The following is a 113131-nucleotide window of genomic DNA, read 5'->3' as shown; positions in this document are numbered from 1 at the left end:
TCGGGTGCCGTGCGGCCCGGCATGATCGGTGCGGCGCGGGGAAGGGGGCGGCGGTGCGACGGCGACGGCGGATCGGGGCGTACGGGCTCTGTCGGGACGGTGAGCGGGTGCTCCTCGTCAGGGGGTCCGCGACCGGGCCCTTTCCCGGCGTCTGGCAGCTGCCGGGCGGCGGTGTCGCACACGGGGAGCACCCGAGGGCGGCGGTGCACCGCGAGTTCGTCGAGGAGACCGGGCTGGCCGTCGCGGTGACCGGGCTGCGGGCGGTGCTCGCCGACGTGGTCAGGCTGAGCGCGGACGGTGGGCCGGTGGCCGAGCACACCGACCGGGTCGTCTACGAGGTCGAGCCGATCGCCGGGACGCTCCGGGCCGAGCCGCGCGGCGGCACCGACCGGGTGGCCTGGGTCGGCCCCGAGGAACTCGCCGGACTGGCCCTGATGCCGTTCACCGCCGAACTGCTCGGCCGCCCGGCGGACCCGCTGCCGGAGAGCGCCGGCCCGGCACCCCGGGACGCCGGTTCTCCGCCACAGCAGGAGGCCGGTTCTCCGGCAGCGCAGGAGGCTGGTTCCCCGGCGCGGCAGGAGGCCGGTTCTCCGGCAGCGCGTGGCGCCGGTTCTCCGGCAGCGCGGGATGCCGATTCCCCGGCAGGGGAGCGGGACGGGGCCGTGCCGGAGGGGGTCGGGCGGGTCGGGCCGGTCGACCGGTACCAGCGGTTCGCGGCGTACGGGCTGGCCACCGATCCGGCCGGGCGGATCCTGCTGACCCGGATCGCGACCGGGTTTCCCGGTGCCGGCCGGTGGCATCTGCCCGGTGGCGGCACCGACCACGGCGAGCAGCCGGTCAGTGCGTTGCTCCGGGAACTGGTCGAGGAGACCGGTCAGCTCGGCCGGGTGACCGGTCTGCTGCACCTGTCGCACCGGCACAACACCCGCGAGTTCGGGCCCGAGGGCCGGCCGCTGGACTGGCACGCGGTCCGGGTGGTCTACCGGGTCGAGGTCGACGCGCCCACCGAGGCGAAGGTGGTGGAGGCCACCGGCGGGTCGACCGAGACCGCCGGCTGGTTCTCCCGGGCCGAGGTGGCGCGGCTGCCGCGTACCGAGGTGGTGGACGCCGCGCTGTCGCTGCTCTGAGCGCTCCGCCCCGGGTGTGGCGCGGGATGCGGGAATCTCTCCCGAAACGATGGTGGTGACTGGTTCGGCTAGAGTTGGCAGCAGCGCCGACAATGTGCCCGGCCGGGATTGCGTCCCGGATGGGAGGTCTGAGTGCCTCGGGTGGGTTTGGGAGGAATGCCCCTCAGACGGCTATCGCCAATCCCTGCCGTCTGTGCGATGGTGTAGGCCGCAATCGGGTTGCCGGCCAAGGAGTCCCGGTGCCCGATGGCGCTAGGGGGGTGCCGCCACGGTGGCGGACAAGTTGACCCGGTGATGGAGGAAACGTGCCGAGAGCCCCATGGCGTCGGCGTCGTACGTCGGACAGCCCGCGCCCGGCAGGGCGCCGCTGGGCGGGGCAGCTGCGTCGCAGCGGCGCGTTCGCCCGGCAGGTGTTGCTGGTCCGGGTGGGACGCCGGGATCACCACCTTGACGACGCCGGCTCCAGTGCCCTCGTGTTGCCAGACCGCCGCTACCTCACGGACCGCGCCCCGCTCGACCCGTACGGCGTCGACCGGCTGACCGCCGCCGAGATCGAGGCCGTCGTTCCGGTGAGTCCGGCCGTCGGCCCGGCCGACCCGGTCGACGCCGCCGGCCCGCCGATGGCGATCCCGCTGCTGCCCGGCGAGCGGACCATGGCCCGCCGGGTCAAGTTCGCCGTGGTCAACGCCTGCACCGTGGCCAGCCTGACCCTCGGACTGCTCGCCATCTTCCAGGCGATGCAGGGCGACGTGCGCGTCGCGGCGTACTGCCTGATCGCCTGCGTGGCCTTCGACGGCCTCGACGGGGCGCTGGCCCGCAAGATGGGCGTGGCCAGCCCGTTCGGTGCCCAGATGGACTCGCTTGCCGACATGTGCTCGTTCGGCCTGGCCGCCCCCGTGGTGGTCTACGCCTCCCTGGTGGGCTCGGTCTCCACCGCCGCCGCCGGGGTGGCCTGCGCACTCGTCGCGGCCTGCGCGGCGATCCGGCTGGCCCGGTTCAACGTCTCGCCCAAGGACGGGCGGTTCTTCTGCGGCGTGCCGACCACGATGGCCGCGGCGGTGCTCGCCCTGGCGGTGCTGATCGGGCTGCCGGTCTCCGGCGAGGTGCAGGTGGCCGGTGTGGGGCTGCTCGCCTTCGCGATGGTCTCCAGCTTCCCGTACGCCAAGCTGGCCCGTCTGATCAAGCTGCCGCCGTGGCTGTGGCTGGCCCCGGTGGTCGGTGCCCTGGTCGACATCCGGCTCACCTTCGCGCTCCTGGTGGTCGGCTACCTGGTCAGCGGGCCGCTGCTCTGGTGGCGCCAGCGCCGCACGGCCTGACCAGACCTGACCCGGCCTGACCGGCCTGACCAGATTCGGCCTGACCTGACCCGGGCACGGTCTGACCTGAGCTGACCCGGCACCGACTGACCTGACCAGACCCGGGCAGCGCCGCGGCGACCGACGACTTCAGGTGTACCCGCCCACCGTCGGCGACGATCCCGTCGCCGACGGTGGGGGGCGATGTTTCCGGTCAGCGCCAGCGGGCGATCACGGAGCTTCCGCCGACGACACGCTCGCCCGGCCCGACCACCGGCTCGGCGGCATCGGCGGGCAGGTAGACGTCGGTCCGCGAACCGAACCGGATCAGGCCGAACCGTTCGCCCCGGGCCAGCAGCGCGCCGACCGGCGCCCGCTGCACGATCCGCCGGGCGATCAGGCCGGTCCGTTGGGCCACCACCACCGTGCCGTGGTCGGTGTCGAGCACCGTGTACGCGGCCACGTTGTGCTCCGCGTCCGGTTTCATCGCCGCCGCGAACCCTCCGTCGGCGACGAAGTAGTCCACCACCTTGCCGGCCACCGGCGAGCGGTTGACGTGCACGTCGAGTACGGAGAGGAAGACCGCGACCCGCAGGAACTCGCCGTCGCCGAACCGTTCGTCCCGGAGCCGCTGCACGGAGAGCACCTGGCCGTCGGCGGCGGCGACGACGGCGGACTCGTCGTCCGGGATGTCCCGCTCGGGGTCCCGGAAGAACGCCGCGACCGGGCCGGCGGCCAGCGCGGGCACCAACCAGAGCCGGGACTTCGGCCGGGTGGCCCGGGTGAGTGCGGCCAGCCCGAGCGCGATACCGGCCGCCGCGACCCCGTTGGAGTCGATGTGCATCCGCTGGGTCAGCCGGACACTCGACGTGCGGTGCGCGGGAGCCAGCCGGGCTGCCACCGAGATGTCGGCCGGGGTGAAGCGGAGCCGGTGTACCCGCACCGGAGGCTGGTTGACCAGTACGAGGTCGGTGCCGACGCCGAACAGTGCGCTCTGCCGTTCGAGTTCACCGACCGCCCCGGCGGCCCGACCGGGCAGTGCCGGGACCAGCACGCTGAGCACCCCGCCGTCGGTCAGGTACTTGGCGAGGCCGTCCAGCGCCGACCGGGTCTCCTCGGCGTTGCCGGTCAGCGGTTCCGCGGCGATCACCACTTCCGCCGTGTCCGCTTCGGCCAGCGAGTCGACCACCCGTACCCGCTGGGCGGTCCACTGCCCCAGGGCCGTGACGTGCTCCCGGAGTTCGTCGGCGGCGAGCGCGCCCGCCGGCACCACGGTGAGTACGTCGCCGGGGAGCAGCGCGTCGACCGCAGCGGCCAGTACGGACGAATCGGTGGTGCCGCCGACCAGCAGGATGGTCTTCGGACCGTGGTACCGGGACATCTCGGTGGTCAGGACGCGGGCGGCGCGCTCGCCGACGCGGACCGGGCGGCCTGGGCCGGTGGCGCGTACGGCGGGGGACTGGGTCATCTCGGGCGGGCTCCTCGCGAGGTCAGGACGGGCGGCTGCCGACGACGGCGCGGGCTACGCGGTGGGCGGAGCCGCACCGTGGGGTACGCGATGCGCGGTTTCACGCACCACCGGTACGCGACCGGGCCGGCGGAGGTGCGAACCTCCGCCGGCCAGTTTAGGCACGGCCTGACCGAGTCGCACCGAACCGCCGGGCCGCTGGTCCCGTCCGGGCCGCTCGTCGCGTCACCGGGGCCGTTCGTCGTCCCGCCGCGCTCCGGCAGCGTCTCCGGGACGTGGCCGATCCGGGTCCAGCTCTGCGACCGGTCGGTCGGTCGGGTCCGCGCCGGGTCGGTCGGTCGGGCCCGCGACCGGTCGGTCGAACTCGAGGGTGTCGGGGGTGTCGAACCGGTCACCGGGGTGCTGCTCGAACAGCGTTCCGAGAGGGGTGTCGGCGGACCCGGGATCGGCATGGTGGGCGTCGGCCGACGCCACCGGAGATCCTGAGCCGGCTGCCGCCGGGGATTCGGGGCCGGTTGTGGCCGGGGATTCCGCGCCGGTCGTGGCCGGTTGCCGGCCGGACCGGTTGGCCCGGATCGCGCCTACCAGGCCCAGCGTGCCGACCAGGATCAGCCCACCGGCGATCAGCCAGCCGACGGCCGGCAGGGTGAGGTGCGTCAGCTGGGCGAAGAGCCACCAGCCGGCGACGCCGAGGAAGATCAGGGCGAACGTCAGCGACACCCCGTCGGTGCGGTGCGCCTTCATCGGGTCACCTCCGCGGTGGCCGCGTCGACCGAGAGGTTGAGCAGCAGTTTTCCGCCGCCGGGACCGTCCTCGCCGAGGTCGGTCACCTCTCGCTGGTTGCCGTCGAAGTTGCTGTACCTGCGGTCCAGCACCAGGGCGTCACCCGCGTTCACGTCGAGGCGTACGGTCACGTCGACGTCGGGTGGCAGGATCACCTTCACCTCGCCGAGGTCCACGTCCACGCTCACCTGGGTGTCCTTGGCGGTGAAGTCGATCCGGGTCAGGTCGAGGGTGGCGCTGCCGAGTCGGGTCTCGTAGCGGTCGGCCAGCGCGGTGTAGCTGGCCGGTGCCCAGAGCACGTCCTCCTCGCTGCGCAGCCGGGTGTAGGACTCGGCGACCGTGGAGACGCCCAGTGCGCAGGCCGCGACCAGGCCGAGGGCGATCAACCAGCGGGCCCGGCCGTACCAGGCGCCGACCAGCAGCCCGAGCGCGATGGTCACCAGCACGGCGGCGAAGTAGGTGGACGGCATGACCCGTACCGCGTTCGTCAGGTCCAGGATCGCGACCACACCGATCGCCACGAAGATCATCGAGAAGGTGGCGGCGCCGAGCGCGGACCGCTCCCGGGGGCGCTTCGGCGGCTTCACCTTCGGTGGTGGTGGCGGGGGCGCCGGCCGTGCCGCGTAGGGGCCGTGCGGTGCGAACGGCGCCCGGTAGCCCCCCGGCACCGGCGCCACCGGCAGCGTTGGCGGGAGCGGCCCGGTCGGCGCGGCCACCGGTGGCCCGCTCACCGGCCCGGCGGGCGCCGGTGGAGCCGGTACGGCCGCGGCCGGGTACCCGGGGTAGCCGGGTGCGACGCCCGGTTGCGCTGCCGGCGGGTACCAGCCGGGCTGTCCGGGCACGGCCGGCGGGGGCATCTGCTGGCCGGGTGCCGGCTGCCCGGTCGTCGGGTAGCCGGGGGGCGGATAGCCGCCCGGCGGCGGTGGCCCGGCGTGCGGCTGCCAGTACGCCCCGGTCCGGTTCCGGTCCCGGTTGAGCAGCAGCGCGCCGCCGATCAGGACGGCCGCGCCGAGCAGGACGGCCCGGTAGGTGTCGGTCACGATGAAACCGAACATCACCGCGACGACGATGCCGAGCACCAGCACGGTGACCGGGGACATGCTCGACCGCCCCCGGCCCAGCATCGACTCCACCGGGGAGGCGGTGTCGCCCTCGGACGGGATGATCAGCCAGGCGGCCAGGTACACCAGGATGCCGATTCCGCCGAAGAAGCCGAGTACGGCGAGGAGTACCCGCCAGAGGATCGGATCGCTGTTGGTGGCCCGGCCGATCGCGGCGCAGACGCCGGCCAGGTAGCGTCCCTCGCTCGGCCGGACCAGGCCGTACCGGTAGGTGAAGCCGAACTCCGGGGAGGGCCCGCCGGCCGCCCCGGGCGGCGGTGGCGGCCCTCCGGCCCCGGGCGGTGGCACGGCGCCGCCGCCGGGTGGTGGCGGCCCGCCGTGGCCGGATGGCGGGGTCGGGCCGGCCCCGGGCGGCGGTGGGCCGGGCGGCGGTGGGCCGGGTGGCGGGGTCGGGCCGGTTGCCGGTGTCGGCGCGTCCTGCGGCTCGGCCGGCTCCGGTCCGCCGACCACGCCGGGCGGCGGTGCGCCAGCTGTCGCCCAGCCGCGGTCGGGGCTGTCCGCGCGGTCGGGGCTGTCCGCGCGGTCGGGGTCGCCCGCCGGACCGGGCGTTCCACGGGCGGCGGCAGCTTCGTCGGTCATGCTCCGATCCTCCGTCGTCGCGGGACCGGCCGGCCTCAGGCGACAACCCTGAGGCCACCCTGAGATATCGCGCGCGGGAAGTCCGGGGAGTCCCCATGGCTGCTGGGGCCGGCAGCGTGTGACGATCGGAGCGTCGGTGGGAGGGGACGCCCCCGCGGCAGGCCGCCGCACGTCACCCCGCCGCCCGAGACGACGAGGAGTGCGAAGATCCGCGCCACGACCGAGCCACCCCGCCTCTACCGCGCCCGCGACCACCGGATGGTCGCCGGCGTGGCCGCCGGGATCGCCCTGCACCTGGGCGTCCGGGCGGTGTGGGTACGCGTGACCTTCCTCCTGCTGCTCGGGTTCAGCGGCCTCGGCCTGCTGCTCTACGCGGCGTTCTGGGCGGTGGTCCCGCCGCTGCCCGGCAGCGGCACCCCGCCGCGGCGCAACGTCTTCCAACTGCTGCCCTTCGTGGCTTTCGGGCTCGCGGTGATCCTGATCGAGGTTCTCGCCTTCAAGTCCGACGGGGTGGCCGGCACGGCCGGCTGGCTGGTGTCGATCATCGCGGTCGGCGCAGGGGTGATCTGGCACCAGTCCGCCCCGGAGCGCCGCTGGCAGTGGGACAGGTCGCCGGTGCCATGGCTCGGGGCGGTGGTGGCCGAGAGCGACCGGCGGGCCTTCGTGCTCCGGTTCATCGGCGGCGGGGTGCTGGTGGCGGTCGGACTGATCGGCGTGGTGGCGGTCTACCGCCCGCAGGGCAACTTCGACGCCGTGGTCAACGGGGTGATCTTCGCCCTGGTCGCGCTCGCCGGGGTCGGCGTGGTGGCCGCTCCGGTGCTCTGGCGGACCTACAACCAGCTCCGGGACGAGCGGGAGGGGCGGATCCGGGAGCAGGAGCGGGCCGAGTTGGCCGCGATGATCCACGACCAGGTGTTGCACACCCTGGCCCTGATCCAGCGCAACGCCGCCGACGTCAAGACCGTGCAGCGGCTCGCCCGGGGGCAGGAGCGCTCGCTGCGGAGCTGGCTCTACAAGCCGACCGGTTCGCCGACGGAACGCTTCGCGGCCGCGCTGGAGCAGGCCGCCGCCGAGGTGGAGGACACCTTCGCGATCACCGTCGAGGCGGTGGTGGTCGGCGACCGGGAGACCGACGAGCGGGTCGGCGCGCTTGTCGCCGCCGCCCGGGAGGCGCTGGTGAACGCGGCCCGGCACGCCAAGGTGCAGACCGTCTCGCTCTACGCCGAGGTGGAGCCGGAGCAGGTGAGCGTCTTCGTCCGCGACCGCGGCGCGGGCTTCGACCCGACTACCGTTGAGGACCACCGGCACGGCGTGCGCGGCTCGATCATCGGGCGGATGAAGCGGCACGGCGGGCGGGCCGAGATCCGCAGTACGCCGGGGGACGGCACCGAGGTGAGACTCTTCCTCCCGATACCCCGGGAGAACGCGGCACCAGGGAAGGACAGGTAACGATCATGGTCGAGCCGACGGAGCCGACGCGGGACGGTACGTCCGAGCCCCGGCTGCTGCGGGTGTTCCTCGTCGACGATCACGCGATGTTCCGGGCCGGCGTACGCGCCGAGCTGGGGGCGCACGTCGAGGTGGTCGGCGAGGCCAGCACGGTGGCCGAGGCGGTCAGCCGGATCGCCGCCACCGAGCCGGACGTGGTGCTGCTGGACGTGCACATGCCCGACGGCGGTGGTCGGGCGGTCCTTGAGGCGGTCCGGCGTAGCCGCCCCGAGGTGCGGTTCCTGGCACTCAGCGTCTCCGACGCGGCCGAGGACGTGATCGGGCTGATCCGGGCCGGCGCCCGGGGCTACGTGACCAAGACCATCTCGCCGGACGAGCTGACCGCCGCGATCCGCCGGGTCGCCGACGGTGACGCGGTGTTCAGCCCCCGGCTGGCCGGGTTCGTGCTGGACTCCTTCGCCTCCCGGCCGGACGCGCCGGTCGCCGATCCGGAGCTGGACCAGCTGACCAACCGGGAGCGGGAGGTGCTCCGGCTGCTGGCCCGGGGCTACGCGTACAAGGAGATCGCCAAGGAGCTGTTCATCTCCATCAAGACGGTGGAGACGCACGTCTCGAACGTGCTGCGCAAGCTCCAGATGTCCAACCGCTACGAGCTGTCCCGCTGGGCCGCCGACCGCCGGCTGGTCTGAGGTCGGGCGTGGTCGCGTCCGGGTCGGGTCGGGTCGGCGGTACGGGTATCGGCGGATCCGCCCGTGGGCCATCGGCCGAGCGGTGGGTGTCCGGGCGGTGATCATCGGTTACCATTCATCGATGGTTGTGACTGTCTTGCTGGCTGTCGGACCCCCGGTGCGCAGTTCCGCATCGTCCAAACGGACGAGTACGGTAGGTATGCGCTTGACATCGGAGAGCGCCGGCGGTGACGCGGGAAAGGTCACAACAGCCTGTGTGCGCTGTCGCCGGAGCGACTCGCCCAGGTGACGTTCTACCTGCTCAACGCCGTGTTCGGAGGGGTGTCCGAGGGGTCCGGCACGTGCCTGAAACATTGCCGGCAACTAACGGGTTGATAACGGCACCTTTCCGCGCTAGGCAGCTCAGTGTCACAGTGTCAGTCACCTCACAGTCCCTCGTGAGCGCCCTGAGGAGGCTTCACTCATGCGCGGGCAATTCCCGTTAAAGATGGCGGTCGGAGCGACCGCCATAATGTTGTTGGCGGCAGGCTGCGGCGGCGGCGGTGACGACGAGACCTCGGCGGCGGACGCCCTGGTCTCGATCGGCATCGGCGAACCTGAGCACATGATCCCTTCCAACTGCACCGAGTCCAACTGTGCCGACGTGATGGCCGCACTGTTCAGCCCGCTGGTGGACTTCGATGCCGACAACAAGCCGTACACGGTCGCGGCGGAGTCGATCGAGTCGACCGACAACAAGGTCTGGACGGTCAAGCTCAAGGACGGCTACACCTTCCACAACGGTGAGAAGGTCGGCGCCGACAACTACATCAACGCCTGGAACCACGCGGCGTACGGCCCGAACGGCAACAGTGGCGCGTACTTCCTGCAGCGGATCGAGGGCTACAAGGACCTCCAGTCCGAGGACCCGGACGGCGAGGGCCCGAAGAAGGCTCCGGACCCGACGGCCAAGACCATGACCGGTCTGAAGAAGGTCGACGACCTGACCTTCACCGTGACGCTCAGCGAGCCGTTCTCCGGCTGGCGGTCGGTCATGGGCTACACCACCTTCTACCCGCTGCCGGCGGCGGCGTGGGCGTCGGAGGGTGTGCTCAAGGAGGACTACGAGCAGGCTCCGATCGGCAACGGCCCGTTCAAGATGAAGGGCACCTGGCAGCACGACTCGAAGATCGAGGTCGAGCGCTACGACGCCTTCGCGGGTGAGAAGCCGAAGGTGGGCGGCGTCACCTACAAGATCTACCAGGAGCAGACCGCCCAGTACGCCGACCTGATGAGCGGCCAGCTGGACGTGGTGACCCAGATTCCGATCGAGAACCTGGCCAACGCCCCGACCGACCTGGGCGACCGCTTCAAGACCAGCCCGAACTCGGTCTTCCAGTTCATCGGCTTCCCGACCTTCCTTCCGCAGTACTCGAAGGTCGAGGTGCGCAAGGCGATCTCCATGGCGATCAACCGCAAGGAGATCACCGACAACATCTTCCGCGGCTCGCAGACCCCGGCGACCTCCTTCGTCTCCCCGGCGGTGGCCGGCTACCGGGAGAACAGCTGCGGCGAGGCCTGCACCTACGACCCGGCCAAGGCGAAGGCGGCGTACGAGGCCGCGGGCGGCCCGAAGCAGATCAAGATCACCTACAACGTCGACGGTGGTCACAAGGCGTGGGTCGACGCGACCTGTAACCAGCTCAAGGCCAACCTGGGCGTCGACTGCGTCGGCGTCGGCGAGCCGAAGTTCGCCGACCTGCTGCAGAAGACGGAGAAGAAGGAAGACGTCGGCATGATCCGGCTCGGCTGGATCATGGACTACCCGCTGATGGAGAACTACCTGGGCCCGCTGTACGGCACCGGCGGTTCGTCGAACGACTACGGCTACAGCAACCCGGAGTTCGACAACCTGGTCAAGCAGGGCTCGGCCGCGCCGACCCAGGAGGAGGCCATCAAGCTCTGGCAGCAGGCCGAGGACATCCTCGCCCGCGACATGCCGGTGATTCCGCTGCGGCTCGGCCAGAACGTCTTCGGCCACTCGGAGCGGGTCAAGAACGTCGAGGTCGACAAGTTCCAAAAGGTCGAGATCCTCAAGATCGAGGCTACGAGCTGACCTGACTGCTCCTGTGACGGATGGTCCGGCCCGGCCCGGGTCGGACCATCCGTACGAGCCTCACCGGCCCCGGTGACCGGGACCGGTGAGGCTGCGGTCGCTACCGTGCGCATCACGGTCCGCTGCCCACCAGGCAGTCACCGATGCTCGTATCGCTAAGGACTGATATGTTCCGCTACTTCGTGCGGCGCGTGCTGCAGGGGGTCCTGACGTTCTTCGGGGCCACCTTCATCGTGTACGCGCTGATGTTCGCCAACCAGGACGACCCGCTCCAGGCCCTGGCGGGTGAGCGTCCGCTGCCGGACAACGTCCGGCAGGCGCTCACCGAAAGGTACCATCTGGACGATCCCTTCATCCTCCAATATGGCCACTACATGCGTGGCCTGCTGACCGGCGATTTCGGCATCTCGCTGACGAACCGCAAGATCAGCGAGATGATGGCCCAGGCCTGGCCGGTGACGATCCGGCTCGCGGTCTTCGCGATCATCATCTCGGCGCTGGTCGCCGTGGTCGCCGGCATCGTCTCCGGGATCCGGCGCGGCGGTGCCTTCGACAACACCACGCTTGTCATCACGCTGATCCTGCTCTCGCTGCCGATCGTGGTGCTGGCTCCGCTGGCCCAACTCCTCTTCGGCGTGCAGCTCAAGTGGTTCCCGGCCACGGCCGGGGCGGATCCCGGCTTCTATCAACTGATCCTGCCGGCGGTGGTGCTGGCCTGCCTGGTGATCGCCACCGAGCTACGGGTGACCCGGGCCTCGGTGGCGGAGAACCTCCGGTCGGACTACGTGCGTACCGCCCGGGCCAAGGGGCTCGCGAACCGGCGGGTGATCGGCGTGCACGTACTCCGCAACTCGCTGATCCCGGTCGTCACGCTTATCGGCGTCGACCTCGGCAACCTGATGGCCGGGGCGATCGTCACCGAGGGCGTGTTCAACATCCCGGGCGTGGGGTTCAACCTGTTCCGTGGCATCCGCACCGAGGACGGCCCGCTGGTGGTCGGCTTCGTCAGCATCCTGGTGATCGTCTTCCTGGTGGTCAACCTGGTGGTCGACCTGCTGTACGCGGTACTCGACCCGAGGATCCGCTATGAGTGAGCGAAACCAGCGACCCGGTGCCCGCATCCGGTGCACCGGTCGGCGGACCGAACGGACCGGTCGGTGGACCGGGCGAACCAGTAAACGAAACGAGCGGACCAGTCGGCTCAGCGTGGACGTGCCTGATGGCGGCGCGGAGCGTAGCGAGGTGGCGGGCATGAGTGAGCGAGGCGCCCGATGAGCAACATCGAATCCACCGCCAAGGCGGAGGTACCCGGCGACGCCGGAGTGCCGGCGCCGGAGAGCGGCCAGGAGAAGCCGCGCAGTCTGACCGGCGACGCCTGGGACGACCTGCGGCGTAACTGGATCTTCTGGGCCGCCGCGGTCCTGGTGGTCCTGGTCGTGGTGATGGCGGCCTTCCCGGGCCTGTTCACCTCGGCCGACCCGGGCTCGTGCGCGCTGTCGAGACAGCACCAGGGTCCGAGCGGCTCGGCGATCTTCGGCTACAACTTCCAGGGCTGCGACGTCTACGCCCGGACCGTCCACGGCGCCCGCAACTCGGTGCTGATCGGGCTCTTCGCGACAATCATCGCCGGGTTGATCGGCCTGGTCGTCGGGATGGCGGCCGGCTACTTCGGTGGCTGGATCGACGCCCTGCTGGCCCGTGGCATCGACATCGTGCTGGGCATCCCCACCCTGCTCGCGGCGATCGTGCTGGCCCGGCGGCTCTCCGCCGACCCGCAGAACTCCGGCTTCTGGGCGGTGGTCTTCACCCTGGGGGTGCTGACCTGGACCACCGGGGCCCGGATCATGCGTTCGTCGGTGATCTCGGCCAAGAACCAGGACTACGTGGCGGCGGCCCGGATGCTGGGCGCGAGTCCTGCCCGGCTGATGTTCCGGCACATCCTGCCGAACGCCGCCGCACCCTTCGTGGTGGTGCTGACCATCCTGCTGGGCGTCAACATCGCCACCGAGGCGACCCTGACGTTCCTCGGTGTCGGCCTGCGGGGTAACGCCATCTCCTGGGGTATCGACATCTCCACGGCGGCGCCGTACGTCCGGGAGACGGCCACCCCGCTGGTCTGGCCGTCGGTCTTCCTGGCCCTGACCGTGCTGGCGTTCATCATGCTCGGCGACGCGATCCGCGACGCCTTCGACCCGAGGCTGCGGTGAGCTGACCCATGACCGATATCAAGGCAGAGATCGACGTCCTGCCCGGGTTGGACTCGTCCGCCCGGCTGCTGGAGGTCGAGGGTCTGCATGTCGAGTTCCGTACCCAGGTCGGGATCGCCCGCGCGATCAACGGCGTGGACCTGCACCTGGATCCCGGCGAGACGCTGGCGATCCTCGGTGAGTCGGGCTGCGGCAAGTCCGTCACCGCCCAGGCGATCATGGGCATCCTCGACTCGCCGCCCGGCTTCGTCACCGGGGGTGCGATCCGCTACCGCGGCGTCGACCTGCTCAAGCTCCCCGAGGAACAGCGCCGCAGGGTACGCGCCAACCACATCGCGATGATCTTCCAGGACGCGCTCTCCGCGCTGAACCCGGTCTTCTCGGTCGGGTTCCAGCTCGGCGAGCTGTTCCGGGTGCATCGCGGGATGTCCCGGGGCGACGCGAAGAAGCGCTCGATCGAGCTGCTCGACCTGGTCAAGATCCCGGCCGCCAGGCAGCGGATCAACGACTATCCGCACCAGTTCTCCGGCGGCATGCGGCAGCGCGTCATGATCGCGATGGCGCTGGCGCTCGACCCGAAGGTGCTGATCGCGGACGAGCCGACCACCGCGCTGGACGTGACGGTGCAGGCCCAGATCATGAACCTCCTCGCCGAGCTGCGGCGGGAACGGAACATGGGCCTGATCCTGATCACGCACGACATGGGCGTGGTCGCCGACGTGGCCGACCGGATCTCGGTGATGTACGCCGGCAAGGTCGTCGAGGAAGCGCCGGTGCTGGACATCTACGCCCGGCCGGCACACCCCTACACCAAGGCGCTGCTGGAGTCGATCCCCCGGCTCGACCTCAAGGGGCAGCAGCTCAACGTGATCAAGGGCCTGCCGCCGAACCTGACCCGGATCCCCGCCGGCTGCCCGTTCCACCCCCGGTGCGCGTACGCCCGCGACGTGTGCCGGGCTGACCCGCCCCCGCCGCAGTACGACGTGGCTCCGGGCCGGACCGCGCGGTGCCATTTCTGGACGGAGGTGGTCGGCGATGAGCCAGCCGTCAGGTAACGAGGTCGTGCTGGAGACCCGGGAACTGGTCAAGCACTTCCCGATCACCCGGGGCATCGTCTTCCAGAAGAAGATCGGTGCGGTACGCGCGGTCGACGGAATCGACCTGCAACTGCGCCGGGGCGAGACCCTCGGCGTGGTGGGCGAGTCCGGCTGTGGCAAGTCGACGCTGGCCAAGCTGCTGGTCGGGCTGGAGAAGCCGACGAGTGGCACGATCAACGTCCGGGGCCAGGACATGACCCGGCTGACCGGCACCGAGCTGCGCAAGGCCCGGCGCAACATCCAGATGGTGTTGCAGGACCCGTACACCTCGCTGAACCCGCGGATGACTGTCGGCGACATCATCGGCGAGCCGTTCGAGATCCACCCGGAGGTGGCTCCGGCCGGCGAGCGGAAGCGGCGGGTCCGGGAACTGCTCGACCTGGTCGGGCTGAACCCGGAGCACATCAACCGCTATCCGCACCAGTTCTCCGGCGGTCAGCGGCAGCGGATCGGCATCGCCCGGGCGTTGGCGCTCCAGCCGGAGATCATCGTTTGCGACGAGCCGGTCTCGGCGCTGGACGTGTCGATCCAGGCGCAGGTGATCAACCTGCTGGAACGGTTGCAGAACGAGCTGGGGCTGTCGTACATCTTCATCGCGCACGACCTGTCGGTGGTCCGGCACATCGCCGACCGGGTCGCGGTGATGTACCTCGGCAAGGTCGTCGAGATCGGCGTCGAGGACGAGATCTACGAGCGGCCGACGCACCCGTACACCCAGGCGCTGCTCTCGGCGGTGCCGGTGCCGGACCCGACCCTGCGCGGCCAGCGGGACCAGATCGTCCTCGAGGGCGACGTGCCGTCGCCGGCCAACCCGCCGTCCGGCTGCCGGTTCCGCACCCGGTGCTGGAAGGCGCAGGACATCTGCGCCGCCGAGGAGCCGGCGCTGGTGCAGCGGGACCGGTCGGCGCACCCGAGCGCCTGCCACTTCGCCGAGGTACGGGATGTGGTGCACGCGGTCGAGTAGCCCGCACAGACGCCGGTGGTGTGCCTGACCCGGCCAACCACCGGTGCTAGAAAGAACGCCTCCTCAGTGCCCGGGGCGCGGGCCGCCATCCACGCGGCCGGCGTCCCGGGCTCGCGTCTGTCCCCGGTCGCGGGCCACGGCTGGTCGCGATCTTCGGCACCGAGACCCGGAGGGGACGCTGGTCGGCCCTACAGCGGACCGCGACCCGCCCGGAGCAGCAGCAGGGCGAGCTGGGTGCCGTCCGCGCCGAGCGCCTCCCGGAACCGGTCCAGGATCTCGCGCTCCCGGGCGAGGACGAGCCGGGTGCCGCCGGAGGCCATCCGGGTCCGGCCGACCTGCTGGGAGAGCGCGGCGCGCTCCCGCCAGAGGGCGATCAGTTCCCGGTCGATCTGGTCGATCCGGTCCCGCAGCCCGAGGATGTGCTCCGAGGCGTCCGGCGCGCTCGTCCCGGTCCCGGGCTCGGTGCCGTTCGACTCGACGGGAAGCTCTGCCACCTTCGCTGCCACCTCTGCCGCCATGGGGTCCTCCTTGCCAGACAGGGCCCCGGTGCCTGGATCCCGACGCGAAAAGCCCCGGGCTCCAGGAGCCCGGGGCTTTCGTAGGTCATGTTCAGGCGCGACCCACGGCTGCCGGACTCCCGGAGCCGTAGTAAAAGTAGGACCGCACCCGATGGATCACGGCTTGAGTATGCCCAGCCAGCGATGTCTTGGCAAGCAGATCGACGAAGCCCGGAAATCCGCCGGCCGAGGTGTAAGGAAGGGCCCCTTCTTATCGTTTCCTGCATACGAACGGGCCCTTCCTTACACCTGCCCCTCAAGGACCGGGCGGCGCCGGGCGTACGTTGTCTGCCCGGCGGCATAGACTCGCGAGGCGATGCATGCTCTCTTCGAACCCCCGCCGCCCTCCGTCCCGCCGGCCCAGGGCCCACCGCGGCACCGGCCGCCCGGCCTCGATCCGCAGGCCCTGCTGGCCGGGCTGAACGGGCCGCAACGGGACGCGGTGACCCATTCCGGGTCGCCGCTGCTGATCGTGGCGGGTGCCGGTTCGGGCAAGACCCGGGTGCTGACCCACCGGATCGCCTACCTGCTCGCCGCCCGGGACGTGCATCCGGGACAGATCATCGCGATCACCTTCACCAACAAGGCCGCCGGGGAGATGAAGGAGCGGGTCGCCGCGCTGGTCGGGCCGAGAGCCCGGCTGATGTGGGTGTCCACCTTCCACTCCGCCTGCGTACGCATCCTGCGGGCCGAGCACGAGCACGCCGGCCTGAAGTCGACGTTCTCGATCTACGACGCCGACGACTCGCGCCGGCTGATGCAGCTTGTCACCCGGGAGCTGGACCTCGACCCGAAGCGCTATCCGGCACGCGGTCTGACCACCCAGGTGTCGAACCTGAAGAACGAGCTTGTCGACCCGGAGACCTTCGCCGACCGGGCGAAGGGGCCGAACGAGCGGGCGCTGGCCGAGGCGTACACGCTCTACCAGCGGCGGCTGACCGAGGCGCACGCGCTCGACTTCGACGACCTGATCATGACCACGGTGCACCTGCTCCAGTCGCACCCGCACGTCGCGGAGAGCTACCGCCGCCGGTTCCGGCACGTACTCGTCGACGAGTACCAGGACACCAACCACGCGCAGTACACCCTGGTCAAGGAGCTGGTCGGCGGCACCGAAGGGGTCGAGCCGGCCGAGCTCTGCGTGGTCGGCGACGCCGACCAGTCGATCTACGCGTTCCGGGGCGCCACCATCCGGAACATCCTGGAGTTCGAGCGTGACTTCACCGACGCCCGGACGATCCTGCTGGAACAGAACTACCGCTCCACCCAGACCATCCTGAACGCGGCCAACGCGGTGATCGAGCGGAACAGCTCGCGCAAGCCGAAGCGGCTGTGGAGCGAGGAGGGGGCGGGGGAGCAGATCGTCGGCTACGTCGCCGACACCGAGCACGCCGAGGCGGACTGGGTGGGTCGGGAGATCGACCGGCTCTGCGACGCCCGTTCGGCCCGGCCGGGCGACGTGGCGGTCTTCTACCGCACGAACGCACAGTCCCGGGTCTTCGAAGAGGTCTTCATCCGGGTCGGGCTGCCCTACAAGGTCGTCGGCGGGGTCCGGTTCTACGAGCGCAAGGAGGTCCGGGACGCCCTGGCCTACCTGCGCGCGGTGGTCAACGACGACGACACGGTGAGCATCCGGCGCATCCTGAACACACCCCGCCGGGGCATCGGCGACCGGGCCGAGGCCTGCGTCGAGGCGCTGGCCACCCGGGACCGGATCTCGTTCGGTGCCGCGCTGCGCCGGGCCGCCGAGGCACCCGGCATCTCCACCCGCTCGGCGAACGCGATCGCCGAGTTCGTCGCGCTGCTCGACGGGCTGCGCGAGCTGGCCGGGACCGCGCTGCCCGAGGAGGTCCTGGAGGCGGTGCTCACCCGCTCTGGCTACCTCGGGGAGTTGGAGGAGAGCATCGACCCGCAGGACGCCGGCCGGGTGGAGAACCTCCAGGAGCTGGTGAGCGTCGCCCGGGAGTACACCGAGCGGGCGGAGGCGCTGGCCGACGAGGGCGGGCCGAGTGCCACCCTGGCCGGGTTCCTGGAGCAGGTCGCACTGGTCGCCGACGCCGACCAGGTGCCGTCGGACGACCCCGAGCACCAGGGCGTGGTCACCCTGATGACCCTGCACACCGCCAAGGGGCTGGAGTTCCCGGTGGTCTTCCTGACCGGCCTGGAGGACGGCGTCTTCCCGCACCTGCGGACCCTCGGCGACAACCGGGAGCTGGAGGAGGAGCGCCGGCTGGCGTACGTCGGGATAACCCGGGCCCGCCAGCGGCTCTACCTGTCCCGGGCGGTCACCCGGTCGGCCTGGGGGCAGCCCTCCTACAACCCGCCCTCCCGGTTCGTCGACGAGCTGCCTGCCGACCTCGTCCGCTGGGAGCGCACCGGGGCGGCCTACACCTCCTGGTCGGGGACGGGTGGCGGCGTGGGTGGCCGGTCCGGCACCGAGGACCGGTCCGGCGCCTACCGGGGCGGCGGCTTCTCCGGGGGTACGCCGAAGGCCGCCCAGCTCGCCTCCCGGCTCGGCATCGACGGCAGTCGGCTCAGCACCGCAAGCGAGCTGAAACAGCCGCCGAAGGTCGCCGTCGGAGACCGGGTCAACCACCAGCGCTACGGCCTCGGCCGGGTGCTCGCGGTCGAGGGGCACGGTCCGGGTGCCCGGGCCCAGATCGACTTCGGCGACCAGACGCTCTGGCTGGTGCTCCGGCACGCCCCGATCGACAAGCTCTGAGCACCGCCGGGCGGCCGTCGGCCCCGGCCACCACGAACACGTCCAGTTCACCCGTCAGGCGGCACAGGAGCGGCGCCGACGGCCGCTACCTGCGGTACGGATCGTCCGACAGGAGATTTCTGCACGATGACAGCCGACGATCTCGCCGTACACGCGCGGAGACTGCTCGACACCAACGCCTTCCTGACCCTCGGCACCGTCGATCAGGGCGGCCGGCCCTGGACCTGTCCGGTCTACTTCGCCGCAGCCGGCCTGCGCGAGTTCTACTGGGTCTCCGAGACCGACACCGTGCACTCGCGCAATCTCAGTGACCGCCCGGACGTGAGCATCGTCGTGTTCGACTCGAGCGTCCGGCCATACCACGGCCGTGCCCTGTACGCGTCCGGGACGGCGGGTGAGTTGCGGAGTGACGACCTGGAGCGCGGACTGCGGGTGTATCCCGGACCCAGCGAGCGGGGCGGCACCGTGCTGACCCGGGACGACGTGACGGGGTCCTCGCCGTACCGCCTCTACCGGGCGACCGCGAGCGACCTGTGGGTCCTGTGCCCTCGCGAGCCGAGGCAGCCGTGCCCGCTGCACGGTCTCGCCAAGGACCACCGGACCCGTGTCGAGCAGGGACCGAGCGGACAACTGGAAGCCTGAGGGATCGCAGCGGACGGGGAGCGGCGAATCCAGCCCGGCTCCACCACGTCCCAGTCAGCCCGGCGTTTGCCGCCAGCCCGGCGCTACGCGGTGTTCTCAGCAGCCGAGATCCACGCCACGGTCCCGCATCCACGGTGCCGGGTCGACCTGGTTCCACAGCCCGTTGTGCACCTCGAAGTGCAGGTGCGGTCCGGTGGAGTCGCCGGTGGAACCCTCGTACCCGATCACCTGGCCGGCCTTGACCCGGTCCCCGACGCTGACCGTGGTCCGGTTCTGGTGGGCGTAGTGGGTGAGCCAGCCGTTGCCGTGGTCGACGACGACTGAGATGCCGTAGCCGGCGTAGGCCCAGCCGGCCTCGACCACCGTGCCGGCGCCGGCGGCCCGGATCGGAGTGTCGGCCGGCATCGCCAGGTCGATGCCGGCGTGCAGCACTCCCCAGCGCATCCCGTAGCAGGAGGTGATGGCGGCCCCCGGCATCGGGTTGACCCAGGCGGGCGCCTTCTTGCTCGCCGTCGGGCTGGCCGCCCTGGCCTTGGCGGACCGGCCGCTCCGGCTCGGCGTGGTGGTCGGTGTCGGCGTTGCGGTAACGCTCGGTGTCGGCATCGCGGTCGGGGTCGCGCCCGGTGTGCCGACGGTGTCCCGGGCGGCCCGGTCGGCCCGCTGGGCGGCGGCGGCCCGGGCCGACTCCTCGGCGGCCACCGAGACCTGGTCGGTCGGCCGGTCGTCGCCGACGGCCACCGCCGTCGCCGCCCCGGCCACGCCCAGGCCGAGCAGCACGGCCAGTCCGGGAACCAGGTACCGCCGTTGCCGGCTGGCCCGGTGCCGGGCCACCCCGGGTCGCCCGGTACGTCGGCTCGTGCCGGACCCGTCGGACGCGCCGGACCCGTCGGAGGTACCCGCAACGTCACGGCTCTCGGCGGCTCGACCGTCGGCGGCTTGATCCTCGACGGCCCGCCCCTCGACAGCTCGGCCCTCGGTCGCTTCGGGCTGGTTCGGATCGGTCTCCGGCACGACGGGTCCCTTCGAAAGGTGGGGGTGGACCCGAAAATGGTGGTCAACCCGTGCCGCCGGGCGGCTTCCCGGGTCGGGCGACGACGGTCGATGACCGCGATCACCTGCCGGATTTAGCCCCAACACGCCGTTGATGGCCTGTATCGTGGGCGAGGCGACAGTGCGATCACTCACACCTGCCGGTGTGGCGCACGCAACTTCGTCGCGGGTCAGGGCAACGAAAACCGCCCAACCGGTAGCGGTTGGGCGGTGAAGCGGCGTTACGCCGGGTCAGGAGGCAGCTACGCCAGCGTACGGATCGTCGACTTGTAGCTGGATGTCCACTCCACGGTCCCGCAGGTAGGGGATCGGGTCGGTCGGCTTGCCGTTGACATGCAGTTCGAGATGCAGTTGCGAGCCGTAGGCGTGGCCGGTGAGCCCGACCAGGCCGAGCTGGTCGCCGGCCTTGACCTCCTGGCCCTCGCTTACCACGATCTTGGACGAGTGCCCGTAGATGGACTCGGTGCCGTCGGCGTGCCGCACGATCACGCAGTAGCCGTAACCGCCGAACCAGCCGGCCTTGGTCACCGTGCCGGCGTGCACCGCGCTGTACGGCGTCCCCTCGGGGGCGGCCAGGTCGATGCCGGCGTGCAGCTTGTTCCACTTCATGCCGTACGGCGAGGTGAAGCTGTAGTTCTCCAGTGGTAGCCGCCAGACCTCGGGGGCGGCGGCCAGGGTGGAGGCGAGCCCGTCGTCGCCACGGTCGCTCCGGGACGCCCGCTCGGCGTCGGCGGCCCGCGCGCTCAGGTCCTCGCTGGTCGCGGCGGCCTTCTCCAGGTCCGCCAGGGCGGACGGGCTGACCGCCTTCGCGTCGGGCAGGGCTCCCGCGCCGAGCGCGACGACGCCGGCTCCGACGAACGCGGTGGTGACGACGGCGGCGTAGCGGCTGCGTGGGGGTGTGGGGACGCGGCGTCGCCCTCGATAGCGATCGGGCTCAGACGACAGGCGCTGGCGCACGCACACCCTCCGTTGTCGGATCCGTGTTGCGACCGTGACCGGGGTTCGACGATCCAGGTGAACTCCGGTTGACCGCGTCGCCACCCGGTCATGGACCTGATGACAACCGTGGGCCACGGTAACCAACCCCTAGGCGTGCCACAAGTCGCAGCGCCAGAATGCCGGTTCGGTGTGCGGTTGTGCGTCCATGAATGCCATATCTCGTAACCTTTTGCGACCACCCTCGTTGTTAACGCTCAGTCACCGCAGGAGCAGCGCGGTGTCATCCATCCGCCCCGTGCCGGAGAGTTCGCCGCAGAGTCCGTAGGGGTATCGCCGGAGGGGTCACCCGGCCGGTTCCCGGGGGAAGTACCCGGCTGGCCGGCAACCGGGTTACCGTTCGTTCAGGTAGGTCCGGTCGTGCCCAGGAGAGGTGTTGCGCTGATGAGTTCTCGGATCCGGGTGGTCGTCGCCAAGCCCGGCCTGGACGGGCACGACCGGGGAGCGAAGGTGGTCGCCCGCGCCCTGCGGGACGCCGGCATGGAGGTCATCTACACCGGCCTGCACCAGACGCCCGAACAGATCGTCGAGACGGCGATCCAGGAGGACGCCGACGCCGTCGGCCTGTCGGTGCTCTCCGGGGCGCACATGACACTGTTCCGCAGGGTGCTGGAACTGCTCGCCGAGCGGGACGTGGCGGACCTGGTCGTCTTCGGCGGCGGGATCATCCCCGACGCGGACATCCCCGAGCTGGAGCGGCTCGGCGTGGCGAAGATCTTCACCCCGGGTGCCACCACCGGCTCGATCGTGGAGTGGGTCCGGGCCAACGTCGGGCAACCCGTCGGCAACTGAGGGACCCGGCACCGCCGTACCCGGAAATGGGGGAGAGGCCGGACGCACCCCTCACACGTCCGGCCTCTCTATGCGCGATGCCCCGCCGCCACCCCTCGACCGACAGGGCATCGGCCGTATCCGTCATCGCGCTTCCCAGCGCTCCGACATCAGACTCAACGACGTCCCTTACGCCGGGTTACGCCACCCGGGAAATCTTTTCCGCCTGGCCGGCGGCCCCCAGCCGGCCAGGCCCGCCGGCCGCGCCGTCGTGCGACCCGGCACGGCCGCCGGCCTGCTGTGCGATACCGCACACCGCGCACCCACGTGGATGCCCGCCGTGGTCACCTCGCTAGGCTGCGCCCGACGGCCTGTTTCTGGGTATACGACAGGTCCAAACCATTCACACGCTGGCGGCGGCGCGACGGCGCGCCGCAAAGACGCAGACGGGACGCGCAATCGTGGACCTGTACGAATACCAGGGGCGTGAGCTGTTCGAGCGGCACGGGTTGCCCGTGCTGGCCGGCGGCGTGGCGACGACCCCGCAGGAGGCCCGCGCGATCGCCGAGCGCCTCGGCGGCCGGGTGGTCGTCAAGGCGCAGGTGAAGGTCGGCGGCCGGGGCAAGGCGGGCGGCGTCAAGCTCGCCGAGGGACCGGACGAGGCGGTGGCCCGGGCCACCGACATCCTCGGCATGGACATCAAGGGCCACACGGTCAACAAGGTCATGCTGACCGTGACCGCGGACATCGCCGAGGAGTACTACTTCTCCTACCTGCTCGACCGCGCGAACCGCACCTTCCTCTGCATCGCCAGCGTCGCCGGCGGGATGGACATCGAGCAGGTGGCCGCCGAGACGCCGGATCGGGTGGCGAAGGTGGCGATCGACGCGAACGCCGGGGTCGACGAGGCCAAGGCACGCGAGATCGTCGAGGCGGCCGGCTTCCCCGCCGAGCTGACCGAGCAGATCGTGCCGATCGCCGTACGCCTCTGGCAGGCGTTCGTGGCCGAGGACGCCACCCTGGTCGAGGTGAACCCGCTGGCCCGGACCACCGACGGCACGGTGCTCTGCCTCGACGCGAAGGTCTCGCTGGACGAGAACGCCGGCTTCCGGCACCCCGACCACGAGGCGCTCGTCGACCAGGCCGCGGTCGACCCGCTGGAGCAGCGGGCCAAGGAGAAGGACCTCAACTACGTCAAGCTGGACGGCGAGGTCGGGATCATCGGCAACGGCGCCGGCCTGGTCATGTCCACCCTCGACGTGGTGGCCTACGCGGGCGAGTCGCACGGCGGGGTCAAGCCGGCGAACTTCCTCGACATCGGCGGCGGCGCCAGCGCCGCGGTGATGGCCAACGGGCTGGAGATCGTGCTCTCCGACCCGTCGGTACGCAGCGTCTTCGTCAACGTCTTCGGCGGCATCACCGCCTGCGACGAGGTGGCCAACGGCATCATCCAGGCCCTGGCCCTGCTCGCCGAGCGCGGCGAGACGGTCGACAAGCCCCTCGTGGTACGCCTCGACGGCAACAACGCGGAGGCCGGACGCGCGATCCTCGACGGCGCCGCGAACCCGCTGGTGCAGCGGGTGGACACTATGGACGGCGCGGCCCAGCGGGCCGCCGAGCTCGCGGCTGCGGGGGTCTGAGATGGCAATCTGGCTGACCAAGGAGTCCAAGGTCGTCGTACAGGGGATGACCGGCTCCGAGGGGATGAAGCACACCAGGCGGATGCTGGCCGCCGGCACCAACGTGGTCGGCGGGGTCAACCCGCGCAAGGCCGGCCAGAAGGTCGGCTTCGACACCGTCGAGCTGCCGGTCTTCGCCAACGTCGCCGAGGCGATGGCGGCCACCGGTGCCGACGTCACGGTCATCTTCGTGCCGCCGCAGTTCACCCGGGGTGCCGTGGTGGAGGCGATCGACGCCGGCATCCCGCTCGCCGTGGTGATCACCGAGGGCGTACCGGTGCACGACACCGCGGCGTTCTGGGCGTACAACCTGGCGCAGGGGGAGCGGACCCGGATCATCGGGCCGAACTGCCCCGGCATCGCCTCGCCGGGCGCCTCGAACGCCGGCATCATCCCGGCCGACATCACCGGGGCGGGCCGGATCGGTCTGGTCAGCAAGTCCGGCACCCTGACCTACCAGATGATGTACGAGCTGCGTGACATCGGCTTCTCCACCTGCGTCGGCATCGGCGGTGACCCGATCATCGGCACCACCCACATCGACGCGCTCGCCGCGTTCCAGGCCGACCCGGAGACCGACGCGATCGTGATGATCGGCGAGATCGGCGGCGACGCCGAGGAGCGGGCGGCCGAGTTCATCAAGGACAACGTCACCAAGCCGGTGGTCGGGTACATCGCCGGCTTCACCGCGCCGCCCGGCAAGACCATGGGGCACGCCGGGGCGATCATCTCCGGCTCGGCCGGCACCGCCGACGCGAAGAAGGCCGCCCTGGAGGCGGTCGGGGTCAAGGTCGGCAAGACGCCGAGCGAGACCGCGCGGCTGATGCGGGAGCTGATGTCCGGCAACTGAGCCGGCGGGAGCGTGGTTCCGGGGTGGTCGGCGGTTGCCGGCCACCCCGGTCCCGTTCCGGCCGCCGCCGAACGGATACGGGTGTCGCGGTGGCGCCGGTCATCCGTACCGTGGTGTCGTGAACCGGCCGACCCGCAGCCGTGCCAGAGTAGGCGCTGATGCCACCACCCACCGATCCTGACCGGCCGCGTAGTCCGGACCCGCCGGTCGAGCCGGCCGTGCCGGTCGGCGGCGCGGAGCAGGTCGCCGAGACCGGGCCGGCCGACGGCCGGCAACCGCGCCGGAGCGGGCCGTCCGGGCCGCCGCCCGTGCGGTCCGGACAGCGCCGGGTGCCCCGACCCAGGCCGGGCGGGGCAGCGGGGGCCGGCCGGGCGCCGCTGGCGGTCGCGGCGGCGGTGGCCGCCGGCTGGGCGGCCCTGCTCGGCTACCTGCCGGTCGCCGTGGTGCTCGGGATGGCCCGGTTCGCCGAGGGCGGCGGCGAGGTGCTCGGCGCGGCCCGGCTGGGCCTGGCCGGCTGGCTGCTCGGGCACGGCGTGCCGCTACAGACCGAGGCCGGCCCGTTCGGCCTCGCACCGCTCACCCTGGCCATGCTGGCTGCCTGGCGGCTGAACCGGGCCGGCGTGCACGTCAGCCGGGCGGTCCGGGTCCGGGAGCGGCCGAGCGTCGGCCGGGCGCTCGCCGTCGCGGTCGCGGTCGGCATCGGGTACGGCGTGCTCGGCGGACTGGCCGCGCTGCTGCTCGGCGGTGCCGGGCCGACCGCCGATCCGGTACGGGCCGCGGTGACGCTGGCCGGCTTCGGCACCCTCGCCGCGCTTGTCGGCGCGGCCCGGGCCAGCGGGGTGTTGGTGATGGTGGCCCGGCGTACCCCGCTGGTGCTCCGGGACGGGCTGCGCACCGGGGTGGTCGCCGCACTGCTGCTGCTCGGGGCCGGTGCCGGGGCGGCCGGGCTGGCGGTGGCGACAGGTGGCGGCGAGGCCGGTGACATGATCGGGGCCTACCGCACCGGTGTGTCCGGCCAGGCGGGCATCACCCTGGTCAGCCTCGGGTACGCGCCGAACGCCGCCGTCTGGGCGGCCAGCTATCTCCTCGGGCCGGGGTTCGCGGTCGGCACCGACACGGTGGTGCGGAGTTCCGAGGTCTCCATCGGAGCACTGCCGGCCGTACCGCTGCTGGCCGGGCTGCCCCAGGGACCGCTCGGCGGGGTCGGCGGCGTCGTGCTGGCCGTACCGGTGCTGGCCGGCATGGCCGCGGGCTGGCTGCTGGCCCGTCGCCGGTTGCGCTCCGCCGCCGAGCGGAACGTGCCGCCGCCCGGCTGGGGCGTGCTGCTGGGCGCGGCCGCGGTCGGTGGCCCGGTCGCCGGGCTGGTGACGGGTGCGGCGGCCCTCCTCTCCGCCGGCCCGCTCGGCGGTGGCCGGCTGGCCGAGGTGGGCCCGGCCTACTGGCAGGTGGCTGCCGGGGCGACCGTCGTCGTGCTGGTCGGCACCCTGGTCGGCGCCGCCGCGACCCGGGCCGTCGCCCGACGCTGACGGCCCGCAAAGCGCGCGGTCGCGCCGGAACACGCTTCGGGGCGCCCCGGTGAATCCGAGGCGCCCCGATACGGCTGTCATGCTCCGGCGGGCCGTGGCCCGACCGGGTCCGGTCAGGGGGTGTAGCTGAAGCCGTTCACGTTGAGCACGACCGCGAGGATCACGTTCACCACCCCGAGGAGCAGGCCAACGGCACCGCAGATCAGCCCGGTCAGGGCCTGCCCGCCGTTGCTGGCCTCACCGCGGCTGGCCTTGCCCCGGCCGATGAAGCCGAGCACGATCCCGGCGATCCCGGCGATGATGCCGAGTGCGGCACAGCACGCCGCCGGGATCGAGATGATGCCGACGATCATGGCGATCAGCCCGATGGTGTTGTTCTGCCCACCGGCCGCCGGATAGCCACCGGGCTGGTAGCCGGGCGCCGCGCCGTAGGGCTGGCCCGGCATCGGCTGCTGGCCGTACGGGTCCTGGTACGGCTGCTGGGCGTCCTGGTACTGCGGTTGCCCGTACGGCTGGCCGGAGGTGGGTTGCCCGTACGGCTGTCCCGAGGTCGGCTGCCCGTACGGCTGTCCCGAGGTCGGCTGCCCGTACGGCTGTCCCGAGGTCGGCTGCCCGTACGGCTGTCCCGAGGTCGGCTGCGGCGGCTGCGCGTACGGATCCTGGGGTTGTGGCGCGTTCGGATCCGACGGCTGCTGCCCGTACGGGTCCTGGCCTGGGTAGCCGGGCTGCATGGCAAGACTCCTTCGACGACAGATCTCAGACTAGCCGTTCGACCCCGAGTTGGCGCTGAGGACAAAGCTGATGACGCAGCAGATCAGCGAGACCACCCAGAGGCAGATACCGATGATCAGGGCCAGCTTCGACCACTTGCGGGACTCGGCGGCGGCGGCCTGTGCCTCGGCGAAGTTGCCCTGCTGGAGCAGCGGGTTGACCTTCGAGGCGTTGATGATGGCCGGGATGGCCAGCGGCCAGAAGAGGAAGATCGCGACGATGGACATCGTCATGTTGTTGTTGATCTGTTGCGGCGGGTGTGAGGGGTAACCAGGTTGCATGTGTGTTGGGCTCCTTGGCCGGCACTCAGCGCATGTATGAAATTACCGAGGGTCTATCTTCTGGGGCACGTCACTGCCCCGAGCGTCCGGCAGCGTACCTAATCAGCGCCACTTTGGTGGCCCGCCCGCCGCCCGACATGCCGATCGTGACCGACACCGCTCCCGCCGGGTGCCGTAGCCGGGCCGCGCCGCCGCCGGGCCGACCTGACCTGCCCGGTAGGGTGCTGGGGTGACTGAGCCCGTGTCGCCAGCCCGCGTCGTCGTCCTCGTCTCCGGCTCCGGGAGCAATCTCCAGGCCCTGCTGGACGCCGCCGCGGACCCGGCGTACGGCGCCCGGGTGGTCGCCGTCGGCGCCGACCGGGACGGCATCGCCGGCCTCGACCGGGCCGCCACGGCCGGGGTGCCCACCTTCGTCGCCCCGGTCAAGGCGTACCCGACCCGCGAGGACTGGGACCGGGCGCTCACCGCGCACGTCGCCGGGCACGAGCCCGACCTGGTCGTCTCGGCCGGCTTCCTCAAGCTGGTCGGCCCGCACTTCCTGGCGGCCTTCGGCGACCGCTACGTCAACACGCACAACTCGCTGCTGCCCGCATTTCCCGGCATGCACGGCCCGCGCGACGCCCTCGACTACGGAGTCAAACTCGCCGGGGCCACGCTCTTCTTCGTCGACGCAGGGGTCGACACCGGGCCGATCGTCGCCCAGGTGGCGGTGCCGGTACTCGACGACGACGACGAGGAGACCCTGACCGAGCGGATCAAGGTGGCCGAGCGGCGGCAGCTCGTCACGCAGGTCGGCCGGTTGCTCCGGGAGGGTTGGACGATAACTGGAAGGAAGGTCACGATCGGAGTGAGCGACACGAGTTCGGGCCCGGACGGCCGGCGGCCGATCCGGCGCGCGCTGGTAAGCGTCTACGACAAGACCGGGCTGGTCGAGCTGGCCCGGGCGCTGCACGACGCCGGAGTCGAGATCGTCTCCACCGGGAGCACGGCGACGACCGTGCAGGGGGCCGGCATCCCGGTCACCCCGGTCGAGTCGCTGACCGGCTTCCCCGAGGTGCTCGACGGCCGGGTCAAGACGCTGCATCCGAAAGTGCACGCCGGGCTCCTCGCCGACCTGCGGCTGGAGCGGCACGCGGCGCAGCTCGGCGAGCTGGGCATCGCCCCGTTCGACCTGCTGGTGTCGAACCTCTACCCGTTCGCCGAGACGGTCGCGTCCGGTGCGGACTTCGACGGGTGCGTCGAGCAGATCGACATCGGCGGGCCGGCGATGGTGCGGGCGGCCGCCAAGAACCACGCCTCGGTGGCGGTGGTCACGTCGGTGTCGGCGTACCCGTCGGTGCTGGCCGCGCTGGCCGACGGCGGGTTCAGCGCCGGGCAGCGCCGGCAGCTCGCGGCCCGCGCCTTCGCCGACATCGCCGAGTACGACGTGGCGGTGGCGAACTGGTTCGCGGCGCGTACCGGGTCGGCGGATCAGGGGTCGGCGGAGCAGGAGTGGCCGGCCTTCGCCGGTCAGGTGCTCACCGCCCCCACTCCGTTGCGGTACGGCGAGAACCCGCACCAGGCGGCGGTGCTCTACGTCGACCCGGCATCCCCGGCCGGGCTGGCCCAGGCGGAGCAGTTGCACGGCAAGGAGATGTCCTACAACAACTACGTCGACGCGGACGCGGCCTGGCGGGCGGTGAACGACTTTCCCGGCCAGCCGGCGGTGGCGATCATCAAGCACGCCAACCCGTGCGGCATCGCCGTCGGCGCCGACGTGGCGCAGGCGCACCGCCGGGCACACGCCTGCGACCCGGTTTCCGCGTTCGGCGGGGTGATCGCGGTCAACCGGCCGGTCTCGGTCGAGATGGCACAGCAGGTCGCCGAGGTCTTCACCGAGGTACTCGTGGCACCCGACTTCGAGCCGGGTGCGGTGGACGTGCTCTCCGGCAAGAAGAACATCCGGCTGCTGCGGGCGCCCGCCTGGGCTCCGTACCCGGCGGAGTGGCGTCCGGTCAGCGGCGGCGTGCTGATGCAGCTGGCCGACCGGGTGGACGCGCCCGGCGACGACCCGGCCGGCTGGCGGCTGGCCACCGGTGAGCCTGCGGACGGGTCGACGCTGGCCGACCTCGCCTTCGCCTGGCGGGCCGTCCGGGCGGTGAAGAGCAACGCGATCCTGCTCGCCGCGGACGGTGCGACGGTCGGGGTCGGGATGGGCCAGGTCAACCGGGTCGACTCGGCACACCTGGCGGTCTCCCGGGCCGGCGCCGACCGGGCCCGGGGTGCGGTGGCCGCCTCGGACGCCTTCTTCCCTTTTCCGGACGGGCTCCAGGTGTTGATCGACGCCGGGGTGCGGGCGGTCGTCCAGCCGGGCGGCTCGCTCCGCGACGAGGAGGTCGTGGCGGCGGCCTCGGCGGCCGGCATCACCATGTACCTCACCGGTACCCGGCACTTCTTCCACTGACGACGGCAGGCACTTCGCCCACCGCCGGTCCGGCCCGACCGGGTGGCCGGTCAGCCGTCAGCCGACCCGGAGCAGCGCGCTGCCGGTCGCGCCGCCGGAGCGGCTGGCCCGGACGGTCCAGCAGCCGGCGGTGGGGAAGTTCCAGCCGGTACCCCACTCGTCGCCCGGCCTGGTCCAACTGCTGCCCTGGTGCGAGGTCGGACCCCAGATCGGCTCGACGGTGGTCCCGTCCGGGCCGGTCGCCCGCACCTCGAAGGTGCCGGAGCCGGTCATCCGCCAGACGATCTTCTCGTCCCGGCCGGCGTGCAGGCCCGGACCGCCGCGCGGGAAGAGCAGCCCCCAGAAGGAGTTCCCGGCGTCCGCGACCCCCTGCACCTCGAGCGGATTCTCCGCCGTGCCCGGGCTGGCCGGGCAGATGTCGGTCGGCCCGGCCCCGCCGCCGGTTACGGTCACCGGGCCCGGTTCGGTCGATGGCGACGGCGATGGCGACGGCGACGGCGACGAGCGCCCGCCGGTCGGGCCGACCGCATGCGGAGGCTCAGCACCACACCCGGCCAGCGAACCCACCAGGACCAACAGAACCAACGTCACGGTTACGACTCTTCGTGCCATGTAGACCAGAGCCAAGGAACCGCCGCAGGGTTCCCGGGCGATCCCCGCACCCGGGTCTGGCGCGCGGCTCCCTCCGGAACAATGTCCCGAACGGAGACTGTCGAGCTGCCCCGTCTGTGCGCCCGCTCGCTGCGCCGCCCCGGTTGGTGACGTGACGTCGGGTTTGTCGTGCCCCGTCTGTGCGCCCAGCTCGACAGTCTCCGGATCGGGTGGTACGGCTCGGCCGCCGATGCGCCGATGCGCCGATGCGCCGATGCGCCGATGCGCCGATGCGCCGATGCGCCGATGCGCCGATGCGCCGATGCGCCGATGCGCCGTCGGTGGCGCTCGGGCGACCGGACCGGGCGGTCAGGAGACGACGTGCTCCCGCAGTTCGGCGAAGTGGCAGGCCGACGGGTGTGGCTCGACGGCCCGGAGCACGAGCTGTGGCTCCTGGGTGGCGCAGATGTCCTGCGCCTTCCAGCACCGGGTGCGGAACCGGCAGCCGGACGGCGGGTTGGCCGGCGACGGCACGTCACCGTCGAGTCGGATCACCTCGCGGTGCGCCCGGGCCTTCGGGTCCGGCACCGGGACCGCCGAGAGCAGCGCCTGGGTGTACGGGTGCGTCGGCCGCTCGTAGATCTCCTCCTCGGTACCGATCTCCACGATCTTGCCGAGGTACATCACCGCGACCCGGTCGGCGATGTGCCGGACCACCGACAGGTCGTGCGCGATGAAGATGTAGGAGAGCCCGAGTTCGTCCTGGAGGCTCTCCAGCAGGTTGATCACCTGCGCCTGGATCGAGACGTCCAGTGCCGAGACCGGCTCGTCGCAGACGATGATCTCCGGCTTGAGGGCCAGCGCCCGGGCGATGCCGATGCGCTGCCGCTGGCCGCCGGAGAACTGGTGCGGATAGCGGTTGACGTGCTCCGGGTTCAACCCGACCAGGTCCAGCAACTCCTGCACCCGCTGCCGACGGCTGCCGCGCGGTGCCGCGTCCGGATGGATGTCGAACGGTTCGCCGATGATGTCGCCGACGGTCATCCGCGGGTTCAGCGAGGTGTACGGGTCCTGCATGACCATCTGCACGTTCCGGCGCATCCGGCGCAGCTCGGCGCCGGAGAGCTTGAACATGTCCCGGCCCTCCAGCACGGCCCGGCCACCTGTCGGCGTCTCCAGCCGCATCAGCAGCTTGGCCAGGGTCGACTTGCCGCAGCCGGACTCGCCGACGATGCCGAGCGTCTCGCCCCGGCCGAGTTCGAAGCTGACCCCGTCGACCGCCTTCACGGCGCCGATCTGCCGCTTGAAGACGATGCCCTGGGTGATCGGGAAATGCTTGACGACATTCTCGACCCGCAGCACGGTCTCGCCGCGCGGCTTGACCGGCTGGGCCGGCGGGTTGTTGTCAGACGCGGTCATCGAGGACCTCCTGGGCGAAGTGGCAGGCGCTGGTCCGGCCGTTGCCGAGCGACCGGACCGCCGGCACGACGTCGACGCACTCCTGCCGGGCGTACGGGCAGCGCGGGTGGAACGGGCAGCCGCTGGGGATGCGCATCAGGTTGGGCGGCAGGCCCCTGATCGTGGTCAGCCGCTGGCCCTTGAGGTCGAGCCGGGGAATCGACTCCAGCAGCCCCTTGGTGTACGGGTGTGCCGGTGCCTCGTACAGCGAGTGCACGTCGGCGTGTTCGACGATCCGGCCGGCGTACATCACGGCGATCCGGTCGGCCACGTCGGCGACGACCCCGAGGTCGTGGGTGATCAGGATCATCGCCATGTTCAGGTCCCGGCGCAGTTCGCCGAGCAGGTCCATGATCTGGGCCTGTACGGTCACGTCCAGCGCGGTGGTCGGCTCGTCGGCGATCAGTACGGCCGGGTCCTGCGCCAGGGACATGGCGATCATGACCCGTTGCCGCATGCCGCCGGAGAACTGGTGCGGGTAGTCGCCGATCCGCTGCCGGGCGCCGGGGATCTTCACCAGTTCCATCAGCTCGATCGCCCGGCGTTTGGCCTGGGCCCGGGACATCCCCTCGCGCAGCCGGAGCGTCTCGCCGATCTGCCAGCCGACCGGGAAGACCGGGTTCAGTGCCGAGAGCGCGTCCTGGAAGATCATCGAGATCTGCTTGCCGCGTACCTTCCGGCGCTCCTCCTCGGAGAGCTTCAGCAGGTCGGTGCCCCGGTAGCGGATCTGCCCGGCGGGGATGACCGCCGGTGGCATGTCCAGGATTCCCATGATCGCCTGGGCGGTCACCGACTTGCCGGAGCCCGACTCGCCCAGTACCGCCAGGGTCTCCCCGGCGTCCAGGTGGTACGAGACTCCGTTGATCACCTTCGCCACGCCGTCCCGGGTGTGGAACTCGACGAAGAGGTCCCGTACCTCCAGCAGGTGCCCGCCGTCGGTGCCGGCCGGCGCCGTCGCGACGGCGCCGCGCCGGTTGGATTGGTCGCTCATGTGATCACCGCAGCTTCGGGTCGAAGGCGTCGCGGATCGCGTCGCCGAGCATGATGAAGGCCAGTACGGTCAGCGCCAGGAAGGTGGACGGCACCACCAGCGGTACCGCCGACTCCCGCATGTGCGTCCGGCCGGCGTCGATGTCGATGCCCCAGGAGATGGTCGGCGCCTTGAGGCCGATGCCGAGGAACGACAGTGTCGCCTCGGCGGCGATGAACGAGCCGAGCGCGATGGTCAGCACCACGATCACCGGGGCCAGCGAGTTGGGCAGGATGTGCCGCCACATGGTCCGGCCGTCGCCGGCGCCGAGCATCCGGGCCGCGGCCACGTAGTCCTGCTGCTTGGCGCTGATCACCGAGGAGCGGATCACCCGGGCGGCGGTGGTCCAGCCGAGCACGGCGAGTACGAAGATCACCGCGATGATCCGGACGTTCGGGTCGTCGCTGCCGATCCGCTTGAGCAGCACGATCGCGGCGAGCAGCAGCGGGATGCCGAGCACCACGTCGACCACCCGGGACAGCGTCGCGTCGACCCACCGGCCGAAGTAGCCGGCGAGCATCCCGACGCTGATCGCGATCAGCCCGGTGACCAGGGCGGACAGGGCGCCGACCAGCAGCGAGGCGCGGGCGCCGAAGACGGCGCGGGCGTAGATGTCGCAGCCCTGGAAGTCGTACCCGAGCGGGGCGCCGCCGCCGGGGCCGGCGTGCTGGCGGGCGAGCGTGCAGTCGTGCGGGTCGTTCGCGGTGAACAGGCCGGGGAGGGCCGCCATCGCGGTGACCGTCAGGACCAGTACCAGGGAGATCCAGAAGATCGGGTTGCGGCGCAGGTCGCGCCAGGCGTCGCCGGCCAGACTGCGCGGCCGGGTCTGAAGTTCACTCATGCCTGTTGGTCCCTCACTCGTACCGGATGCGGGGGTCGAGGACGGCGTACAGGACGTCGACCACGAGGTTCGACACCAGATAGACCACGACCAGCACGCTGACCAGGCCGACCACCAGCGGTCCGTCCTCGGTCTTGATGCCGCGGAAGAGGTTGAACCCGACGCCCGGGATGTTGAAGACGCCCTCGGTGATGATCGCGCCGCTCATCAGGTTGCCGAGTTCGACGCCGAGGAAGGTGATCACCGGGATCAGCGAGTTCCGGAGTACGTGCACGGTGACGATCCGCCGCACCGGCAGCCCCTTGGCCCGGGCGGTGCGTACGTAGTCGGAGCGCAGGTTCTCGGCCACCGAGGTACGGGTCAGCCGCAGCGCGGTGGCCAGCGACAGCGAGCCGAGCACGATGCCGGGCAGCAGCAGGGCGTGCAGGCTGGGATCGGCGCCGGCGGTCGGCGGGAAGATCGGCAGCTTGACGCCGAGGAAGTACTGGGCCAGCGGCGCCAGCACGATCGTCGGGATGCCCAGCACCAGCAGGGTCAGCGCCAGGGTGGCGTTGTCGAAGATGCCGCCCCGGCGGAGTCCGGCGATCACCCCGGCGGTGACGCCGACCAGGATCGCCACCAGCAGCCCGATGACGGCGAGCTTGACGGTCACCGGCCACGCCTGGGCCAGCATGTCGCCGATGTCCCGCCCGGTGAGCGAGTCGCCGAGGTCGCCCCGGAGCAGGTTGCCGACGTAGTCGAAGTAGCGGTAGAAGAACCCGCCGACGCCGGTCTGGTCCAGGTGGAACTTCTCGGTCAGGTACGCCCGCTGCGCCGCGCTGACCGGGCGTTCGCCCGCGAGTGCCTGGATCGGGTCACCCTGTCCGGCGAACATCAGCGCGTAGACGATCAGAGTGGTCCCGAAGAACGCCAGGACCATCTGCAGCAGGCGCCGCACGATGTAGCGGAACATGCTTGCTTACTCTCCGTTGGGTGGGCTGGGGCGCGGTATGGCAGGGCCGGGCCGGTACGTCCGGGAAACGGTCCGGGCCACCCGTGGTCTGCACCGGGTGGCCCGGACCGGCCGTGCGGTCAGCTCAGCTGCTGACGACCTCGATCTTGGTCATGTCGACGACCTGGAAGAGGTCCACCTCGACGTTCTTGACCCGGGTCGAGTGCGCGTAGACGTTCTGGCCGAACCGGAGCGGGATCACCGGCATGTCCTGGGCCAGGATCTGCTCCGCCTGCTGGTACTTCTTGATCGCCTCGTCCGGGGTCGCGGCGGTCGTACCCTCCTGCACCAGCCGGTCGAACTCCGGGTTGCTGTACCCGTAGTAGTTCGACGAGCCGTTGGTGGTGTAGAGCGGGCCGAGGTAGTTCTCCATCGACGGGTAGTCCATCAGCCAGCCCATCCGGATCAGGCCGACCGGCTGCTTGCCCTCGACCTTGGTGAGCAGGTCCGAGAACTTCGGCTCGGCGGCGCCGACGCACTCCACGCCCAGGTTGGCCTTGAGCTGGTTGCAGGTGGCGTCCACCCAGTCCTTGTGCCCGCCGTCACCGTTGTAGGTGATCTTCAGCTCGCTCGGGCCACCGGCGGCCTGGTACGCCGCCTTGGCCTTGGCCGGGTCGAACTCGCAGGCCTCGCCGCAGGTGTCGTCCTGGTAACCGGCGACCACCGGCGAGACGAACGAGCGCGCCGAGATCTGCGACTCCTTGAAGATCGACTTGGCGATCTCGTCCCGGTCGATCGCCATGGAGATCGCCTTGCGCACCTCCGGCTTGCTGAACTCCTCTTCGAAGGTGGGGAAGGCCACGAACTGGAAGGACGAGTTCTGGCTCTGCTGGAACCGGTCGCCCAGGTCGGTCGCGGCGGTGCTCAGGCTCTCGGTCGGAACGGTCACGTCCACGTCGAGGTTGTCCGAGAGCACGTCGGCGTAGGCCGCGGTGAGCTGCTGGTAGATCCGGAACTCGGCACCGGCGATCTTCGGCTTCTCGCCCGGGTACGCGTCGTAGCGCTCGACCTCGACCTTGGCGTCGTGCTGCCAGGTGCCCTTCATCTTGAACGGGCCGTTGCCGATCGGGGCGTCCTCGTAGCCCTCCTTGATGACGCCCGGCGCCGAGAAGGCCGCCTCCGGCAGCGGGTAGAACGCGGTGTAGCCGAGCACCGTCTTGAACTCGGTGTACGGCTTCGCCAGCGTCACGGTGAAGGTCGTGTCGTCGACCTTCTTCAGCCCGGTCAGCGTCTTGGCCTTCGGCTCCGCCGCCTTCTCCGGGCCGTCCCCGTCCGGGTCCTCGGACTGGAGGTCGTCGTAACCGGCGATCTTCTCGAAGAAGTAGCTGTTGCCCTGGCCGTTCGGGCCGTAGGCGCCGTAGTTCCAGGCGTTGATGTAGCTGTCCGCGGTCACCTTCTCGCCGTTGTGGAAGGTGTAGCCGTCCTTCAGCTTGATCGTCCAGGTCAGGTTGTCGGTCGAGTTCACGGACTCCGCGGCGACCTCGTACGGCTTGTTCTGCTCGTCGTAGTCGACCAGCGGGGCGAACAGGGCGGACAGCACCTGGTTACCGCTGGAGTCGTTGGTGTTCGTGGAAATCAGGTGCTGCGGTTCCGCGATCTGGATCGAAACCGTCGCATTCGGGTCGCTCTCCCCCGAGTCTCCGCCGCTGCCACAGGCCGCGAGGCCGAGGGTCGCGGCAAGGGGGAGGGCGGTCCAGGCAGCGAGCCTACGAACCTGCATTGAGCCTCCTCGTCTCCTTACGCTGAGCAGTCGTCCCCACACTGAGGTAACGCTGTGCAACGCTCGGCAAAGGTAGGTCGTGGCGGGACGCCTGGCCAAACTGGATGGTTACGAGTCAGTAACACAGGGGGGCGGTAGGACTTGCGGATAACTGGTTTGAGCTGCTATCGCGGCCTCGGCTCGACAGAACGGCAGATTCGGGCAATCAGGATTTGACCCCACAAAACACCTAGAGAATCCGCCGTGCACCAGGTCACTTGCTGCCCGTTATTGGTCCGCATTCGCCCCGATCATGCCTTCCATAATGTGGACAACTCCACAAGATCTCACTGAGCGTGACTAACAACACGACTACTGATAGTTAGTGCTTGGTGTCGGTTGCCCGGCCGAGCGGGGGTTGGCCGAGTGGCCGATCCCGGTACCGACCGGCCGGGTGCCGGCTCGGCCCGGCGTACGGCGTGAGACGATCTGGGGCGTGACGGCCACCCTTCTCGACGGCAAAGCGACCGCGGCGACGATCAAGGAAGAACTGCGCGACCGGGTGAAGGCGCTGGCCGACCGGGGCGTCGTGCCGGGACTGGGCACCGTGCTCGTCGGCGAGGACCCGGGCTCCCGGGCGTACGTCGACGGCAAGCACCGGGACTGCGCCGAGGTGGGCATCGCCTCGATCCGCCGCGAGCTGCCGGCCGACGCCGGCCAGGAGCAGGTGGACGCCACGGTCGCCGAGCTGAACGCCGACCCGGCCTGCCACGGCTACCTCGTGCAGCTCCCGCTCCCGGCGCACCTGGACACCCAGCGGGTACTGGAGATGATCGACCCGGACAAGGACGCCGACGGGCTGCACCCGGTCAACCTCGGCCGGCTGGTACTCGGCTACCCCGGCCCGCTGCCCTGCACCCCGCGCGGCATCGTCGAACTGCTCCGCCGGCACGAGGTGCCGCTGCGCGGCGCCGAGGTGGCGGTGGTCGGCCGGGGCAACACGGTCGGCCGGCCGCTCGGGCTGCTGCTGACCCGGCGCAGCGAGAACGCCACGGTGACGCTCTGCCACACCGGCACCCTCGACCTGGCCGCGCACACCCGCAGTGCCGACATCGTGATCGTGGCGGCCGGCGTGCCGGGCCTGCTCACCGCGGACATGGTCCGGCCCGGTGCCGTGGTGGTCGACGTCGGGATCACCCGGGTGATCGGCGCGGACGGCAAGGGCCGCTACACCGGCGACGTCGGGCCCGACGTCGCCGAGGTGGCCGGCAAGCTGGTGCCGATGCCGGGCGGCGTCGGCCCGATGACCCGGGCGATGCTGCTGACGAACGTGGTGGAGCGGGCCGAGGCCGAGCTGGAACCGCCCGCGCGGGGCTGAAGCCGCCGACGTGGGCCGAAGCCGCCGATGTGAGCCCGGTACCGGCAATTCCGCCCCTGGCCAGAACCGAACACTCTTGACTGATACCGTCCGGAAATAACCAGACGGGTATCAGGGAGTGGGACGACCATGGGCAAAAAGGTCACCGTAGTCGGTGCCGGCTTCTACGGCTCGACGACCGCGCAGCGCCTGGCGGAGTACGACGTCTTCGAGACGGTCGTGATCACCGACATCATCGAGGGGAAGCCCGAGGGGATCGCGCTGGACCTCAACCAGTCGCGTCCGGTGGAGGGCTTCGAGACCAGGGTCGTCGGGGTCACCACCGGCAAGGGCGGCGAGGGCTACGAGGCGATCGAGGGTTCCGACGTCGTCGTGATCACCGCTGGCCTGCCGCGCAAGCCGGGCATGAGCCGGATGGACCTGCTGGAGACCAACGCCCGGATCGTCCGCCAGGTCGCCGAGAACGTCGCCAAGTACGCCCCGAACGCCGTCGTCATCGTCGTCTCCAACCCGCTGGACGAGATGACCGCGCTGGCCCAGATCGCCACCCAGTTCCCGCGCAACCGGGTGCTCGGCCAGGCCGGCATGCTCGACACCGCCCGGTTCAGCAACTTCGTCGCCGAGGCGCTCGGCGTGAAGGTCGGCTCGGTGCGCACCCTCACCCTCGGCTCGCACGGCGACACCATGGTGCCGGTGCCGTCCCGCAGCACCGTCGACGGCAAGCCGCTGCGCGACGTGATGCCGGCCGAGCAGATCGAGGAGCTGGTGGTCCGCACCCGCAACGGCGGGGCCGAGGTGGTCGCGCTGCTCAAGACCGGTTCGGCGTACTACGCCCCGTCGGCCGCCGCCGCCCGGATGGCCCGCGCCGTGGCCACCGACTCCGGCGAGGTGATGCCGGTCTGTGCCTGGGTCGACGGGGAGTTCGGCATCTCCGGGGTCTACCTGGGCGTCGAGGCGGAGATCGGCCGCGAGGGCGTACGCCGGGTCGTGGAGACCCCGCTGGACGCCGACGAGATCGAGAGCCTCAAGGCAGCCGCCGAGGCCGTCCGGGCCAAGCAGTCCGACGTCGCCAACATGTGAGCTGTGAGGAAGGGCCCCCGCTTGTCGCTTTTTGTTGTAGCGGGGGCCCGCCTCACAGGGGTACGAAGGGGTCGCTCAGGTGCGGGGTGCCGAGCGTGCCGGTCGGCCGGGCGGCCAGCTCGGCGAGGAGCCGTTCCCGGGAGGCGCGGGCGGTGGCCGGGTCGACCTCGTGCGCGTACGGCAGCTCGGGGGCGACAAGTTGCACGGCGTGCACCAGCAGGTCGCCGGTGAGCAGCAGGGCGTCGTCGGCGTGCTCGACGAGTACCGACTGGTGGCCGGGGGTGTGGCCGGGGGTGGCGATGATCCGCACCCCGGAGGTGAGCCGGCGGTCGCCGTCGAGTGCGTCGAGCCGCCCGGCGGCGGTGAGCGGGTCGAGCAGGTAGCCGGCCACCCCGGCCGGGTCGGACCGGCGGAACGCCGCCACCTCGGCCTGTTGCAGCAGGTAACGGGCGTTGCGGAAGTACGGCGTACCGCCTTCGCCGGTGACCGCCCAGCCGATGTGGTCGGTGTGCAGGTGGGTGAGTACCACCGTGTCGACCTGTTCCGGGGCGATGCCGGCGGCGGCGAGTTCGGCCGGCAGCCGACCCGGGACCGGTGCCCAGGTCCGGGCCGGCGCGTCGGCCGGCCCGACCCCGGCGTCGACCAGGATCACCCGGCCGGCGTCCGGGCCGTCGTCGAAGCGGAGCGCGAAACAGCGGAACGGCAGCCGCCACCGCCCGTCGGCGGTCACCGCGCCCGGGTCGCGTTCGTCGGCCAGCCGCCAGTGTGCGGCGGTGGCGGTCGGGAACGCCTCGGTGCGGGGCTGGAAGAACAACCCCTCGGCGTCCGGCAGCGCGACGACGGTGACCGGGCCCACGCGGCGGCTGAGCATGGCAGGCAGTGTACGGGCCGCCGACGCTCTCCAGTACGCTCGTACTGCTAGCGCAGATGTCCCGGAGAGGAGCGTCGCCCGATGGCGAAGATCAAGGTTACGAATCCGGTGGTAGAACTCGACGGCGACGAGATGACCCGGATCATCTGGAAGCAGATCCGCGACCAGCTGATCCTGCCTTACCTCGACGTCGACCTGCACTACTACGACCTGTCGATCCAGTACCGCGACGAGACCGACGACCAGGTGACCGTCGACGCGGCGAACGCGATCAAGCAGCACGGCGTCGGCGTGAAGTGCGCCACCATCACCCCGGACGAGGCCCGGGTCGAGGAGTTCGGCCTGAAGAAGATGTGGCGCTCGCCGAACGGCACCATCCGGAACATCCTCGGCGGGGTGGTCTTCCGCGAGCCGATCATCATGTCCAACGTGCCCCGGCTGGTACCGGGCTGGACCAAGCCGATCATCATCGGCCGGCACGCGCACGGCGACCAGTACAAGGCGACCGACTTCGTGGTGCCGGGGCCGGGCACGGTCACCATCACCTACACCCCGACCGACGGCGGCGCCCCGGTCGAGATGGAGGTGGCGAACTTCCCGGGTGGCGGCGTCACCATGGGGATGTACAACTACGACGACTCCATCCGGGACTTCGCCCGCGCCTCGTTCCGGTACGGCCTGGACCGCGGCTACCCGGTGTACCTGTCGACGAAGAACACCATCCTCAAGGCGTACGACGGCCGGTTCAAGGACCTCTTCGCCGAGGTCTTCGAGGCCGAGTTCAAGGCGGACTTCGACGCCGCCGGGATCAGCTACGAGCACCGGCTGATCGACGACATGGTGGCCGCCGCGCTGAAGTGGGAGGGCGGCTTCGTCTGGGCCTGCAAGAACTACGACGGTGACGTGCAGTCCGACACGGTGGCGCAGGGCTTCGGCTCGCTGGGCCTGATGACCTCGGTGCTGATGACCCCGGACGGCCGTACCGTCGAGGCCGAGGCCGCGCACGGCACCGTCACCCGGCACTACCGGCAGTGGCAGAAGGGCGAGAAGACCTCGACCAACCCGATCGCGTCGATCTTCGCCTGGACCCGGGGCCTCGCGCACCGGGGCAAGCTGGACGGTACCCCCGAGGTGACCCGGTTCGCCGAGACCCTGGAGCGGGTCTGCGTGCAGACCGTCGAGGGTGGCCAGATGACTAAGGACCTGGCCCTGCTCATCTCCCGGGACGCCCCGTGGCTGACCACCGACGAGTTCATGGCCGCCCTGGACAACAACCTGGCGAAGACGCTCGCCGGCTGACCGTCTCCCTCGCATCCCGCGAGTCGCGGGAGGTCGTTCTGTAGATCTTGACGACTTGTTGTCGTTCCCTCGACAACAAGTCGTCAAGATCTACTCGGGATGGTCGGTCGGACGTCTAAGATCGACTGATTTGTGGCGTTACCGGTCGGGGCGCAGCCTCGTTGGACAGGGTGGACGTGATGCCAGTCGCGTCCAGGAAGACCGGCCCGGTCGAGGCCGCCGCGAGAGGCCCGTACCGGATGGAGCGGTCTTCCCGGCTGTTGCGCACAGCCGGCCGTCCCTTCCCTGCGGGGGGCCCTGTCCCGGGCCCCCCGCGCCCTCACTCACTCCTCGATCGGCCCCAGCGTCACCCGGCCGTCCTCGGCGACCTGCCAGTCCGGGTTGTGCGCCACCTCCCAGACCAGGTCGTTCGGGTCCGAGAAATGGCCGTGGTAGCCGCCGAAGGCAGCCCGCTGACCGGCCTTGACGATCGTCCCCCCGGCGGCAGCCGCCTGGGCCAGCACCCGGTCCACCTCCGCCGGGCTCTCCACGTTGTGCGACAGGGTGAACCCGGTCGGCGCGGGTAGCACCGGCGTACCGGCCCCGAGGTCGGCGGCGAACGCCTCCGCCTCGAAGAGCCCGAGCACCACCCCCGGGGCCACCTGGAAGAAGAGGATCTCGTCCGGTACGTCCAGGGTCGGCGTCCAGCCCAGCCCGTCCAGGTAGAACTCCCGGGCCCGGTCCAGATCCCGGGTGGCGACGGTCAGGAAGTGCACGCGCTGCTCCATGACCAGTCATTGTCCGGCCCGGCACCCTCCAGCGTGCCCGCTTCGTCGGTGAACTGCGGTACAACGCGATCTGGAAGCCGGGCAGCGGTCCGAGCCCGGTCCTGATCGGCTGGACCGAGCAGCAGTTCTTCACCCAGGTCGGGACGTACTGGAACCAGGGGCTGCGGCCGTGGCGGATCAACCGCTACCCGCACGCCGGGAGCTTCCGGTACGACGCCATCTTCAAGCCCGGCACCGACGGCCGGCGGTACGTCGTCGACTGGACCCGGGAGAGCCTGCTCGCCGAGGACGCCAAGATGCGTGCCCAGGGATATCGGCTCGTCCAGGTGACCGGGGTGCCGCAGAACAGCCCGATCACCAACGACATCCGCTACGTCGGCATCTGGATGCCGGGCACCGACGCCCGGCCCGTCCTGCTCGGCGGGACCTGGGACGAGGTCTCGCAGGCGAACGGCAACCACTGGGCCAGCGGCTACCGGATGAAGTACCTGAGCAGCTACCTGACGAACACCGGGGCGCTGCGCTACGACGCGATCTGGGAGCCGGGCGGCGACGGACGACCGGTCATCTTCGGCTGGGACGCGGCCGGCTTCGCCGCGAAGAACTCGGAGTTCTGGGCCGCCGGCTACCGGCCGACGGTGTTGCAGAGCTATCTCAGTCCGAGCTGATCGTCCGGCTCTGGTGGGGCGGCGGCGTGCGGTAGACCGCACGCCGCCGCCCTGATCCGCCGTGCGATCCCCAGCCCTCGCCGACCAGCACCCAGCCGGCGAGGGCGGTCTGGGACAGCCCGAACTCAGCCGGCGGCCCGGAGGAGTGCGGCGGCCCGCTCCGGCGCGATGTCGTTGACGAAGACTCCCATCGCCGACTCCGAGCCGGCCAGGTACTTCAGCTTGTCGGCCGCCCGCCGGATGCTGAACACCTGGAGGTGCAGGTGGGCCAGGGCCGGATCGGCGTGCACCGGCGCCTGGTGCCAGGCCGAGATGTACGGCAGCGGCCGGTCGAAGAGCCGGTCGAGCCGGCGCAGCAGGTCCAGGTAGAGCGGGCCGAAGGCGTCCCGCTCGGCGTCGTCCAGCGCCGGGATGTCCGGTACCGGTCGGTGCGGCGCGACGTGCACCTCGAACGGCCAGCGCGCGGCGGCCGGCACGTACGCCGTCCAGTGCTCGTTTGCCAGCACCACCCGGTCCCCGGCGGCCCGTTCGGCGGCGAGTACGTCGGCGTAGAGGTTGCGCCCGCCGGTGCGTTCCGCGTGCCGGCGGGCCGCCGCCAGCATCGCCCGGCTGCGCGGCGGCAGGAACGGGTACGCGTAGATCTGCCCGTGCGGATGGTGCAGGGTCACCCCGATCTCCACGCCCCGGTTCTCGAAGCAGAAGACCTGCTCCACCCCGGGCAGTCCGGACAGCGCGGCGGAACGGTCGGCAAGCGCCTCCAGTACGGTACGCACCCGGCTCGGCGGCAGGGTGCCGAACGACGCGGAGTGGTCGGCGGTGAAGCAGATCACCTCGCACCGTCCCGTCCCCGGCCGCACCGCCGTGAACGGGGTGATCTCGCCGGGCGGGTCACCGGGCCGGTCGCTGAAGGACGGGAACCGGTTCTCGAAGACCACCACGTCGTAGTCGTACGCCGGGACCTCGCCGGAACGTTCCGGTGTGGACGGACACAGTGGGCACTTGTCGCTCGGCGGCAGGAAGATCCGGTCCTGCCGGTGCGCGGCGACCGCCACCCACTCGTCGACCAGCGGGTCGTAGCGCAGCTGCGAGGCCGGCGGCGGCAGCGGCAGCTCCCGCCGGTCCGGCCCCTCCCGGACCGCGTCCGGGCGCTCGTCGAAGTAGATCAGCTCGCGCCCGTCGGCCAGCTTCACCGCCGTCCGCCTCACCGGCCCACCTCGCCGCGCAGCGTGCGTCGCAGTACCTTGCCGGGCAGGCTCACCGTGCCACCTCACAGAGCAGTAGTTCCGGTACGTGCGCCCGGAGGACCTCCCGGGCGGGTTCGGGCAGGCCGGTGTCGCAGACCACGGTGTGCGCCTCGGCCAACCCGGCGAACGAGGAGATCCCCACCGTCGCCCACTTCGTCGAGTCGGCAAGCACCACCAGCCGGTCCGCCGCGGCCAGCAGGGCCCGGTTGGTCTCCGCCTCCAGCAGGTTCGGGGTGCTGAACCCGGCCCGCTCGCTCATCCCGTGCACCCCGAGGAAGACCAGGTCCAGGTGGAGCGAGCGGATGGTGGCCACCGCGACCGGCCCGACCAGGGCGTCGGACGGGGTGCGTACCCCGCCGGTCAGCACCACCGTCTGGTCGGGGCGCCCGGACCGGTGCAGGATCTCGGCGACCGGGATCGAGTTGGTGAGCACGGTGAGCGCCGGTACCCCGGCCAGCCGGCGGGCCAGCTCGGCGGTCGTCGTACCCGCGGAGAGCGCGACAGCCATCCCGGCGGTGACCAGTCGGGCGGCCTCGGCCGCGATGGCGGCCTTCTCGGCCTGCTGCCGCACCGACTTGGCCGCGAAGCCCGGCTCGTCGGTGGAGCCGGGCCGGGCGGTGGTCGCCCCGCCGTGCACCTTGGCCAGCAGGCCGCGTTCGGCAAGCGCCTCCAGGTCGCGCCGGATGGTCATGTCGGAGACGCCGAACTCGCCGGCCAGCTCGGTCACCCGGACCCCGCCGGTGGCCCGGACCCGGCCCAGGATCGCCTCCTGACGCTGCTGGGCCAGCATCAGGGTGTACCTGTCGCCGCTGCCGCTGCCGCTGCCGCTGCCGGTGCCTGGGCCGGCTCGGCCGGCGGCTGTGCCAGCACGGCGACGCCGCGCGGTCCGACCCGGGTCGGGCCGGCCCACCCGGTGCCGGTCAGCAGGTCGGTCCCGGCCGCGTCGACCTCCGCCGGCCGGTCGGAGCGGTTGAGCAGGAAGAGGTACGACCGCCCGTCCGGGTGCCGGCGCCGGATCTGCTCCACCCCGGGTACGGCCGGACCGGTCGGCCCGGCACCTGCCTCGCCCGCGACCCGGGACAGCAGGGCGCCCAGTGCGGTCTGCTCCAGCCGGGTGCCGAGATACCAGGCGCTGCCGCCGCCGGCGACCGCCCGTCGGGTGATCGCCGGACCGCCGGCGACCGGCCCGGTGTCGAAGCTGGCCAGCACCTCGGCCTCCGGTGCGGTCAGCAGCTCGGTCCAGACCGCCGCCGAGGTGCCGTCGTCCAGGCGTACCGTGCCGGCGGTCGGCAGTGGGAAGAACTCCTCGACCCGGATGCCGAGCAGCTCGGCGAAGGCGCCCGGCAGCGGGGCCGGCCGGACCCGGTCGCAGGCGTCCACGAGCCCGCTGTACGGGCCGACCACCAGGGTGCCGCCGGAGCTGACGTACCCGGTGAGGTTGTCGAGCGCGGCGTCGTCGACCAGGTAGAGGGCGGGGGCCAGCACCAGCCGGTAGCGGCTCAGGTCGGCAGCCGGCGGGGCCAGGTCGGCGGTGATTCCGGCCCGCCAGAGCGCGCTGTGCCAGCGGCGGATCTCGTCGAAGGCCACCATGTCGGTGCTCGGCTGGTTGGCCGCCTCCTGGGCCCAGACCGACGGGTAGTCCAGCAGCACCGCGACCTCGGCCTCGGTCCGGGAGCCCTCGATCTCGGCCAGCGCCCGCAGGTGCCGGCCCAGCTCGACCACCTCGCGCCAGATCTTCGAGTCGGTGCCGGCGTGCGGCAGCATCGCCGAGTGCCACTTCTCCGAGCCGGCCCGGCTGGCCCGCCACTGGAAGAAGAGCGCACCCTCCGAGCCCCGGGCCACGTGCGCCAGCGCGTCCCGGACGAGCTGCCCGGCCGGCTTGGCCAGGTTGCGCGGCTGCCAGTTGACCGCGCTGGTGGAGTGCTCCATCAGCAGCCACGGGCCGCCGGCCAGCGACCGGCTCAGGTCGGCGGCGAAGGCGATCTGGGCCGGCGGTTCGAGCGGGTGCTCGCCGAGCAGGTAGTGGTCGTTGGAGAGCAGCCGGTCCGGGCCGGTCAGCTCCGGGCCCCAGGTCCAGTGGTCCAGGTCGACGCAGCTCGCGGTCATCAGGTTCGTGGTGACCGGTACGCCGGGGGAGAGCCGGTGCAGCGCGTCCCGTTCGGCGGTGAAGCAGGCCAGGTGCTCGTCCGAGCTGAACCGCCTGAAGTCCAGCACCTGCCCCGGGTTCGACGAGGTCGGGGTGGCCCGGGGCGGCAGCACCTGCGCCCAGTCGGTGTACGTCTGCGACCAGAACGCCGTACCCCAGGCCGCGTTCAGGGCGTCGAGGTCGCCGTACCGGTGCCGCAGCCAGCCGCGGAACGCCTCGGCCGAGACGTCGCAGTAGCAGTGCGGGTTGTGGCAGGCGTACTCGTTGTGCACGTGCCAGACGGCCAGCGCCGGATGGTCGGCGTAGCGCCGGCCGAGCTGCTCGGCCAGCGCCAGGGCGGCCTGCCGGTACACCGGTGAGCTGGCGCAGATCGCCTGCCGGCTGCCGTAGCTGAGCCGCCGCCCGTCGGCGTCCACCGGCAGCGTCTCCGGGTGGGCGGCGGAGAACCAGGGCGGCGGCGAGGCGGTGGCGGTGGCCAGGCAGACCCGGATGTCACCGGAGTGCAGCAGGTCCATGATCCGGTCCAGCCGGTCGAAGTCGTAGCGCCCGGGTGCGGGTTCGAGCCAGGCCCAGGCGAAGACGCCGACGGTGACCAGGTTGACCCCGGCCTCGCGCATCAGCGCCACGTCCTGCGGCCAGACCTCCTCGGGCCACTGCTCCGGGTTGTAGTCCCCGCCGTAGCTCAGGCCCTCGACGTTCGGCACCAGACCGGTCACACCGCCTCCAAACGCGCCCGCACGCAATCCAACAGATACGAACACTAGCGCCCGCGCGGCGTCCAGGGTAGGAGCGTGTGAGGTGTCAGGAGGGGGCCCTTCCTACACGGAATGCGATAAGGCGGGGGCCCTTCCTTACAGTTGTTGCAGGCGGGACTCGACCCAGCCGGTCTCGGTCAGGTGGGCCAGTAGTAGCTGAACGCACTCGTCCACCGTCATGTCGGTGGTGTCCAGCACCAGGTCGGCGTCGGCCGGCTCCTCGTACGGGTCGTCGATCCCGGTCATCCCGGTGAGCTGGCCGGCGCGGGCCCGGGCGTACAGCCCCTTGCGGTCCCGCCGCTCGCAGACCGCCAGCGGGGTGGCGACGTGCACCAGCACGAATCCCGCCCCGGCGGACCGGGCCATCTCCCGGGCGGTCGCCCGGGCGCGGTGGTACGGCGCGATCGGGCAGCAGATCGCCAACCCCCGGTGCCGGGCCACCTCGGTGGCGACCCAGCCGATCCGGCGTACGTTCAGGTCCCGGTCGGCCCGGCTGAAGCCCAGCCCGGCGGAGAGTTCCCGGCGCACCACGTCGCCGTCGAGCAGCGTGATGGTGCGGTCTCCGCCCTCCCGCAGCGCGTCGGCCAGCCCCCGGGCGATCGTCGACTTGCCCGAGCCGGAGAGCCCGGTGAGGAAGACCACCAGCCCCCGGTGCCGGCGCGACGGCCGGGCCCGGGTCAACTCCTTCGCCACCGCCGGCGGGGTGTGCCACTCCGGCAGCGGGAAGCCCCGGTCGAGCAGGTCCTCGATCTCCGCCTGGTCCAGCGCCAGCCGCCGGTTGCGCGGCGGGATGTCGTCCCGCCACCGCCACTGGCCGTCCCGGTTGTCGTAGGCCAGTTCCCGGGGGACGAGCATCCGCAGCCCGCCGCCGGTGACCATCTCGGTGGTGGAGAGCACGTGGGTCACCCCGTACGCCCGGGCCACCCGGGCCCGCAGCAGCGCGTCCCAGATGTCGTCGCCGCGCCGGGCGATCGGCACCGCGACGATCGTCGCCGGGGGCATCCGGTCCCGGGCTCCGAAGACGCTCCGGACCAGCACCTCGGGCGCCAGCCCGTCCGCACTGCTGTCGGCGACCGGGACCAGGATGAGCAGGTGTGCGGCGAGGGTACGGACCGCGTGCGCGATCTGCGCGAGCTGTGGCCGGTGCAGTGGCCGGTCGGCGATCACCCCGAGCACCCGCCCCGGCGGCAGCAGCTCCCGGACCTCGGCCGGGGTACGGCGCAGTCGCTGGAACGGGCCGTGGCCGCCGTCGCCGATCCGGCGTACCGGGCCGCCGACGCCGTACCAGCCCTGGGTGGTGGGCCAGAGGTCGGCGACCTCCAGCAGCGCGATCGGCGCCCCCTCCGGGTCGGTCAGGACCAGGCCACGCTCGACCGGGTTGTCCAGGTCGAGGCCGCCGACCAGATCCGCCGGCACCTGGAGGGTCACCGGCACCGGCCAGGGGCCGCCGTCGGCGAGCCGGCCGCGCCGGGCCACCGAGGCCAGGTCGGCCCGGCCCATGAAGCCGGCGAGCGGGGCGTACGCGCCGGAGAGCAGCAACTCCAGGTCGGCCAGCTCGTAGGGGCGCGGCGTGTACGCCGGAGCATCCCGCAGCAGCTCGTCGGGCAGCACCCACCCGTTGCTCATCGCACCCCCAACTACGCCGGCCGGCACACAGTTTCGCAGCCGGCCGCCGATCGGTCGAGACCGCCACTCCCGTTTGGACGCGGCGCGCCGGTCCCGTCGAGTTGCCGGCGGTGGCCACCAGGAGGTTACCGAACCGGGCCGAGTTCGGCCGCGCCGAAGGAGACCGCGAAACGCCGACACCAGATCGAGACGCTGCGCAGCCGTTCGAGGTCGGTACCGGCCGGTACCGCGTACGCCTGGTCGCCCCGGTTGCCCTTCAGCCGGCCGAGTTCGACGAAGCGGCCGTCGTCGAAGACGTGCCAACCTGCCCGGCCCGCCCGGACCGGCTGGTCGGAGAGCCAGACCCGCAGGTCGGGCCCGTTCGAGGTGTCCAGGTCCACCAGTTCCAGCCGGTGGCCGCCATCGGGTTGGCGGACGATCCGGGCCGTTCCGCTGGTTTCGTGTTCGTGCGTGACGAAGGTGCCTCTGCTGACCAGCACCGGCCGGGCGGCAGCGCCGGCAGCCGGGGAGGAGGGCGCGGTCGACGGGGCGACGGTCGACGGACCGGTGCTCGGCGGGCCGGTCGTCGGCGCCTCCGGCGCGGGCTCGGTGAGCCGCTCGGCGACGTTCTGGTCGACCACGAGCTTCCAGGGCTGGAACCAGTAGCCGCCGAAGATCGCGGCGGCGACGAGTACGGCGGCGACCACCCAGGTCAGCGGAGCGCGGAGCAGGCGACGGAACATGCCGCCAGTCAACCGGAGCACCGCCGGCGCGGGTGGCCGTACCGGCTTACGAAAGTCTTACTCCTCCCCTAGGGGGACGGTCGTGGGGTGCCCGGACGATTCCGGGTACTTCCAGGGTGGTTTCCGGACCTCCGGAACGTGCCGCCGGTCCTACCCTGGCAGCGTGACAGTGATCGCGACCCAGTCGCTGACCAAGACGTACGGCAATCGGGTGACCGCGCTGTCCGACCTGACGGTCACCGTCGAGCCGGGCATCGTCGGTCTGGTCGGAGCCAACGGGGCCGGCAAGTCGACCTTTATCAAGATCATGCTCGGCCTGCTGGAACCGACCGGCGGACAGGCCCGGGTGCTGGGCCTCGATCCGACGGTCGACGGGCACCAGGTGCGGGCCCGGGTCGGCTACATGCCGGAGCACGACTGCCTGCCGCCCGACCTGTCGGCCGCGGAGTTCGTCACGCACATGGGACGGATGAGCGGGCTGCCCAAGACGACCGCCCGGGAGCGGGCCTCCGAGACGCTGCGGCACGTCGGCCTCTACGAGGAGCGGTACCGCCAGGTCGGTGGCTACTCCACCGGCATGAAACAGCGGGTCAAGCTGGCCCAGGCGCTTGTGCACGACCCGGACCTGCTGCTGCTCGACGAGCCGACCAACGGGCTGGACCCGGCCGGCCGGGACGCCATGCTCGCCCTGATCGAGCGGATCGGCACCGAGTTCGGCATCTCGGTGCTGGTCTGCTCGCACCTGCTCGGCGAGGTCGAGCGGATCTGCGACGCGCTCGTCGCGATCGAGGGCGGCAAGCTGCTCCGGTCGGCGCAGCTGGCCGACATGACCGCGGTGACCGAGGTGCTCTCGGTCGAGGTGAGCGAGGGCACCGACGAGCTGGCGGCCCGGCTCGCCGCCGCCGGCCTGCCGGTCCGGCGGGACGGCCGGCAACTGCTGGTACCCCTGCTCGACACCGAAGCCGGCCCGGCCGGCGCGTCAGCCGGCGCACCGGCCGCGGACTCGGCCCTCGACCGGACCTACGACCTGATCCTGACCGCGGTCGCCGAGCTGGACCTGCCGCTGCACCGGCTCGACCAGCGGCGGCACCGGGTCGTCGAACTCTTCGCCACCGATCCGGCCCGGGTGCCCGCACCGGTCACCGCCGGCACGTCCCTGGAGGGCGCCCGATGACCACCCTCGACGCTGCCCGGCCGGACCGCCCGGCCGGGGTCATCCACGACATCGGCTACCAGCGCTACGACGGCCCCCGGCTGGGCCGGCGCTACCTGGTCGGCTCGCTCTACCTGCACAGCCTGCGCACCGCCTTCGGGCTCGGGCGCACCTTCAAGGCGAAGATCTTCCCGTGGCTGATCGTCGGGGTGGTCGGGGTGGTCGCCGCGGTGCTGACCGCCGTACGCGCCCAGACCGGCAGCCTCGCGCTGAGCTACGCCGAGTTCCCCGAGACACTCAGCGTGCTGATCATCTTCTTCTGCGCCATCGTGGCTCCGGAACTCGCGTCGAGGGACCTGCACAGCGGGGTGCTGCCGCTCTACTTCGCCCGGCCGTTGCACCGGGGCGACTACGCGCTCGTCAAACTCGCCGCACTGGTCTCGGCGACGTTCCTGACCGTCGGCGCGCCGCTGACCGTGATGTTCGCCGGCTCCGCGTTCATGGTCGACGGCTTCGGCGCGGTCTGGGACGAGTTCACCGACTTCCTGCCGGCGCTCGGCTACGTCGCCGTGCACGCGGTCGTCTACTCGGCGCTGGCGCTGCTGGTCGCCTCGCTGGTCCGCCGCCGGGCCGTCGCGGCCGGGGCGATCGTCGGGGCGTTCCTGCTCACCACCCCGGTCGTCGGGGTGCTCTCGGTGCTGCCGTACCAGGCGGCCAACCAGCTCGCCGGACTGGCCAGCCCGGTCACCATGGTCGGCGGGATCGGCGACTGGATGTTCGAGCCGAGCGGCGACCTCGACGTCGGCCCGTACGGCCCGCTCTACGCCCTGGTCGCCGTCGGGTTCGTCGTCCTCGGGGTCCTGCTGCTGCTCGCCCGTTACCGGAAGGTCGCCGCGAAATGAGTGAACTGCAACTGGCCGGCGTCTCCCGCTGGTACGGCAACGTGGTGGCGGTCAACGACGTGTCGATGAGCCTCGGCGCGGGGGTCACCGGGCTGCTCGGGCCGAACGGTGCCGGCAAGACCACCGTGCTGCACATGATGGCCGGCTTCCTGGCCCCCTCGAAGGGCACGGTGACGCTCGACGGCGAGCCCACCTGGGGCAACCCGGAGGTCTACCGGCGGCTCGGCCTGGTCACCGAGCGGGAGTCGGTCTACGACTTCCTCAGCGCGTACGAGTTCGCGCTGGCCAGCGCCAAGCTGCACCGGCTGCCGCAGCCGGCGGAGGCGGCCCGGCGGGCGATCGAGCTGGTCGAGCTGACCGAAGCGCAGGACCGCCGGATCGGCACGTACTCCAAGGGCATGCGGCAGCGGGCCCGGGTCGCCGCCGCGCTGGTGCACGACCCGCAGGTGCTGCTGCTGGACGAGCCGTTCAACGGGATGGACCCGAGGCAGCGGCTGCACATGATGGAGCTGCTGCACTCGCTCGGCGAGCAGGGCCGGACGATCCTGTTCAGCTCGCACATCCTGGAGGAGGTCGAGCAGGTCTCCGGTACGGTGCAGGTGATCGTCTCCGGCCGGCTGGCCGCCTCCGGCGACTTCCGGACGATCCGCCGGCTGATGACCAACCGGCCGCACGTCTTCGCGGTGCAGTCCAGCGACGACCGCCGGCTGGCGGTGCAGCTGATCGGCCAGCCTTCGGTGAACGGGGTGGACGTGACCCGGGACGGCCTGACCGTCCGGGCCGGCGACTACGGCAGCTTCACCCGGGCCCTGCCGAGGATCGCGCTGGCCTCCGGCATCCGGGTACGCCGGCTGCTGCCCTCGGACGAGTCCCTGGAGAGCGTGTTCTCCTACCTGGTGGAGGCGTGACCTCAATGTCGACTGTTTCCTGGATCACCGCGCGGGGGCTCTTCGGCCGGCGCCGGTTCCTGCTGCTCTTCCCGCTGCCGGTGCTGCTGGTCGGGCTCGCCGTGCTGGCCCGCTCGGCCGGCGTCGACGCCGCCCAGTGGGGCCAGCCGGTGGTGTACGGGCTCGGGCTCGGCGTGCTGCTGCCGGTCACCGCGCTGATCGTCGGTACGGGTGTGCTCGGTTCCGAGATCGACGACGGCACGCTGCTGCACATCCTGACCAAGCCGCTGCCCCGGTGGCAGATCGTGTTGCCGAAACTGGCCGTGGCGACCGGGGTCACCGCGCTCACCGTCGCCGTGCCGCTCTACGTCGCCGGGGTACTCGCCGAGTCGGTCCGCTTCGGGCTCGGGCTGGCCGCCGCGAGCGCGGTGGGCGCGCTGGCGTACTCGGCGTTCTTCCTGGCGTTGAGCCTGCTGACCCGGCGCCCGGTGCTGCTCGGTCTGGTCTACGTGCTGATCTGGGAGGGCCTGCTGACGAACATCGTCAGCGGCACCCGGACGTTGTCGGTGCAGCAGTACGTGGTGACGCTCACCGACCGGATGGCCCCGAGTGTGCTGTTGGACGGGTCGGTGTCGCTGCCGGTGGCGATCGTGATGACCGTGCTCTTCACCCTCGGCTTCACGGCGCTGGCGATCCGTCGGCTGCGCACCTTCAGCGTGGCCGGCGAGACGAGCTGACCGACGCGGCGGCCGTGGGCCCGTCCGGCCCACGGCCGCCCGCGGCCGCCCGCGGGTCAGGCGAGGCCGAAGTACCTGGCGATTCCCCGGGCGTGCCCGACGGCGAGCGCCTGCCGGAAGTCCGCGCGGGCCAGCAGGGCGGCGTCGGCGGCCCGGTCGATGAAGAGGTTCTCGGTGAGTACCGCCGACATCGCGGTCTCCCGGAGGACCTGGAAGTTCGCCGTCTTCTGGCCCCGGTCGGTGACCGAGCCGACGGTGCGGGCGCTGCTCAGCACGGCCGCGTGCACGTCGTCCTGGAGCCGCAGGGTGGCGGTGCTGGTGACCGGGTAGACGTAGCTTTCGAAGCCGGTGCCGCCACCGGCGTTGATGTGGATGCTCACGAAGATGTTGGCGCCCCAGGAGTTGGCGTCGCTGCTGCGGTAGCTCAGGCTGCGGGTGATGTCCGTGGTGCGGGACATCCGGATCGAGACGTCCCAGTTGCTCTGCAGGACGGTGCGGGTGCGCAGCGCGATGTCGAGGGTCAGGGCTTTCTCCTGGAGGCCGTTGCCCACCGCGCCGGGGTCGGTGCCGCCGTGTCCGGGGTCGAGGTAGATCTTGGGTGGTGCGGCCTGCGCGGGACTGGCGAGCAGGGGTGCGGTCGCGATCCCGGCGACCGCGGCCAGCAGGGTTCGTCTACGCAGTAGGGGTGCGTCGGACATGGATTCCTCCCCGGGGGTAAGTGGGTGGACGACGCCGAGCCGGGGCCGATAATTTTCACTGGCCGCCGCGATGGCGTAAATTTTCGACATCAAGACGCGTCGATGTCAAGACCCCGGGGGGCGAAGATGGTGGCATCCTCAGGGGCGCCACTCCAGCCAGTTCCGTCCCTCGACGAAACCCGCCCGCAGATAGAACGGCGTCGCCCGGTCGTTGGCGTGCACCGTGACGTGTTCGAGTTCCCGGAGCCTGGCCTCGGCGAGTACGGCTTCCAGCAGCACCCGGCCGACTCCCCGGTCGCGCAGTTCCGGGATGACGTAGACCGACTGCACGTCGCCGGTGCGCCGGGACAGCGTGTCGGGGCTCGGCACCCGCTCGGCGAGCATCAGCCAGGCCATTCCGGCGATCCGGCCGTCCAGCTCGGCCAGGAACGGCAGGTGGGTGGCGAGGTGGTCGACCGTCCAGCTGGTGAAGACCTCCAGGTAGACGTCGCGGTCGGCAGCCGGACCGTCCCGCCCCTCGGCCCAGCACCGCCAGCGCAACCGGGCCAGCGCCGGCGCGTCCACCGGCCCCGCCCGGCGTACGGTCACCGCCATCGTTCCTCCCGTGGGCAGCTCGTGGCGTACGACGACTCCGGGCTCCGCGTGCCGCAGGGTGCAGCCGGGCGGGGTCAGCCGGTGTTGCGCATCCCGGCGGCGATGCCGTTGACGGTGGTCAGCAGGGCGCGCTCCAGCGCCGTACCCTCGCCGGGAGCGCGCCGGCCGCCGGGCGCGGTGGCCACGGCCCGCCCGGCCGCACCCGAGTCGCGGTACTGTCGCAGCAGCGCCACCTGGAGGTGGTGCAGCGGCTCCAGGTAGGTGTCCCGGACGGCGAGGGTGCGTTGCAGCACCGGGGAGTTCTCCAGCAGGGCCGGCGAGGCGGTGATCGCCAGCACCTCCTGCTTGGTCAGCTCGTACTCCGCCTCGATCAGGTGGAAGATCGGGTGCAGCGGCTCCGGCACCAGGGTCTCGACGTACCGGCGGGCGATCGTCAGGTCGGTCTTGCTCAGCATCATCTCGACGTTCGACAGGAATGTGCCGAAGAAGTGCCAGGCCCGGTGCATCTCGGCCAGTACGTCGCCCATCCCGGCCTCCCGGGCGGCGGCCAGCCCCGTCCCGACGCCGAACCAGCCGGGGACGATCTGCCGGGTCTGGGTCCAGCCGAAGACCCACGGGATGGCGCGCAGCCCGGACAGCCCGGCGCCGGTGTTCGGCCGCTTCGCCGGCCGGGAGCCGATGTTCAGCGCGCCGAGCAGCTCGGTCGGGGTGGAGGCCCAGAAGTAGGCCGGCAGGTCCGGGTTCTCCACCAGCGAGCGGTAACGCCGGTAGGCGGCGCCGGAGACCACGTCCATGGTGGCGTCCCAGCGGTCCAGCGCCTCGGCCGGCTGCCGGGGGGTGGTGTGCAACAGGGTGCTCTGCAACACCGCCGCCAGGGTCAGCTCCAGGTTCTCCCGGGCCAGCGAGGGCAGGGTGTACTTGTCGGAGATGACCTCACCCTGCTCGGTCACCTTGATCTCGCCGTCCAGCGTGCCGTACGGCTGGGCGAGGATCGCCTCGTGGGTGGGGCCGCCGCCCCGGCCGACCGTGCCACCCCGGCCGTGGAAGAGCCGCAGCCGTACGTTGTGCCGGGCGGCCACGTCCCGCAGCGCCCGCTGGGCCCGGTGGATGGACCACTGCGAGGTGGTGATCCCGGCCTCCTTGTTGGAGTCGGAGTAGCCGAGCATCACCTCCTGGACGTCGCCCCGGGCCGCCACGATCGCCCGGTACGCCGGCAGCGACAGCATCTCGTCGAGCAGTTCGCCCCCGGCGTCCAGTTCGGCCGGGGTCTCCAGCAGCGGCACGAAGCCGACCCGGGCCCGGCCGGTGTGCACGTCCACCAGCCCGGCCTCCCGGGCCAGCACCACCGCGGCGAGTACGTCGTCGACACCGAGCGTCATCGAGATGATGTACGACTCGATCACCTCGACGCCGAACCGTCCCTGCACCTCGCGGATGGTCCCGAAGACGTCGAAGGTCTTCCGGGCCGGCTCGGTGAGCGGCGTGTCCATGGTGGAGAGCGGCCGCCGCCCGGAGAGCTCCTCGGCGAGCAGCTTGGTCCGTTCGGTGCGGCTCAGCGCCGCATAGTCCGGCACCTCGCCGAGTTGGGCGTAGAACTGGGAAAGCACCACGTGGTGCGCCTCGGCGTGCTCCCGGATGTCCATCGTCGCCAGGTGCGGCCCGAAGGCGGCGACGGTGCGGATCGCCGACGCGAGCCGGCCGACCGCGGTGAGCTGGCCGGAGTTGCGGGCCAGCGAGGCGCGCATCAGCTCCAGGTCGGCGAGCAGGTCGGCGGAGCCCCGGTAGTCCCGCCCCGGCACGTGCGCGGTGCCCTGGTTGAGCCGGCGCCGGGTGTTGGCCAGCTTGGCGCGGACGCACCGGGCCTTGAGCCGGTACGGCTCCTCGGCATTGACCCGGCGGAACCTGGGGGCCACCTCGGGGAGCGCGTCGAGGTCCTTGGCGAGGCTGGCGGAGAGGTCGAGGCTGACCCCGCGCAGCCGGCGGGAGACCGAGATCTCGTTGATCAGCGCCTCCATCGCCGCCTCGGTCGCCTGGATGCCGTGCTCGTACTGGATCAGCAGCACGTCCCGGGTGACCTGCGGGGTGACGAAGGGGTTGCCGTCCCGGTCGCCGCCGATCCAGGTGCCGAAGCTGAGCGGCCGGGCGGTCGGTGCGGTCTCCACGCCGAGCCCGCGCAGCGTGTCGGCGAGGTCGTCGAGGACCTGCGGGGCCGCCTCGGCGTAGAGGTCGCGCAGGTAGTAGATGGCGTTGCGGGCCTCGTCGGTCGGGTCCGGCCGGTCCAGCCGCAGCTCGTCGGTCTGCCAGAGCAGGTCGAGCAGTTCGGCGAGGCGCCGGCTGGCCGGGCCCTCGTCGCTGGCGCCGTAGAGGATCGCGGCGGCGGCCTCGGCGTCGAGTTCGTCGGCGACGGCGCGCAGCTTGGACAGGATCGACCGGCGGGCCGCCTCGGTCGGATGTGCGGTGAAGACCGGCCGGACGGAGAGCCGGCGGGCGACCGAGGCGATCTCCTCGGGTGCCACCCCGCGCTCCCGGATCAGCCGGGCGGCCTGGTCCAGCCAGCCACCGTGCGCGGCCCGCTGCCGGCGCAGCTCGCGGGAGCGGTGCACCTGCTCGGTGATGTTGGCCAGGTGGAAGTAGGTGGAGAAGGCGCGGGCCAGCTTGGTGCCGGTGGTGACGTCCATCGCGCCGAGCCGCTGGGCGGCCGCCTCCGCGTCGTGCCGGACCAGCGCCCGGACCTCCTCGACCAGGTCGAGCAGGGGCGGACCCTCCTGGCGGGCGAGGGTCTGGCCGAGGAGCTTGCCGAGCCGGCGGATGTCGGCCCGCAGTGCGGCGTCGGGCCCGTCGTGGTCATGCTGGTCGGTCACCGTGCGCTCCTTGATCGAGTACGGAGGACAGCGTTGTCCGACACAGGGGATGTTATCGGCGGCCGCTCCCGGAACGCTAACGAGACTCGTGCCGGAGCAGCTGGGTACCGGTACGGATCGGGTCGATTCGGCGGCCGGAAAGATACTTTATGCCTACTTTCAGGCGCCTGCGGTGGATGATCGTTAGTTTGCTCACCCCGTGCTCGGGGGCTGGCTATCCGGTCGCCTGACCTGGCCGACCACCCCGGTACGCAGACTGTCGAGCTGCCCCGGCCGTGCGCCCACCGGCTGTCCGGTCCGGCGAGATCAGGGTCGGGCTCGACCACCGCCATCCCCGCACCCCGCGTGGGGCACTTCCCGCTGCCCGTCCGCAAGTTTGTGATCTTGGTGCTCGCTGGCCTGCGCACCGCCGCGCTCCGCGACTCGTGGTCCCGGCGCGGTGGCCCGCGGGCCGGGTGCTGCGGCGGGCACGTGTGCGTCGAAGCGGAACTACCAAGATCGAAGATGGTCCGTGCGGCGGTGGTGACCGGGCGCCCGGGTCCCGGACGCCGCCGCCCCGGCGCTTCGCCGCCTTCTATGAGTACGACTGGTTTCGGGGCAGCGCGAAGATCGTCCCGACGGTAACCTCTCGGGCGTTGGCGCGCCCATCCGATGTGGACGTCGGCTGCGTCATCCGTCGATTCTCATCGACCCTGCGTGCTCCGACCTGATCGGTCTCGCGCCGCCACCCGCTCCGCCGCGACCCAGCGGCGGCCCACCCCTGCGTGAGCAGCGGGGAAACCAGAGTAAGGAGATCCCTTTGAAGCGGACTACCAAACGACTGATCGGCGCCGGTGCGCTGCTGGTGGGGCTACTCGCCTCCGCGCTGCCGGCCGGCCCGGTCTCCGCCAGCGCGACACCGGACGCACCGTCCACCTCGGACGTGGTGCCGCTCGTCGTCGGCGGTCGGAACGCCAGCGAACCGTACCCGGGGATGGCCTCCATCCAATGGACGCGCAACGGCGACCCGTACTGGAACAGCTGCGGCGCGACCCTGATCCACCCGCGGTTCCTGCTGACGAACGCCCACTGCGGTTGGGACCTCACCGGCGCCGCGCCCGTGCCGCTCGACCCCGCGAACCTGCGCGTACGGATCGGATCCCACGATCGCACGTCGGGCGGGTTCGTCAGCCCGGTCGCCGAATTCCTCATCCACTCCGAGTGGGACTGGGGAGCGGGCGATGACCGGGTGGCCGACATCGCGCTGGTGCGGCTGCCCAACCCGGTGCCGGTCCAGCCCTACCGGCTGGCGACGTCCGAGACCGGGACCGCGACAAACATCGGTCGGATCCTCGGCTGGGGATCGATCACTCCTGATCGCAACAATCCGGTCTACCCCGAGATCCTCCAGGAACTGGACGTCCGGGTGCTTCCCAACCAGGATTGCGAGATGGGCGGCCTCCCCATCAGCGAGGGGGAGATCTGCTTCGACAGCCCAGGGGGTGCGGGCGTCTGCTACGGCGACAGCGGCGGCCCCGGCCTCCGGCGTGCCCACGGTGAGTGGCGGGTGCTCGGTGGCGCAAGCCGGGAAACCAGCGCGGCCTGTGGGGTGTCCCCCACGATCTACACCTCGGCCGTCTACTACCGGGACTGGATCGACGAGGTGATCAGGACCGGCGTGGTGCCACCGCGTGCCAACTCCGCTACGGCCGGTACCCCTTCGTCAGCCGACCTGCACCGCTGGCTCGCGGGGGTCTAACGGCGTACGGCAAAATCCGCCCCCGGCCGGGTATCCGGCCGGGGGCGGTCGGCGTTCCAGCCCCTCCGGATCAGCCCCGGTCTCCGGTCGGCGACCGGCCGGTGGGTCGTCGCCGCCGAGTTCGTCGGCGCCAGGCGATAGGCTTGGCGGCGGTGTTGGGCAGGACCCCGGCGTCACCGGCATCGGCCGGGCCGGAGGACCTCCTCACCCCGACCCCCCCGCCCGACCTGGGCGCGGGGCATTTTCCGCGTGCTCAGCCAGAGGTTGTGATCGTGCTAACCGGTCTACTCACCGCCGCGCTCCGTGATCCCGCGCTGGGCCGGGTCCGGGCGCTGGCCCGTACCGGTGGGTCAGAGGTCGACGGGCTCGACCTGACCGCGCCACCCGCGCTGCGACCATTCCTGGTCGCCGCCGTGGCAGCCGGCGAGGAGGCGGGCGGGGCGGGCCGGCCGGTGCTGGCCGTGACCGCCACCACCCGGGAGGCCGACGACCTGGCCACCGCGCTGGGCAGCCTACTCCCGCCCGAGCAGGTAGTCGTCTACCCGGCCTGGGAGACCCTGCCGCACGAGCGGCTCTCGCCCCGCTCCGACACCGTCGGCCGGCGGCTCGCCGTACTGCGCCGGCTGGCCCACCCCGACCTGTCCGAGCACGCCGGCCCGGTCCGGGTGGTGGTCGCCCCGGTCCGCTCGGTGTTGCAGCCGCAGCTCAAGGGTCTCGGCGACCTGGAGCCGGTCCGGCTCGCGCCCGGCGCCGAGGCAGGGCTGGAGGAGACCGCCAGGCGTCTCACCGACCTGGCGTACGCCCGGGTGGACCTGGTCACCAAGCGCGGCGAGTACGCCGTCCGGGGCGGCATCCTGGACGTCTTCCCGCCGACCGACGAGCACCCCTCCCGGGTCGAGTTCTGGGGCGACGACGTCGAGGAGATCCGCACCTTCGCCGTCGCCGACCAGCGGACCATCGAGGCGGTGCCGGCGCTCTGGGCACCGCCCTGCCGGGAGCTGCTGCTCACCGAGCCGGTCCGGCGGCGGGCCGCCGAGCTGGCCGCCGAGCACCCGGAGCTGGCCGAGATCCTGGACAAGCTCGCCGAGGGGATCCCGGTCGAGGGGATGGAGTCGCTGGCCCCGGCCCTGGTCGGCGCCGACTCGCTCGAACTGCTGCTGCACTGCATGCCGGCCGGCAGCCACGTACTGCTCTGCGACCCGGAGCGGATCCGGACCCGGGCGCACGACCTGGTGCGTACCTCGGCGGAGTTCCTGGAGGCCAGCTGGGCGGCGGCCGCCGTCGGCGGCCAGGCCCCGGTGGACCTCGGCGCCGCCGCCTTCCGGACCCTGGCCGAGGTACGCGGCACCGCCGCCGCCCTCGGCCAGCCCTGGTGGTCGGCCTCACCGTTCGGCCTGGCCGAGGCCGCTCCCGGACCGGCCGCCACACCCGAGCCGTGGGCGGTGGAGCCGGAACCCGCGGTGACGGTGGTGCCGGACACCGGCGAGGCGCTGGCCCTGGCCGCCCAGCCGGTGCCGCTCTACCACGGCGAGACCGCCCGGGTGGTCGACGACCTCAAGCGCTGGGTCGGCGAGGGCTGGGCGGTGGCGCTGGTCTTCGAGGGGCACGGGCCGGCCCAGCGTGCCGTCGAGGTGCTCCGGGACGCCGGCCTCGGCGCGGCGCTGACCGAGCACGTGCCGGCGCCGCCCGGTGCCGGCGAGCTGCTTGTCACCTGCGGCTCGCTCAACCACGGCTTCCTGGACGGCGCGTCCCGGATCGCGGTGGTGACCGGCAACGACATCACCGGCGGGCGGGGCGCGTCGACCCGGGACATGCGCAGGATGCCGAGCCGGCGGCGCAACACCATCGACCCGCTGGAGCTGCGGGCCGGCGACCACGTGGTGCACGAGCAGCACGGCATCGGCCGGTACGTCGAGCTGGTGCAGCGCACCGTCAACGGCGCCGACCGGGAATACCTTGTCATCGAGTACGCGGCAAGCAAGCGCGGCCAGCCCGGCGACCGGCTCTTCGTCCCCACCGACCAGCTCGACCAGCTCTCCCGTTACGTGGGAGGCGAGCAGCCCACCCTGCACAAGATGGGTGGCGCCGAGTGGCAGAAGGCCAAGGCGCGGGCCCGCAAGGCGGTCCGGGAGATCGCCGCCCAGCTCGTCCAGCTCTACGCCGCCCGCAAGGCGTCCAGGGGGCACGCGTTCGCCCCGGACACCCCGTGGCAGCGGGAGCTGGAGGACGCCTTCCCGTACACCGAGACGCCGGACCAGCTCGCGGCGATCGAGGAGGTCAAGCGGGACATGGAGCAGTCGGTCCCGATGGACCGGCTGATCTGCGGCGACGTCGGCTACGGCAAGACCGAGATCGCGGTGCGGGCCGCGTTCAAGGCGGTGCAGGACGGCAAGCAGGTGGCCGTGCTGGTCCCGACCACCCTGCTGGCGCAACAGCACTACAACACCTTCGCCGAGCGGATGGGACAGTTCCCGGTCTCGATCAGGCAGCTCTCCCGGTTCCAGACCCCGAAGGAGGCCGAGGCGACCCTCGCCGCCGCCGCCGAGGGCAGCGCCGACATCGTGATCGGTACGCACCGGCTGCTCCAGGCGGCGACCCGGTTCAAGTCGCTCGGCATGGTGGTGGTGGACGAGGAGCAGCGCTTCGGGGTGGAGCACAAGGAGCACCTGAAGACGCTCCGGACCGCCGTGGACGTGTTGACCATGTCGGCGACCCCGATCCCGCGGACCCTGGAGATGGCGATCACCGGCATCCGGGAGATGTCGACGATCGCCACCCCGCCGGAGGAGCGGCACCCGGTGCTCACCTTCGTCGGGGCCTACGACGACAAGCAGGTCGCCGCCGCGATCCACCGCGAGCTGCTCCGCGACGGCCAGGTCTTCTACCTGCACAACCGGGTCGAGTCGATCGACCGGGCGGCCCGGCGGATCCGGGAGCTGGTGCCGGAGGCCCGGGTCGCGGTCGCGCACGGCCAGATGGGCGAGGACGCCCTGGAGAAGGTCATGGTCGGCTTCTGGGAGAAGGAGTACGACGTCCTGGTCTGCACCACGATCGTCGAGTCCGGCATCGACATCCCGAACGCCAACACGCTGATCGTGGAGCGGGCCGACCTGCTCGGGCTGGCCCAGCTGCACCAGATCCGGGGCCGGGTCGGCCGGGGTCGGGAGCGGGCGTACGCGTACTTCCTCTATCCGCCGGAGAAGCCGCTCACCGAGCACGCGCACGAGCGGCTGGCCACCATCGCCCAGCACACCGAGCTGGGCGCCGGGATGTACGTGGCGATGAAGGACCTGGAGATCCGGGGCGCCGGCAACCTGCTCGGCGGCGAGCAGTCCGGGCACATCGAGGGGGTCGGTTTCGACCTCTACGTCCGGATGGTCGGTGAGGCGGTGCAGGCGTTCAAGGGCGAGCGGCCGGAGGAGGAGGCCGACATCAAGGTCGACCTGCCGGTCGACGCGCACCTGCCGCACGACTACATCGGGGTGGAGCGGCTGCGCCTGGAGATGTACCGCAAACTCGCCGAGGCCCGGGACGCGTCCCGGCTGGCCGAGGTGGTCGCCGAGATGACCGACCGGTACGGCGAGCCGCCGGAGCAGGTCGGCAACCTGGTGGCGGTGGCCCGGTTCCGGCTGCTGGCCCGGGCGTACGGGCTGAGCGACGTCTCGGTGCAGGGCCGGCACGTCCGGTTCTCCCCGCTGCCGCTGCCGGACTCGAAGCAGCTGCGGCTCAAGCGCTACCACCCGGACGCGGTCTACAAGTCGGCGACCGACCAGGTGAGCGTGCCGCGCCCGACGACCCGCCGGATCGGCGGCGAGCCGCTGCGGGACCAGGCACTGCTGGACTGGTGCGCCCAACTCCTCAAGGACGTGCTCGGCGAGCTGGGTGACCCCGTGCCGTCGGGGCGCGGCGGTGCGTGAGAGAGTGTCGAGCATGCAGCGTGCCCGTCGTCTGGCGTCGATCGCGGTCATCGCCGTGCTCGGCAGCACCGTCCTGTCCGCCTGCCGGTCCGACTCCAGCGTCGCCGTCTACCTCGGGGATAAGAAGATCACCGAGGACGAGGTTTCCTCGGTGCTGGACGACGTCCGGAGCAAGGCGTCGCCGGCCGCCGAGCCGGCCGCCATCGAGCAGGCCGGCGCCGAGCCGGCCGCCACGCCCGCGCCGGACGCGCCCGAGCCGAAGACGCCGAGCCGGGCCGAGGTGGTCGGCACGCTCGTGATGCGGGAGGTCTGCCTCAAGCTCGCCGCCGACAAGGGCTTCGAGCCGTCCGAGCAGGCCCCGGTCGAGCGGGTCGCCGAGGCGACCGGCCTGCCGGCGAACTCCCGCTACGTGCGGCTCTTCTCCGAGCTGGACGCCTGCCGGGCCGGCATCCCGGTGACCCAGCCGGTCGCGCCGACCCAGCAGGAGCTGATGGACGTGGTGGCCCGGGGCCGGGCGGCCGGGGTGATCCCGAAGGACGCCAAGGACGGCGAGGCCGGGCAGCAGCTCGACGGTGAGGTGCTCCGTCGGGCGCTGGCCATGCGTAACGTGCTGACCGAGGCGCTGGAGAGCACCGACGTCACGGTCAACCCGCGCTACCGGCCGCTGGAGTACCCGGTGCTGACCTTCTCGGACGGCAGCCCGGCGCTTGTCGTGCCGATCGGCTCCGCCGGCTCCGACACCGTGATCGACGCCCGCTGACCGGGGAACTGCCCGGCCCGGCCGGCCGGATCGTGCTGCTTGTCACCTCGCCCCGGCTGCCGGCCGGGCTGCTGACCGCGCCCGCCTGGGACGTCGTACGCGGCCATCCGGTGCTGGCCGGCGCGGAGAGTGAACTGGCCACGGCGGTACGCACGGCAGGTGCCGAGGTGACCGTCACCCCGACCCCGGTGCCCGATCTGCTGGCCACGGTCGCCGAACACGGTACGGCGGTCTGGCTGGCCGGTCCGGCCGGCGACGAGGACCTGGCCCGCGAGCTGGGGCTGCGGCTGGCCCGCCAACCCGGGCTGGCCGAGCTGGAGCTGATGTACGGCTCCTGGGACCCGCCGGGCGCCCGGCTGCTGGACGCGGTCGAGGTGATGGACCGGCTCGCCTCGCCCGGCGGTGACCCGTGGAAGCGGGCGCAGACCCACGCCTCCCTGGCGCGGTACCTGCTGGAGGAGTGCTACGAGGCGTACGACGCGATCGTCGCCGACGACCTCGGCGCGCTCCGCGAGGAGCTCGGCGACGTGCTGTTGCAGGTGGTGCTGCACGCCCGGCTGGCGGAGAACCTGCCCGAGGGTGAGCGCTGGTCGATCGACGACGTCGCCGGTGGGCTGGTGGCGAAGATGATCCGGCGCAACCCGCACGTCTTCGCCGGCACCGAGGTCGGCGGCATCGACGAGATCGTGGACAACTGGGAGCGGATCAAGCAGGCCGAGAAGCCGCGGAACTCGGTGCTCGACGGCGTCGCGTTCTCTCAGCCCGCGCTGGCGCTGGCGGCGAAGGTGCTGCACCGGGTCGCCCGGGCCGGGCTCGCCGTGCCGCCGCCGGAGCCGGCCGCCGGGGCGGACGGGACGGCCCGGCTGGGTGCGAGCCTGCTGGCGACGGTGGCTGGTGCCCAGGCGGCCGGGCTGGACGCCGAGGCGGCGTTGCGCCGGGCGATCCTGGACTATGCGGCGGTGGTCCGGGCGGCGGAGCGTGCCGACGGCGAGCAGGCGGCTGACGGCGAGCGGGGCGGCTGACGGCGAGCGGGGCGGCTGACGGCGAGCGGGGCGGTTGACGGCGAGCGGGGCGGTTGACCGCGAGCGGGGCGGCGACGGCGAGCAGGATGGCCGCCGGCAGCGGAGATCTCAGTTCTCCCGCCGGGCCCTGCGCCTGACGCGCAGGGTCGTTCCGACCGTGGTGCCGGCGAGCAGCAGTGCGGCGAAGCCGAGCGCGATCGGGCCGGGCCCCAGGCTGTCCAGCCAGCCGGCGACCGTGGTCTGGACGGTGGCGGCGGCGTCGACGACGGGGTCGGTGTCGACGTCACCCCGGAAGACCCGGATCTCGTACCAGCCGTACCAGGCGACGTAGCCGCCGGCCAGCACCAGCAGTCCACCGGCGACCCGCCCGACCACCGGTGCCGCCCGGCGCAGACCACGGACCAGCGAGACCTTGGCCAGCGCCACCGCCAGCGCGGCCAGCCCGACCACCAGAGCCATGCCGGCGGCGTACGCGAGGAAGAGGCCGATTCCGGCGCCGATCGAGTCGGTGCGGAAACCCGCCACCACCACGGCGAGGAACGGGCCGACGGTGCAACCCAGCGACGCGATGGCGTAGGAGGCGCCGAAGAGTGCCATGGAGCCGAACCGGCGGGTCAGCTCCGGACTCGCACCGACCTTGGGAACGGCACCGGGCAACTCGCGACCGGCCAGCAGCCAGCCGCCGAGCCCGACGAGGGCCAGGCCGACCACGATGCCCACCCAGGGCAGGTGCTCGGCGAGCAGGCCGGCAAGCGGGGCGGCGAGCAGACCGAACGCGCCGAAGACCGCGACGAAGCCGGTGGTCATCGCCAGGGTCGACCAGAGCGCCCGGCCGATCGCCCGGGACCGTCTGCCGTCGTCGTCGGCAAGAACCAGGAACGACAGGTACGCGGGCAGCAACGCGAAGCCGCACGGGTTGACCGCGGCCAGCAGCCCGGCGGCGAGGGCCAGGGCGTACGGGGCGTCGAGCACCGGGCCGTCACCCGGCCAGTGCGGCGACCCGGTCGCGCAGGGCGCCCGGAGTCAGTGTCCCTTTGTACGCGACCGTGCCGGCGGCGTCGAGTAGCACGTAGTACTCCTGACTGGTGACGCCGAACCGCCGCCACACCTCGCCGCTGTCGTCGGCGAGGTTGACGAAGCCGTCGATGCCCTGGTCGGTGACGAACTTGCGCATGGCCTCGTCGCCACTGTCCAGGCCGGCGACGCCGACCACGTGCACCCGGTCGCCGTGGCTCTGCCGCAACTTCGCGACGTCGTCGGCGGCGGCCCGGCAGCGGGGACACCAGGCTGCCCAGAACCAGAGCACGACCGGCCGGCCGTGCAGGGCGGTGGCGTCGAACGTCTCACCGGTCACCGTGGTGGCGGTGAACCGCAGCGTCTCCGGCACCGCCCCGGTGTTCGCCGGTGTGCTCGCCCCGGCCGTTGCCGGAGCGGAACTCGGCGACGCGGCCGGCGGCGTGCTGTCGCCCGCCCCGGCCGGTGTGCCGGCGTCCGTCGCGCAGCCCGCCAGGGCGAGCGCACCGGCGACGAGGAGGGCTCCCGCCCGACCTGCCCCTGCCATCCGACCTCCAGGTGTTTCCGTCAGGTGCAGGCAAATCTATCCACAGTGGGGACGGTGCGGTTCTTACCGGCTGCTTACGTCTGCCCCATGCCGGTCTCGTTCCGGGCACGCGCGCTCCGAGTTGGCGCCGTGCAACTGGACCTACCGGTCAGCCCGTCGGGCGGAGCGTGTCGACCCGGGCCACCGCCTGGTCGATCCGCTGCTCGGTGAGTCGACCCGAGCGGACCAGCCCGACGACGTTGTCCAGGGTCTGCCCGACGACGTTCGGGTCGTACTCCTGCTGGTTGCCGAAGACCAGCAGGTCGACACCGGCCGTCAGGGCCAGCGCCACCGCCTCGTCCCGGCCGAACCGGCTGGTGACCGCCACCGCCTGGATGTCGTCGCTGACCACGGGGCCGCGCCAGCCGAGCCGGTCGCGCAGCAGGTCGGTGACGACCGCCCGGGACAGCGAAGCGGGCCGGTCCGGGTCGAGCTTCCGGTTGATCACGTGCCCGACCAGGATCGAGTCGGTGGCCCCGTTGGCGATCATTTTCCGGAACGGTTCGAGTTCGGTCTCCCGCCAGGAGTCGGTGACGTCGACGGCGGTGAAGTCGGTGTTCCCGCTCGCGCTGCCGAGTCCCGGGAAGTGCTTGAGCGAGGTGCGGATCCCGGCGGCCCGGTGTACCCGTACCTCCTCGGTCGCGTTCCGGACCACCACGTCCGGGTTGGCCGAGAAGCTGCGGTCGAGCGCGCCGACGGCCGGGCCGTCCGGGCGCAGGTTCAGGTCCACCACCGGGGCGTAGTTGAAGTTCGCCCCGATCGAGCTGAGGCTGCGTGTCAGCCCTTCGGCCCAGGCCCGGGTGGTCGGGATGGAGTCGGCCCGGCCGATCTCGGCCTGGGAGCGGCTGGCCGGAAAACCGTTGCCGGGATTGAGCCGGGCGACCCGGCCGCCCTCCTGGTCGATCGTGACGAGCAGCCGGCCGGGCGACGCCTGTTTGAGCGCCTTCACCAGCGCGGTCACCTGGCCGGGCGAGCTGATGTTGCGTACCGTGTCGGTCCTGAGGTCGCGGTCGAAGAGGATGACGCCGCCGAGCCCCTCCCGGATCGCCTTGACGACCCAGTCGGCCTCGGACGCCCGCTGGCCGCGGAAGCCGACCACGAGCAGGCTGGCGATCTTGCGGCGTAGCGCGGTCTCGTCCCGCCCACCCGGACCGGCTCGTCGGGACGGGGTGCCGGCGAGCCGGGTCGGCGCCTCGCCGCTTCCGCAGCCGGCGGCGGCGGCCACGGTGGCCGAGCCGAGGCCGGCGAGCAGTCGGCGGCGACCGAGGCGAGGACCCTCCACCCGACCCACGCTACGGTCGGTCACCGCCCCCGCGCCGGACAATGCCGGTACCGCCCACACCCACGCCGGTACCGCCCACACCCACGCCGGTGTCGCTGCCGGGCTTCCCCGCGTCGCTCGCGTCCACGCCGGTGTCGCTTCCGGCCATCCCCGTGTCGCCCACACCCACGCCGGTGCCGCTTCCGGACATCCCCATGGCGTCCGCGCCGCTGCTGCTCGTGGCGGTGGGGGTTCCGCGTTCGCGGTGACGGTGGCGGCGGTGGCCGGCGGTCAGCCCGACGGCGATGCCGGCCGCCGCGACCAGCACCCCGACGCTCTGCCCGGGGTCCGGCGGCCGGCCGGCCTGGACCGCCGCGGTGAGCAGGGTGGCGATCGGCATCAGCCCGACGAGTACCCCGGCCCGGTCCACCCCGAGCGCGCGCAGCCCGGTGAACCAGGCGAGGAAGGCGACCACCGTCATCATCGCCGCCAGGTAGCCGAACGCGGCGGCCTCGGCCTGGGTGGGCAGCCGCCACCGGGCCGGTTCACCCGCGAGGACCGCCGCGAGCAGCAGCAACGGTACGGCCAGCCCGCAGCTGTACGCGGCGACGCGTACCGGCCCGAGCCGGGGGAGTACGACGGCGGCCAGCAGCGAGAACGCGATCTCACCGCCGAACGCGCCGAGCGAGGCGACGATGCCGACCGCGTCGGCCCGGCCGCTGCCCTGCACCAGTACGGTGCCCGCGACGACGATCCCGGCCGCCCCGACCAGCCGCGGTGCGGGGCGTCGGCCGGCGGTGAGCGGGCCGAGCAGGGCGAGTCCGAGCGGGGCGGCGCCGATGAAGGTGCCGACCACGGCCGGGTCGGCGTGCGGCAGTGCGACCAGGATGCAGGCGTTGAACCCGGCCATCCCCGTCAACGCGAGGGTGGTCAGCACGACCAGTTCCCGCCGGTTCGGTCGGCCGGGCGGGGGCGTGCCGCCGGCCAGCAGTCCGGGAAAGCGACGGAGCAGCCCGAAGAGTACGGCGGCGGCGAGTGCGTACCGGGCCGCCTGGCCGGTCAGGTGCGGATAGTCGAGGACCAGCTGGCTGATCGAGACGGAGCTGCCGACCAGCACCATCCCGCTGACGCAGAGCAGCACCGCGACCGGGTTCGAGACCTTCACCGGATCGACGCTAGGGGGCGTTTGGTCCGCACTACAGAGCCAAACCAAGGCGTCTCGACAGGACCATTGGGTCGTGCGCGGTCCTCGGAGCGGTGCCTGCCGGCCCTCGGGCCGCGAACTGATCGTCTAGGTTTGCCCCATGCCGCCTTTCGTCCCGCTCGCCGAACGGATCGTCGACGCGCTGCTGGCCAGCGACCCCGAGCTGGCCTCCTCGGTCGGCGACCACCGGTTCGACGACCGGTTGCCGGACCCTTCCGCCGAGGCGGTCGCCGGCCGGGTGGCGATGCTGCGGGACGCCGCGCACGCGCTCTCCGAGGTGGACGCCGAGGAACTGGACATCCCGGAACGGGTGGACCACGAGGTGCTCACCGCACTCGTGGACCGGGGGATCTTCGAGCTGACCGAGGTGCGGGCGTACGAGTGGAACCCGCTGGTGCACAACCCGGGCTCGCTGCTGCACGCGCTGCTCGCCCGGCCGTTCGCCCCGGCCGAGGTGCGGTTGACCAGCCTGGCCGGGCGGCTGGCCGCCGTACCCGACGCGCTGGCCACGGCCAGGGCGGTGCTCCGCGACGTGCCCCGGATCCACGCCGAGACCGCCGTCGGGCAGTTCGAGGGGACGGCGGCGCTGGTCCGGGACCAGGTGCCGGCGCTGCTGGCCGAGGCGCCCGGGTTGCGGGACACGGTCGAGCCGGTCGCCCGGGAGGCGGTCCGCGAGCTGACCGGCTTCGCCGACCGGCTCCGGGCCGGGCTGCGCGACGACGTGTCGCCGGGCCGGGACCCCCGGCTGGGGCGCCGGCTCTGGGAGGCGCGGCTCTGGCACACCCTGGACACCGAACTCGGTGCCCGGCAGGTGCTCGACTCGGCCTGGGCGAACCTGGAGCGGGTGACCGAGGAGATCCGCGCGGCGGCGGTCGAGCTGGTCGGCGGCCCGGCCGACGACGAGACGGTACGCCAGGCGCTGGGCCTGCTCGCCGACGAGCACCCGGACAACTCCTCGGTGGTGCCGCTGGCCCGGACCACCCTCGGTGAGGTGCTCGACTTCGTCGCCGACACCGAACTGGTGTCGCTCGTCGACGACGCCTGCGTGATCAGGGAGATGCCCGAACACGACCGGGGGGTCGCGGTCGCCTACTGCGACGCGCCGGGGCCGCTGGAGTCGGCCGCCGTGCCGACGTACTACTGCATCGCGCCGACCCCGGCGGACTGGCCGGCGGCCCGGGTGGAGAGCTTCTTCCGGGAGTACAACGACCACATGATCCGCAACCTGACGGTGCACGAGGCGGTGCCGGGGCACTTCCTCCAACTGGCGCACGCCCGGCGCTACCGGGGCAGCGGCCGGGCCCGTGCGCTCGGCCACTCCGGCACCTTCGTCGAGGGCTGGGCGGTCTACGCCGAGGAGATGATGGCCGCCCGGGGCTTCGGCGGCCTGGCGGTACGGTTGCAGCAGCTCAAGATGCAGCTCCGGATGACGATCAACGCCATCCTCGACCAGTTGACGCACTGCGAGGAACTGACCGAGTCCGACGCGCTCGCACTGATGACCGGGCGGGGCTTCCAGGAGGAGGGCGAGGCGGCCGGCAAGTGGCGGCGGGCCCTGCTCACCTCGACCCAGCTCTCCACCTATTTCGTCGGCTACCACCAGGTTGCCGGGATCGCGGCGCGCCGCCCGGCCGGGGTGCCGGTGCGGCAGTGGCACGACGCGATGCTGGCGCACGGCTCCCCGGCACCGCGCCACCTGCCCGCCCTGCTCGGCCTGGACGACGGCTACGAGCTGGCCTGAGAGCGCAAGGCGGGGCGCGGAAGCCGGGACCCGGAGATCAGGCGGGCGGCTGGCCGTCGGCGCGTCGGTCGATCAGTCCGGCACCGGCCGGCAGGTCGAAGGCGCCGCTCTGCACCGCGTCCCGGTAGCGGCTCAGTGCCACCTCCAGTTCGGTGCCGTCGACCGTGCCGGTGAAGCTGCCCAGCGCGCCCTCGCCGGTGATGCAGGCGTCGAAGGCGGCCGTCTCGGCGTCACTGAGCTGGTCGACCTCCACGCAGGTGGCGTGCCGTCCGGCCACCGTGGTGTCGTACTGCCGGATCGTCGCGTCCGGGTCGAGCGCGGCGGCGGTGAGCAGGCCGACCACCACCGGCGGGGCGACCAGGCCGCGTTTGCGCATGTCCGCGAAGATGGCGACCGACGGCTCGGCGTTCGCCGCCTGCGGTGCGGTGACGGTGCAGGTCGGTTTCCTGGTGCTGGTGTCGCAGGCCGTGGTCGCGTCGGCGGTGACGGTCAGCTTGCCGCCGGGATAGGTGTAGGCGGCCCGCAACGGGTCCTGCGACTGCGAGATCGAGGCGTTCCGGCCACCGGGAAGCTGGTAGTCGGCCGAGTAGGTCAGCTCGGTCGACCGGTCCAGCCGGGCGGCCAGGTCGTTGACCAGGTCTGCCCGGCCGATCACCCGACCGGCGTCGTCCAGGGTCTGACAACCCGAGACCGCCAGTACGGAAATGAGCGCCCCCGCGAGTGCCCGGAGTGGGTTAGACACAACCGGCATGGCCCCCAGCCTTCACGATCGGGTCAAGCGCGCGCAAACCGGTTCCCACGTACTGTGAGGGAGATCCGCAAATGTCTCCCTCGGCCGACCCGGCCCGACGGCCGGGAGTCGGAGGCAACGCCCGGCGCCCCGGACCCGCCCGATAGGCTGCCCTGCGGGAGCCTGCGCCGCACCGCCGCGACGGGGACGGACCGCCATGGACTGTCGACGGACCGACTGTCGATGGATCGACTTCAATTCTTGAGGAGCAGGACAGTGGCCACCATCGAACAGATCGTCGCCCGGGAGATTCTCGACTCGCGCGGCAACCCGACCGTCGAGGTCGAGGTCGGGCTGGACGACGGTACGGTCGGCCGGGCCGCGGTGCCGTCCGGCGCGTCGACCGGGGCCTTCGAGGCGATCGAGCTGCGCGACGGCGACTCCGACCGCTACAACGGCAAGGGCGTGGAGAAGGCGGTCGGCAACATCGAGGAGCGGATCGTCGACCAGCTCGTCGGCTACGAGGCCAGCGAGCAGCGGCTGATCGACCAGAAGATGCTCGACATCGACGGCACCGACAGCAAGTCGGAGCTGGGCGCCAACGCCATCCTCGGGGTCTCGCTGGCGGTGGCCAAGGCCGCGGCGAGCAGCGCCGAGCTGAGCCTCTTCCGCTACCTGGGCGGCCCGCACGCGCACCTGCTGCCGGTGCCGATGATGAACATCCTCAACGGTGGCGCGCACGCCGACTCCAACGTCGACGTGCAGGAGTTCATGATCGCCCCGATCGGCGCCCCCTCGTTCCGCGAGGCGCTGCGCTCCGGTGCCGAGGTCTACCACGCGCTCAAGTCGGTGCTGAAGAAGAAGGGCCTGAACACCGGCCTCGGCGACGAGGGCGGCTTCGCCCCCGACCTGCCGACCAACTCCACCGCGCTGGACCTGATCGCCGAGGCGGTCGAGAAGGCCGGCTACCGGCTCGGCACCGACATCGTCTTCGCGCTCGACGTGGCCGCCACCGAGTTCTTCGCCGACGGGGTCTACACCTTCGAGGGCGGCACCAAGACGGCGGACGAGATGACGGCCTACTACCACAAGCTGGCCGACGAGTACCCGATCGTCTCGATCGAGGACCCGCTCTCCGAGGACGACTGGTCCGGCTGGGCCGGGCTGACCGGGTCGCTCGGCGAGCGGATCCAGATCGTCGGCGACGACCTCTTCGTCACCAACCCGCAGCGGATCGCCCGGGGCATCGCCGAGCGGAGCGCGAACGCCGTACTGGTCAAGGTGAACCAGATCGGTTCGCTGACCGAGACGTTCGAGGCGGTCGACATGGCGCACCGGGCCGGCTTCAAGTGCATGATGAGCCACCGTTCCGGCGAAACCGAGGACACCACGATCGCCGACCTGGCGGTGGCGACCGGCTGTGGCCAGATCAAGACCGGCGCCCCGGCCCGCTCGGACCGGGTGGCGAAGTACAACCAGCTGCTCCGGATCGAGGAGGAGCTGGCCGACGCGGCGCGGTACGCCGGCACCGGCGCGTTCCCGCGTTACCGTTCGAACTGAGCCGATTTCGAACCAAGGGGCTTTCGAACTGACCGGGTCAGCCTTCGGGGGAGGGGTGCGACGGCGATGACACAACGCCGTACGCCGAGCGGGCAGGGCCCGGCTCGACGGCCGGACCGTGCTGGCCGGTCCGGGACGTCCCGGACCGGCCGCAGCACGGGCCGGGAACCGGGCAACCGGGCCGAGCCGCGCCAGGGCCAGGCCCGCTCCGCCGGGGCCACCCGGGCGACCGGGGCCACCCGGGCCGCCGGCACCGGCCGGGGCGGCGACGCCCGCTCGGGCAGCCGGCCCGCCGCCGCCCGCCGGACCGTGGCCGCCCGCGCGGTGAAGCGGACGTACGCCCAGCACCCCCGGCGCTACACCGGCCGCGCGACGGTACTCGTCGGCGTGCTGGTGGCGCTGGCGCTCGCGTACACCTATCCGGTCCGGGTCTATCTCGACCAGCAGTCCGACATCGCCCGGATCGAGGCGGCCCAGCAGGCGCAGCGGGAACTCATCGGCGACCTGACCGAGGAGGCCGCGCTCTGGGACGACCCGGAATACGTCAAGATCCAGGCGAGGGAGCGGTTCTACATGGTGCTGCCCGGCGAGTCGCCGCTGGTGGTGCTGATCGACGAGAAGGGCGCCGCCCGGGCCACCGGGCTCGACTCCAGGGCGGCCGATCAGCCGCCGAAGCCGTGGTACGACACCCTCTGGTCCAGCGTGCAGGCGGCCAACGAGCCGGACAGGGCCGGCCGGTGAGCGGTTCCGACCCGGCCGGCGTACCCGGTGCGGTGGATCGTGCCCACCCGGAGCCGGCGGCGGCCGGTGTGCCGGCACCGGTGCGGGAGCCGGCCACCGGAGCGGACCTGGCGGCCGTCGCCGCCCAGCTGGGCAGGACCCCGCGCGGCACCCGGGCGGTGGCGCACCGCTGCCCGTGCGGCCAGCCCGACGTGGTGGAGACCACCCCCCGGCTCGCCGACGGCACCCCGTTCCCGACTCTGTTCTATCTGACCTGCCCGCGTGCGGTCGCCGGGTGCAGCCGGCTGGAGTCGGCCGGGCTGATGCGGCAGATGCAGGAGCGGCTCGCCGCCGACCCGGAGCTGGCCGAGCACTACCGGGCGGCGCACCGCGACTACCTGGCCCGGCGGGAGGCGATCGGCACCGTACCGGAGATCGACGGCATCTCGGCCGGCGGCATGCCGGGCCGGGTGAAGTGCCTGCACGTGCACCTCGGGCACGCGCTGGCCGCCGGTCCCGGGGTCAACCCGTTCGGCGACGAGGTGCTGGAACTGTTGGAGCAGTGGTGGGCGGGCGGCCCGTGCGTCGAGCCGGCGCCCTCGGCCCGCTCGGCGGAGCCGGCCGGATGACCGACGGCGATCATGGAGCCGGCCGGTCGACCGACGCCGGTCGCGGCGCTGAGCGGATGACCGACGCCGGTCCCGGGGTCGGTGCGGAGGCGGCGCCGGTGCCGGCCGAGCTGGTGATCCGGCGGGCCCGGACCGCCGACGTGCGCGGCATCCGCGACCTGATCGACACCTACAGTCCCGAGCGGCGGCTGCTCAGCAAGGCCACCGTCACGCTCTACGAGGACGTCCAGGAGTTCTGGGTCGCGGCCGACCCGGCCGACGACGGCACGGTGGTCGGCTGCGGCGCCCTGCACGTGATGTGGGAGGACCTGGCCGAGATCCGGACCGTGGCGGTGCACCCGGCGTACCGGGGGCGGAAGATCGGCCAGCGGATCGTGGCGGAGCTGCTGACCACCGCCCGGGAACTGGGCATCGCCCGGGTCTTCGTGCTCACCTTCGAGACCCGGTTCTTCGCCGGTTTCGGATTCGTGGAGATCGACGGCGCACCGGTGCCGCAGCCGGTCTTCGAGCAGCTCCTCCGCTCCTACGACGAGGGCGTCGCCGAGTTCCTCGGGCTGGAACGCGTCAAGCCGAACACCCTCGGCAACGTCCGGATGCTGCTCCGGCTCTGAACGACCTCCCGCCGCGACGACGACCCGGTCGCCGCGACCCCGACGACGTAGGGTGAAGATCGTGAAGAACCGGGTGGCCGCGATCGACTGCGGCACGAACTCGATCCGGCTGCTCGTGGCCGACCTGCCGGACCCGTCCGCCGGTCCGGAAGCAGAGCTGGTCGACGTGGTCCGGCGGATGGAGATCGTCCGGCTCGGCCAGGACCTCGACCGGACCGGCCGGATCGCGCCGGAGGCGCTGGAGCGGACCTGCCGGGCCCTGCTCGGGTACGCCGAGTCGATCGAGTCGCTCGGCGTCTCCGACGTACGCATGTGTGCCACCTCCGCCTCCCGGGACGCCGCCAACGCCGACGAGTTCCGGGCGATGGTGGTGGACGCGATAGGTGTCGAGCCGGAGGTGGTGACCGGTGACGAGGAGGCCAGGCTCTCCTTCACCGGTGCGGTACGCGGACTCGGCCCCGACGTCCCGGCGCCCTACCTGGTGGTCGACATCGGTGGCGGTTCGACGGAGTTCGTGGCCGGCGGGCGGCCGGTCGGTGGCGGGGCGGCGACGGTGGACGCGGCGATCTCGGTGGACATCGGCTGCGTCCGGATGACCGAGCGGCACCTGCCCGGCGACCCGCCGACGCCGGCGCAGTTGGCGGCCGCCGAGGCGGACATCACGGCGGCGGTGGACCGGGCACTCTCGGCGGTGCCGGGACGGGAGGCGGCCACCCTGATCGGGCTGGCCGGTTCGGTGACCACTGTCGCCGGGATCGCCCTGGGCCTGCCGGAGTACCGCCCGGACCGGATCCACCACGCCCGCATCCCGTACGCCGACGTGGCGAGGGTGACCGACGAGCTGCTGGTCCGCTCGTCGGCGGAGCGGCTGACGATCCCGGTGATGCACCCCGGCCGGGCCGACGTGATCGTCGCCGGCGCCCTGGTGCTGAGGATCGTCATGGAGCGGGCCGGGATGGATTCGGTGATTGCCAGCGAGCGCGACATCCTCGACGGCATCGCCTACAGCCTCACCCGCTGAGCAAGCCGCTAATTCCGGGAAGCCGCTAGTTCCGGCAAGCCCCTAAGTCCGGGAAAGAGTCCCCTCCGCCCCTGGTGAAGGGAACTCTTCCGGAAACCTGGTGGGATCGTCCTTGTCCACAGGAGTGGGCGTTGTGCACAGGGCGCGCAACGGGGGCGGCGCGGTTGCGTGGGGTGCGGACAGCGTGGCGGGATGTCCAGACTGGCTCGACGCCCGCCGGAACTGCGCGGGCGCATCTTCCGGGGTTCCCAGGCCGTCGCCCGTGGCCTGTTGACGAAGAACGATCTCCGCAGTTCCGCCTGGCGCCCGCTGTTCCGGGGCATCTACGCGGACGTCGAGCTGGCCGTGCCGCACCACACCCGCTGCGCTGTCGTCGCGCGGTGGCTGCTACCCGCGGGTGCGGCGATCGCCGGACGTTCGGCCGCCGTGCTGTACGGCGTCCCGAGCCTCACCGAGCCGGACGCACCGGTCGAGGTGCTGGTGCCGGCCGGTACCCGACTCGGTCCGATGGCCGGGCTCCGGGTGCACACCGGGACCCTGACCCCCGGCGACGTCCGGTCCCGGCGGGGAATTCCCGTGACGATCCCCGGTCGCACCTGCTGGGACCTGGCCTGCTGGCTCGATCTGGTCGAGGCCGTCAGTTTCTGGGAAAGAGTGGCTACTCGACGGGCTTGAGGCCACTCTCTCCCGGAAACTGCGGGCTCCCACCCCACGCGTCAGGCGGTGGCGCGTCGGACGAGGGCGGTGAGGTGGGCCTCCACCTCGGGGGTCAGCGTGGTGATGGCGAAGGAGGTGGGCCAGATCGCGCCCTCGTCCAGGTTGGCGTGGTCGCTGAAGCCGAGCGTGGCGTAGCGCGTCTTGAACTTGGCGGCGGGCTGGAAGTGGCAGATGATCTTGGCGTCGAGCGTGTAGGCGGGCATGCCATACCAGAGCTTCGAAGCGAGCGCGGGGGCGCTGGCGGTGACCACGGCATGGATGCGTTCGGCCATGATCCGGTCCGAGTCCTGCATCTCGGCGATCTTCGCGAGTACGTCCCGCTCCGCTTCCGCCGCCTTGTCCGCCCGCGAGCCACGGCGTGCTGCGGCCTTCTTCCGCTCCTGGGCGTGTTCCTTCATCGCGGCCCGCTCTTCGGCGCTGAAACCCTGGTAACTGCTGTTGTCGCTGCTGCTCATGCTTGACATCTCCCAACGTGCGGTACGGAGGCCGGAGGTGGCCGGGTTGGTCTCGCCGTACTACTCGGACGAGGCGGGGACGAAGGCGGAGGCGGCCTCCCACCGGAAGCCGTCCGGGTCGGCGAAGGTGCCGGCGTCGCCGCCGATGACGAGCCGGTGTGATCCGGTGCCGTCGGGAGAGACGCCCGCGTCCTTGGCGGCGGCACGGCGGCCGTAGAGGGCCAGCTTGATCCCCGAGGTGGCGAACTCGACGTACTTGCGACCGAAGCTCTTGGCCACCGGCAGGCCGCGCTCGACGTAGTACCGCTTGGTCGCGGCGACGTCGGCCACGCCCAGCAGCAGGACGATGTCGTCGACGTGTCGACGCGCCGGTCCGGTGTTCTTCTTCGACGATGACGCGATCTTCCAGATCGTGCCGTACGGGTCGCGAAGCACCCCGCCGTAGCCCCAGAAACTCTTCGCGGCCGGCTTCAGTGCTGTCGCTCCGCGTTCGAGGGCGGCGTCGAAGTAACTGTCCACGATGTTCGGCTGGGACACCACGAGCGACACGGCGAACCCACGGAAGCCGGTCGTGGGTGCCTGCGAGCCGCCTACCCGTACCCGGGTGCCCAGGTCGAAGGCCTCGGCGTAGAAGGTGCTGGCGGCGGTGGGCCCGGACGACACTTCGAGGGTGACAAACTCGATCGAGGGCATGGCAGTGCCTTTCCGTGACTGTCGGATGGGGTGGCGGAAGGAAGTCAGTCCTGGATCAGTCCCAGGACGTTGCCGTCCGGGTCGCTGACGGTGGCGACGGTGCGGCCCCCACCGACCTCGTGCGCGGGCTCGGTCACGGTGGCACCGGCGGCGGTCAGTTCGGCCAGCTTCGCCGCGATGTCCGGTACGTGCCAGTAGGCGACCGGCGAGGTCATGCCCTGTGGTCCGCCGCCTGGCACCAACCCGATGTGCTGACCCTCGGCGTCAAAGCCGACATAGTAGGACGAGTCAGTTGCCGGCGGCACGCCGAGCAGGGCCGCGTACACCGCCTTGGCCCTCGCCAGGTCCGACACCGGATGTAGCACGGTCTTGATCCCCTGGGTGGCAGAACCGGTCATGGTTCCTCCTTCGATCGCTGGTTGCGGGCCGCCGTCGGCCCGGTCTTTCGGGTACGCAGACAGCATCTCCGCCGGCCCGTCCGGTGCGGATCCGTGCTGACCACGGAGCGGCCACGGAGCGGCCACGGGGAATCGGCCCACGGAGGGCTGACAGAATGGGGCAATGGTTGACATCTCGCCTCGGGAAGCCGAGGTGCTCGCGTTGGTCGGAGAGCACCTCAGCAACGCCGAGATCGGGGCACGGCTGTTCATCTCGGTGCGTACCGTGGAGACCCACGTCTCCTCGCTGCTGCGCAAGCTGGCGGTCCCGGACCGGCGTGCGCTTGCCCAGCGGGTGCCTGAACTGGCCGTCTCCGGCCCGGCTCAGCCGGTACCGGTCCTGCCGGCCCCGCTGACCTCGTTCGTCGGCCGGGTGCGCGAGCGGACCGAGTTGACCGAGCTGACCAGGGCGCACCGTCAGGTGACGGCGGTCGGCCCCGGTGGCGTGGGCAAGACCCGGCTCGCGCTGGCGGTGGCCGCGGAAGCCGCCGGCGGGTACCCCGACGGGGTGTGGTTCGTCGACCTGGTCCCGGTCGCCGACCCAGGCATGGTCGCGACCGCCGTCGCCGGGGCGCTCGGCCTCGGCGACCAGCCCGGACGCGACATGACGGAGTCCGTGGTCGCGGCGCTGGCCGACCATCACGCGTTGCTGGTGCTGGACAACTGCGAGCACGTACTGGACGGGGTGGCGCCGCTGCTGGAGCGGCTGTTGGCAGCGTGCCCGGCGGTGACGGTACTGGCGACCAGCCGAGCCCGGCTGATGGTGCCGTTCGAGCGGGTGTACCAGGTGCCGCCGCTGTCGCTGGCCGCCGACGGGAGGTCGGACGCGGTCGCGTTGTTCATGGAGCGGGCGGCGGCGGTAGGTTGGCCGCTGGATCCTCCGCTGCGCGAGCAGGTCGCCTCGATCTGCGAGCGGCTGGACGGCATGGCGCTGGCGATCGAGCTGGCCGCCGCTCGGTATCCCACGCTCGGGCTGGACGGCATCACCGCCGCGCTGTCCCATCCGCTCCGGATGCTGACCGGCGGATCCCGGGCCGATGAGCGGCACCGTTCGGTGCGAGCGGTACTGGACTGGAGCCACGCCCTGCTGGAGCCGGCCGACCGGACGCTGCTGCGCCGGGTGTCGGTGTTCGTGGCACCGTTCACCGCGCAGGCGGCGGCCGAGGTCACCGGCTTCGTGCACGCGGCGGCCGAGGTCACCGGCTTCGAGCACGCGGCGGCCGAGGTCACCGGTGCCGGGGGTGCGGCGGAGGTCGCCGGGTTCGAGGGCGCGGCGGAGGTCGCCGGGGCCGAGGAGGGTCTTGTCGCCGAGGGACTGGCCCGGCTCGCCGAACAGAGCCTGCTGGTGGTGACGGCCTCCCCGAGCGGCACCCGGTACCGGGCGCTGGAAACCATCCGCCAGTACGGGACGGAGCGGCTCACCGAGGCCGGTGAGCTGGTCGACGCCCGGTCCCGGCACCTTCGCTGGTGCCTGGCGCAGGCCGCCGGCCTGACCGAGACGGTAGCGGACTGGCGGGTCCGCTTCGACGCGGTGGCCGACGACCTCCGTGCCGCCCTCGCCTGGGCGGCCGACCGGGCGGAGCAGCGCGCGGACGCCTGTCGGCTCGCCGGTTTCCTGGCGGAGCTGACCTTCACCCGTCACCTGACCGCCGAGTCCCAGCAGCGCTACGAGCAGGCGGCCGTACTCGCCGACGATCCTGCGGTCACCGCCTCGATGTACCGGCAGGCCGCGGCCGTGGCCGGCTGCCGGACTATCGGTGACGACATGTACCGGCTGCGGCGCGCTGCCGCCGACGCCGCCCGTCGGGCCGGTGACACCGCCGGCGCCGCCGGTGATCTGGCGACCGCCGCCACCACCGCTTACCGGTTCTCGAGCAAGTTCGTGCGGATCCCGTCCCCGGCGGAGGCGCTCGCGCTGCTCACCGAGGCGCGGGAGCTGGCCGGCGACGACCCGGCCGCGCGGGCTGCGGTGGCGCTGGCCGAGGCAGGGGTGCTCTCCGACGCGTTCGGTGCCGCCCAGGGACCGCCGGACAACGCCGTACCGGAGACGATCGCGCGCGCCGAGCGGGCGGTCGAACTCGCCCGCCGGACCGGCGACCACCTCGCCGAGTCGGCCGCACTCGACGCACTCACCGCCGCGCACAGCTGGGCCGGTGACAACCTGGCGGTCGCGGCCACCGCACAGCGCCGGATCATGCTGCTGACCGGCACTCCGGATACCCCGGCTGGCACCCACGAGCTGATCGACGCACTCGGCATGGTCACCGAGGCGGGCCTCGGCGCCGGGGACGTGCCGGGCGCCCGGCGGTGGGCACGGCAACTGGCCGGCCATCCGGCGCTGGCCGAGGTCGGGCACCTCGCCACGTACCGGTTGTTGATGGTGGAGGCACTGGCCGGCAATGCCACCGAGGTGCTGACCGGCAGTGTCCGGTTCCTCGACGGGTGGCGGCGGTCGGGCAGTCCGGCCCAGCCGGGGCTCGCTCCGGCGGCCGTCGGGGTGGCGATGATCCACGGCCTGCGTGACGACCAGGCGGCGAGGGGCGAGTGGCAGGAGATCCTGGATCAGCTCGGCACCTCGGCGGGCGGGCTTACCTACGGCTACGGGGCGGTCTTCGACGCGATGCTCCTGCTGCACCAGGGGCGGGCGCCGGAGGCGCTGGAGCGGATGGCACCCGAGCCCGGTGAGGTGTGGAAGTGGGTCACCTGGATCTGGCTCCACTGGTACGTCGCACTGCGCGCCGAGGCCGCCGTACTCGCCGGAAGCCCGGAGGCTCGCGACCGCCTGGTCGAGGCCCGGACCATCGTGGCCGGCAATCCGGTGGCCGATGCCATGGTGGCACGGGCCGAAGCCCTGCTGGACGGCGACCGGGCGGCGCTGCTCGGCACGGCAGCCGCCTTCGAGGTGGCGGGCTGCCGCTACCAGTCCGGCCGGACCCTGCTGCTGGCCGGCGGCGCCGATGCCGAGCGCGGCGCAGCCGTGCTCCGCAAGCTCGGACTCGCCCCGATGAGCGCAGGCGTCCACGGGCTGATCCGCCCGGGGCGCTAACTCGCCTCGCCAACGCGGGAAGTCGGCTGGCGCACAACTTCCGGGAAAGAGTGGCTTCGCAGCGCGAGAAAGCCACTCTTTCCCGGAATAGCGTTGCCCCACGGGTTACCGAGCCCGCAGGAGGGCGATCTCGGGGTGGGTGCCGGAGAGGGTGATCGGGTATCGCTGGTGCAGGGTCAGACCGGTCGCGTCCGCGTCGGGTAGATGGGCGTCCACGGCGGAGAGGAGCAGCACTGCGCGGCCGGTTGGGCGGAGTACCCGGCGCAGCTCTGTCCAGAATCGCTGCTGGTGCCGGGCCAGGATGCCGGCGAACGGCACCTGCCGGTCCCACGGCGGGTTGGTGACCACCAGGTCGACGGTGCCGTCCGGCAGCGGGATCCGGCCGGCGTCCGCGACCACCCAGCCGACCGGTGCGTCCCGGCCGTTGCCGGCGGCGATCGCGACGACGGCCCGGTCGATGTCACCACCCACAATGGACAAGGTTCGACCGGCGAGTGCCGCCTCGACCGGTATCGTCCCGGCGCCGCAGCAGGGATCGAGGAGCAGGTCGCCGTCGCGCGCCGCGGCGAACCGGACCAGCGCGGCGGCGACCGGCGGGTGCAGGCTGCCCGGCCGGGACACCCGACGGTACGCGCGGCGGTGCAGCGGCCGGTCGGCGATCCGCAGCGCCACCAGGGCCCGGTCGTCGACGAGGGTCACCCGCCAGGAGAGTCCACCCGGCGGTGGTGCGATCCCGCCCCGTCGGCTGTGGTACGGCAACCCGAGCGCGGCGGCGATCGGCTCGCCGACCGCGTCCTCCAGATCGAACCGGGTGAAGTTGCGCCGTCCCAGGAACGACGCGGAGACGTCGACCCCGGACAGCGGTGCTGACCGATGCGACCGGGGCGGCCGGCGGTCGCTTCTGGCGCTGCCGGGGGGCGGGTGTCGGGCAGTGCCGCCGCAGCGCCGCCACTGGGTCAGCAACTCCCGCAGTGGCAACGCCGATGCGGCCTTGCCCAGCATCCGCAGGTCGGCCCGGCCGCGGCCGATCCCGTACACGACCGCGCCGACCAGGAAGACGTCGTCGGCGCAGCGCAGATCCAGTACCTCCGGCCCGGGGTCGACGCGGTCGAACCACACCTCGCGGTGTGCGACCGTGCCGACCCGGCCCAGGTGAAGTGTTGCTATCTCGTCGGCCACCACCGGCTCGATGCCCCGCACCGTCCGCGCCACCAGGCGCGTGGCCGTCACGACGTGACGACGGTGCCAGGACGCGGTGTGGCCCCGGCGCGAGTACGCGCCGGCAACCGAAAGATCATCCGATCTTCTCCCACGTCGCGACTCGGGGCGACGCGACGCCGCCCCGCATCGCTGGCGAGGGGTTGTCCGCAACCCGCCAGCGGTCGCGTCAGGCGAGGAAGAAGAAACTCATGGAGCGGAGCTTAGCAACCGGTCCGGTCGCCCGGCCGCCGGGTTTCACGACGGCGCTGGATCGCTCCGGAGCCGGCTGTAGAGCCAGCCGTCCCGCCACCGACCGGCCCGGAACTCGACGGAACGGAGTACGCCCTCGCGGCGGAAGCCGGCCTTCTCCAGCGCCCGCTGCTCGGCCGTGTTCTCCGGGTGGGTACCGGCCTGGACGCGCTCGGCGGAGGTGTGGGTGAAAAGGTAATCGCAGAGCATGGCCTGGGAACGCCAGCCGATTCCCTGGCCGCGCCACTCCGGCAGCAGCGCGATGCCGATCTCCCAGAACTTCGCGACGCCGTACCCGGTGGCCTGCCAACCGACGAAACCGGCGGCTGTCGGTTCGAGGCCGCCTTCCCCGGCCGTCGAGCCGGTCTCCACGATCAGCCGGCTGCTCTCGGCGCCGAGGTAGCCGTCGGCGGCGAACCGGCGCACCGGCTCCTGGGCGTCGCGGAAGCCGGTCCAGTCCAGCCCGATCAGGTCGGGCTCGGTCAGGAAGCGTTGCAACATCGGAAGGTCGTCTTCGCGTACCGGGCGCAGCCGCACGGGTGGTGCCATGATCCGCTCCCCTCAGCCGGCCGGCTGCGGCTCGGGGTAGCGGACCGCGCTGAGTCGCTCCGAGACCTCCCAGAGCCGGAGCGCGGCCGCGTCGTCCAGGGCACGGGCGGGGAACCTCGCCGGGGCCGGCCCGCCGTGCAGGCCGCCGAGGCCGTCCGGGCCGTAGTAGGCGGCACCCTCGGCCGCCGGGCTCGTCGCGGCGTAGACCGCGGGCAGGGCGCCGGCCGGGATCTCCTGCCACACCCAGGGTACGAGGTAGATCAGCCGGTTCCAGAGCCGGTTGAGTCGGACCGACCCGCCGCCGTGCATCGGCCCGGTCACCTGGAGGTTGGTGATGGTGGCACCCGGATGCGCGGCGTTGCTGAGGATTCCCCATCCACCGGCGGTGCTGCGTCGCTGGAGTTCCCGGGCGAAGACCAGCATCGCGAGCTTGGACAGCGCGTACGCGATCACCGGCTGGTATTTCCGCTCGCTCTGGAGGTTGTCGAAGTCGAACCGCCCGAACCGGCTCATCAGGCTGCCGGTCGACACCACCCGGGCGGCCCCGGCGGCACGCAGCAGCGGAAGCAGGTGACCGGTGAGCGCGAAGTGCCCGAGATAGTTGACGGCGAACTGGAGTTCGTACCCGTCCTCGGAGAGCGCCCGGCGGGGCGGCCCCATGATCCCGGCGTTGTTGACCAGGACGTCGATCGGCCGACCCTCCTCGGCCAGGCGCTCGCCCAGCGCCGCCACGCTGGCCAGCGAGGTCAGGTCCAGGTGCCGGAGGCTCACCGTCGCGCCGGGCACCTCGGCACGGATCTCGGCCAGCGCCCGGTCGCCCTTGGCCTGGTTGCGTACCGCGAGGATCACCTCGGCGCCGGCCCGGGCGAGCCGGTGGCTGACGCCGAACCCGACCCCGCTGTTGGCTCCGGTGACCACCGCGAGCTTGCCGGTCAGGTCCGGTACGTCGATGTCTGGCATGCGGTGCGGCATTCGATGATTATCGAGGTCCAGCCGGATTCCGTGGGGGGCCTTCGTCCCGGCGAGGCCGGGCGGTCGGGGCAGTCGCTCGGCCCGACGCCGGCTCTCGACGGGCCGGGCGGGACCATGCCGCTGCGCAGACTGTCGAGCTGGGTGCACAGACGGGGCACGGGTGACGCGGCCGCGCATGCCTGCACGGAGTGGGCTGGTTCAGGCCGTCGCGTGCCTGCACCGGACAAGACGCGGGGCCGCGGTCCGCGCGTGGGCGCACAGGCGGGGCAGCTCGACAGTCTCGCGGAGAGGATTGTCCTGGCCGGGCGGCTACCGGGCGTCAGGATTGCCGGGCAGTTCGGCGAGGAAGCCGCGCCACGCGCCCGCCCGGAACGCGAGCGTCCCACCGTCACGGTCCTTGCTGTCCCGCACCCACACCCGCAGGTCGCGATCCACAGCCACCTCGACGCACGCTCCCTGGTTGCTGCTTCGGGTGCTCTTCCGCCAGCTGAGAATCGTCGGCTCAGTCATCGACTGCCTCCTTGATGATGTCGGCGAGGAGGTCCTCGGAGGCTTCCTGAGTGAGTGCCAGCTCCCCGAGTGTCTGCCAGGCGCCTTCATAGTCGGCCAATTCCGCTGGCTTGTCGAGATAGAGCGCGCCGGTGAGGTTCTCGCTGTAAACAGTGGTGGGCTCGGGCGGCCGGGTGCCCTGCGCCGGGAAGTCGAAGATATGGAACGAGTTCGCGACCGAGGCCCGGTGTGGACCGGATGTCAGCGGCAGGACCCGGACGGTTACCGAGGGCAGGCGGTTGCTGTTGGCCAGGTGGGCGAGTTGGGCCAGCCAGGCGTCGCGGTCGGCGATCGGGCGGCGGAGTACCGCCTCGTCGACGATGACTTCGAGATCGGGGGCCTTCGGTTGCCGGCGGGTGAGGATCCGTTGCCTTTCCAGGCGCAGTGCGACTTTGCTGGCCACCTCCTGCTCGGTGACCCCGGGCTTGGTCCGGATCACCTCGGCGGCGTAGTCGGCGGTTTGCAGCAGGCCGGGAATGAGTGATGACTCGAACTGGCGGATCCGCGAGGCGGTCGCCTCCATGCCGACGTACAACTGGAACCACGAGGGGATGACCTCGCCGTAGGCGTGCCACCAGCCCTTGGCCTTGGACTCCCTGGCGAGGCTGAGCAGCACGTCGGTCATCTTCGGTGTGACGTCGTAGAGCCGGCACATCGCCTCGACGTCGTGCGTGCGCACAGTGGTCTCGCCACGCTCGATCCGGTACATCCGGGCCCGGGACCATTCCAGGATCCTGGCCGCCGGTTCCAGATTGATCCCGGCCTCCTCCCGGGCGATCTTCAAATGGCGCCCGAGTTGACGTTGCGGTACGGATGACGCGCGGTCGCCCACGATCCCGCTCCATTCTCTGCCTGACAGTTTCGAACGGCTGGAACGAGACAGCGATATCGGGCACGGCGATCCGATGTCAATATTTCTCGGCAAATCTCGCGCCATACTGCTGACGGATACGTATTTCGATGCCCACACTTCCCGGGTCGGGTGGTCGCCGGCCGGCGACCACCATCGGAGGAGGGGAGCTGGCGATGCCGTCTGTCGTACGTCCGCACCTGCCGCAGCGGCCGATCTGGCTCTGCCGGGCCTGCGCCCGACCGTGGCCGTGCCCGGTGGCCCGCTCCAGGCTGGCGGTCGAGTACTCCGCCGATCCGGTCGCGCTGCACGTCTACCTCGCGACGGTGCTCCAGGACGCGGTCGACGACCTCTACCGGCTGAACCCCGAGCCCGGTCCCGACCCGGCCGCCATGTACGCCCGGTTCCTCGCCTGGGCCGCACCACGGCTGCGACTGGCCGGCTCGTACAGTCCGGTGATGGCCGGGAGTGCGGTGCCGGAGCGGTTGCGGTGGGCGGTGGACCTGCTGAAGGTCGCGCCCGGCGACCACCTGTTGGAGATCGGCTGCGGCAACGGGATCGCGGTGTCGCTGGTCTGCGACCGGCTGGTCGGCGGGCGGATCGTCGCGATCGACCGTTCGCCGGCCGCGATCAGGCAGGCGGAGCGGCGCAACCGGGAGCACACCGCGGCGGGGCGGGCCGTGTTCCGGCTCGGCTCGCTTGAGGAGTCCGATCTGGACGGCGAGTGCTTCGACAAGATCTTCGCCGTGGACGTCAACCTGTTCTGGACCCGGTCGCCCGGCACCGAACTCGCGCTGCTGCGGCGGTTGCTGCGCCCGACCGGCGGGCTCTACCTCTGCTACCAACCGCCGCAGGCGACCCGGGTGGCGGAGCTGGTCCAGCGGCTGCCGGCGACGTTGTCGGCGCACGGCTTCCCGACCACCGCGGTCACCTCGGCGACCACCCGCACCGGGTCGCTGCTCTGCGTCAGCGGACGGCCGGGCTAGCCGCCGACGTCACCGGCCCGGGGCGCGCGAGCCGTACGCCGGGCCGAACACCACGAGCAGGGCCAGGTCCTCGGTGATGTCCTCGAACCGGTGCTCCTCGCCGGCCGGTACGAAGATCACCGCACCGGGGGCGACCTCGCTCGCACCCTCCGGGGTCACGATCCGGGCCCGTCCGGCGGTGACCACGTAGATCTCGTCCTCGGTGTGTGGACTCTGACCGTCGGTCCCACCGGCCGGAATGCAGTACGTCCCCACCGAGAGATCCGGCACCCGCAGGTTCTCCACCCAGTCGTCGGCCGCTCCGGCGGGCGGCGGCGTCCACGCGCCGGCACCATGGATGATCTGCATGGGTGCACCCTAGACGTGCCGTGCACGCGCCGGTCGGGAGTGCGGTCCGGCCTATCCGATCCCGAACGGGACACAGCCGGTGGCGGGTGGTTCGGGGTCGTCGGCGAAGGCCCTGGTCAGCATCGCGCCGCACTGGGCGAGGGTGCGCAGCTCGTCGTCGGAGAGCCGGTCGAGGATCCGGCGCATCTTCTGGGTACCGGCGGTCACGAACCGGTCGACCAGGTCGCGGCCGGGCCCGCTCAGCTCGATCCGGCGTACCCGGCGGTCGTGCGGGTCCTCGCGGCGGGTGACCAGGCCCTGGGCGACCAGCCGGTCCACCATCCCGGTCATGGTGGCCAGACTCACACCCATCGCCGAGCTGAGTTCCTGGCCGGCGATACTGCCGTGCGCGGAGAGTAGGAGAAGTGCCTTGAGCTGGGGCAACGTGAGGTGCAGCGTGAAGAGGGGGTTCGCCGGGTCGTTGGCGAAGTGGTGCTGCATTTCCCGTTGCGTATCCATGATCTGGGCGATGAGATCGTCCCGGTCACTCATCGGTTCCTCCAGAGCAGGGAGACGGCGGCGTGCCGACGGTCGCCGCCGCGCAGCCACGCCGCCGCGGGTCAGCGGAGGCTACCAGGCGGCCGGGGGACGGTAGCCCAGAATACTTCGCTGCGAGCGAACTGTTAGTGTCAGCCAAACTTTTATCCACGGGGAAAAGGAGCGAGCCGCATGTCCGTGGCCGTCCAACCTGACGCCGAGAGCGACAAGCTCGATCCCGGCGTCCTGAGAGTCGCCGGTGTGGTGGTGCTCGGCATCATCATGTCCATCCTCGACGTCACGGTCGTCAGCGTCGCGCTGCCGACCTTCCAGCGCGAGTTCGACGCCAGCTACGCCACCGTCGCCTGGACGATGACCGCGTACACGCTGGCCCTGGCCACCGTGATCCCGATCACCGGCTGGGCCGCCGACCGGTTCGGCACCAAGCGCCTCTACCTGCTGTCCCTGGTGCTCTTCCTCGGCGGTTCGGTGCTGTGCAGCGTCGCCTGGGACATCGGCCCGCTGATCATGTTCCGGGTGCTCCAGGGGCTCGGCGGCGGCATGCTGATGCCGCTGGGCATGACGATCCTGACCCGGGCCGCCGGTCCGCACCGGGTCGGCCGGGTGATGGCCGTGCTCGGCGTACCGATGCTGCTCGGCCCGATCGGCGGCCCGATCCTCGGCGGCTGGCTGATCGAGGCGGTCTCCTGGCACTGGATCTTCCTGATCAACGTGCCGGTCGGCGTCGTCGCCTTCCTCCTCGCGCTGCGGGTGCTGCCCAGGGACGAGCCGCACCCGTCCGAGTCCTTCGACTTCGTCGGCATGCTGCTGCTCTCGCCGGGCCTCGCGCTGTTCCTCTACGGCGTCTCCTCCATCCCGGAGGCCGGCACCGTGGCCGACGCGGAGGTGCTGGTCCCGGCGATCGCCGGCCTGGCCCTGGTCGGCGGCTTCGTGCTGCACGCGCTGCGCAAGGACCACCCGCTGATCGACCTCGGTCTGTTCAAGAACCGCAACCTCACCGTCTCGGTCATCACGATGACGCTGTTCACGGTGTCGTTCATGGGCGCGATGCTGCTGCTGCCGAGCTACTTCCTCCAGGTGCGCGGCCAGGGCACCCTGGACACCGGCCTGCTGCTCGCCCCGCAGGGCCTCGGCGCCATGCTGACCATGCCGATCGCCGGCCGGCTCACCGACCGGACCGGGCCGGGCCGGCTGGTGCTGACCGGGATCGTGGTGATCGCCCTCGGGCTCGGCGTGTTCACCCAGATCACCGCCGACACCTCTTACCTGGTGCTGCTCGGCGCCCTCTTCGTGATGGGTCTCGGGATGGGCATGACGATGATGCCGATCATGTCCGCCGCGATGGCCAGCCTGACCCACCAGCAGGTGGCCCGGGGTTCCACCACGATGAACATCGTCCAGCAGACCGCCGGGTCGATCGGCACCGCCGTGATGTCGGTGGTCCTCACCAACCGGGTGCTGGACAGCCCGGCCGCCGCCGGGTACACGGCGGTCACCCAGGGGCAGGTGCCGGCGGACCAGGTGCCGCCGGAGGTACTCGCCCAGGGCCAGGCGTCGCTCGCCGACGCGTTCGGCCAGACGTACGTGGTCGCGCTGGTCCTGGTCGTCCTCTGCGTGATCCCGGCGCTGCTGCTGCCGCGCCGGCGGATCGCCCCGGCGACGCCGGAGCAGGGCGCGGCGCCGGTCCCGGTCGCCATGCACTGACCGGTCGAGGCGTACCCGCCGAACCACGAGGCCCTTCCGCCGCAAGCCCGGCGGAAGGGCCTCGCCGTATCCGCCGTCGACGGTCGTTTCGCCCCGTCCGGCCCCGCCCGGGACCGATCAGCCGTGCCGGGTGGATTATCTCCGTCGTGTCCGGGTAGGCGGGAGAGCCGGCACGGACGAAAGGACACGACGCATGGCTACCAGGGCGGGCGACGCGCGGCCGGAGACCGGGCCGGCCAGCCTGCGACTGCCGGGGGTCGTGCTGGGCGTGGGGCTCGGCGGCTTCGTCGACGGCATTCTGCTGCACCAGATCCTCCAGTGGCACCACATGCTCAGCAGCACCGACACCGACAACGTCGGAGTGCGGTACTACGACCCGAAGACCGTCCCGGGGCTGGAGATGAACACGGTCTGGGACGGCCTCTTCCACGCGGTGTGCTGGCTGGCCGTACTGGTCGGCCTGGCGATCCTCTACTCCCGGGTCACCCGGCACCGCCGCCGGGTCTGGACCTCCCGGGTGCTGTGGGGCTGGATCCTGGTCGGCTGGGGCCTGTTCAACCTGGTCGAGGGCATCCTGGACCATCACATCCTCGGCGTCCACCACGTCTACGCCGGTGCGCACCAGCTCTGGTGGGACATCGCCTTCCTGGTCCTCGGCGCGCTGCTGGTGGCCGCCGGCTGGCTGCTCCAGCGCGGCGGGCGGTCCTTCGACCCCGAGCCGCCGGCCGCCGGCCGGATGGACGCCGGAACGCCCGGCGGGCCGGGGCGGACCGGTTGACGGCGCACGACCACCCGCATCCGCTGCCGGAGGCCGGGGCGGGCGTCGGCCCCGCGCTGCTGCTGCCCGCGCTGGGCCTGCTGCTCTGCGCCGCCGCATACCTCTACCTGGCCGGGCGGGCCCGGCGGGGCAACCCGGGGCGGGGCTGGAGCCGGTGGCGTACGGCCAGTTTCGGCGTCGGGCTGTTGCTGCTGGCGGTGGCGCTGCTGCCCCCGCTGGCCGGTTTCGTGCACACCGACTTCCGGGGCCACATGCTCGGGCACCTGCTCGTCGGGATGTACGCCCCGCTCGCCCTGGTGCTCGGCGCACCTGCCACCCTGCTGCTGCGTACGCTGCCGGTCCGGCACGGCCGGCGACTGGTGGCGGTCCTGCACGGCCGGCCGGCCCGGTTCCTGACCCGTCCGGCGGTCGCCTGGCTGCTCTCCACCGGCAGCCTCGTCGTGCTGTACTTCACCCCGCTGTTCGACGCCCTCACCGCCCGCCCGGCCGGGCACTGGCTGCTGCACGTGCACTTCCTGCTCGCCGGTTGTCTCTTCGCGCACGTCATCGCCGGTCCCGATCCGGCACCCGCCCGTCCAGGCGTACCCACCCGGCTGGTCTGGCTCGGCTGCGCCATCGCGCTGCACGCCGTCGTCTCGCAGCTGATGTACGGCGGCTACTGGGTGCGGATCGCCGCCCCGGCCGCCGAGGTCCGCACCGCTGCCGAGATCATGTACTACGGCGGGGATCTCGCGGAGCTGCTGCTCGCCGCCGCCCTGGTCGCCACCTGGCGTCCCGGACGCCGCACCACCGGCCGCGCTACCTCCTCGTTGACGGTACTGCGCATTAAACAGTAGTATCGCCGCGTGGACACGACCCAGTTGCTCAAAGGCGTGCTGGATCTCGCGGTCCTGGCCGTGCTGAAGGACGAGGACGGCTACGGCTACGACATCATGCGCCGGCTCCGCGCCGCCGGCCTCGAAGAGATCGGCGACGCCTCCGTCTACGGCACGCTGCGCCGGCTCTTCCAGGCCGGCCTGCTCACCACCTACGTGGTGCCCAGCGAGTCCGGACCGCACCGCAAGTACTACGCGCTGAACCCGGCGGGGCGCGACCAGCTCCGCCGGTCCGGCAAGGTCTGGCGGTCCTTCGCCCTCACCATGGACACGCTGCTCGACGACAAGGGGATGGCGGCATGACCGTGACGGAGCAGGAGATCGCCCGGTACGTCGGGCAGGTCCGCGCGGCACTGGCCGACCTGCCGCCGCCGGTCCGCGACGAACTGCTCGAAGACCTGCCCGAGCACCTGGCCGAGGTGGCCGCCGAGGCGGAGGGATCGCTCTACGAACGGCTCGGCCCGCCCGAGGCGTACGCGATGGAACTGCGCGGCGCCGCCGGGGTCACCCCGCCGCCGGCCGCCACCGTCAACCTCGACCAGCGGATCGGCGCGGCGGTCCGCAGGGGCCGGGACCGGCTCCGCGCCGCCGACACCCGGCTCGGCCCGGTCCTCGGCTACTCGCGGCTGAGCGACTTCCTCCGGCTGCTCCGGCCCGCCTGGTGGGTGCTGCGCGGCTACCTCGCCGCGATGCTGATCACCGTGCTGTTGACCGGCACCTCGTTCGGCCTGCTGCCCCGGCTCGGCGGCAGCAGCCTGGCCGCGCTGTTGCTGCTCGCCGCCACCATCACCGGATCGGTCTGGCTCGGCCGGCGCACCGACCGGATGGGCCGGCGGCCGAAGCTGGTCCTCGGCGTCGGCGCGGTCCTGCTGGTGCTGTTCGGGCTGGCCGGCTTCGTCGAGTTGGACAGCCGGGCCGGCGGCACCTCGACGATCCCCTACGAGCAGGTCTACACCGACCAGTACTCCGGGGTGCAGGACGTCTACGTCTACGACAGCGAGGGGCGGCTGCTGGAGGGGGTACGCCTGTTCGACCAGAACGGCGAGCCGATCCGGCTCGGCCACCCGTGGTGTGCGGAGGCGGAGCAGCGTTACCGGGACCTGTCGGAGTACAACGACCTGACCCGGCAGCCGTACCCGTTCTGCCCGGAGGGTGCGCCGTTCCGGTTCGGACCGACCACGCCGCCGGCCCCGGAACCGACCGCACCGGCCGGACCGCCGGCCCCGGGCGCGACCGTGGAGCCGTCGACCACGCCGGGCGGTGCGACGCCCAGCGCCACTCCGGACGGCGGGCCAACCCCCACCCCTACCCCGACCGGCTAGACCGCAAACCCGGCTCCCCACGGGTCGGCGACGACGTGGCGTACACCTCGGCAACAGGAGGTGTACGCCACGTCGTCGTTGGCTTCCGTCCCACGTGTCGGGCGTGGCAGGCTACCCGGACACCCGGCACGCAACCCCCGGTACCCCGGTTGGGTGGGTGGAACTGTGCGACCAGCCAACGATGACTGACCGACAGGAGGGCCACCGATGGGCGAGATGGTGAGTTACCGGAGTAACGGGGGGACCAGCGAGGGCTACCTGGCGCTGCCGGCCGGTGGCGCCAGCGGCCCGGCCGTTATCGTCATCCAGGAGTGGTGGGGACTCGTGCCACACATCACCTCGGTCGCCGACCGGTTCGCCGGGGCCGGCTTCGTGGCCCTCGCCCCCGACCTCTACCACGGTGCCTCCACCACCGAGCCCGACCAGGCCGGCAAGCTGCTGATGGGGCTGGCCATGGACCAGGCGGCCCGGGACATCGCCGGTGCCGCCGACTACCTGGTGCGGCGCGACGAGGTCGACGGCGACCGGGTCGGCTGCGTCGGCTTCTGCGCCGGTGGCAGCCTCGCACTCTGGTCGGCCACCCTCTCCGACCGGATCGTCGCGACCGCCGGCTTCTATCCGGTACTCCCCTGGGAGCGGATGCGCCCCGAGTGGTCCAACTACGCCGGCAAGACCGCCGTGATCCACTGCTCCGAGGAGGACGGCACCTCGGCGGCGGACGGGGTCAAGGCGGCCCGCCGGGCGATCGAGGCGGCCGGCGGCGACTGCACCACCCACGACTACCCGGGCACCCGGCACGCCTTCTTCAACGACGACCGGCCGGAGGTCTTCGACCAGCCGGCGGCGGCCAGCGCCTGGGCCCGTACCCTGGAACTCTTCCGGTCCCGACTTGGCTGAACCGCGGCCCAGCCCGGCTGAACCCCGGCCCGGCCCGACCGGGCCGCGCCGCCGGGCCGCCCCGGCCAGCGCGCCGGGTGGCGGCGGGCCGGGCCGGCCGTCGCGTACCCCCGCCGACGTGGCCGCCCGCGCAGCGCGGGCGGCCGACCTGGCCGCGCTGGACGGCGCCGTCGCCGACTGCTTCGCCTGCCCCCGGCTGGTCGCCTGGCGCGAGGAGGTCGCCACCGTCCGCCGGGCCGCCTTCCGGGACCAGGAGTACTGGGGCCGCCCCGTCCCCGGCTTCGGGCCCGCCGACGCCCGGATCGCCATCCTCGGCCTGGCCCCGGCCGCGCACGGCGGCAACCGGACCGGACGGGTCTTCACCGGCGACCGCTCCGGCGACGTGCTCTTCGCCGCGCTGCACCGGGCCGGCCTGGCCAACCAGCCGACGAGCGTCGCCGCCGACGACGGCCTCGCCCTGCGGCACACCCGGATCGCCGCCGCCGTCCGCTGTGCCCCGCCGGACAACAGGCCCGACCCGGCGGAGCGGGACACCTGCGCGCCCTGGCTGCACCGGGAGATCGACCTGATCAGACCCACCCTGCGCGTCGTGGTCACGCTCGGCGCGTTCGCCTGGGCAGCGTGGTGGCCGGTGCTCCGTCAGGTGTACGGCGTGCGACCGCCCACCCCGCGACCCGCCTTCGGGCATGGGGCACACTGGTCGCAGGACGGTGCCGTCCCGCAGGTACTCGGCTGCTATCACGTCAGCCAGCAGAACACCTTTACCGGGCGGCTCACACCGACAATGCTGGACGAGGTGTTCACCCGGGCCCGGCACCTGGCCGGGCTGGACGAGGACCGCTAGACGGCTCGGAAAGGGCGGTGCGATGACCGACGGGCACTCCGGTCGTGCCCGTCCGGCACCCCAGCCGCCCCGGTCCAGCCTCACCGGCAGCCTGCTCCGGACGCTCTGGCCGCTGGCGGCGGTCGCCGGGCTGCTGGCGCTCGCCGCGCTCGCCGCCGCCCACTCGTCGATCGGGTTCGACCGGGTGCAGCCGCCGGCCGACATCGTGCCGACGATCGGGCAGGCCGAGCCGACCGGGGTAAAGTCGCCGCCGCCCACCGCCGGGCCGGGCCAACCCGGCAGCTACCTCCCGCACTGGGTGCCGTACCTCGGCGCGGTGCTCTGCGGCGCCGTCGTGCTGGCCGTGGTCGGTGCACTGCTCTGGGCACTGGCCCGGGACCTGCTGCGCCGCCGCCGGGGACTCGCCCGGCCCGGTGCCCGGAAACTCCGCTCCGCCGAGCAGACCGCCGAGGAGGTGGTCGCCGCGCTCGACGCCGGCCTGGTCGACCTCTCCGACACCGACGCCGACCCGCGCCGGGCGGTGATCGCCTGCTGGGTACGGCTGGAGCAGGCCGCCGCCGCGGCCGGGGTCGAACGCCGGCCCGGGGACACCCCGACCGACCTGGTGACCCGGCTGCTCGGCGCCGGCCGGCCGGTCAGCGCCGACGTGCTGGCCGCGTTCGCCGACGTCTACCGGGAGGCCCGGTACGCCACGCACACCGTCGACGAGCGGATGCGCGGCCAGGCGCTGGCGGCGCTGCGCCGGTTGCGTACCGAACTCACCTCCCCGGTCGACCGGCCCGGCGAGGACGGCGCACGGACGACGGCCGGAGGCGGGCAGCGGTGAGCGGCTCCAGCGCCAGCATCTTCGACCTGCTCCAGGACGAGGAGGAGCAGCCGAGGACCGCCCCGGCCCGCCGCGGGATGGGCGGCTGGCTGCGGCTCGGGCTGGCCGCGGCCGGTCTCGCCGCGGCGGTCGTACTCGGGCTGCGCATGGTCGGGGTCGCGCTGTCGCCGGCCGCCGTCTTCGCCGGGTTCGTCGCCCTGCTGCTGCTGCGCCGGCTCACCCTGGCGCTCGTGCCGCCGCCACCGCCCCCGCTCCGGCTCAGCCGCCCCGCGCAGGAGCGGGGCGAGCCCGACGGCCACTACGACTGGACCGTCCGGGACGCACTGGGCAGCTCGGTCGGCCGCTGGGAGACCAAGCTGGCCTGGTCGCAGGGGGAGCCGGCACGGTTCGCCAAGGCGGTGCTGCCGGTGCTGGCCGAACTCGTCGACGAACTGCTCCGACAGCGGCACGGCGTCACCCGGGCGACCGATCCGGTCCGGTCCCGGGCGCTGCTCGGCGAACCACTGTGGAACTTCCTCGAATCCCCGCCCAAGCGCACCCCGGCGCCGCGCGACCTCGCGGCGATCGTCGCCACATTGGAGAAGCTATGAAGGACGCGGACCAGGTCAGCACGTTCGACGTGGGCCGGCTGGCGCAGGCCGTACTCGACCAGGTCGGCACGGTCGTGGTGGGCAAGCGGGACGCCCTGGAACTGGTGCTCGCCGGGATCCTGGCCGGCGGGCACGTGCTCCTGGAGGACCTGCCCGGGCTCGGCAAGACGCTCACCGCGCGCTCCTTCGCCCAGGCGCTCGGGCTCGACTTCCGGCGGTTGCAGTTCACCCCCGACCTGCTCCCCGCCGACGTCACCGGCTCGTTCCTCTACGACCAGCGCACCGCCGACTTCAGCTTCCGGGCCGGTCCGGTCTTCACCAACCTGCTGCTGGCCGACGAGATCAACCGTACGCCGCCGAAGACCCAGGCCGCGCTGCTGGAGGCGATGCAGGAGAAGCAGGTATCGGTCGAGGGCGTCACCTACCGGCTGGACCCGCCGTTCCACGTGATCGCCACCGCCAACCCGATCGAGTACGAGGGCACCTATCCGCTGCCCGAGGCACAGCTCGACCGGTTCCTGCTCCGGGTCTCGTTCGGCTATCCCGGCCCCGAGGAGGAGTGGGACGTGCTCCGCCGCCGGATGGCCCGCCGCCAGGAGGAGGCGGAGCTGAAACCGGTGGTGAACGCCGAGATGCTCCGGGCGATGCAGGCCGCCCTGGAGAACGTGGTGGTGGAGGACTCGATCGGCCGCTACATCGTGGCGCTCACCGCCGCCACCCGGGAACACGCCTCGGTACTCGTCGGCGCCTCGCCGCGCGGCTCGCTCGCGCTGCTGCTGCTGGCCCGCGCGATCGCCGTGTTCGCCGGCCGCGACTACGTGATCCCGGAGGACGTCAAGGCGGTGGCGGTGCCGGTGCTGGCACACCGGATCACGCTCCGTCCGGAGATGTGGCTGCGCCGGGTCGACCCGTCGTTCGTGGTCGACGAGGTGCTGGAGACCACCCCGGCGCCGGCCAGCGGTGCACTGCCCAGCTACGCCGCCGGGCCGGCCGGGGCCCGCACGACGTGAGCCCCGCCGGACCGACCCTGCGTCCCGCCGTACCCGGGCAGCGGGGTGCCGCCCCGGCCGTGGCGGCGGCGCCCGGGGACGCGCCGGACTGGGTGCCCACCCGGGCACTCGGCCGGGCGGTGCTGCTCACCGGGCTCTTCCTGGTCGCCGGTGCGCTGCTCGGCCGGGTCGACCTGGTGGTGCTGGCCGCCCCGTTCGCGCTCGGCACCGCCTACGCGCTGCGCCGCCGCCCGGTGCGGCCACCGGAGATCGGCATCGCGGTCGACGACACCAACCTGGTCGAGGGAGGTGCGCTGGTCGCCGGGATCGGGGTCGGCAACGTCGACGAGGTGCACTACGACCTGGTGCTGGTCCGTACCGTGGTCTCGTCCTGGCTGCGCGTCGACGAGGTCCGGTTCGCGTCCGGCGACGCCGGCCCGGACGGCTCCGCCCCGGCCGACGGCCCGGCCCCGGCGACCGGCCCGGCCGCGACCGCCGGCTCCGGCGACCCCGGCCGGGCCGGCCGGCGGGACGCCACCGACCGGCCCTACGGCTTCACCGTGCCGGCCGGCACCATCGCCGACCTGGAACTGCGCGGCGGGACGCTGCGCTGGGGCCGGCACTCGCTCGGCCCGGCGGCGGTCCGGGCGATCACCTGCGACGGGCTGCTGGCCAGCCAGACGGTGCTCACCGAGGCGCACCCGGTGCCGGTCTACCCGGTCACCGAGCCGTTCGAGGCCGACGAGGCGATGCCCCGGGCCGCCGGCCTGGTCGGCGGGCACCGGTCCCGGCGGCCGGGGGAGGGCGGCGAACTGGCCGGGGTACGCATCTTCGGGCCGGGTGACCGGCTGCGCCGGATCGACTGGCGGGTCTCGCTGCGGGCCCGGCAACTGCACGTGGCGGCGATGCTCTCCGACCGGGACGCCGAGGTGGTGCTGCTGCTCGACGTGCTGGCCGAGGCGGGCCGGTCGGGCGGCATCCGGGGCAGCACCTCGGTACTGGACACCTGTGTCCGGGCCGCCGCGGCGATCGCCGAGCACTACCTGCACCGGGGCGACCGGGTCTCGCTGCTGGAGTACGGCCCGTCGGCCCGGCGACTCCGCCCGGCGACCGGCCGGCGGCAGTACCTGACCCTGCTGGAGTGGCTGCTCGACGTGCGGGTCGAACAGTCCCCGCACGAGCCGTACGACCAGGTCTTCGGCCCGCAACTGCTCTCCTCCAACGCCCTGGTGGTGGTGCTCACCCCGCTGGTGGACGCCCGCTCGGCGGCGATGTTGGCCCGGCTGGCCCGCTCCGGCCGGATCGTGGTGGCGGTGGACACCCTGCCGCCGTCGGCGCTGCCACCGAAGCGGGGGCAGTGGACCGAGGTGGCGCACCGGCTGTGGCGGCTGGACCGGGACACCACGATCGGGCAGCTCCGCGAGCACGGGGTGCCGGTGGTCGCCTGGGCCGGGGCCGGCAGCCTCGACCTGGTGCTCCGGGACGTCGCCCGGCTCGCCTCCGCACCCCGGCCGGGGCAGCGGTGACGGCCGGGCTCGCAGCACCGGCCGGGCCCGCCGGGGTGCCGGCCGTGCCGGATGTGCCCGCCGGGGTGCCGGCCGTGCCGGCTGTGCCCGCCGGGGTGCCGGCCGTGCCGGCTGCGGTGTGGGCCGGTGGGTGGGACGGGAGGTCGTCGTGCTGACCCGGGTCAGGCAGCTCTACGGCGCGATCGGCCGGATCACCCCGGTGCCGCTGCTGGTCCGGGCCGGGGTCTTCGGCTGCGCACTGGTGGCGCTGCTGCTGGCGTACCCGTCCCGGCCCTCCGATCCCCGGCTGCTCGGCCTGCTGGTGGTGGCGGCGCTGGCGCCCGCGATCGCGCCCCGGCGGAACTGGCCCACCGCGGTGCTGCTGGCCGCGGCCGGCGCCTGGGTGGTGGCCACCGGCTGGTACGACCAACGGGTCGAGCTGTGGCGGCTGCTCGCCCTGGCCACCTTCCTCTACCTGACCCACTCGCTGGCGGCGCTCGCCGCCCTGCTCTCGTACGACGCGGTGATCGCCCCCGAGGTGCCGGCCCGGTGGCTGGCCCGGGCGCTCGGGGTGGCGCTCGCCTCGGCGGTGCTCTCGGTGCCGCTGCTGGCCCTGGACGGGCGGCTGGGCGACGGCACCTCGGTCGTCGTGCTGCTCGGCGGGCTGGCCCTGGCCGTCGGCGCCGCCGCGCTGCTCCACTGGCTCTTCCGCCGCGAATAGCCCCGGCCGGGTTCGCCGGCGGGTGACGCCGGAGCACCGGGGTAACGCGGCTCACCTGGCGTCGTCAGTCACAAAGGGGGCATCTGGCCTGCATCCGGAGCCGGAGCGGGGAAGGATGGACACGTGAATCCGCAGCGGATCCTTGTGGTGGGCGCCGGTCACGTCGGCCTGTACGCGGCCCTGCGCCTGTCGAAGAAGCTCCGGTCGTGGGAGGCGGAGGTCATCGTCGTCGACCCCCAGCCCCACATGACGTACCAACCCTTCCTGCCCGAGGCGGCGGCCGGCAACATCTCGCCCCGGCACTCCGTGGTGCCGCTGCGGCGCGAGCTGCGGCGCTGCACCATCGTGGCCGGCACCGTCACCCGGATCGAGCACGACCGGAAGACCGCCCTCGTGCAGCCGATCATCGGGCCGGCCCGGGAGATCGGGTACGACCACATCGTGGTGGCGCCCGGATCGGTCTCCCGCACCCTGCCCATCCCCGGCCTGGCCGAGCAGGGCATCGGCTTCAAGACCATCGGTGAGGCAATCTACCTGCGCAACCACGTGCTGGACCGGTTGGACGTGGCGGCCGCCACCACCGATCCGGAGACCCGGCGCTGCGCGCTGACGTTCGTCTTCGTCGGCGGCGGCTACGCCGGCATCGAGGCACTCGCCGAGATGGAGGACATGGCCCGGGACGCCCTGAAGTACTACCCCGAGCTGAAGCCCGACGACATGCGCTGGGTACTCGTCGAGGCGACCCTGCGGGTGCTGCCCGAGGTCGACCGGGACATGGGCGCGTACACCGTCGCCCAGTTGCTGAAGCGGAAGATGGACATCCGGCTGGAGACCCGGCTGGAGTCCTGTGTGGACGGCCTGGTCCGGCTTTCCGACGGGGACAGCTTCCGGGCCGACACAATCGTCTGGACGGCCGGGGTGAAGCCGTCGCCGATGCTGGCCCAGACCGACCTGCCCCGGGACGAGCGGGGGCGGGTCACCTGCCTGCCGACCCTCCAGGTGGTCGACGGCGACCGGATCGTCGACGGGGCGTGGAGCGCCGGTGACTGCGCGGCGGTGCCGGACCTGACCGGCCCGCCCGGGGCGTACTGCTCGCCGAGTGCCCAGCACGCGGTCCGGCAGGCGGCCCGGATGGCCGACAACATCAGGGCGGTGATCCGGGGCCGGACGCCGGTGGACTACAAGCACAAGCACGCCGGCAGCGTGGCCAGCCTCGGCCTGCACAAGGGTGTCGCCCAGGTCTACGGGATCAAGCTCAAGGGGTTGCCGGCCTGGTTCATGCACCGGACCTACCACATGAGCCGCATCCCGTCGCTGAACCGCAAGGTGCGGGTGATCGTGGACTGGACGCTGGCCTTCGTGCTGCGCCGCGAGGTGGTGGCGCTGGGCCAGCTGCACGACCCCCGGGAGGAGTTCGTCGAGGCGAGCGCGGGGGCGGGCAGCCGCCCCGGCGACCGCAAGCCGGTCTGACCCGGGCCGTTCCGTCGCGGGCCGGTCCTCCCCGGCCGGCTCTGCTGCAAGCCGGTCCTCCCCGGCCGGCTCTGCTGCAAGCCGGTCCTCCCCGGCCGGCTCCGCCGAGCACGGTGCCCGGTCCGGGCACCGGCGCAGCGGTCAGAACTTCCAGGTCCAGGCGTCGGCCATCCGGGTACCCGGACCGTACAGCGCCTCCAGGGTGCCCTTCAGGCTCGCCGCGTTCGGGGCGTCGTCGGTGACCGCGACACAGGAGGCGCCCCAGAAGTCGATGTCCCGGCGGGCCTGGTCCCGCTGTTCCTGGGCGATCGACGGCACCCCGCCGTTCTTGGACACGTCGGCCAGCAGTTGCGAGGTCGGCTGCTTGTAGGTGCCCATCGACGCCTGCCCCTCGGCCGCGTACGGGCCGATGAAGAAGCCCTCGGGCAGCGCGAACGACGCGTCGGCGGCGCTCGCCCAGCGCATCGGCCAGGGCTCCTGCGGGGTCGGCAGCGGCACCGGCACGAGTACGCCGTTCGGCTCGACGCAGTCCCGCCAGTGCCCGTCGGCGACGAACCGGGGCAGCGGCGGCCGGGCGGCGGTCGGGATCTGGGCCGGGAAGATCGGCAGCAGCGCGACGACGGCGGCCAGCGGCACCATCAGGCGTACCGGCTTCTCCGGGGTGGCCAGCCCCCTGTCGACCGCCAGCACCAGCACGGTGGCGATCAGCGGCAACAGGGCCAGCGCGAAGCGCATCGGCAGCGCCCCGTCCACCACCGGTACGCCGAGCAGCAGCGTGTAGGGTCCGGTGATCCCGGTCTGCTCCCTGTCGACCACGATCGTCGGCCCGAGCGACAGCGCCGCCATCACGAGGCCGGAGACGAGACAGGCGATCACCACCGGTCGCCGGATCAGCCAGCCGACGGCGAGGGCGGCGGCCAGCAGCAGCGGCCAGCCCAGGAAGGTGTTGTACTCGGCCGGCCCGGTGGTCAGCCGGGCGGCCTCCGGGGAGCCGGCGATCGACATCGGGGAGATGGCCGACCAGCTCGCCAGGTCGGCGTAGAAGTAGTGCGGGCTGAACATGCCGTTCGGCACGCTCTGCGGCCCGGCGAACTGGAACCAGAGCGGGTACGCCAGCACCGGCAGCGCCAGCCCGACCGCGAGTACCATCCCGGCGAGGAAGCCGGGCAGCACCCGGCGGGCCAGTGACCGGTTCGCCGCCGCGTACGCCAGGGTGAAGACGACCAGGGCGACGGCGGCCAGGAAGAGCGTCTCCTCGCCGACGAAGACCTGCACCGTCACCCCGGCGGCGAGCCCGGCGGCCGAGGTGACGATCCGGCGCCAGTCGATGCCCGGCCGGTCGGGCCGGCCCTGCGGGTCGGCGGCCCGCACCATCCGGACGACAAGCCAGATCAGCACCGGCACCAGCCACTGCGCGGTCATGTGCAGGTGGCTGTTGGACTGCGAGATGATCCCCGGCCCGAAGCCGCAGAGCCCGGCACCGAGCGCGGCGGCGAGCCGGCGGGCGCCGAGCAGCCGGGTGAAGAGCAGGTACCAGGCGATCGCGGTGCCGGCCAGGTTGCCGGCGGCGAGCAGCGCGAAGGTGACCGGCGCGCCGAAGGCCAGCGTGATCGGCGCGAACAGGAAGCCGAGGGCGATGACCGTGGTGTTGGCCATCAGGTTCACCCCGTCCGGCGCGTTCAGCCGGTCGCTCAACAGGCTGAAGTCGCCGTGCAACACCCGGGAGTCCATCGCCAGGAACCACTCGTAGAGGGCCTGGTCCTCCGGGTTGAGTGCCAGCACCCGGGCGCCCGGGTCCGGCCAGAGCCCGGCGGTGAGCCAGCCCGCGAGGAGGACGAAGAGCAGGCAGATCCCCAGGTCGGGGCCGTGCCGGTGCAGCGCGCCGGACCAGCGCTCCCGGAACGACCGGGTCGGGCCGGAGACGGAGGCTGTCGTGGCCGGGCCGGGGTCGGCGTCCTGCGCCGCGCGGGCAGTGCTGGTCACGACAGTGACCCTAGTGCCGATCCGCGAACGGGGTGCGCCCGGTGGGGCTCCACCCGCTACCGTGGCAGGCACCAGGACCGAGGGGTCCGGCACCCGCCCGGGTGGTGGAAAGGCAGACACGGCCGCCTTAAAAGCGGCTGCCGCAAGGCGTGCGGGTTCGACCCCCGCCCCGGGCACCGCCGTCGCCGTCGCCGAGTGGGTCCCTCTCTCGACAGACCGGGACCCGCCCGTCGGGTGGTGCGGTGACGTGGATCTCCACAACGTCGCCGGTGCCCATTACCCTGGATGGGGCACGGGCATTGTGCACCGACCTTCTCAGGAGGCTTGACAAAGTGAAGACGTCCAATCCGGTGCTGTCCCGACTCGGCCAGGCGGCCGAGCGGGAGCGCGCCGCGGGTCACGCCCCGGCCGGCGCATACGGGCAGCCCGGCTACGGGCAGCCCTACCCGACGGACGCGGGCTACCCCGCCGCGCCGCCCACCGTGACGCCGATGACCGTCGACGACGTCGTCGTCAAGACGGTCAGCCTGCTCGGCATCACCGGTCTCTCCGCCGCACTCGCCTGGGTACTCGTGCCGGACGCGCTCGTCGGCGCCGCCTGGATCGGGGCCGCCGTCGTCGGGCTGGTGCTCGGCCTGGTGATCTCGTTCATGCGGATGGCCAACCCGGCACTTGTCGTCACCTACGCCGTCGTCGAGGGCGTCTTCGTCGGCATGGTCAGCAAGTACTTCGAATCCTTCCTCGGTTACGACGGCATCGTCCTACAGGCGGTGATCGCCACCTTCGGGGTCTTCTTCCTGATGGCCGGGCTCTACAAGGCCAAGGTCATCCGGGCCACCCCGAAGTTCGTCCGGGGCGTCATCGCGGCCACGGTCGGCATCTTCGCGGTCATCCTGATCAACTTCGTGCTGGCGCTCTTCGGCGTCGAGACCGGGCTGCGCAGCGGTGGCACGCTCGCCATCGTGTTCAGCCTGGTCTGCATCGTGATCGCCTCGCTCAGCTTCATCCTCAGCTTCCACGAGGTCGAAGAGGGCGTCCGGATGGGCCTGCCGAGCCGCTACTCCTGGATCGCCGCCTTCGGCATCCTGGTCAGCCTGATCTGGCTCTACATCGAGATCCTGCGGTTGCTCAGCTACTTCCAGGGCGACGACTGACCTGGCCGACGCCCCTGACGGGACGACACCCCGGCGGCCGTGACGGCCTGGCCGAACTCCCACCGACGCCCGTCCCCGCCGCACGCGGGGGCGGGCGTCGGCATACCCGGGGCCGCGGCGGATCGGACTCCGCACCGGGGCGGCCGATCTGCCGTATGTGTCAGATATGTCTGGTTTAGTGTCGTAGAACGTGAGAAGTGGCAACCCGGTGCTGACCCGGCTGGACGACACCGGCCGGGCGGAACGCGCGGTCGTCGCCACCGGCACCGTCGGGCCGATGACCGCCGACGGCGTGCTGGTGCGCACCGCCGGCCTGTTGCTGCTGACCGGTGCCACCGGCGCGGTCGCCTGGACGTACGTCACCGACGGCTGGGCCGGCCCGGCCGCCCTCGGCTCGGCGCTGGCCGGACTGGTACCGGCCCTGGTGATCTCGTTCCGGCGGATCACCAATCGGCTGGTTGCCGTACGTCTTCGCGCTGGTCTGCCTCACGGTGGGCGCGCTGACCTTCATCCTCGACTTCGACCTCGTCGAGCGGGGAGTCCGGGACGGCCTGCCGGTCCGGTACGCCTGGTACTGCGCGTTCGGGCTGCTGGTCGGGCTGGTCTTCCTCTACTGGCAGATCCTCCGGCTGCTCAGCTACGTCCGCCGGTGAGCCGACCGTAGACTCCCCGCGATGAACGCGCCCGAACCCGTCGTCCGCCCGGCCGAGTCGCTGCTCCGCCAGCTCGACCTGCTCGTCCGGCAGGTGGGGCACTGGACCCCGCCGCGCTGGGCGGCGCCGGGCCCGTCCGGCGGCCCGGTCCGGGCCGACCTGGTGCACCGGCTCGTCCAGCACCTGGCCGACCTGGCCGCGGCGGCGGCCGGCGAGCCGGCCCGGCCGGTACCCCGGCTCGAGAACGACCTGGCCCTGCCCGACCAGCTCCGGGTGGTGGTCGCCGACCTGGTCGCCGTGGACCCGCCGCCGCCGGTGCTGGCCGGCGCGGCCGACGAGGTGGCAACCGTCCGGCAGGCGCTCTGACCCGCTCCCGCCGTCCGCGAGCCTGCCGCGACCGTCGCCGCGCCCCCGACGGCCCGGCGCTCGGCGCCCGGCGCCCGGCGGTCGGCGGTCGGCGGTCGGCTCAGCTGAGCCGCTCCAGCACCATCGCCATGCCCTGACCGCCGCCCACGCACATGGTCTCCAGCCCGATCGTCCGGTCGTGCCAGTCCAGGGCGTTGAGCAGCGTGCCGGTGATCCGGGCGCCGGTCATCCCGAACGGGTGTCCCACGGCGATCGCGCCGCCCATCACGTTCAGCTTCTCCACCGGGATGTCGAGCTGCCGGTACGACGGGATCACCTGGGCCGCGAACGCCTCGTTGATCTCGACCAGGTCGACGTCGTCGATCGTCATCCCGGCCCGCCGCAGCGCCTGCCGGGACGCCTCGACCGGGCCGAGTCCCATGATCTCCGGGGAGAGCGCGGTCACCCCGGTGGAGACGATCCGGGCCAGCGGAGTGATCTCCAACTCGCGGGCGCGTTCGGCGCTCATCACCACCACCGCCGCCGCCCCGTCGTTGAGCGGGCAGCAGTTGCCGGCGGTGATCCGTCCGTCGGGCCGGAAGACCGGCTTCAGTCCGGCCACCGCCTCCAGGGTCACTCCCGGGCGCGGCCCGTCGTCGGAGTCGACCCACTCGCCGGACGGCAGGGTGACCGGGGTGATCTCCCGGGCCCAGAAGCCGTCGGCGATCGCCTTCTCCGCGAGGTTCTGGCTGCGTACGCCGAACTCGTCCATCTCGGCCCGGGTCACGTCGTACGCCTGGGCGAGGTTCTCGGCGGTCTGCCCCATCGCCAGGTAGACGTCCGGCAGTCCGCCATCCAGCCGGGGATCGGTCCAGACCGGTGCGCCGGGCTCGGCACGTTCCGCCGAGCGGGCCCGTGCCGCATCGAACCTCGGGTTCTGCCAACCGCCGCCGACGAGTTCCTGCGCCTCGGGGGGCAGGCCGTCGGAGTTGCCCCGGGCGTACCGGGAGACCGTCTCCACGCCGGCCGACACGAAGACGTCGCCCTCGCCGGCCCGGATGGCGTGCAGCGCCATCCGGGTGGTCTGTAGCGAGGAGGCGCAGTAGCGGGTGAGGGTCGCCCCGGGCACGGTGTCCAGGCCGAGCAGTGTCGTCACCACCCTCGCCATGTTGAAGCCCTGTTCGCCGCCGGGCAGCCCGCAGCCGAGGTAGAGGTCGTCGATCTGGCGCGGGTCGAGCTGCGGGATCTTGTCGAGTGCGGCCTGCACGATCGTCGCGGCCAGGTCGTCCGGGCGCAGTTCTCGCAGGGAGCCCTTGTGGGCCCGGCCGATGGGGGAGCGGGCGGTCGCGACGATAACTGCATCGCGGGGGGACGCGGTCGGCATGAACCAACGTTAACCCGAGGTGGCCCGCCGGTCATCAGTGGGCGGCTGCGCCTCCGTTCCGTACGCCGATGGCGCTGACCAGTTCCGCGACGAACCGGTCGGCATCGTGGTCGAGGAGCCGCTCGCCGGCCGGCCCGAGGAAGGCGACCAGGAAGGCCCGCTGGAAGCAGGCGCCCAGGAAGAGGTTGGCCAACGCCACCGGGTCGGCGGTGGCCGCGATCCGGCCCAGCTCCCGCTCCCGCCGGAGGTACTCGGCGAGCTGGTCGTTCGCATGCTGCGGTCCCGCGCCCGTGCGCAGGAAGAGGTCACGTTGCCGGTCCAGCAGCACCGGCTCGGCGAAGAGGGCCATGGCGAGTTGTCCGGAGTCGCCGTACACCCGGAGCATCTCGTGGCCGAGCCCGGTCAGCCGGTCCGGCACGCTGCCGGTGCCCGCCTGGTCCGGCAGCCGGATCATCAGCCCGATGAACGGGGCGAGCCGGATCCGCAGCACGGCGAGGAAGAGTTCCTCCTTGCCGGTGAAGTACTTGTAGAGGGTGGCCTCGGAGCACTCGGCGAGCCGGGCGATCTCCTTCGTCGTGGTGTGTGCCAGCCCCTGCTCCCGGATCACCGTGGAGGCCGCGGCCAGGATGCGTTCCCGGGTCGTCTCGCCTCGGCTCGTCGTGCTCATCGCCCTCGTTCCGTCGGCCGCCCGCAGGCGGCGGTACGCCATCCGCAGGCCGGGCGATCAGCGGGTGCGTCGCGGGCTTGACAGGTGGTGAGTGCTCACTACTCTAGTGGTGAGTGAACACTCACTCTCCAACTGGGGACGGGGAACGGGTATGAAGATCACGATCTTCGCGGCCAGCGGCGGGATCGGTCGGCACCTGCTCCGGCAGGCCGTCGACGCCGGTCACGACGTGACGGCGGTGGTGCGCGACCCGGCGCGACTGGCCGGCGAACCCGACGGCGTCCGGATCGTCCGGGGCGACCTGGGCCAACCCGACCCGGCACCACTTGCCGACGCCGTCGACGGGGCCGACGCGGTGCTGTCCGGCCTCGGCCCCCGGTCGATGGCGGACAGCGGGGTCACCTCCCGGGGCACCCGGGCGATCGTCACCGCGATGCGGGCCAGGGGAGTACGCCGGATCGTCGTGGTCAGCGCCGCCCCGGTCTCCACCGTCGCCGCTCCCGGCCACCGCAAGCCCCCGCCCGACCCGGGTGAGGGACCCCTCGTGCGCTACCTGCTCGGCCCGATCCTCAAGACCGTGCTGCGCAGGCACTACGTCGACCTGGCGGTGACGGAGGAACTGCTCCGGGACAGCGACCTCGACTGGACCGTCGTCCGCCCACCCCGGCTGACCGACAAGCCGCTGACCGGCGTCTACCGCACGGCGTACGGGCGCAGTGTGCGGGGCGGGCTCGCCGTGCCGCGCGCCGACGTCGCGCACTGCATGCTGCGGGCGCTGGACGAGCCGGAGACGATCCGGCAGGCGGTCGCCGTCGCCACCTGACCACCCTCCGGCCCGGGACCGGCTCCGAGTGTTCCCGACCGACCGGGCCGTCCAGCGGGCAGCCGCCGGGTCCACCGGCGGCCCGGTCACGGGCTACCGCTGCCGGGTGCCGGCGGCGCGGGTCACGGGCTACCGCTGCCGGGTGCCGGCGGCGGCCCGGGCCACTGCGGGAAGCAGGGCGTGCGCCCAGACCCGGTAACCGTCGGCCGACGGGTGGTAGCCGTCGTGGCAGAGCGTGCCGGCGTCGGCCCGGAACACCGCGCCGGTCTCGGCGGCCAGGTCCACCACCGTGCCACCGGCCTCGATCACGGCGACCGCCTGCGCCCGCGCGGTCTGCCGGCCCAGCCAGCCGGCGAGCTGCCGCAGCGGCGGTGCGATGGCCCGGACCGCGCCCAGGTCGGGACAGGTGCCGACCACCACCCGGACACCGGCGCCGCGCAGCCGGCGTACCGCCGCGCCGAGGTACGCCGCCGCCTCACCCGGCCGGCGCAGCCCCACCACGTCGTTCGCGCCGACCAGGATCACCGCCACGTCCGGGTGCTCGCCGAGTAGTGCCCGGGCCACCTGGGTCGCCAGGTCGGTGGAGCGGGAGCCGGAGACGCCGACGCTGGAGAGCCGTACCTGGCGCTCACCGCCGCCGGCCGGCGCCGCCCCCTCGGCGAGCAGCCGGGCGAGCTGCCCGCCGACCGTCTCGTCGGCCCGGTCCACCCCGACCCCGAGCGCGGCCGAGTCGCCGAGCAGGACCAGCCGCAGCGGCGGGGCGCCGGCCCGGCCGACCGTGGAGCGCAGGGCCAGGCCCAGCTCCGGGCGGGCGTACCGGCGGTTGCGGGCCACGAACGCCTCGCCGGCCAGTAGCGCCATCCCGCCGACCGTACCGGCGAGCAGCGTGACCGCGGCCCCCCGGGCGATCCGGGTCGCCATCCCGTACGTCGCCGTGCCGATCGTCGTGTCGAGTCCCGTCATGCCCGTTCCTCTACTGTGGAGGTCGTCGCCCCGTCCAGCGGTGCCGGTGTCTCCGGTGGGCCTCCAGTCTCCCCCGACCGGGGGTGCCCGAACCAGGCCCCACGGCGGCGAAGCTGCGCCCACCGGCCGCCGGGGCCGTGCTCGCGGCCGTCGACCCGGACCGCCCGGACCTCCGTACCCGCGTGCCGGGCCGCCTCCTGGGCCGCCGCCGGCAGCGACCGTACGCCCTGGTCGCCGACGAGCGACGGGCGGCGCTCCGGGCGGGCGCCGAGCGCGGCGAGCACGGTCGGCAGCAGGGCGGCGGCCGCGATCGCGTACCCCTCGGCGGAGGGATGGAAGTGGTCCCAGGCGAACATCCGGGTCGGCTCGGCGGCGAACCGGGGACCGAGCAGGTCGCCCAGGGAGACCGTCAGGCCACCGGCCTCGACCACCGCCACGGTCTGCGCGGCGGCCAGCTGCCGGCTCCACCGCCGGGCCAACCAGCGCAGCGGCGGCTTGATCGGCTGGATCGCACCGAGGTCGGGGCAGGTGCCGACCACCACCTGCGCCCCGGCCGCCCGCAGCTCACGTACCGCCTCGACGAGATAACGGACCGCCATCACGTGCGGCGTACGGTTCGTCACGTCGTTGCCGCCGATCAGGATCACCGCGACGTCGGGCTCACGCTCCAGCGCCGCGTCGACCTGTGGGCGCAGCCCGGCGGAGAGGCAGCCGACCACGGCGAACCGGTAGAGCCGGACCGGCCGGCGCAGCCGGCGGGAGGTGCCGGTGGCGAGCAGCGCCCCGGGCGTCTCCCGGGGCCGGTGCACCCCGTAACCGGCGGCCGAGGAGTCGCCCAGGATCACCATGGTGATCGGCTCGCCGGGGAACTTGGCACCGTAGACGCCGTCGCCACGCGGCGGCGGCGCCTCGGCCAGCGGGATCACCCGGCGGGCCTGCCGGGCCTGCCCGAGCAGCAGCGCGTACCCGGCGGCGGTGGTCAGCGCGGCCAGGCCGGCGCCCAGGGCCGTCGCCTTGGCCACCCGCCGGGCGACCGGCGGTTGCGATGCCGAGCGCAGCGGCTGCCACCGCGACGCCAGGTTCCGTTGCCGCGACCGCTGTCGCCTCGTCGATCCGGCCGGACTCATCAGGGCCCCCCGCCTGTCGCGCCGTACCCCTCGCGACCCTCGACACTAACTCCGGTCGCCCATCCCGCGCTGTCGGCGTCCCGCCAGCGCCGACGGATGCCGCCTCGGGTACCCGGCCAGCGCCGGTTCACCGCCGGTCAGGCGGACGTTTCCGCTCCGGAGCCCCCGGAATTCTCGACGGGCGCCCGGTTGCGATCGGATGCATCATTGGGTGCAGAGGGGGTGCCGACATGGCCACCAAGACACTTCGCCGTACCGCCGCGTTCCGGGCGCTGTTCCGGGCCCTGACCGCCGGTTCCCGGGGCGGGCCGTCGCTGGGCAGGCGGATCGCCGCCCTGCCCCGCATGATCGCCGCCACCGTCCGGGGCGAGTACGACGGCGGGCTGCGGCTCGCCCTGATGACCGCCGCGACCGCGTACGTGCTCTCCCCGGTCGACGTGCTGCCGGAACTGACCCTGTTGATCTTCGGTCTGGCCGACGACGCGGTGATGGTGACCTGGCTGGCCGGTGCCGTACTCGCCGAGACCGAGCGCTTCCTGGAGTGGGAGGCCCGGCGCGCCTCCGTCATCCCCGGCCGGCTGGCACACTGACGCCACCTGACGCGCCCCGGCCGGCACGGCCAGCGGCCCAGGCGCGGCGGCCACCGGCCGGCCCGGGTCCTGCGGCCACCGGCCGGCCCGGGTCCTGCGGCCACCGGCCGGCCCGGCGGCACGTACGCTGACGGAAGAACCAGACCATCCTTCGCCCCGACCGCACGCCACCAGCACCGACGTGCCCGGCCAGTGCCGTCCGGCCGGCGAGCAGGCGAGAAGGGCACAACGTCGTGCGCTACTACGACAACGTCATCGAGCTGATCGGTGACACCCCGCTGGTCCGACTCCGGCAGGTGACCGCCGGCATCTCGGCGACCGTGCTGGCCAAGATCGAGTACTTCAACCCGGGCGGTTCGGTCAAGGACCGGATCGCGTTGCGGATGGTCGAGGAGGCGGAGCGGGCCGGGCTGATCGGGCCGGGCGGCACCATCGTCGAGCCCACCAGCGGAAACACCGGCGTCGGACTGGCCCTGGTGGCCCAGACCCGGGGCTACCGCTGCGTCTTCGTCTGCCCGGACAAGGTCAGCCAGGACAAGCAGAACGTGCTGCGGGCGTACGGCGCCGAGGTGGTGGTCTGCCCGACGGCGGTGGCGCCGGAGGACCCGCGCTCCTACTACAGCGTCTCCGACCGGTTGACCCGGGAGATCCCCGGTGCCTGGAAGCCCAACCAGTACGCCAACCCGGCGAACCCGCGCTCGCATTACGAGACGACCGGTCCCGAGCTGTGGGAGCAGACCGGCGGCCGGATCACGCACTTCGTGGCGGGGATCGGCAGTGGCGGCACCGTCTCCGGCATCGGCCGCTACCTCAAGGAGGTCTCCGGCGGGGCGGTACGGATCATCGGCGCCGACCCGGAGGGCTCGGTCTACTCCGGCGGTACGGGCCGGCCGTACCTGGTCGAGGGGGTCGGCGAGGACTTCTGGCCGGAGAACTACGACCGGGACATCTGTGACGAGATCGTGGAGGTTTCCGACAAGACCTCCTTCGAGCTGACCCGGCGACTCGCCCGCGAGGAGGGGCTGCTGGTGGGCGGCTCCTGCGGGATGGCGGTGGCCGCCGCCCTGGAGGTGGCCCGGCGGGCCGGCCCGGACGACGTGGTCGTGGTGCTGCTGCCGGACGGCGGCCGGGGCTACCTGTCCAAGATCTTCGACGACGAGTGGATGGCCCGGTACGGCTTCATGGACACCAGCGCCACCGAGCCGACCGTGGCCGAGGCGCTGAGCAGCAAGCCGAACGGCATGCCGGAGCTGGTCCACGTGCACCCGACCGAGACGGTCCGGGACGCGGTCGACTACATGCGGGAGTACGCCGTCTCCCAGCTTCCGGTGCTCAAGGCCGAGCCGCCGGTGGTGACCGGCGAGGTGGCCGGCTCGATCGCCGAACGCGACCTGCTGGACGCGCTCTTCACCGGGCAGGCGAAGCTGCACGACACCATCGAGCGGCACATGGGTCCCCCGCTGCCGGTGATCGGCGGCGGGCAGCCGGTGAGCGAGGCGGTCGGGCTGCTGGAGAAGTCCGACGCCGCGCTGGTGCTGGTGGACGGCAAGCCGAAGGGCGTACTCACCCGGCAGGACCTGCTGGCGCACCTCGGCGCCCACACCCGCTGACCCGAGGTGTGAGGAAGGGCCCTTTCTTATACGAAAAGCGACAGAAGGGGCGCCCTTCCTTTCACCTGGTCAGCTCGGTGGGGACGGCGACGACGTCGACGAAGGCGCCCCGGCGGAGCAGGGTGATCGGCAGCCGGCTGCCGATGGCCGGGCCGAGCATCAGCCGTTGCAGGCTCTGCCCGTCCGCCACCGGCCGGCCGCCGGCCGAGACCACCACGTCGCCCAGGTAGATCCCGGCGAGCCCGGCCGGGCTCGCCGGGACCACCTCCACCACCCGCAGCCCGCGCCGCTGGCCGGTGCGCTCGGCGACGGCCGGCGGCAGCGGCACGGGCACCCCGGCGACACCCAGCCAGGCCCGACGGACCCGTCCGGAGTTCACCAGGTCGCCGATGATCTGCCGGGTGGTGGGGTTGATCGGCACTGCCAGGCCGAGGCCGTACCCGGCGACCGCGGTGTTGATCCCGACGACCCGGCCGGCGGCGTCGGCCAGCGCCCCGCCGGAGTTGCCGGGGTTGAGCGCGGCGTCGGTCTGGATGACGTCCTCGATCAGCCGGACCACCCGGCCGTCCCGGGCCGGCAGCGAGCGGCCCAGCCCGGAGACCACCCCGGCGGTGACCGAGCCGGCCAGCCCCATCGGGTTGCCGACCGCCACCACGAGCTGCCCGATCCGCAGCGGATCGGCGTCGCCGAGGTCGGCCGGCGGGGCGCCGGTCGCCCGGACCCGGAGCACGGCCAGGTCGGAGAGCGGATCGGTGCCTACCACGTCGAACCGGGCCTCCGCGCCGTCGCCGAAGGTGGCCAGCCCGCTCGTCGCGCCGTCCACCACGTGCGCGCTGGTGAGCAGGAAGCCGTCGTCGGTGAAGGTGACCGCCGAGCCGGCGCCGGCCCCGCGCGGCCCGCGCACCGCCAGCGCGGCCACGCTGGGCAGCACCCGGCTCGCCACCCCGGTCACCACCTTCGAGTACGCGTCGAGCGCGGCCTGCTCGGCACGCTCCGGTTCTCCTCGTTCGGTGTCCATGTGCCGGTCAACGCCGGCCCGGCCGAGGTCGATCCCCGCCCGTGCTGCGCCCAGAGCGAAATCCGTCACGCGCCGCCGGGAGCGAGTTCCCGCCGACCGCCCCACACCGTCGCTGTCAGGGCAGGTCGCGGGCGTACCGGAGCTGCGGGGTCAGGGCGTGGCCGATGCCGCCCTCCCGCTGGGCGCCGTCCGGGCGCCAGCCGCCCCGGAGGTAGAAGTCCCGGGCGTGCGCGTTCTCGACGAGTACCCAGAGCACGGCCCGGCGCCAACCCCGGGCGTGCAGCTTCGCCAGGGCGTCGATTATCAGGGTCCGGCCGGTCCCCCGGCCCTGCTCGGCCGGGTCGAGGTGGATCGCGTACAGTTCGCCGACGTCCGGGCCGGCCGAGTCCGGCTCGGCCGGGTCGTGCGGGCCGAGATAGGTGAAGCCGACCGGTTCGCCGGCCCGTTCCGCCACCGTCATCTGGTGGGTGTCCCGCTCGTAGGACCAGCGCTCCGTCCAGTACCGCCCCATCATCTCGGCGGTCTCCGCCGCCAGCGCGTCGGCCGGGACGATGTCCCGGTACGCCTCCGCCCGGGATCTGTGTTGGAGCGCTCCGATCGCCATCAGGTCGCCGGCGACCGCCGGACGCAGGGTGAGGGTCATGGAGTTGATCGTAGTAACGTGGCCGATATGGTCACCTGGGACAGAGTGTGTGATCTGGTGTCGGTGCTCCCCGAAGTGGAACAGGGCATCTCGTACGGGACACCCGCCTGCAAGATCCGCGGCAAGCTCTTCGTCCGGCTGCTGGAGGACCGCGAACGGATCGCGATCTTCACCCACGAGCGGGAGGCACTGCTCGACGCGGCGCCGCAGACCTACACGGTGCCGGCTCACTACGCCAACTATCCGATGGTGGTGGTCGCGCTGGACCGGGCCGACCCGGTCGAGTTGAGCGAACTGCTCACCGAGTCGTGGCGGATCAGGGCGCCGCAGCGGCTGGCGGCGACGCTGCCCCGCTGACCGCCGCCCGGGGCGGCACCGCCACCCGGGTCAGGTCCTCGGCGACCACCAGATCACCGTCGAAGTGTTCCCGGGCCTCGGCCGCGAAGCGCTCGGCGGCCGGCGGCATCCCGGCCCGGGCCGTCGGGCCGTAGCGCTGGGAGAAGTGGGTGAGCACGAGCCGGCGTACCCCGGACTCGGCCGCCACCCGGGCGGCCTGGGCCGCGGTCAGGTGCCCGACCTCGGCGGCGAGCGCGGCGTCCTCGGTCAGGAACGTCGACTCGATCACCAGCAGGTCGGCCCGCTCGGCCAGCTCGAAGACCCCGTCGCAGAGGCCGGTGTCCATCACGAAACCGAACCGCTGGCCGGGTCGCGGCGCGCTCACCTCGGCCAGCGTCACCCGCCGGCCCGCCGCGTCGACCTGCCCGGTACGGATCAACTCGCCGACCGCCGGACCGCGGATCGCGTACGCCGCCAGCCGGTCCGGCAGCATCCGCCGCTCGTCCGGCTCGACCAGCCGGTAGCCGTACGTCGGCACCGGATGCCGGAGCCGGCGGGCCAGCAGCGTGCCGGCGGCGGTGCCGAAGGTCTGCCCGTCCCGCAGCACCGGCAGCTCGCGCAGCTCGGCGGTCTCGTGGAAGGAGCTGGCGTGCCGCAGCCGGGCGAAGAAGTGCGCCTCGTCACCCGGGAAGTGCGCCTCGACCGGTCGGGCCACCCGGTCCAGGGAGAGCCGCTGCACCACCCCGGGCAGGCCGAGGCAGTGGTCGCCGTGGAAGTGTGTGACACAGATCCGGGTCAGGTCACCGGCCGGTATGCCGGCGAACATCATCTGCCGCTGGGTCCCCTCGCCAGGGTCGAAGAGGATCACCTCCCGGTCCCAGCGCAGCACGTACCCGTTGTGGTTGCGGTGCCGGGTCGGGATCTGGCTGGCCGTGCCCAGCACCGCCAGCTCGCGTACGGACACGGTGGGCCTCTTCCCGGGGTACCGGCCGGCGGCGGTGGGCGGGCCGGCTGCGGCGGGGGTCGACGGGGAAATGGTCGACCCCCGGGGT

General features: G+C 72.5%; 104 protein-coding genes, 1 tRNA gene and 2 pseudogenes. 60 read left to right on the top strand and 47 right to left on the bottom strand.

The features are described from left to right. Nucleotides 1-53 precede the first annotated feature (53 nt). Both ACN28A_RS08320 and ACN28A_RS08315 read left to right on the top strand, forming a co-directional pair. Nucleotides 54-1127: an NUDIX domain-containing protein gene (locus ACN28A_RS08320; protein WP_421393858.1), complete on the top strand. Its 1074-nt coding sequence runs from the start codon at nt 54-56 to the stop codon at nt 1125-1127. Between the two features lie 380 nt (nt 1128-1507). Continuing rightward, nucleotides 1508-2443: a CDP-alcohol phosphatidyltransferase family protein gene (locus ACN28A_RS08315; protein WP_421404237.1), complete on the top strand. Its 936-nt coding sequence runs from the start codon at nt 1508-1510 to the stop codon at nt 2441-2443. Nucleotides 2444-2636: 193 nt separating this feature from the next. Here the strand turns inward: ACN28A_RS08315 and ACN28A_RS08310 are convergent, their stop codons facing one another. From ACN28A_RS08310 to ACN28A_RS08300, 3 genes are all read right to left on the bottom strand, one after another. Beyond that, nucleotides 2637-3890, bottom strand: a complete 1254-nt coding sequence (locus ACN28A_RS08310; RefSeq protein WP_421393855.1) for a phosphatidylserine decarboxylase — start codon at nt 3888-3890, stop codon at nt 2637-2639. Between the two features lie 225 nt (nt 3891-4115). Continuing rightward, nucleotides 4116-4634: a hypothetical protein gene (locus tag ACN28A_RS08305; RefSeq protein ID WP_421393853.1), complete on the bottom strand. Its 519-nt coding sequence runs from the start codon at nt 4632-4634 to the stop codon at nt 4116-4118. Continuing rightward, nucleotides 4631-6373, bottom strand: coding sequence for a PspC domain-containing protein (locus ACN28A_RS08300; protein ID WP_421393851.1), 1743 nt, complete (start codon nt 6371-6373; stop codon nt 4631-4633). Before ACN28A_RS08300 ends, ACN28A_RS08305 begins: the two co-directional genes overlap by 4 nt. Before the next feature lie 207 nt (nt 6374-6580). Here ACN28A_RS08300 and ACN28A_RS08295 point away from each other — a divergent pair, with 207 nt between their 5' ends. From ACN28A_RS08295 to ACN28A_RS08265, 7 genes are all read left to right on the top strand, one after another. Then, a complete protein-coding gene (locus ACN28A_RS08295; RefSeq protein WP_421404236.1) occupies nt 6581-7822 on the top strand; it encodes a PspC domain-containing protein in 1242 nt (413 codons plus the stop codon). 5 nt (nt 7823-7827) lie between these two features. Beyond that, nucleotides 7828-8511: a response regulator gene (locus ACN28A_RS08290; protein ID WP_421393849.1), complete on the top strand. Its 684-nt coding sequence runs from the start codon at nt 7828-7830 to the stop codon at nt 8509-8511. A gap of 463 nt (nt 8512-8974) precedes the next feature. Next, nucleotides 8975-10606 carry a peptide ABC transporter substrate-binding protein gene (locus tag ACN28A_RS08285; RefSeq protein WP_421393847.1) on the top strand — a complete coding sequence of 544 codons (1632 nt, stop codon included), beginning with the start codon at nt 8975-8977 and terminating at the stop codon, nt 10604-10606. Between the two features lie 167 nt (nt 10607-10773). Next, complete coding sequence (locus ACN28A_RS08280) at nt 10774-11700, top strand: ABC transporter permease (protein ID WP_421393845.1); 927 nt, start codon at nt 10774-10776, stop codon at nt 11698-11700. Nucleotides 11701-11877: 177 nt separating this feature from the next. Then, nucleotides 11878-12813, top strand: coding sequence for an ABC transporter permease (locus ACN28A_RS08275; RefSeq protein WP_421393844.1), 936 nt, complete (start codon nt 11878-11880; stop codon nt 12811-12813). A gap of 8 nt (nt 12814-12821) precedes the next feature. After that, entirely contained in the window at nt 12822-13868 is a 1047-nt protein-coding gene (locus ACN28A_RS08270) for an ABC transporter ATP-binding protein (RefSeq protein ID WP_421393843.1), read from the top strand. Beyond that, nucleotides 13849-14874, top strand: coding sequence for an ABC transporter ATP-binding protein (locus ACN28A_RS08265; RefSeq protein ID WP_421393842.1), 1026 nt, complete (start codon nt 13849-13851; stop codon nt 14872-14874). Before ACN28A_RS08270 ends, ACN28A_RS08265 begins: the two co-directional genes overlap by 20 nt. 188 nt (nt 14875-15062) lie before the next feature. Here the strand turns inward: ACN28A_RS08265 and ACN28A_RS08260 are convergent, their stop codons facing one another. Next, nucleotides 15063-15392, bottom strand: a complete 330-nt coding sequence (locus tag ACN28A_RS08260; RefSeq protein WP_421393840.1) for a chorismate mutase — start codon at nt 15390-15392, stop codon at nt 15063-15065. Between the two features lie 355 nt (nt 15393-15747). Between ACN28A_RS08260 and pcrA the strand changes: the two genes are divergently transcribed. Then, the gene (gene pcrA / locus ACN28A_RS08255) at nt 15748-18153 is read left to right on the top strand and encodes a DNA helicase PcrA (RefSeq protein ID WP_421393837.1); all 2406 of its coding nucleotides are present in this window, start codon (nt 15748-15750) and stop codon (nt 18151-18153) included. 126 nt (nt 18154-18279) lie between these two features. Beyond that, on the top strand, nt 18280-18795 hold the full coding sequence (locus ACN28A_RS08250) for a pyridoxamine 5'-phosphate oxidase family protein (protein WP_421393836.1): 516 nt from the start codon (nt 18280-18282) through the stop codon (nt 18793-18795). A 96-nt stretch (nt 18796-18891) separates the two neighbouring features. Here ACN28A_RS08250 and ACN28A_RS08245 read toward each other — a convergent pair whose 3' ends face one another. Further along, a complete protein-coding gene (locus ACN28A_RS08245; protein WP_421404234.1) occupies nt 18892-19626 on the bottom strand; it encodes a M23 family metallopeptidase in 735 nt (244 codons plus the stop codon). A 450-nt stretch (nt 19627-20076) separates the two neighbouring features. Continuing rightward, nucleotides 20077-20802, bottom strand: coding sequence for a M23 family metallopeptidase (locus tag ACN28A_RS08240; RefSeq protein ID WP_421393834.1), 726 nt, complete (start codon nt 20800-20802; stop codon nt 20077-20079). Nucleotides 20803-21225: 423 nt separating this feature from the next. Between ACN28A_RS08240 and ACN28A_RS08235 the strand changes: the two genes are divergently transcribed. The 4 genes from ACN28A_RS08235 (at nt 21226) to ACN28A_RS08220 (ending at nt 25667) form a co-directional block, all read left to right on the top strand. Then, nucleotides 21226-21633, top strand: a complete 408-nt coding sequence (locus tag ACN28A_RS08235; protein ID WP_278064172.1) for a cobalamin B12-binding domain-containing protein — start codon at nt 21226-21228, stop codon at nt 21631-21633. A gap of 440 nt (nt 21634-22073) precedes the next feature. Further along, nucleotides 22074-23252: an ADP-forming succinate--CoA ligase subunit beta gene (gene sucC / locus ACN28A_RS08230; protein WP_421393832.1), complete on the top strand. Its 1179-nt coding sequence runs from the start codon at nt 22074-22076 to the stop codon at nt 23250-23252. A 1-nt stretch (nt 23253) separates the two neighbouring features. Continuing rightward, complete coding sequence (gene sucD, locus ACN28A_RS08225) at nt 23254-24141, top strand: succinate--CoA ligase subunit alpha (protein ID WP_278064170.1); 888 nt, start codon at nt 23254-23256, stop codon at nt 24139-24141. A gap of 158 nt (nt 24142-24299) precedes the next feature. Then, nucleotides 24300-25667 carry a DUF6350 family protein gene (locus tag ACN28A_RS08220; protein ID WP_421393828.1) on the top strand — a complete coding sequence of 456 codons (1368 nt, stop codon included), beginning with the start codon at nt 24300-24302 and terminating at the stop codon, nt 25665-25667. Between the two features lie 113 nt (nt 25668-25780). Here the strand turns inward: ACN28A_RS08220 and ACN28A_RS08215 are convergent, their stop codons facing one another. After that, entirely contained in the window at nt 25781-26398 is a 618-nt protein-coding gene (locus ACN28A_RS08215; protein ID WP_421393826.1) for a hypothetical protein, read from the bottom strand. 30 nt (nt 26399-26428) lie between these two features. Next, nucleotides 26429-26719 (bottom strand): CD225/dispanin family protein, encoded by a 291-nt coding sequence (locus ACN28A_RS08210; protein WP_421393824.1) that lies wholly within the window; start codon nt 26717-26719, stop codon nt 26429-26431. Between the two features lie 229 nt (nt 26720-26948). Between ACN28A_RS08210 and purN the strand changes: the two are divergent. Continuing rightward, a pseudogene (gene purN / locus ACN28A_RS08205) lies at nt 26949-27566 on the top strand (phosphoribosylglycinamide formyltransferase); the annotation flags it as partial. Continuing rightward, nucleotides 27567-29162: a bifunctional phosphoribosylaminoimidazolecarboxamide formyltransferase/IMP cyclohydrolase gene (gene purH, locus ACN28A_RS08200; protein ID WP_421404232.1), complete on the top strand. Its 1596-nt coding sequence runs from the start codon at nt 27567-27569 to the stop codon at nt 29160-29162. Between the two features lie 57 nt (nt 29163-29219). On the opposite strand, the gene ACN28A_RS08195 is transcribed toward purH, so the two are convergent. The 6 genes from ACN28A_RS08195 to ACN28A_RS08170 all read right to left on the bottom strand — a co-directional run bounded on the left by ACN28A_RS08195 (nt 29220) and on the right by ACN28A_RS08170 (nt 35793). Further along, nucleotides 29220-29615, bottom strand: a complete 396-nt coding sequence (locus ACN28A_RS08195) for a hypothetical protein (protein WP_421393822.1) — start codon at nt 29613-29615, stop codon at nt 29220-29222. 507 nt (nt 29616-30122) lie between these two features. Continuing rightward, the gene (locus ACN28A_RS08190) at nt 30123-31172 is read right to left on the bottom strand and encodes an ABC transporter ATP-binding protein (RefSeq protein ID WP_421393819.1); all 1050 of its coding nucleotides are present in this window, start codon (nt 31170-31172) and stop codon (nt 30123-30125) included. Continuing rightward, nucleotides 31159-32202 carry an ABC transporter ATP-binding protein gene (locus ACN28A_RS08185; protein WP_421393816.1) on the bottom strand — a complete coding sequence of 348 codons (1044 nt, stop codon included), beginning with the start codon at nt 32200-32202 and terminating at the stop codon, nt 31159-31161. Before ACN28A_RS08185 ends, ACN28A_RS08190 begins: the two co-directional genes overlap by 14 nt. A gap of 4 nt (nt 32203-32206) precedes the next feature. Then, nucleotides 32207-33082 carry an ABC transporter permease gene (locus ACN28A_RS08180; protein WP_421393814.1) on the bottom strand — a complete coding sequence of 292 codons (876 nt, stop codon included), beginning with the start codon at nt 33080-33082 and terminating at the stop codon, nt 32207-32209. 13 nt (nt 33083-33095) lie between these two features. Continuing rightward, complete coding sequence (locus ACN28A_RS08175; RefSeq protein WP_421393812.1) at nt 33096-34034, bottom strand: ABC transporter permease; 939 nt, start codon at nt 34032-34034, stop codon at nt 33096-33098. 124 nt (nt 34035-34158) lie between these two features. Continuing rightward, nucleotides 34159-35793 carry a peptide ABC transporter substrate-binding protein gene (locus ACN28A_RS08170; protein WP_421393810.1) on the bottom strand — a complete coding sequence of 545 codons (1635 nt, stop codon included), beginning with the start codon at nt 35791-35793 and terminating at the stop codon, nt 34159-34161. A 475-nt stretch (nt 35794-36268) separates the two neighbouring features. Between ACN28A_RS08170 and ACN28A_RS08165 the strand changes: the two genes are divergently transcribed. Both ACN28A_RS08165 and ACN28A_RS08160 read left to right on the top strand, forming a co-directional pair. Further along, nucleotides 36269-37150 (top strand): bifunctional methylenetetrahydrofolate dehydrogenase/methenyltetrahydrofolate cyclohydrolase, encoded by an 882-nt coding sequence (locus ACN28A_RS08165; protein WP_421393809.1) that lies wholly within the window; start codon nt 36269-36271, stop codon nt 37148-37150. A gap of 129 nt (nt 37151-37279) precedes the next feature. Further along, the gene (locus ACN28A_RS08160) at nt 37280-38230 is read left to right on the top strand and encodes a malate dehydrogenase (RefSeq protein WP_421393807.1); all 951 of its coding nucleotides are present in this window, start codon (nt 37280-37282) and stop codon (nt 38228-38230) included. Between the two features lie 52 nt (nt 38231-38282). Here ACN28A_RS08160 and ACN28A_RS08155 read toward each other — a convergent pair whose 3' ends face one another. Continuing rightward, complete coding sequence (locus tag ACN28A_RS08155; protein WP_421393806.1) at nt 38283-39101, bottom strand: MBL fold metallo-hydrolase; 819 nt, start codon at nt 39099-39101, stop codon at nt 38283-38285. Between the two features lie 81 nt (nt 39102-39182). Between ACN28A_RS08155 and ACN28A_RS08150 the strand changes: the two genes are divergently transcribed. Then, entirely contained in the window at nt 39183-40400 is a 1218-nt protein-coding gene (locus tag ACN28A_RS08150) for an NADP-dependent isocitrate dehydrogenase (RefSeq protein WP_421393804.1), read from the top strand. 323 nt (nt 40401-40723) lie between these two features. On the opposite strand, the gene ACN28A_RS08145 is transcribed toward ACN28A_RS08150, so the two are convergent. Next, nucleotides 40724-41167 (bottom strand): VOC family protein, encoded by a 444-nt coding sequence (locus ACN28A_RS08145; protein ID WP_421393803.1) that lies wholly within the window; start codon nt 41165-41167, stop codon nt 40724-40726. Nucleotides 41168-41463: 296 nt separating this feature from the next. Between ACN28A_RS08145 and ACN28A_RS08140 the strand changes: the two genes are divergently transcribed. Continuing rightward, on the top strand, nt 41464-41835 hold the full coding sequence (locus ACN28A_RS08140) for a hypothetical protein (RefSeq protein ID WP_421393801.1): 372 nt from the start codon (nt 41464-41466) through the stop codon (nt 41833-41835). 125 nt (nt 41836-41960) lie between these two features. Here ACN28A_RS08140 and galT read toward each other — a convergent pair whose 3' ends face one another. The 5 genes from galT to ACN28A_RS08115 form a co-directional block, all read right to left on the bottom strand. Further along, nucleotides 41961-43040, bottom strand: coding sequence for a galactose-1-phosphate uridylyltransferase (gene galT / locus ACN28A_RS08135; RefSeq protein ID WP_421393799.1), 1080 nt, complete (start codon nt 43038-43040; stop codon nt 41961-41963). Nucleotides 43041-43089: 49 nt separating this feature from the next. Then, nucleotides 43090-43869, bottom strand: a complete 780-nt coding sequence (locus tag ACN28A_RS08130) for a DeoR/GlpR family DNA-binding transcription regulator (RefSeq protein ID WP_278064143.1) — start codon at nt 43867-43869, stop codon at nt 43090-43092. Next, nucleotides 43869-45941, bottom strand: a complete 2073-nt coding sequence (locus ACN28A_RS08125) for a beta-galactosidase (protein WP_421393796.1) — start codon at nt 45939-45941, stop codon at nt 43869-43871. The genes ACN28A_RS08130 and ACN28A_RS08125 overlap by 1 nt, the downstream gene beginning before the upstream one ends. Nucleotides 45942-46076: 135 nt before the next feature. After that, on the bottom strand, nt 46077-47606 hold the full coding sequence (cysC, locus tag ACN28A_RS08120) for an adenylyl-sulfate kinase (RefSeq protein WP_421393793.1): 1530 nt from the start codon (nt 47604-47606) through the stop codon (nt 46077-46079). A gap of 125 nt (nt 47607-47731) precedes the next feature. Further along, on the bottom strand, nt 47732-48328 hold the full coding sequence (locus ACN28A_RS08115; RefSeq protein WP_421393791.1) for a DM13 domain-containing protein: 597 nt from the start codon (nt 48326-48328) through the stop codon (nt 47732-47734). Nucleotides 48329-48491: 163 nt separating this feature from the next. On the opposite strand from ACN28A_RS08115, the gene ACN28A_RS08110 reads away from it, so the two are divergent. From ACN28A_RS08110 to ACN28A_RS08095, 4 genes are read left to right on the top strand one after another with little or no spacing between them, the layout of a single operon-like run. Then, entirely contained in the window at nt 48492-49502 is a 1011-nt protein-coding gene (locus ACN28A_RS08110; protein WP_421393788.1) for an ABC transporter ATP-binding protein, read from the top strand. Further along, complete coding sequence (locus tag ACN28A_RS08105; RefSeq protein WP_421393785.1) at nt 49499-50383, top strand: ABC transporter permease; 885 nt, start codon at nt 49499-49501, stop codon at nt 50381-50383. Before ACN28A_RS08110 ends, ACN28A_RS08105 begins: the two co-directional genes overlap by 4 nt. After that, on the top strand, nt 50380-51291 hold the full coding sequence (locus ACN28A_RS08100) for an ABC transporter ATP-binding protein (RefSeq protein ID WP_421393784.1): 912 nt from the start codon (nt 50380-50382) through the stop codon (nt 51289-51291). Before ACN28A_RS08105 ends, ACN28A_RS08100 begins: the two co-directional genes overlap by 4 nt. Nucleotides 51292-51296: 5 nt before the next feature. After that, nucleotides 51297-52007, top strand: a complete 711-nt coding sequence (locus ACN28A_RS08095; RefSeq protein WP_421393781.1) for an ABC transporter permease — start codon at nt 51297-51299, stop codon at nt 52005-52007. Nucleotides 52008-52063: 56 nt separating this feature from the next. On the opposite strand, the gene ACN28A_RS08090 is transcribed toward ACN28A_RS08095, so the two are convergent. The 3 genes from ACN28A_RS08090 to ppc all read right to left on the bottom strand — a co-directional run bounded on the left by ACN28A_RS08090 (nt 52064) and on the right by ppc (nt 56160). Beyond that, entirely contained in the window at nt 52064-52705 is a 642-nt protein-coding gene (locus ACN28A_RS08090) for an N-acetylmuramoyl-L-alanine amidase family protein (protein WP_421393780.1), read from the bottom strand. A gap of 138 nt (nt 52706-52843) precedes the next feature. Next, nucleotides 52844-53299, bottom strand: a complete 456-nt coding sequence (locus ACN28A_RS08085; RefSeq protein WP_421393778.1) for a GNAT family N-acetyltransferase — start codon at nt 53297-53299, stop codon at nt 52844-52846. 74 nt (nt 53300-53373) lie between these two features. Further along, nucleotides 53374-56160 (bottom strand): phosphoenolpyruvate carboxylase, encoded by a 2787-nt coding sequence (gene ppc / locus ACN28A_RS08080; RefSeq protein WP_421393775.1) that lies wholly within the window; start codon nt 56158-56160, stop codon nt 53374-53376. 799 nt (nt 56161-56959) lie between these two features. Here ppc and ACN28A_RS08075 point away from each other — a divergent pair. From ACN28A_RS08075 to ACN28A_RS08060, 4 genes are all read left to right on the top strand, one after another. Then, nucleotides 56960-57898 carry a S1 family peptidase gene (locus ACN28A_RS08075; RefSeq protein ID WP_421393773.1) on the top strand — a complete coding sequence of 313 codons (939 nt, stop codon included), beginning with the start codon at nt 56960-56962 and terminating at the stop codon, nt 57896-57898. Nucleotides 57899-58170: 272 nt separating this feature from the next. Continuing rightward, nucleotides 58171-61815 carry a transcription-repair coupling factor gene (gene mfd, locus ACN28A_RS08070; RefSeq protein ID WP_421393771.1) on the top strand — a complete coding sequence of 1215 codons (3645 nt, stop codon included), beginning with the start codon at nt 58171-58173 and terminating at the stop codon, nt 61813-61815. A gap of 13 nt (nt 61816-61828) precedes the next feature. Further along, nucleotides 61829-62575, top strand: coding sequence for a hypothetical protein (locus ACN28A_RS08065; RefSeq protein ID WP_421393769.1), 747 nt, complete (start codon nt 61829-61831; stop codon nt 62573-62575). Between the two features lie 8 nt (nt 62576-62583). Further along, the gene (locus tag ACN28A_RS08060; protein ID WP_421404230.1) at nt 62584-63597 is read left to right on the top strand and encodes a nucleoside triphosphate pyrophosphohydrolase; all 1014 of its coding nucleotides are present in this window, start codon (nt 62584-62586) and stop codon (nt 63595-63597) included. A gap of 108 nt (nt 63598-63705) precedes the next feature. On the opposite strand, the gene ACN28A_RS08055 is transcribed toward ACN28A_RS08060, so the two are convergent. The 4 genes from ACN28A_RS08055 to ACN28A_RS08040 all read right to left on the bottom strand — a co-directional run bounded on the left by ACN28A_RS08055 (nt 63706) and on the right by ACN28A_RS08040 (nt 67623). Next, nucleotides 63706-64569 carry a cytochrome c biogenesis CcdA family protein gene (locus ACN28A_RS08055; RefSeq protein WP_421393767.1) on the bottom strand — a complete coding sequence of 288 codons (864 nt, stop codon included), beginning with the start codon at nt 64567-64569 and terminating at the stop codon, nt 63706-63708. Nucleotides 64570-64576: 7 nt separating this feature from the next. Then, nucleotides 64577-65158 carry a redoxin family protein gene (locus tag ACN28A_RS08050; protein ID WP_421393764.1) on the bottom strand — a complete coding sequence of 194 codons (582 nt, stop codon included), beginning with the start codon at nt 65156-65158 and terminating at the stop codon, nt 64577-64579. A 148-nt stretch (nt 65159-65306) separates the two neighbouring features. After that, a complete protein-coding gene (locus ACN28A_RS08045) occupies nt 65307-66479 on the bottom strand; it encodes a glycoside hydrolase family 3 N-terminal domain-containing protein (RefSeq protein ID WP_421393763.1) in 1173 nt (390 codons plus the stop codon). Nucleotides 66480-66489: 10 nt separating this feature from the next. Beyond that, on the bottom strand, nt 66490-67623 hold the full coding sequence (locus ACN28A_RS08040) for a DMT family transporter (RefSeq protein ID WP_421393761.1): 1134 nt from the start codon (nt 67621-67623) through the stop codon (nt 66490-66492). Between the two features lie 139 nt (nt 67624-67762). Between ACN28A_RS08040 and ACN28A_RS08035 the strand changes: the two genes are divergently transcribed. After that, nucleotides 67763-69403 (top strand): DUF885 domain-containing protein, encoded by a 1641-nt coding sequence (locus ACN28A_RS08035; protein WP_421393759.1) that lies wholly within the window; start codon nt 67763-67765, stop codon nt 69401-69403. Nucleotides 69404-69440: 37 nt separating this feature from the next. Here the strand turns inward: ACN28A_RS08035 and ACN28A_RS08030 are convergent, their stop codons facing one another. Further along, entirely contained in the window at nt 69441-70154 is a 714-nt protein-coding gene (locus ACN28A_RS08030) for a hypothetical protein (RefSeq protein WP_421393757.1), read from the bottom strand. Between the two features lie 255 nt (nt 70155-70409). Here ACN28A_RS08030 and eno point away from each other — a divergent pair, with 255 nt between their 5' ends. The 6 genes from eno to ACN28A_RS08000 all read left to right on the top strand — a co-directional run bounded on the left by eno (nt 70410) and on the right by ACN28A_RS08000 (nt 75349). Then, entirely contained in the window at nt 70410-71693 is a 1284-nt protein-coding gene (gene eno, locus ACN28A_RS08025) for a phosphopyruvate hydratase (protein ID WP_421393756.1), read from the top strand. A gap of 66 nt (nt 71694-71759) precedes the next feature. Next, nucleotides 71760-72434 (top strand): FtsB family cell division protein, encoded by a 675-nt coding sequence (locus tag ACN28A_RS08020; protein ID WP_421393754.1) that lies wholly within the window; start codon nt 71760-71762, stop codon nt 72432-72434. A gap of 32 nt (nt 72435-72466) precedes the next feature. Further along, the gene (locus ACN28A_RS08015) at nt 72467-73042 is read left to right on the top strand and encodes a DUF501 domain-containing protein (RefSeq protein ID WP_421404229.1); all 576 of its coding nucleotides are present in this window, start codon (nt 72467-72469) and stop codon (nt 73040-73042) included. A gap of 56 nt (nt 73043-73098) precedes the next feature. Further along, complete coding sequence (locus ACN28A_RS08010) at nt 73099-73653, top strand: amino-acid N-acetyltransferase (RefSeq protein ID WP_421404227.1); 555 nt, start codon at nt 73099-73101, stop codon at nt 73651-73653. A 73-nt stretch (nt 73654-73726) separates the two neighbouring features. After that, nucleotides 73727-74674: an exopolyphosphatase gene (locus ACN28A_RS08005; RefSeq protein WP_421404225.1), complete on the top strand. Its 948-nt coding sequence runs from the start codon at nt 73727-73729 to the stop codon at nt 74672-74674. A gap of 192 nt (nt 74675-74866) precedes the next feature. After that, a complete protein-coding gene (locus ACN28A_RS08000) occupies nt 74867-75349 on the top strand; it encodes a hypothetical protein (protein WP_421393752.1) in 483 nt (160 codons plus the stop codon). A gap of 41 nt (nt 75350-75390) precedes the next feature. Here the strand turns inward: ACN28A_RS08000 and ACN28A_RS07995 are convergent, their stop codons facing one another. Genes ACN28A_RS07995 through ACN28A_RS07985 form a run of 3 tightly spaced genes read right to left on the bottom strand, consistent with a single transcriptional unit; the run spans nt 75391 to nt 76937 of the window. Next, a complete protein-coding gene (locus ACN28A_RS07995; protein WP_421393750.1) occupies nt 75391-75855 on the bottom strand; it encodes an iron chaperone in 465 nt (154 codons plus the stop codon). A gap of 51 nt (nt 75856-75906) precedes the next feature. Then, nucleotides 75907-76539 carry a glyoxalase gene (locus ACN28A_RS07990; RefSeq protein WP_421393749.1) on the bottom strand — a complete coding sequence of 211 codons (633 nt, stop codon included), beginning with the start codon at nt 76537-76539 and terminating at the stop codon, nt 75907-75909. A gap of 44 nt (nt 76540-76583) precedes the next feature. After that, nucleotides 76584-76937: a VOC family protein gene (locus ACN28A_RS07985; protein WP_421393747.1), complete on the bottom strand. Its 354-nt coding sequence runs from the start codon at nt 76935-76937 to the stop codon at nt 76584-76586. Nucleotides 76938-77100: 163 nt separating this feature from the next. On the opposite strand from ACN28A_RS07985, the gene ACN28A_RS07980 reads away from it, so the two are divergent. After that, nucleotides 77101-80022 (top strand): ATP-binding protein, encoded by a 2922-nt coding sequence (locus tag ACN28A_RS07980; RefSeq protein ID WP_421393745.1) that lies wholly within the window; start codon nt 77101-77103, stop codon nt 80020-80022. Between the two features lie 105 nt (nt 80023-80127). Here ACN28A_RS07980 and ACN28A_RS07975 read toward each other — a convergent pair whose 3' ends face one another. From ACN28A_RS07975 to ACN28A_RS07955, 5 genes are all read right to left on the bottom strand, one after another. Further along, nucleotides 80128-81252, bottom strand: a complete 1125-nt coding sequence (locus ACN28A_RS07975) for a TRM11 family SAM-dependent methyltransferase (protein WP_421393743.1) — start codon at nt 81250-81252, stop codon at nt 80128-80130. A 225-nt stretch (nt 81253-81477) separates the two neighbouring features. Further along, nucleotides 81478-82020, bottom strand: a complete 543-nt coding sequence (locus tag ACN28A_RS07970) for a GNAT family N-acetyltransferase (protein ID WP_421393742.1) — start codon at nt 82018-82020, stop codon at nt 81478-81480. A 12-nt stretch (nt 82021-82032) separates the two neighbouring features. Continuing rightward, nucleotides 82033-82992 carry an SDR family oxidoreductase gene (locus ACN28A_RS07965; RefSeq protein WP_421393740.1) on the bottom strand — a complete coding sequence of 320 codons (960 nt, stop codon included), beginning with the start codon at nt 82990-82992 and terminating at the stop codon, nt 82033-82035. Between the two features lie 309 nt (nt 82993-83301). Then, nucleotides 83302-83502 carry a DUF397 domain-containing protein gene (locus ACN28A_RS07960; RefSeq protein ID WP_421393739.1) on the bottom strand — a complete coding sequence of 67 codons (201 nt, stop codon included), beginning with the start codon at nt 83500-83502 and terminating at the stop codon, nt 83302-83304. After that, a complete protein-coding gene (locus ACN28A_RS07955) occupies nt 83495-84373 on the bottom strand; it encodes a helix-turn-helix domain-containing protein (RefSeq protein ID WP_421393737.1) in 879 nt (292 codons plus the stop codon). The genes ACN28A_RS07960 and ACN28A_RS07955 overlap by 8 nt, the downstream gene beginning before the upstream one ends. Nucleotides 84374-84567: 194 nt before the next feature. Between ACN28A_RS07955 and ACN28A_RS07950 the strand changes: the two genes are divergently transcribed. Continuing rightward, nucleotides 84568-85377 (top strand): SAM-dependent methyltransferase, encoded by an 810-nt coding sequence (locus tag ACN28A_RS07950; protein ID WP_421393735.1) that lies wholly within the window; start codon nt 84568-84570, stop codon nt 85375-85377. A 9-nt stretch (nt 85378-85386) separates the two neighbouring features. Here ACN28A_RS07950 and ACN28A_RS07945 read toward each other — a convergent pair whose 3' ends face one another. Together ACN28A_RS07945 and ACN28A_RS07940 are read right to left on the bottom strand one after the other, a co-directional pair. Further along, nucleotides 85387-85725 carry a cupin domain-containing protein gene (locus ACN28A_RS07945; RefSeq protein ID WP_421393734.1) on the bottom strand — a complete coding sequence of 113 codons (339 nt, stop codon included), beginning with the start codon at nt 85723-85725 and terminating at the stop codon, nt 85387-85389. A gap of 51 nt (nt 85726-85776) precedes the next feature. Next, nucleotides 85777-86256, bottom strand: coding sequence for a MarR family winged helix-turn-helix transcriptional regulator (locus ACN28A_RS07940; RefSeq protein ID WP_421393732.1), 480 nt, complete (start codon nt 86254-86256; stop codon nt 85777-85779). 177 nt (nt 86257-86433) lie between these two features. Between ACN28A_RS07940 and ACN28A_RS07935 the strand changes: the two genes are divergently transcribed. The 13 genes from ACN28A_RS07935 to ACN28A_RS07875 all read left to right on the top strand — a co-directional run bounded on the left by ACN28A_RS07935 (nt 86434) and on the right by ACN28A_RS07875 (nt 98783). After that, complete coding sequence (locus ACN28A_RS07935; protein WP_421393730.1) at nt 86434-87966, top strand: DHA2 family efflux MFS transporter permease subunit; 1533 nt, start codon at nt 86434-86436, stop codon at nt 87964-87966. Nucleotides 87967-88159: 193 nt separating this feature from the next. Then, nucleotides 88160-88744 carry a DUF2243 domain-containing protein gene (locus ACN28A_RS07930; protein WP_421393728.1) on the top strand — a complete coding sequence of 195 codons (585 nt, stop codon included), beginning with the start codon at nt 88160-88162 and terminating at the stop codon, nt 88742-88744. Next, nucleotides 88741-89580 carry a cytochrome c oxidase assembly protein gene (locus tag ACN28A_RS07925; RefSeq protein WP_421393727.1) on the top strand — a complete coding sequence of 280 codons (840 nt, stop codon included), beginning with the start codon at nt 88741-88743 and terminating at the stop codon, nt 89578-89580. The genes ACN28A_RS07930 and ACN28A_RS07925 overlap by 4 nt, the downstream gene beginning before the upstream one ends. A 9-nt stretch (nt 89581-89589) precedes the next feature. Then, complete coding sequence (locus ACN28A_RS07920) at nt 89590-89922, top strand: PadR family transcriptional regulator (RefSeq protein WP_421393725.1); 333 nt, start codon at nt 89590-89592, stop codon at nt 89920-89922. Then, nucleotides 89919-90941 carry an HAAS signaling domain-containing protein gene (locus ACN28A_RS07915; RefSeq protein ID WP_421393723.1) on the top strand — a complete coding sequence of 341 codons (1023 nt, stop codon included), beginning with the start codon at nt 89919-89921 and terminating at the stop codon, nt 90939-90941. Before ACN28A_RS07920 ends, ACN28A_RS07915 begins: the two co-directional genes overlap by 4 nt. A 207-nt stretch (nt 90942-91148) precedes the next feature. Next, a complete protein-coding gene (locus ACN28A_RS07910; protein ID WP_421393721.1) occupies nt 91149-91838 on the top strand; it encodes a dienelactone hydrolase family protein in 690 nt (229 codons plus the stop codon). Between the two features lie 118 nt (nt 91839-91956). Beyond that, nucleotides 91957-92682: a uracil-DNA glycosylase gene (locus ACN28A_RS07905; protein WP_421404223.1), complete on the top strand. Its 726-nt coding sequence runs from the start codon at nt 91957-91959 to the stop codon at nt 92680-92682. A 22-nt stretch (nt 92683-92704) separates the two neighbouring features. Beyond that, on the top strand, nt 92705-93508 hold the full coding sequence (locus ACN28A_RS07900; RefSeq protein WP_421393719.1) for a DUF4129 domain-containing protein: 804 nt from the start codon (nt 92705-92707) through the stop codon (nt 93506-93508). Further along, entirely contained in the window at nt 93505-94098 is a 594-nt protein-coding gene (locus ACN28A_RS07895; protein WP_421393717.1) for a hypothetical protein, read from the top strand. The genes ACN28A_RS07900 and ACN28A_RS07895 overlap by 4 nt, the downstream gene beginning before the upstream one ends. Further along, nucleotides 94095-95108 (top strand): AAA family ATPase, encoded by a 1014-nt coding sequence (locus tag ACN28A_RS07890; protein WP_421393715.1) that lies wholly within the window; start codon nt 94095-94097, stop codon nt 95106-95108. Before ACN28A_RS07895 ends, ACN28A_RS07890 begins: the two co-directional genes overlap by 4 nt. A gap of 59 nt (nt 95109-95167) precedes the next feature. Then, complete coding sequence (locus ACN28A_RS07885) at nt 95168-96613, top strand: DUF58 domain-containing protein (RefSeq protein WP_421404221.1); 1446 nt, start codon at nt 95168-95170, stop codon at nt 96611-96613. 130 nt (nt 96614-96743) lie between these two features. After that, nucleotides 96744-97313 (top strand): hypothetical protein, encoded by a 570-nt coding sequence (locus ACN28A_RS07880; RefSeq protein ID WP_421393713.1) that lies wholly within the window; start codon nt 96744-96746, stop codon nt 97311-97313. A gap of 123 nt (nt 97314-97436) precedes the next feature. Further along, the gene (locus tag ACN28A_RS07875) at nt 97437-98783 is read left to right on the top strand and encodes an NAD(P)/FAD-dependent oxidoreductase (RefSeq protein WP_421393712.1); all 1347 of its coding nucleotides are present in this window, start codon (nt 97437-97439) and stop codon (nt 98781-98783) included. A gap of 141 nt (nt 98784-98924) precedes the next feature. Here ACN28A_RS07875 and ACN28A_RS07870 read toward each other — a convergent pair whose 3' ends face one another. Then, nucleotides 98925-100766, bottom strand: coding sequence for a hypothetical protein (locus ACN28A_RS07870; RefSeq protein ID WP_421393711.1), 1842 nt, complete (start codon nt 100764-100766; stop codon nt 98925-98927). A gap of 95 nt (nt 100767-100861) precedes the next feature. On the opposite strand from ACN28A_RS07870, the gene ACN28A_RS07865 reads away from it, so the two are divergent. The 5 genes and pseudogenes from ACN28A_RS07865 to ACN28A_RS07845 all read left to right on the top strand — a co-directional run bounded on the left by ACN28A_RS07865 (nt 100862) and on the right by ACN28A_RS07845 (nt 102939). After that, a tRNA-Leu gene (locus tag ACN28A_RS07865) sits at nt 100862-100942 on the top strand. 156 nt (nt 100943-101098) lie between these two features. After that, nucleotides 101099-101920, top strand: a complete 822-nt coding sequence (locus ACN28A_RS07860; protein ID WP_421393709.1) for a Bax inhibitor-1/YccA family protein — start codon at nt 101099-101101, stop codon at nt 101918-101920. A 190-nt stretch (nt 101921-102110) separates the two neighbouring features. Next, a pseudogene (locus ACN28A_RS07855) lies at nt 102111-102326 on the top strand (Bax inhibitor-1/YccA family protein); the annotation flags it as partial. Nucleotides 102327-102378: 52 nt separating this feature from the next. Then, nucleotides 102379-102573 (top strand): Bax inhibitor-1/YccA family membrane protein, encoded by a 195-nt coding sequence (locus ACN28A_RS07850; RefSeq protein ID WP_421393708.1) that lies wholly within the window; start codon nt 102379-102381, stop codon nt 102571-102573. Nucleotides 102574-102594: 21 nt separating this feature from the next. Further along, entirely contained in the window at nt 102595-102939 is a 345-nt protein-coding gene (locus ACN28A_RS07845) for a hypothetical protein (protein ID WP_421393707.1), read from the top strand. A 100-nt stretch (nt 102940-103039) separates the two neighbouring features. Here the strand turns inward: ACN28A_RS07845 and ACN28A_RS07840 are convergent, their stop codons facing one another. Together ACN28A_RS07840 and ACN28A_RS07835 are read right to left on the bottom strand one after the other, a co-directional pair. Then, nucleotides 103040-104302 carry an acetyl-CoA C-acetyltransferase gene (locus tag ACN28A_RS07840; protein WP_421393705.1) on the bottom strand — a complete coding sequence of 421 codons (1263 nt, stop codon included), beginning with the start codon at nt 104300-104302 and terminating at the stop codon, nt 103040-103042. Nucleotides 104303-104336: 34 nt separating this feature from the next. Further along, nucleotides 104337-104969 carry a TetR/AcrR family transcriptional regulator gene (locus ACN28A_RS07835; RefSeq protein ID WP_421393704.1) on the bottom strand — a complete coding sequence of 211 codons (633 nt, stop codon included), beginning with the start codon at nt 104967-104969 and terminating at the stop codon, nt 104337-104339. Nucleotides 104970-105120: 151 nt separating this feature from the next. Between ACN28A_RS07835 and ACN28A_RS07830 the strand changes: the two genes are divergently transcribed. After that, nucleotides 105121-105792 (top strand): NAD(P)-dependent oxidoreductase, encoded by a 672-nt coding sequence (locus ACN28A_RS07830; RefSeq protein ID WP_421393702.1) that lies wholly within the window; start codon nt 105121-105123, stop codon nt 105790-105792. 129 nt (nt 105793-105921) lie between these two features. Here ACN28A_RS07830 and ACN28A_RS07825 read toward each other — a convergent pair whose 3' ends face one another. Together ACN28A_RS07825 and ACN28A_RS07820 are read right to left on the bottom strand one after the other, a co-directional pair. Continuing rightward, entirely contained in the window at nt 105922-106713 is a 792-nt protein-coding gene (locus tag ACN28A_RS07825; RefSeq protein WP_421404219.1) for an SGNH/GDSL hydrolase family protein, read from the bottom strand. 38 nt (nt 106714-106751) lie between these two features. Beyond that, complete coding sequence (locus tag ACN28A_RS07820) at nt 106752-107882, bottom strand: SGNH/GDSL hydrolase family protein (RefSeq protein ID WP_421393700.1); 1131 nt, start codon at nt 107880-107882, stop codon at nt 106752-106754. Between the two features lie 230 nt (nt 107883-108112). Here ACN28A_RS07820 and ACN28A_RS07815 point away from each other — a divergent pair, with 230 nt between their 5' ends. Further along, entirely contained in the window at nt 108113-108472 is a 360-nt protein-coding gene (locus ACN28A_RS07815; RefSeq protein WP_421393698.1) for a YkvA family protein, read from the top strand. Between the two features lie 233 nt (nt 108473-108705). Continuing rightward, a complete protein-coding gene (locus ACN28A_RS07810; RefSeq protein ID WP_421393696.1) occupies nt 108706-110082 on the top strand; it encodes a cystathionine beta-synthase in 1377 nt (458 codons plus the stop codon). A 61-nt stretch (nt 110083-110143) separates the two neighbouring features. On the opposite strand, the gene ACN28A_RS07805 is transcribed toward ACN28A_RS07810, so the two are convergent. Beyond that, nucleotides 110144-111169, bottom strand: coding sequence for a S1C family serine protease (locus ACN28A_RS07805; RefSeq protein WP_421393694.1), 1026 nt, complete (start codon nt 111167-111169; stop codon nt 110144-110146). A 46-nt stretch (nt 111170-111215) separates the two neighbouring features. Beyond that, entirely contained in the window at nt 111216-111743 is a 528-nt protein-coding gene (locus ACN28A_RS07800; protein WP_421393692.1) for a GNAT family N-acetyltransferase, read from the bottom strand. Nucleotides 111744-111770: 27 nt separating this feature from the next. Here ACN28A_RS07800 and ACN28A_RS07795 point away from each other — a divergent pair, with 27 nt between their 5' ends. After that, nucleotides 111771-112100 (top strand): MmcQ/YjbR family DNA-binding protein, encoded by a 330-nt coding sequence (locus ACN28A_RS07795; RefSeq protein ID WP_278064086.1) that lies wholly within the window; start codon nt 111771-111773, stop codon nt 112098-112100. On the opposite strand, the gene ACN28A_RS07790 is transcribed toward ACN28A_RS07795, so the two are convergent. Next, nucleotides 112060-113043 (bottom strand): ribonuclease Z, encoded by a 984-nt coding sequence (locus ACN28A_RS07790; protein WP_421393691.1) that lies wholly within the window; start codon nt 113041-113043, stop codon nt 112060-112062. The genes ACN28A_RS07795 and ACN28A_RS07790 overlap by 41 nt on opposite strands. Nucleotides 113044-113131 lie beyond the last annotated feature (88 nt).

Source organism: Plantactinospora sp. WMMB782 (assembly GCF_049179135.1).
Classification (GTDB): domain Bacteria; phylum Actinomycetota; class Actinomycetes; order Mycobacteriales; family Micromonosporaceae; genus Plantactinospora.
Note: the sequence above shows the minus strand (reverse complement) of the source record. Positions and strands in the feature narration are given on the sequence as shown.

Coding starts and splice junctions, on each gene's coding strand:
- ACN28A_RS08280 (WP_421393845.1), top strand. CDS start 10,774: ATGTTCCGCTACTTCGTGCGGCGCGTGCTGCAGGGGGTCCTGACGTTC.
- ACN28A_RS08215 (WP_421393826.1), bottom strand. CDS start 26,398: ATGCAGCCCGGCTACCCAGGCCAGGACCCGTACGGGCAGCAGCCGTCG.
- ACN28A_RS08105 (WP_421393785.1), top strand. CDS start 49,499: ATGACCACCCTCGACGCTGCCCGGCCGGACCGCCCGGCCGGGGTCATC.
- ACN28A_RS08035 (WP_421393759.1), top strand. CDS start 67,763: ATGCCGCCTTTCGTCCCGCTCGCCGAACGGATCGTCGACGCGCTGCTG.
- ACN28A_RS08145 (WP_421393803.1), bottom strand. CDS start 41,167: ATGGAGCAGCGCGTGCACTTCCTGACCGTCGCCACCCGGGATCTGGAC.
- ACN28A_RS08290 (WP_421393849.1), top strand. CDS start 7,828: ATGGTCGAGCCGACGGAGCCGACGCGGGACGGTACGTCCGAGCCCCGG.
- ACN28A_RS08210 (WP_421393824.1), bottom strand. CDS start 26,719: ATGCAACCTGGTTACCCCTCACACCCGCCGCAACAGATCAACAACAAC.
- ACN28A_RS07940 (WP_421393732.1), bottom strand. CDS start 86,256: ATGAGTGACCGGGACGATCTCATCGCCCAGATCATGGATACGCAACGG.
- ACN28A_RS07990 (WP_421393749.1), bottom strand. CDS start 76,539: ATGCCCTCGATCGAGTTTGTCACCCTCGAAGTGTCGTCCGGGCCCACC.
- ACN28A_RS07835 (WP_421393704.1), bottom strand. CDS start 104,969: ATGAGCACGACGAGCCGAGGCGAGACGACCCGGGAACGCATCCTGGCC.
- ACN28A_RS08300 (WP_421393851.1), bottom strand. CDS start 6,373: ATGACCGACGAAGCTGCCGCCGCCCGTGGAACGCCCGGTCCGGCGGGC.
- sucD (WP_278064170.1), top strand. CDS start 23,254: ATGGCAATCTGGCTGACCAAGGAGTCCAAGGTCGTCGTACAGGGGATG.
- ACN28A_RS08065 (WP_421393769.1), top strand. CDS start 61,829: ATGCAGCGTGCCCGTCGTCTGGCGTCGATCGCGGTCATCGCCGTGCTC.
- ACN28A_RS07930 (WP_421393728.1), top strand. CDS start 88,160: ATGGCTACCAGGGCGGGCGACGCGCGGCCGGAGACCGGGCCGGCCAGC.
- ACN28A_RS08090 (WP_421393780.1), bottom strand. CDS start 52,705: ATGTCCGACGCACCCCTACTGCGTAGACGAACCCTGCTGGCCGCGGTC.
- ACN28A_RS08100 (WP_421393784.1), top strand. CDS start 50,380: ATGAGTGAACTGCAACTGGCCGGCGTCTCCCGCTGGTACGGCAACGTG.
- ACN28A_RS07950 (WP_421393735.1), top strand. CDS start 84,568: ATGCCGTCTGTCGTACGTCCGCACCTGCCGCAGCGGCCGATCTGGCTC.
- ACN28A_RS08175 (WP_421393812.1), bottom strand. CDS start 34,034: ATGTTCCGCTACATCGTGCGGCGCCTGCTGCAGATGGTCCTGGCGTTC.
- ACN28A_RS07985 (WP_421393747.1), bottom strand. CDS start 76,937: ATGACCGGTTCTGCCACCCAGGGGATCAAGACCGTGCTACATCCGGTG.
- ACN28A_RS07795 (WP_278064086.1), top strand. CDS start 111,771: ATGGTCACCTGGGACAGAGTGTGTGATCTGGTGTCGGTGCTCCCCGAA.
- ACN28A_RS07890 (WP_421393715.1), top strand. CDS start 94,095: ATGAAGGACGCGGACCAGGTCAGCACGTTCGACGTGGGCCGGCTGGCG.
- ACN28A_RS08155 (WP_421393806.1), bottom strand. CDS start 39,101: ATGCTCAGCCGCCGCGTGGGCCCGGTCACCGTCGTCGCGCTGCCGGAC.
- ACN28A_RS07800 (WP_421393692.1), bottom strand. CDS start 111,743: ATGACCCTCACCCTGCGTCCGGCGGTCGCCGGCGACCTGATGGCGATC.
- ACN28A_RS07935 (WP_421393730.1), top strand. CDS start 86,434: ATGTCCGTGGCCGTCCAACCTGACGCCGAGAGCGACAAGCTCGATCCC.
- ACN28A_RS08260 (WP_421393840.1), bottom strand. CDS start 15,392: ATGGCGGCAGAGGTGGCAGCGAAGGTGGCAGAGCTTCCCGTCGAGTCG.
- ACN28A_RS08235 (WP_278064172.1), top strand. CDS start 21,226: ATGAGTTCTCGGATCCGGGTGGTCGTCGCCAAGCCCGGCCTGGACGGG.
- ACN28A_RS07915 (WP_421393723.1), top strand. CDS start 89,919: ATGACCGTGACGGAGCAGGAGATCGCCCGGTACGTCGGGCAGGTCCGC.
- ACN28A_RS07830 (WP_421393702.1), top strand. CDS start 105,121: ATGAAGATCACGATCTTCGCGGCCAGCGGCGGGATCGGTCGGCACCTG.
- ACN28A_RS08150 (WP_421393804.1), top strand. CDS start 39,183: ATGGCGAAGATCAAGGTTACGAATCCGGTGGTAGAACTCGACGGCGAC.
- ACN28A_RS07965 (WP_421393740.1), bottom strand. CDS start 82,992: ATGCCGCACCGCATGCCAGACATCGACGTACCGGACCTGACCGGCAAG.
- ACN28A_RS08275 (WP_421393844.1), top strand. CDS start 11,878: ATGAGCAACATCGAATCCACCGCCAAGGCGGAGGTACCCGGCGACGCC.
- ACN28A_RS08030 (WP_421393757.1), bottom strand. CDS start 70,154: ATGCCGGTTGTGTCTAACCCACTCCGGGCACTCGCGGGGGCGCTCATT.
- cysC (WP_421393793.1), bottom strand. CDS start 47,606: ATGAGCAACGGGTGGGTGCTGCCCGACGAGCTGCTGCGGGATGCTCCG.
- ACN28A_RS08160 (WP_421393807.1), top strand. CDS start 37,280: ATGGGCAAAAAGGTCACCGTAGTCGGTGCCGGCTTCTACGGCTCGACG.
- ACN28A_RS08185 (WP_421393816.1), bottom strand. CDS start 32,202: ATGAGCGACCAATCCAACCGGCGCGGCGCCGTCGCGACGGCGCCGGCC.
- ACN28A_RS08285 (WP_421393847.1), top strand. CDS start 8,975: ATGCGCGGGCAATTCCCGTTAAAGATGGCGGTCGGAGCGACCGCCATA.
- ACN28A_RS08140 (WP_421393801.1), top strand. CDS start 41,464: ATGCGTGCCCAGGGATATCGGCTCGTCCAGGTGACCGGGGTGCCGCAG.
- ACN28A_RS07845 (WP_421393707.1), top strand. CDS start 102,595: ATGAACGCGCCCGAACCCGTCGTCCGCCCGGCCGAGTCGCTGCTCCGC.
- ACN28A_RS08115 (WP_421393791.1), bottom strand. CDS start 48,328: ATGTTCCGTCGCCTGCTCCGCGCTCCGCTGACCTGGGTGGTCGCCGCC.
- ACN28A_RS08305 (WP_421393853.1), bottom strand. CDS start 4,634: ATGAAGGCGCACCGCACCGACGGGGTGTCGCTGACGTTCGCCCTGATC.
- ACN28A_RS08010 (WP_421404227.1), top strand. CDS start 73,099: ATGACCGACGCCGGTCCCGGGGTCGGTGCGGAGGCGGCGCCGGTGCCG.
- ACN28A_RS08270 (WP_421393843.1), top strand. CDS start 12,822: ATGACCGATATCAAGGCAGAGATCGACGTCCTGCCCGGGTTGGACTCG.
- ACN28A_RS07995 (WP_421393750.1), bottom strand. CDS start 75,855: ATGTCAAGCATGAGCAGCAGCGACAACAGCAGTTACCAGGGTTTCAGC.
- ACN28A_RS08095 (WP_421393781.1), top strand. CDS start 51,297: ATGTCGACTGTTTCCTGGATCACCGCGCGGGGGCTCTTCGGCCGGCGC.
- ACN28A_RS07840 (WP_421393705.1), bottom strand. CDS start 104,302: ATGCCGACCGCGTCCCCCCGCGATGCAGTTATCGTCGCGACCGCCCGC.
- ACN28A_RS08085 (WP_421393778.1), bottom strand. CDS start 53,299: ATGGCGGTGACCGTACGCCGGGCGGGGCCGGTGGACGCGCCGGCGCTG.
- ACN28A_RS08250 (WP_421393836.1), top strand. CDS start 18,280: ATGACAGCCGACGATCTCGCCGTACACGCGCGGAGACTGCTCGACACC.
- ACN28A_RS08130 (WP_278064143.1), bottom strand. CDS start 43,869: ATGCTGGCCCAGCAGCGTCAGGAGGCGATCCTGGGCCGGGTCCGGGCC.
- ACN28A_RS08310 (WP_421393855.1), bottom strand. CDS start 3,890: ATGACCCAGTCCCCCGCCGTACGCGCCACCGGCCCAGGCCGCCCGGTC.
- ACN28A_RS08020 (WP_421393754.1), top strand. CDS start 71,760: ATGACACAACGCCGTACGCCGAGCGGGCAGGGCCCGGCTCGACGGCCG.
- ACN28A_RS07820 (WP_421393700.1), bottom strand. CDS start 107,882: ATGAGTCCGGCCGGATCGACGAGGCGACAGCGGTCGCGGCAACGGAAC.
- ACN28A_RS07825 (WP_421404219.1), bottom strand. CDS start 106,713: ATGGCGACCCGGATCGCCCGGGGGGCCGCGGTCACGCTGCTCGCCGGT.
- ACN28A_RS08000 (WP_421393752.1), top strand. CDS start 74,867: ATGTCCAGACTGGCTCGACGCCCGCCGGAACTGCGCGGGCGCATCTTC.
- ACN28A_RS08050 (WP_421393764.1), bottom strand. CDS start 65,158: ATGGCAGGGGCAGGTCGGGCGGGAGCCCTCCTCGTCGCCGGTGCGCTC.
- ACN28A_RS08265 (WP_421393842.1), top strand. CDS start 13,849: ATGAGCCAGCCGTCAGGTAACGAGGTCGTGCTGGAGACCCGGGAACTG.
- ACN28A_RS08170 (WP_421393810.1), bottom strand. CDS start 35,793: ATGCAGGTTCGTAGGCTCGCTGCCTGGACCGCCCTCCCCCTTGCCGCG.
- ACN28A_RS08220 (WP_421393828.1), top strand. CDS start 24,300: ATGCCACCACCCACCGATCCTGACCGGCCGCGTAGTCCGGACCCGCCG.
- ACN28A_RS07900 (WP_421393719.1), top strand. CDS start 92,705: ATGACCGACGGGCACTCCGGTCGTGCCCGTCCGGCACCCCAGCCGCCC.
- ACN28A_RS07960 (WP_421393739.1), bottom strand. CDS start 83,502: ATGACTGAGCCGACGATTCTCAGCTGGCGGAAGAGCACCCGAAGCAGC.
- ACN28A_RS07910 (WP_421393721.1), top strand. CDS start 91,149: ATGGGCGAGATGGTGAGTTACCGGAGTAACGGGGGGACCAGCGAGGGC.
- ACN28A_RS08190 (WP_421393819.1), bottom strand. CDS start 31,172: ATGACCGCGTCTGACAACAACCCGCCGGCCCAGCCGGTCAAGCCGCGC.
- ACN28A_RS08180 (WP_421393814.1), bottom strand. CDS start 33,082: ATGAGTGAACTTCAGACCCGGCCGCGCAGTCTGGCCGGCGACGCCTGG.
- ACN28A_RS07945 (WP_421393734.1), bottom strand. CDS start 85,725: ATGCAGATCATCCATGGTGCCGGCGCGTGGACGCCGCCGCCCGCCGGA.
- ACN28A_RS07970 (WP_421393742.1), bottom strand. CDS start 82,020: ATGGCACCACCCGTGCGGCTGCGCCCGGTACGCGAAGACGACCTTCCG.
- pcrA (WP_421393837.1), top strand. CDS start 15,748: ATGCATGCTCTCTTCGAACCCCCGCCGCCCTCCGTCCCGCCGGCCCAG.
- ACN28A_RS07815 (WP_421393698.1), top strand. CDS start 108,113: ATGGCCACCAAGACACTTCGCCGTACCGCCGCGTTCCGGGCGCTGTTC.
- ACN28A_RS07980 (WP_421393745.1), top strand. CDS start 77,101: ATGGTTGACATCTCGCCTCGGGAAGCCGAGGTGCTCGCGTTGGTCGGA.